The 113,678-nt window shown below is 61.2% G+C and carries 98 protein-coding genes, 1 other RNA gene, 2 pseudogenes and 1 riboswitch (2 of these 102 running past the window's edge); of the genes and pseudogenes, 55 read left to right on the forward strand and 46 right to left on the reverse strand.

The window, feature by feature from the left end:
- Positions 1-2,463, reverse strand: the 5' portion of a protein-coding gene (locus HX866_RS17905; protein ID WP_177125156.1) for a PepSY domain-containing protein. It extends 69 nt beyond the left edge of the window; the window shows 2,463 of its 2,532 coding nt (coding positions 1-2,463); it begins with the start codon at positions 2,461-2,463; its stop codon lies off the left edge, out of view.
- A gap of 323 nt (positions 2,464-2,786) precedes the next feature.
- On the opposite strand from HX866_RS17905, the gene HX866_RS17910 reads away from it, so the two are divergent.
- Positions 2,787-3,575: a tetratricopeptide repeat protein gene (locus HX866_RS17910; RefSeq protein WP_177103519.1), complete on the forward strand. Its 789-nt coding sequence runs from the start codon at positions 2,787-2,789 to the stop codon at positions 3,573-3,575.
- 4 nt (positions 3,576-3,579) lie between these two features.
- Here HX866_RS17910 and HX866_RS17915 read toward each other — a convergent pair whose 3' ends face one another.
- From HX866_RS17915 to HX866_RS17945, 7 genes are all read right to left on the reverse strand, one after another.
- Positions 3,580-3,987 (reverse strand): type II toxin-antitoxin system HicB family antitoxin, encoded by a 408-nt coding sequence (locus HX866_RS17915; RefSeq protein ID WP_177096109.1) that lies wholly within the window; start codon positions 3,985-3,987, stop codon positions 3,580-3,582.
- Entirely contained in the window at positions 3,956-4,180 is a 225-nt protein-coding gene (locus tag HX866_RS17920; RefSeq protein ID WP_177096111.1) for a type II toxin-antitoxin system HicA family toxin, read from the reverse strand. Before HX866_RS17920 ends, HX866_RS17915 begins: the two co-directional genes overlap by 32 nt.
- Before the next feature lie 179 nt (positions 4,181-4,359).
- A complete protein-coding gene (locus HX866_RS17925) occupies positions 4,360-5,523 on the reverse strand; it encodes a type III PLP-dependent enzyme (RefSeq protein ID WP_177096114.1) in 1,164 nt (387 codons plus the stop codon).
- Between the two features lie 337 nt (positions 5,524-5,860).
- Entirely contained in the window at positions 5,861-7,018 is a 1,158-nt protein-coding gene (locus tag HX866_RS17930; protein ID WP_177125157.1) for an osmoprotectant ABC transporter ATP-binding protein OsmV, read from the reverse strand.
- Positions 7,015-7,668 carry an ABC transporter permease gene (locus tag HX866_RS17935; protein ID WP_177125158.1) on the reverse strand — a complete coding sequence of 218 codons (654 nt, stop codon included), beginning with the start codon at positions 7,666-7,668 and terminating at the stop codon, positions 7,015-7,017. Before HX866_RS17935 ends, HX866_RS17930 begins: the two co-directional genes overlap by 4 nt.
- An 11-nt stretch (positions 7,669-7,679) precedes the next feature.
- On the reverse strand, positions 7,680-8,573 hold the full coding sequence (locus HX866_RS17940) for a glycine betaine ABC transporter substrate-binding protein (RefSeq protein WP_177140182.1): 894 nt from the start codon (positions 8,571-8,573) through the stop codon (positions 7,680-7,682).
- Between the two features lie 20 nt (positions 8,574-8,593).
- A complete protein-coding gene (locus HX866_RS17945) occupies positions 8,594-9,310 on the reverse strand; it encodes an ABC transporter permease (RefSeq protein ID WP_177096122.1) in 717 nt (238 codons plus the stop codon).
- 340 nt (positions 9,311-9,650) lie between these two features.
- Here HX866_RS17945 and HX866_RS17950 point away from each other — a divergent pair, with 340 nt between their 5' ends.
- Both HX866_RS17950 and HX866_RS17955 read left to right on the forward strand, forming a co-directional pair.
- On the forward strand, positions 9,651-11,234 hold the full coding sequence (locus HX866_RS17950) for a peptide chain release factor 3 (RefSeq protein WP_100941225.1): 1,584 nt from the start codon (positions 9,651-9,653) through the stop codon (positions 11,232-11,234).
- Positions 11,235-11,554: 320 nt separating this feature from the next.
- Positions 11,555-11,773 carry a hypothetical protein gene (locus HX866_RS17955; RefSeq protein WP_177095570.1) on the forward strand — a complete coding sequence of 73 codons (219 nt, stop codon included), beginning with the start codon at positions 11,555-11,557 and terminating at the stop codon, positions 11,771-11,773.
- A 115-nt stretch (positions 11,774-11,888) separates the two neighbouring features.
- Here HX866_RS17955 and HX866_RS17960 read toward each other — a convergent pair whose 3' ends face one another.
- From HX866_RS17960 to HX866_RS18005, 10 genes are all read right to left on the reverse strand, one after another.
- Positions 11,889-12,860: a peptide ABC transporter ATP-binding protein gene (locus HX866_RS17960; RefSeq protein ID WP_177103525.1), complete on the reverse strand. Its 972-nt coding sequence runs from the start codon at positions 12,858-12,860 to the stop codon at positions 11,889-11,891.
- Positions 12,860-13,828 (reverse strand): ABC transporter ATP-binding protein, encoded by a 969-nt coding sequence (locus HX866_RS17965; protein ID WP_177096126.1) that lies wholly within the window; start codon positions 13,826-13,828, stop codon positions 12,860-12,862. The genes HX866_RS17960 and HX866_RS17965 overlap by 1 nt, the downstream gene beginning before the upstream one ends.
- Before the next feature lie 10 nt (positions 13,829-13,838).
- Positions 13,839-14,750, reverse strand: coding sequence for an ABC transporter permease subunit (locus HX866_RS17970; RefSeq protein ID WP_177096128.1), 912 nt, complete (start codon positions 14,748-14,750; stop codon positions 13,839-13,841).
- A 10-nt stretch (positions 14,751-14,760) separates the two neighbouring features.
- Positions 14,761-15,771, reverse strand: coding sequence for an ABC transporter permease subunit (locus HX866_RS17975; RefSeq protein WP_177096130.1), 1,011 nt, complete (start codon positions 15,769-15,771; stop codon positions 14,761-14,763).
- A 76-nt stretch (positions 15,772-15,847) separates the two neighbouring features.
- Positions 15,848-17,443: an ABC transporter substrate-binding protein gene (locus HX866_RS17980; RefSeq protein ID WP_177096132.1), complete on the reverse strand. Its 1,596-nt coding sequence runs from the start codon at positions 17,441-17,443 to the stop codon at positions 15,848-15,850.
- 77 nt (positions 17,444-17,520) lie between these two features.
- Positions 17,521-18,936 carry an OprD family porin gene (locus HX866_RS17985; protein WP_177103529.1) on the reverse strand — a complete coding sequence of 472 codons (1,416 nt, stop codon included), beginning with the start codon at positions 18,934-18,936 and terminating at the stop codon, positions 17,521-17,523.
- A gap of 168 nt (positions 18,937-19,104) precedes the next feature.
- On the reverse strand, positions 19,105-20,703 hold the full coding sequence (locus tag HX866_RS17990; protein WP_177140183.1) for an ABC transporter substrate-binding protein: 1,599 nt from the start codon (positions 20,701-20,703) through the stop codon (positions 19,105-19,107).
- Positions 20,704-21,000: 297 nt separating this feature from the next.
- Positions 21,001-22,626, reverse strand: a complete 1,626-nt coding sequence (locus HX866_RS17995) for an ABC transporter substrate-binding protein (protein WP_177096138.1) — start codon at positions 22,624-22,626, stop codon at positions 21,001-21,003.
- A 257-nt stretch (positions 22,627-22,883) separates the two neighbouring features.
- A complete protein-coding gene (locus tag HX866_RS18000; protein ID WP_177140184.1) occupies positions 22,884-24,485 on the reverse strand; it encodes an ABC transporter substrate-binding protein in 1,602 nt (533 codons plus the stop codon).
- Positions 24,486-24,825: 340 nt separating this feature from the next.
- A complete protein-coding gene (locus HX866_RS18005; protein WP_177096143.1) occupies positions 24,826-25,533 on the reverse strand; it encodes an SIMPL domain-containing protein in 708 nt (235 codons plus the stop codon).
- 253 nt (positions 25,534-25,786) lie between these two features.
- Between HX866_RS18005 and HX866_RS18010 the strand changes: the two genes are divergently transcribed.
- The 4 genes from HX866_RS18010 (at position 25,787) to HX866_RS18025 (ending at position 30,251) form a co-directional block, all read left to right on the forward strand.
- Entirely contained in the window at positions 25,787-27,046 is a 1,260-nt protein-coding gene (locus HX866_RS18010) for an ATP-binding protein (RefSeq protein WP_177096145.1), read from the forward strand.
- Complete coding sequence (locus tag HX866_RS18015) at positions 27,043-27,603, forward strand: response regulator transcription factor (protein WP_100941240.1); 561 nt, start codon at positions 27,043-27,045, stop codon at positions 27,601-27,603. Before HX866_RS18010 ends, HX866_RS18015 begins: the two co-directional genes overlap by 4 nt.
- Positions 27,604-27,699: 96 nt before the next feature.
- A complete protein-coding gene (locus HX866_RS18020; protein WP_177140185.1) occupies positions 27,700-29,430 on the forward strand; it encodes an ABC transporter ATP-binding protein/permease in 1,731 nt (576 codons plus the stop codon).
- 71 nt (positions 29,431-29,501) lie between these two features.
- Entirely contained in the window at positions 29,502-30,251 is a 750-nt protein-coding gene (locus HX866_RS18025) for a FadR/GntR family transcriptional regulator (RefSeq protein ID WP_177099612.1), read from the forward strand.
- A gap of 163 nt (positions 30,252-30,414) precedes the next feature.
- On the opposite strand, the gene HX866_RS18030 is transcribed toward HX866_RS18025, so the two are convergent.
- Positions 30,415-30,606 (reverse strand): hypothetical protein, encoded by a 192-nt coding sequence (locus HX866_RS18030; RefSeq protein WP_177103537.1) that lies wholly within the window; start codon positions 30,604-30,606, stop codon positions 30,415-30,417.
- 14 nt (positions 30,607-30,620) lie between these two features.
- Complete coding sequence (locus HX866_RS18035; protein WP_177140186.1) at positions 30,621-32,246, reverse strand: phospholipase; 1,626 nt, start codon at positions 32,244-32,246, stop codon at positions 30,621-30,623.
- A gap of 224 nt (positions 32,247-32,470) precedes the next feature.
- On the opposite strand from HX866_RS18035, the gene kdgD reads away from it, so the two are divergent.
- From kdgD to garD, 4 genes are all read left to right on the forward strand, one after another.
- Positions 32,471-33,382: a 5-dehydro-4-deoxyglucarate dehydratase gene (gene kdgD, locus HX866_RS18040; RefSeq protein WP_177103540.1), complete on the forward strand. Its 912-nt coding sequence runs from the start codon at positions 32,471-32,473 to the stop codon at positions 33,380-33,382.
- A gap of 58 nt (positions 33,383-33,440) precedes the next feature.
- Entirely contained in the window at positions 33,441-34,886 is a 1,446-nt protein-coding gene (locus HX866_RS18045) for an aldehyde dehydrogenase family protein (RefSeq protein WP_177096157.1), read from the forward strand.
- A 98-nt stretch (positions 34,887-34,984) separates the two neighbouring features.
- A complete protein-coding gene (locus tag HX866_RS18050; protein WP_177096158.1) occupies positions 34,985-36,346 on the forward strand; it encodes an MFS transporter in 1,362 nt (453 codons plus the stop codon).
- Positions 36,347-36,357: 11 nt separating this feature from the next.
- The gene (gene garD / locus HX866_RS18055; RefSeq protein ID WP_177140187.1) at positions 36,358-37,911 is read left to right on the forward strand and encodes a galactarate dehydratase; all 1,554 of its coding nucleotides are present in this window, start codon (positions 36,358-36,360) and stop codon (positions 37,909-37,911) included.
- A gap of 116 nt (positions 37,912-38,027) precedes the next feature.
- On the opposite strand, the gene HX866_RS18060 is transcribed toward garD, so the two are convergent.
- A complete protein-coding gene (locus HX866_RS18060; protein ID WP_177096162.1) occupies positions 38,028-38,909 on the reverse strand; it encodes a LysR substrate-binding domain-containing protein in 882 nt (293 codons plus the stop codon).
- A 124-nt stretch (positions 38,910-39,033) separates the two neighbouring features.
- Here HX866_RS18060 and HX866_RS18065 point away from each other — a divergent pair, with 124 nt between their 5' ends.
- The 4 genes from HX866_RS18065 (at position 39,034) to HX866_RS18080 (ending at position 41,705) form a co-directional block, all read left to right on the forward strand.
- Positions 39,034-39,813 carry a 2OG-Fe dioxygenase family protein gene (locus tag HX866_RS18065; protein ID WP_177125166.1) on the forward strand — a complete coding sequence of 260 codons (780 nt, stop codon included), beginning with the start codon at positions 39,034-39,036 and terminating at the stop codon, positions 39,811-39,813.
- Between the two features lie 44 nt (positions 39,814-39,857).
- The gene (locus HX866_RS18070) at positions 39,858-40,475 is read left to right on the forward strand and encodes a LysE family translocator (RefSeq protein WP_177096166.1); all 618 of its coding nucleotides are present in this window, start codon (positions 39,858-39,860) and stop codon (positions 40,473-40,475) included.
- A 14-nt stretch (positions 40,476-40,489) separates the two neighbouring features.
- Entirely contained in the window at positions 40,490-41,086 is a 597-nt protein-coding gene (gene thrH / locus HX866_RS18075) for a bifunctional phosphoserine phosphatase/homoserine phosphotransferase ThrH (protein WP_177096168.1), read from the forward strand.
- Positions 41,087-41,165: 79 nt separating this feature from the next.
- Positions 41,166-41,705, forward strand: coding sequence for a hypothetical protein (locus HX866_RS18080; protein WP_177125168.1), 540 nt, complete (start codon positions 41,166-41,168; stop codon positions 41,703-41,705).
- 84 nt (positions 41,706-41,789) lie between these two features.
- Here the strand turns inward: HX866_RS18080 and glsB are convergent, their stop codons facing one another.
- Positions 41,790-42,698, reverse strand: coding sequence for a glutaminase B (glsB, locus tag HX866_RS18085; protein ID WP_177096172.1), 909 nt, complete (start codon positions 42,696-42,698; stop codon positions 41,790-41,792).
- 203 nt (positions 42,699-42,901) lie between these two features.
- Here glsB and HX866_RS18090 point away from each other — a divergent pair, with 203 nt between their 5' ends.
- Positions 42,902-43,189: a PA4642 family protein gene (locus tag HX866_RS18090; RefSeq protein ID WP_177096174.1), complete on the forward strand. Its 288-nt coding sequence runs from the start codon at positions 42,902-42,904 to the stop codon at positions 43,187-43,189.
- A gap of 229 nt (positions 43,190-43,418) precedes the next feature.
- Here the strand turns inward: HX866_RS18090 and mqo are convergent, their stop codons facing one another.
- Positions 43,419-44,927, reverse strand: a complete 1,509-nt coding sequence (mqo, locus tag HX866_RS18095; RefSeq protein ID WP_177103549.1) for a malate dehydrogenase (quinone) — start codon at positions 44,925-44,927, stop codon at positions 43,419-43,421.
- A 929-nt stretch (positions 44,928-45,856) separates the two neighbouring features.
- Between mqo and HX866_RS18100 the strand changes: the two genes are divergently transcribed.
- Positions 45,857-46,441 (forward strand): YajG family lipoprotein, encoded by a 585-nt coding sequence (locus HX866_RS18100; protein WP_177096178.1) that lies wholly within the window; start codon positions 45,857-45,859, stop codon positions 46,439-46,441.
- A 21-nt stretch (positions 46,442-46,462) separates the two neighbouring features.
- Here the strand turns inward: HX866_RS18100 and HX866_RS18105 are convergent, their stop codons facing one another.
- Together HX866_RS18105 and HX866_RS18110 are read right to left on the reverse strand one after the other, a co-directional pair.
- Positions 46,463-46,669, reverse strand: coding sequence for a hypothetical protein (locus tag HX866_RS18105; RefSeq protein ID WP_121134733.1), 207 nt, complete (start codon positions 46,667-46,669; stop codon positions 46,463-46,465).
- A 133-nt stretch (positions 46,670-46,802) separates the two neighbouring features.
- On the reverse strand, positions 46,803-47,969 hold the full coding sequence (locus HX866_RS18110) for a 1-acyl-sn-glycerol-3-phosphate acyltransferase (protein WP_177096180.1): 1,167 nt from the start codon (positions 47,967-47,969) through the stop codon (positions 46,803-46,805).
- A gap of 143 nt (positions 47,970-48,112) precedes the next feature.
- Between HX866_RS18110 and HX866_RS18115 the strand changes: the two genes are divergently transcribed.
- From HX866_RS18115 to HX866_RS18125, 3 genes are all read left to right on the forward strand, one after another.
- Positions 48,113-48,295, forward strand: coding sequence for a CPXCG motif-containing cysteine-rich protein (locus HX866_RS18115; protein ID WP_177096182.1), 183 nt, complete (start codon positions 48,113-48,115; stop codon positions 48,293-48,295).
- Between the two features lie 12 nt (positions 48,296-48,307).
- On the forward strand, positions 48,308-48,568 hold the full coding sequence (locus HX866_RS18120; RefSeq protein WP_177103551.1) for a putative signal transducing protein: 261 nt from the start codon (positions 48,308-48,310) through the stop codon (positions 48,566-48,568).
- A gap of 162 nt (positions 48,569-48,730) precedes the next feature.
- A complete protein-coding gene (locus HX866_RS18125; protein WP_177140188.1) occupies positions 48,731-49,351 on the forward strand; it encodes an SOS response-associated peptidase in 621 nt (206 codons plus the stop codon).
- 7 nt (positions 49,352-49,358) lie between these two features.
- Here the strand turns inward: HX866_RS18125 and HX866_RS34830 are convergent, their stop codons facing one another.
- Positions 49,359-50,201, reverse strand: a complete 843-nt coding sequence (locus HX866_RS34830; RefSeq protein ID WP_371316748.1) for a methyl-accepting chemotaxis protein — start codon at positions 50,199-50,201, stop codon at positions 49,359-49,361.
- Between the two features lie 15 nt (positions 50,202-50,216).
- A pseudogene (locus HX866_RS34835) lies at positions 50,217-51,563 on the reverse strand (HAMP domain-containing protein); the annotation flags it as partial.
- Positions 51,564-51,776: 213 nt separating this feature from the next.
- Between HX866_RS34835 and HX866_RS18135 the strand changes: the two are divergent.
- Entirely contained in the window at positions 51,777-52,595 is an 819-nt protein-coding gene (locus HX866_RS18135; protein ID WP_177103557.1) for a M48 family metallopeptidase, read from the forward strand.
- A 216-nt stretch (positions 52,596-52,811) separates the two neighbouring features.
- Here HX866_RS18135 and HX866_RS18140 read toward each other — a convergent pair whose 3' ends face one another.
- From HX866_RS18140 to HX866_RS18150, 3 genes are all read right to left on the reverse strand, one after another.
- Positions 52,812-53,396 (reverse strand): TMEM165/GDT1 family protein, encoded by a 585-nt coding sequence (locus tag HX866_RS18140; RefSeq protein WP_177096189.1) that lies wholly within the window; start codon positions 53,394-53,396, stop codon positions 52,812-52,814.
- 87 nt (positions 53,397-53,483) lie between these two features.
- Positions 53,484-53,605, reverse strand: a riboswitch (yybP-ykoY riboswitch).
- Between the two features lie 39 nt (positions 53,606-53,644).
- The gene (locus tag HX866_RS18145) at positions 53,645-54,643 is read right to left on the reverse strand and encodes a class I SAM-dependent methyltransferase (protein ID WP_177140190.1); all 999 of its coding nucleotides are present in this window, start codon (positions 54,641-54,643) and stop codon (positions 53,645-53,647) included.
- Between the two features lie 33 nt (positions 54,644-54,676).
- Positions 54,677-55,642 carry a 2-hydroxyacid dehydrogenase gene (locus HX866_RS18150; protein ID WP_177140191.1) on the reverse strand — a complete coding sequence of 322 codons (966 nt, stop codon included), beginning with the start codon at positions 55,640-55,642 and terminating at the stop codon, positions 54,677-54,679.
- A gap of 89 nt (positions 55,643-55,731) precedes the next feature.
- On the opposite strand from HX866_RS18150, the gene HX866_RS18155 reads away from it, so the two are divergent.
- Positions 55,732-56,361, forward strand: a complete 630-nt coding sequence (locus tag HX866_RS18155; RefSeq protein ID WP_177096937.1) for a LysE family translocator — start codon at positions 55,732-55,734, stop codon at positions 56,359-56,361.
- Here the strand turns inward: HX866_RS18155 and HX866_RS18160 are convergent.
- Positions 56,345-57,118, reverse strand: a complete 774-nt coding sequence (locus HX866_RS18160; RefSeq protein ID WP_177124199.1) for an AraC family transcriptional regulator — start codon at positions 57,116-57,118, stop codon at positions 56,345-56,347. The genes HX866_RS18155 and HX866_RS18160 overlap by 17 nt on opposite strands.
- A gap of 106 nt (positions 57,119-57,224) precedes the next feature.
- Here HX866_RS18160 and HX866_RS18165 point away from each other — a divergent pair, with 106 nt between their 5' ends.
- The 7 genes from HX866_RS18165 (at position 57,225) to HX866_RS18195 (ending at position 73,108) form a co-directional block, all read left to right on the forward strand.
- The gene (locus HX866_RS18165) at positions 57,225-58,409 is read left to right on the forward strand and encodes an MFS transporter (RefSeq protein ID WP_177096196.1); all 1,185 of its coding nucleotides are present in this window, start codon (positions 57,225-57,227) and stop codon (positions 58,407-58,409) included.
- A 164-nt stretch (positions 58,410-58,573) separates the two neighbouring features.
- Positions 58,574-60,256, forward strand: a complete 1,683-nt coding sequence (locus HX866_RS18170; protein ID WP_177096198.1) for a fatty acid--CoA ligase — start codon at positions 58,574-58,576, stop codon at positions 60,254-60,256.
- A gap of 335 nt (positions 60,257-60,591) precedes the next feature.
- Positions 60,592-62,451 (forward strand): DUF1302 domain-containing protein, encoded by a 1,860-nt coding sequence (locus HX866_RS18175; RefSeq protein ID WP_177096200.1) that lies wholly within the window; start codon positions 60,592-60,594, stop codon positions 62,449-62,451.
- A gap of 29 nt (positions 62,452-62,480) precedes the next feature.
- Complete coding sequence (locus tag HX866_RS18180; protein WP_177103565.1) at positions 62,481-63,845, forward strand: DUF1329 domain-containing protein; 1,365 nt, start codon at positions 62,481-62,483, stop codon at positions 63,843-63,845.
- A gap of 222 nt (positions 63,846-64,067) precedes the next feature.
- A complete protein-coding gene (locus tag HX866_RS18185) occupies positions 64,068-66,815 on the forward strand; it encodes a LuxR C-terminal-related transcriptional regulator (protein WP_177140192.1) in 2,748 nt (915 codons plus the stop codon).
- Between the two features lie 202 nt (positions 66,816-67,017).
- Complete coding sequence (locus tag HX866_RS18190) at positions 67,018-68,712, forward strand: putative bifunctional diguanylate cyclase/phosphodiesterase (protein ID WP_177096206.1); 1,695 nt, start codon at positions 67,018-67,020, stop codon at positions 68,710-68,712.
- Positions 68,713-68,782: 70 nt separating this feature from the next.
- Positions 68,783-73,108, forward strand: a complete 4,326-nt coding sequence (locus HX866_RS18195; protein ID WP_442604698.1) for a CHASE domain-containing protein — start codon at positions 68,783-68,785, stop codon at positions 73,106-73,108.
- A gap of 22 nt (positions 73,109-73,130) precedes the next feature.
- On the opposite strand, the gene HX866_RS18200 is transcribed toward HX866_RS18195, so the two are convergent.
- The 3 genes from HX866_RS18200 to HX866_RS18210 all read right to left on the reverse strand — a co-directional run bounded on the left by HX866_RS18200 (position 73,131) and on the right by HX866_RS18210 (position 75,885).
- Entirely contained in the window at positions 73,131-73,640 is a 510-nt protein-coding gene (locus tag HX866_RS18200; RefSeq protein WP_177096210.1) for a flavin reductase family protein, read from the reverse strand.
- 205 nt (positions 73,641-73,845) lie between these two features.
- On the reverse strand, positions 73,846-74,874 hold the full coding sequence (locus HX866_RS18205; RefSeq protein WP_177126566.1) for a methionine synthase: 1,029 nt from the start codon (positions 74,872-74,874) through the stop codon (positions 73,846-73,848).
- A 27-nt stretch (positions 74,875-74,901) separates the two neighbouring features.
- On the reverse strand, positions 74,902-75,885 hold the full coding sequence (locus HX866_RS18210; protein ID WP_177140193.1) for a DUF1852 domain-containing protein: 984 nt from the start codon (positions 75,883-75,885) through the stop codon (positions 74,902-74,904).
- A 284-nt stretch (positions 75,886-76,169) separates the two neighbouring features.
- Between HX866_RS18210 and HX866_RS18215 the strand changes: the two genes are divergently transcribed.
- Together HX866_RS18215 and HX866_RS18220 are read left to right on the forward strand one after the other, a co-directional pair.
- The gene (locus tag HX866_RS18215) at positions 76,170-76,814 is read left to right on the forward strand and encodes an MBL fold metallo-hydrolase (protein ID WP_177096215.1); all 645 of its coding nucleotides are present in this window, start codon (positions 76,170-76,172) and stop codon (positions 76,812-76,814) included.
- Between the two features lie 96 nt (positions 76,815-76,910).
- Positions 76,911-77,645: pseudogene (locus HX866_RS18220) on the forward strand (OmpA family protein); the annotation flags it as partial.
- 194 nt (positions 77,646-77,839) lie between these two features.
- Here the strand turns inward: HX866_RS18220 and HX866_RS18225 are convergent.
- Positions 77,840-78,274 carry a YhcB family protein gene (locus HX866_RS18225; RefSeq protein WP_177096219.1) on the reverse strand — a complete coding sequence of 145 codons (435 nt, stop codon included), beginning with the start codon at positions 78,272-78,274 and terminating at the stop codon, positions 77,840-77,842.
- 149 nt (positions 78,275-78,423) lie between these two features.
- Here HX866_RS18225 and HX866_RS18230 point away from each other — a divergent pair, with 149 nt between their 5' ends.
- The 3 genes from HX866_RS18230 (at position 78,424) to zapE (ending at position 81,609) form a co-directional block, all read left to right on the forward strand.
- Complete coding sequence (locus HX866_RS18230; protein WP_177096939.1) at positions 78,424-79,053, forward strand: alpha/beta hydrolase; 630 nt, start codon at positions 78,424-78,426, stop codon at positions 79,051-79,053.
- Positions 79,054-79,067: 14 nt separating this feature from the next.
- Positions 79,068-80,423 (forward strand): tryptophan--tRNA ligase, encoded by a 1,356-nt coding sequence (locus HX866_RS18235; RefSeq protein ID WP_177096221.1) that lies wholly within the window; start codon positions 79,068-79,070, stop codon positions 80,421-80,423.
- Between the two features lie 91 nt (positions 80,424-80,514).
- Positions 80,515-81,609 (forward strand): cell division protein ZapE, encoded by a 1,095-nt coding sequence (gene zapE / locus HX866_RS18240; protein WP_177096223.1) that lies wholly within the window; start codon positions 80,515-80,517, stop codon positions 81,607-81,609.
- Positions 81,610-81,646: 37 nt separating this feature from the next.
- On the opposite strand, the gene HX866_RS18245 is transcribed toward zapE, so the two are convergent.
- Positions 81,647-82,438 carry an MBL fold metallo-hydrolase gene (locus HX866_RS18245; protein ID WP_177140195.1) on the reverse strand — a complete coding sequence of 264 codons (792 nt, stop codon included), beginning with the start codon at positions 82,436-82,438 and terminating at the stop codon, positions 81,647-81,649.
- 71 nt (positions 82,439-82,509) lie between these two features.
- On the opposite strand from HX866_RS18245, the gene HX866_RS18250 reads away from it, so the two are divergent.
- On the forward strand, positions 82,510-83,496 hold the full coding sequence (locus HX866_RS18250; protein WP_256344947.1) for a GlxA family transcriptional regulator: 987 nt from the start codon (positions 82,510-82,512) through the stop codon (positions 83,494-83,496).
- Positions 83,497-83,518: 22 nt separating this feature from the next.
- On the opposite strand, the gene HX866_RS18255 is transcribed toward HX866_RS18250, so the two are convergent.
- The 5 genes from HX866_RS18255 to HX866_RS18275 all read right to left on the reverse strand — a co-directional run bounded on the left by HX866_RS18255 (position 83,519) and on the right by HX866_RS18275 (position 90,268).
- Positions 83,519-84,505, reverse strand: a complete 987-nt coding sequence (locus HX866_RS18255; RefSeq protein ID WP_177140196.1) for an asparaginase — start codon at positions 84,503-84,505, stop codon at positions 83,519-83,521.
- 541 nt (positions 84,506-85,046) lie between these two features.
- Complete coding sequence (locus tag HX866_RS18260; protein WP_177140197.1) at positions 85,047-86,210, reverse strand: hypothetical protein; 1,164 nt, start codon at positions 86,208-86,210, stop codon at positions 85,047-85,049.
- Positions 86,211-86,221: 11 nt separating this feature from the next.
- A complete protein-coding gene (locus HX866_RS18265; RefSeq protein WP_177140198.1) occupies positions 86,222-87,118 on the reverse strand; it encodes a nitrilase family protein in 897 nt (298 codons plus the stop codon).
- A 118-nt stretch (positions 87,119-87,236) separates the two neighbouring features.
- Positions 87,237-89,210, reverse strand: coding sequence for a flavin monoamine oxidase family protein (locus tag HX866_RS18270; protein ID WP_177140199.1), 1,974 nt, complete (start codon positions 89,208-89,210; stop codon positions 87,237-87,239).
- A gap of 137 nt (positions 89,211-89,347) precedes the next feature.
- Positions 89,348-90,268 (reverse strand): GlxA family transcriptional regulator, encoded by a 921-nt coding sequence (locus HX866_RS18275; protein WP_177096942.1) that lies wholly within the window; start codon positions 90,266-90,268, stop codon positions 89,348-89,350.
- Between the two features lie 238 nt (positions 90,269-90,506).
- Here HX866_RS18275 and HX866_RS18280 point away from each other — a divergent pair, with 238 nt between their 5' ends.
- Entirely contained in the window at positions 90,507-91,643 is a 1,137-nt protein-coding gene (locus HX866_RS18280; protein WP_177140200.1) for an acyl-CoA dehydrogenase family protein, read from the forward strand.
- A gap of 198 nt (positions 91,644-91,841) precedes the next feature.
- On the opposite strand, the gene HX866_RS18285 is transcribed toward HX866_RS18280, so the two are convergent.
- Positions 91,842-92,882 carry an NADP(H)-dependent aldo-keto reductase gene (locus tag HX866_RS18285; protein ID WP_177096232.1) on the reverse strand — a complete coding sequence of 347 codons (1,041 nt, stop codon included), beginning with the start codon at positions 92,880-92,882 and terminating at the stop codon, positions 91,842-91,844.
- A 245-nt stretch (positions 92,883-93,127) separates the two neighbouring features.
- Here HX866_RS18285 and rplM point away from each other — a divergent pair, with 245 nt between their 5' ends.
- The 7 genes from rplM (at position 93,128) to HX866_RS18320 (ending at position 98,055) form a co-directional block, all read left to right on the forward strand.
- Positions 93,128-93,556 carry a 50S ribosomal protein L13 gene (gene rplM / locus HX866_RS18290; protein WP_060783310.1) on the forward strand — a complete coding sequence of 143 codons (429 nt, stop codon included), beginning with the start codon at positions 93,128-93,130 and terminating at the stop codon, positions 93,554-93,556.
- 14 nt (positions 93,557-93,570) lie between these two features.
- The gene (gene rpsI, locus HX866_RS18295) at positions 93,571-93,963 is read left to right on the forward strand and encodes a 30S ribosomal protein S9 (RefSeq protein WP_103494515.1); all 393 of its coding nucleotides are present in this window, start codon (positions 93,571-93,573) and stop codon (positions 93,961-93,963) included.
- A 278-nt stretch (positions 93,964-94,241) separates the two neighbouring features.
- Entirely contained in the window at positions 94,242-94,838 is a 597-nt protein-coding gene (gene petA, locus HX866_RS18300) for a ubiquinol-cytochrome c reductase iron-sulfur subunit (RefSeq protein ID WP_177096234.1), read from the forward strand.
- Positions 94,838-96,049 (forward strand): cytochrome b, encoded by a 1,212-nt coding sequence (locus HX866_RS18305; protein WP_177096236.1) that lies wholly within the window; start codon positions 94,838-94,840, stop codon positions 96,047-96,049. The genes petA and HX866_RS18305 overlap by 1 nt, the downstream gene beginning before the upstream one ends.
- The gene (locus HX866_RS18310) at positions 96,049-96,828 is read left to right on the forward strand and encodes a cytochrome c1 (protein WP_177096238.1); all 780 of its coding nucleotides are present in this window, start codon (positions 96,049-96,051) and stop codon (positions 96,826-96,828) included. The genes HX866_RS18305 and HX866_RS18310 overlap by 1 nt, the downstream gene beginning before the upstream one ends.
- A 184-nt stretch (positions 96,829-97,012) precedes the next feature.
- Entirely contained in the window at positions 97,013-97,630 is a 618-nt protein-coding gene (locus tag HX866_RS18315; RefSeq protein WP_177096240.1) for a glutathione S-transferase N-terminal domain-containing protein, read from the forward strand.
- Between the two features lie 11 nt (positions 97,631-97,641).
- Entirely contained in the window at positions 97,642-98,055 is a 414-nt protein-coding gene (locus tag HX866_RS18320) for a ClpXP protease specificity-enhancing factor (RefSeq protein ID WP_121134656.1), read from the forward strand.
- Positions 98,056-98,219: 164 nt separating this feature from the next.
- Here the strand turns inward: HX866_RS18320 and HX866_RS18325 are convergent, their stop codons facing one another.
- The 4 genes from HX866_RS18325 to HX866_RS18340 all read right to left on the reverse strand — a co-directional run bounded on the left by HX866_RS18325 (position 98,220) and on the right by HX866_RS18340 (position 101,851).
- Positions 98,220-98,798: a BON domain-containing protein gene (locus HX866_RS18325; protein ID WP_177096242.1), complete on the reverse strand. Its 579-nt coding sequence runs from the start codon at positions 98,796-98,798 to the stop codon at positions 98,220-98,222.
- Positions 98,795-99,388, reverse strand: a complete 594-nt coding sequence (locus HX866_RS18330; RefSeq protein WP_100941292.1) for a phosphoheptose isomerase — start codon at positions 99,386-99,388, stop codon at positions 98,795-98,797. The genes HX866_RS18325 and HX866_RS18330 overlap by 4 nt, the downstream gene beginning before the upstream one ends.
- 280 nt (positions 99,389-99,668) lie before the next feature.
- Complete coding sequence (locus tag HX866_RS18335) at positions 99,669-100,040, reverse strand: YraN family protein (protein WP_177103591.1); 372 nt, start codon at positions 100,038-100,040, stop codon at positions 99,669-99,671.
- The gene (locus tag HX866_RS18340; RefSeq protein WP_177096246.1) at positions 100,040-101,851 is read right to left on the reverse strand and encodes a penicillin-binding protein activator; all 1,812 of its coding nucleotides are present in this window, start codon (positions 101,849-101,851) and stop codon (positions 100,040-100,042) included. Before HX866_RS18340 ends, HX866_RS18335 begins: the two co-directional genes overlap by 1 nt.
- A gap of 237 nt (positions 101,852-102,088) precedes the next feature.
- Here HX866_RS18340 and rsmI point away from each other — a divergent pair, with 237 nt between their 5' ends.
- The 12 genes from rsmI to murG all read left to right on the forward strand — a co-directional run.
- Positions 102,089-102,943 (forward strand): 16S rRNA (cytidine(1402)-2'-O)-methyltransferase, encoded by an 855-nt coding sequence (gene rsmI / locus HX866_RS18345; protein ID WP_177096944.1) that lies wholly within the window; start codon positions 102,089-102,091, stop codon positions 102,941-102,943.
- Between the two features lie 132 nt (positions 102,944-103,075).
- Positions 103,076-103,429: RNase P RNA component class A (rnpB, locus tag HX866_RS18350), an RNA gene on the forward strand.
- Positions 103,430-103,739: 310 nt separating this feature from the next.
- The gene (gene mraZ, locus HX866_RS18355; RefSeq protein ID WP_026013246.1) at positions 103,740-104,195 is read left to right on the forward strand and encodes a division/cell wall cluster transcriptional repressor MraZ; all 456 of its coding nucleotides are present in this window, start codon (positions 103,740-103,742) and stop codon (positions 104,193-104,195) included.
- Positions 104,192-105,139, forward strand: coding sequence for a 16S rRNA (cytosine(1402)-N(4))-methyltransferase RsmH (rsmH, locus tag HX866_RS18360; protein WP_371318734.1), 948 nt, complete (start codon positions 104,192-104,194; stop codon positions 105,137-105,139). The genes mraZ and rsmH overlap by 4 nt, the downstream gene beginning before the upstream one ends.
- Entirely contained in the window at positions 105,136-105,429 is a 294-nt protein-coding gene (gene ftsL, locus HX866_RS18365) for a cell division protein FtsL (protein WP_040070760.1), read from the forward strand. Before rsmH ends, ftsL begins: the two co-directional genes overlap by 4 nt.
- Positions 105,429-107,165, forward strand: a complete 1,737-nt coding sequence (locus HX866_RS18370) for a peptidoglycan D,D-transpeptidase FtsI family protein (protein WP_177096948.1) — start codon at positions 105,429-105,431, stop codon at positions 107,163-107,165. The genes ftsL and HX866_RS18370 overlap by 1 nt, the downstream gene beginning before the upstream one ends.
- The gene (locus HX866_RS18375) at positions 107,165-108,628 is read left to right on the forward strand and encodes a UDP-N-acetylmuramoyl-L-alanyl-D-glutamate--2,6-diaminopimelate ligase (protein WP_177140201.1); all 1,464 of its coding nucleotides are present in this window, start codon (positions 107,165-107,167) and stop codon (positions 108,626-108,628) included. The genes HX866_RS18370 and HX866_RS18375 overlap by 1 nt, the downstream gene beginning before the upstream one ends.
- Complete coding sequence (locus HX866_RS18380) at positions 108,621-110,003, forward strand: UDP-N-acetylmuramoyl-tripeptide--D-alanyl-D-alanine ligase (RefSeq protein WP_177140202.1); 1,383 nt, start codon at positions 108,621-108,623, stop codon at positions 110,001-110,003. The genes HX866_RS18375 and HX866_RS18380 overlap by 8 nt, the downstream gene beginning before the upstream one ends.
- Complete coding sequence (gene mraY / locus HX866_RS18385) at positions 110,003-111,085, forward strand: phospho-N-acetylmuramoyl-pentapeptide-transferase (protein WP_121134642.1); 1,083 nt, start codon at positions 110,003-110,005, stop codon at positions 111,083-111,085. Before HX866_RS18380 ends, mraY begins: the two co-directional genes overlap by 1 nt.
- A 5-nt stretch (positions 111,086-111,090) precedes the next feature.
- Positions 111,091-112,437 carry a UDP-N-acetylmuramoyl-L-alanine--D-glutamate ligase gene (gene murD, locus HX866_RS18390; protein ID WP_177140203.1) on the forward strand — a complete coding sequence of 449 codons (1,347 nt, stop codon included), beginning with the start codon at positions 111,091-111,093 and terminating at the stop codon, positions 112,435-112,437.
- Entirely contained in the window at positions 112,434-113,648 is a 1,215-nt protein-coding gene (gene ftsW / locus HX866_RS18395) for a putative lipid II flippase FtsW (protein WP_177096254.1), read from the forward strand. Before murD ends, ftsW begins: the two co-directional genes overlap by 4 nt.
- Positions 113,638-113,678 carry the 5' end (the start) of an undecaprenyldiphospho-muramoylpentapeptide beta-N-acetylglucosaminyltransferase gene (gene murG, locus HX866_RS18400; RefSeq protein WP_177140204.1) on the forward strand. It continues 1,030 nt past the right edge of the window, so 41 of the gene's 1,071 nt are visible here — the first part of the coding sequence; the start codon lies at positions 113,638-113,640; the stop codon falls past the right edge of the window. Before ftsW ends, murG begins: the two co-directional genes overlap by 11 nt.

Below are 113,678 nucleotides of genomic sequence, written 5' to 3' on the forward strand. Positions count from 1 at the left end.
CAGCAACACCTGGTCGACCCCGGCCGCCATCCCCTGCAAGCTGCCGCAGATATAGATGGCGGCACCGTTCTTGAGCCATTGACGCAGTTCACCCGCGGCTTCGCGCAGACGATCCTGGACATAGATTTTCTCTGCCTGGTCGCGGGAAAACGCCAGGTCCAGACGCGCCAGATCACCGCTGGCCAGCCAGCCTTGCAGTTCTTGGGCGCAGTGGAAATCGTGGGCGAGATTGCGCTCGCCAAACAACAACCAGTTGTCTCGCTGACCCTCGGCGATGCGTGCCTTGAGCAAACTGCGCAGTCCCGCCAGCCCGGTACCGTTACCCAGCAGGATCAGCGGGCACGGCACCGTCGGCAGATGGAAACCGCTGTTGCGCCGCACCCGCAGGCTGATGCCGGCGCCCGCTGCCGCATGTTCGGTCAACCACCCGGAACCCACGCCCAGGCTGCCATCGGCATGGCGCTCCTGGCGAACGATCAACTCCAGTTGCCCATCACTCTCGATGGAGGCGATGGAGTACTCGCGAGGGCTCAGGGGTATCAGCGCATCCACCAGCGCCTGGGCATGCAGGCCGATCAGATGGACCCGATTCTCCGGCAGCTGGCGTCCGCCCAGGGCCTGGGCAAGGCTTTCCGTCAGGCCGTCGAGTTGCACCAGGCTGTCGGCCTCAAGGCCGAGTCCGGCGAGGAAGTGTTCCACTGCCAGGGCGCTCTGGCGCGGGAGGATTTCCACCAGGTCGCCGGCTTGCCATGCGCTCGGCGTCTCGGCCGTCAAGCCCAGCAGGTAGACGGCAGAGCCGGCGCTGCCCGGATTGAGCAGGTCGCGCTGGCGCAAGGTCCAGTGGGCAAAGCTCGGCGCCTGCCAGGCCACCGGGGGTGTGCCTCCGGTCAGCTGGTTGAGTTGTTGTTGCCAATAACGCAGGGCGTAGGGATCGCCATTGTCGACTTCGACCGGGGCGAACAGGGTGTTGCCACCGCGCGCCTCCAGCCACTGATGCAGACGTCGGGCAAAACCGCAGAAGTGCTGGTATTGCCGATCGCCGAGCGCCAGGACCGAATAATTCAAGGTCTCCAGGGACAGCGGCTGGCCGAGCAACTTGCGCTCGAATCCACGGGCGCTGTCCGGTGCTTCGCCGTCGCCGAAGGTGCTGACGACGAACAGCGCATGCTGGGATTCACGCAGGTCCTGTTCATTGATATCGGCCAGCGGGCTGACCCGCACCGGCACTCCGGCGGCCTGCAACTGACTGGCGCTCTGCCAGGCCATCTGCTCGGCGAAACCGCTCTGGCTGGCAAAGCCGATCAGCCAGGCCGGTGCATCGCTCAGGTGCGGCTCCAGGCCCTGGCGGGCCTGCTTCACCTGGCGTTTCTTGCGTCGTCGATCGAGGTACAGCAGCCAGCCGGTGACGAAGAACAGCGGCATGGTCAGGCTCGACAGGGTCAGCAGGATTCGGCCGGTTATCCCGAAGTAGCTGCCGACGTGCAGTGCGTAGAGGCTGGTCAGCAACTGCGCCTTGAGGCTTTGGTCGGCGTAGCGCAACTGGTCGCTGATCACGCCGGTGGCCGGGTCCAGGTTGATCTGGTTGAGCGCGCGATCGTGGGGCGAGTCCTTGAGCAGGTAGTAGACCGTTGCCGGTTTTCCGGCCACCGCCGGCATACGAATGTTGTAGGCCTTGAGATCAGGCCCCGTGGCCTGTTGGATACTGGCCCAGATGGCGTCGTAGTCGGCAGTCGGTGCCGGGCCATGGGGGGCCGGTTTGCGTTGTCCCGCGCCGCGATTCTGGATCGGTGAGTCGGCCAGCAGTTTGTTCAGGCCGTCGCTGTACCACTCGTAGGACCAGAACAGGCCAGTCAGCGCCGACAGCAGATAGAGCAACAGGCACCAGGTGCCGGCGACCGCATGCAGGTTCCAGTTGAAGGCACGACCTTTTATCGCCCAGTCGAAGGTCAGCCAGGCCCGCCAGTTGAGGGCCTGGCGCGGCCAACGCAGATAGAGCCCGGAGAGGCAGAAGAACAGCAGCATCAGGGTGCACGCGCCGGTGATCTGCCGGCCGGTATCGCCCAGGGCGAGGAAACGGTGCAGTTGCAGGATCAGGGCGAAGAAGTCCTGGCCTTGGGCCTCGCCCTGATAGTCCCCGGTGTAGGGGTCGAAGTAGCGCATCAGCCCCCGACGCTCACCGGGCTCCGGGGTGAAGGCGACCCGCGCGGCGTTGTCGCCATGGGGCGAAACCCAGAGCATGGCAACGCTCTTGCCCTCACGGGCTTCCAGTTTGCGCACCAGTTCGGCTGGAGGCAGGGCTTCGCCATGGGCCGGCACTTCGACTTGCAGGACACTGGGATTGAGCAGGCGCAACAGCTCGTCCTGGAACGACACCGTGGCACCGGTGATTCCCATGAAGGCCAGCACCAGCCCGGCCGTGATGCCGAACAGCCAGTGCAATTGGAACAGTGTTTTCTTCAACACGGCGACCGCCTTGCTCTCTCGAAGTGATTCTTACGGCGCGCATTATGCCGTGTGTTTGTGAGAATGCGACGAATTCATATTCGCAGCATTTTTTTCGTGTAACGAGACGGACAAGAGCCCTGTTCATGGGCGTGGGCACGCTGTGTTCAATGCCAGTACCCGCGCTATTCGGAACGGGTTCTGCGCCTTGATTCAGCGCAGCGGGAAGATCAGGGTTTTACAATGCCAATGGGAATAAATATCATTTAATATTTATTCGCTCTCAGGTGTCTACCCATGTTGCTGTACATCCCGACCGAATCTCTCGTGAGCAGGTGCCGTACATGAGCTTTCATCTGCGGCGCGAGGAAGTGCTGGACGGCGATTCCCTCAAGGCGATGCTCGAAGAAAACCCGCCCCGGGCGGCCCAGGCGGTATTGTTGGCAGCCAGCGAGGGCGTGCTCGACGCCCAGGCGTTGCTGGGACAGATCCTGTTGGACGGGCAGGGCATCGAGCAGGACCCGGCGCTGGCCTTGCGCTGGTTCCGCATCGCGGCGAACGGCGGCCACCTGATGGCGCGCAATATGCTCGGGCGCTGCCTTGAGCAGGGCTGGGGGTGCGAAGCCGATGCCCGGGGCGCGGCACGGGAATATCGTCTGGCGGCCGAAGGCGGGCTGGATTGGGGCTTGTACAACTATGCCAATCTGTTGGCGACCGGGCGTGGGGTTGCCGAGGATCAGGTGGCCGCGCTGGCCTGCTACCGGTGCGCCGCTGAACTCGGGCATGCCAAGTCGATGAATCTGTTGGGGCGTTACCTGGAGGACGGACGTTTTTGTCCGGCCGACCTTGTGGCGGCCTGTGAGTGGTATCGGCTGTCGGCCGAGGGTGGCGACTTTCGTGGGCAGTTCAGCTATGGGGCGGTGCTGGCGGACCTGGGGCGGATCGACCAGGCACTGGATTGGTTACGCCAGGCCTTGGCCGCTGGAAACCTGAAGTTCCTGCGGGTCGGCCGTCAGGCCCTGCTGGCGGCGGCGCATCCCGAGATCCGCGCGCTGGCTCTGGATTATCACCAGCGGGCGGCGTTGCTGGGCGATGCCGGCGATCAGGCTGCGTTGCAGGCGCTGCTGGGCTGAACAATCAAGCGCTCTGCAACACCCGCAAGGCCGCCGTTGCCAGGAAGCCCGAACGACTCTTCTGCTCGGGATGATTGCGCACGTAGGCGTCGATACGGTTCAGCAGGTAACCGGGCAAAGTGATGTTGAGTTTCTCCGCCTTGCCCAGGTAATGGGTAATGTCGATGTCCACCAGTGCCCAGATGCACCCGGCGTAGTCCGGGTTTTTCGCATGCTGGGTCACGGTGCCCGCCCGCGGGATGGGCGCATCGTCCTCGGCGAGAATTTCCAGGTGTCCTTCGATGGCTTCACGGGCCATGGCCAGGGCATCGTCCAGGTCCTCGCCCGCCGAGAAGCAGCCGGGAATATCCGGAACCTCTACGCCCCAGGCGTGCTGCTCGTCACCGGGTTGGATCGCGATAGGGAAAAGCATGGTGGTCTCCTGCTTGCAACTGTGCCTGTTTCAGGATGCTGTTGACTGTCTTGGTCAGTAGGTCCTTCTTTGGATGAGGGATGGTCACCAGCCCCGGCTTGTACAGGTGCTTGAAGTGGTGATGACTGCCCTTGATCCTGACCAGATACCAACCGTCCGCTTCGATAAGCCTGATCAGCTCTCGGCTATTCAAGACGACGTTCCTTGTCGATGGGGTTTGGTGGTTACTGTACCCACCAAATCCCACAGGGCAACACTACACCGCTTCGAAAGGTTTTGCAGCATGTAAATAGAAAAGGCCCGTGAGGGTTCACGGGCCTTTCGAGAGCAACACGCGGTATGACCAGGGCCGCTTTGCCGCGGCCCGGGATCTCACACGTAGAAGGATTTCAGTGGCGGGAAGCCATTGAATTCGACGGCGCTGTAGCTGGTGGTGTAGGCGCCGGTGGACAGCCAGTACAGGCGGTCGCCGATGGCCAGGTTCAGTGGCAGGCCGTATTTGTAGTTTTCATACATGATGTCGGCGCTGTCGCAGGTCGGACCAGCGATGACCACTTCTTCCATCTCGCCTTTCTTCTCGGTCCAGATCGGGAACTTGATGGCTTCGTCCATGGTTTCGATCAGGCCGGAGAATTTGCCCACGTCGGTGTACACCCAGCGCTCGACGGCGGTGCGGGATTTACGCGCGACCAACACCACTTCGCTGACCAGGATACCGGCGTTGGCGATCAGCGAACGGCCCGGCTCCAGGATGATTTCCGGCAGGTCGTCGCCGAAGTCTTCCTTGAGGAAACGGATGATTTCTTCGGCGTAGGTTTCCAGGCTGTTGGTGCGGGTGATGTAGTTGGCCGGGAAGCCACCGCCCATGTTGATCAGCTTCAGGTGAATGCCGTCTTCTTCTTTCAGGCGCTCGAAGATCACTTTGACCTTGGCAATCGCCGCGTCCCAGACGCTGATATCGCGCTGTTGCGAACCGACGTGGAAGGACACGCCGTAAGGCACCAGGCCGAGGTCGCGGGCGAGGATCAGCAGATCCATGGCCATGTCGGTCTGGCAGCCGAACTTACGCGACAGCGGCCAGTCAGCGGTGGTCGAGCCTTCGGTGAGGATGCGCACATAGACTTTCGAGCCCGGTGCGGCCTTGGCGATATTGCGCAGGTCGGCTTCGGAGTCGGTGGAGAACAGGCGCACGCCCTTCTCGTAGAAGTAGCGGATGTCCTTGGATTTCTTGATGGTGTTGCCGTAGCTGATACGGTCGGGGCTGACGCCCTGGCCCAGTACCTTGTCCAGCTCGTAGATCGACGCGATGTCGAAGCTGGAGCCTTTCTGGTTCAGCAGGTCGATGATCTCGACGGCCGGGTTGGCCTTGACTGCGTAATAGACTTTGGCGAATTCGAAACCGGCGCGCAGGTCATCGTAGGCCTGGCTGATCATCGCGGTGTCGATCACCACGAACGGGGTTTCTTGCTGGTCGGCGAACGCCTTCATTTTGTCAAAAGTGGCGCGCGCGAAATAGTCTTCGACCTGGATCGACATGCTGGGAACTCCTACTGGCAAACTAGATTGATCAATGGGTGCAAATGAACGTCCTCCGTATCCCCACTTTGGTTCGCCTACTTCCCAAGGCATGTCGCCGAAAGCAAAAAGGCCATGGGAACTACCGCTTCCCTTGGCCTTGCTGTCTCGTCGTCAGTACTTGAGCCGGATGGATCGTTTCCAGCATGGACGTTCGGCGCGAACTTTAGGACTTGAGGGGCTTGAGATCAACTAAAAATGTCGCGTTTTTGCACGCGCCCGTCGCGAAGCCCGGATCAGTCACCTATTTAACCGACCCGGATGACAGTCTGATGTTCCCGCTCACTGACCGATGGTTTCAGGCCATCGCCATTTCTGCCGGGGACACGATACTGGTCTTGGCCCCGCGTGAACGCCCGGAACTCAGGTAGGCGGCAATCGACTCCTGGGTCACTTCGCCAAGGAATACCCGCTCGGCGTCCATCACCGGCAACCACGAACGGTTGAACTCGTACATCCTCGACAACAGGATGCGCAGGTGTTCGTCGTACGCCGCCGTGGCGTTGAACTCACGCAGGTACTGGGCGCAGTCCCCTGCCTGACGGTGCAGGTCGCGACGTCGCACATAACCCAACGCCTTGTTCCCGGCGTCGGTGACCACCACATAACGACGGTCGTGCTCGTCCATCAGTTCCAGGGCTTCAGCCACTAGGGTCTGCGGGCTCACCGAGGGCGCGTTGTCCGCCGCGTCTTCGGCCTTCACCAGCAGCAGGCGCTTGAGCGTGCTGTCCTGACCGACGAAATTGCTGACGAATTCGTCGGCCGGGTGGGCCAGCAGGGTGTCCGGGTGGTCGATCTGCAACAGCTTGCCGGCGCGAAAGATGGCGATCTTGTCACCGAGCTTGATGGCTTCGTCGATGTCGTGGCTGACCATGATCACGGTCTTGTTCAGCGCCCGCTGCATGTCGAAGAACTCGTTCTGGATCATCTCGCGGTTGATCGGGTCGACCGCGCCGAACGGTTCATCCATCAGCAGCAGCGGCGCATCCGCCGCCAGGGCGCGAATCACGCCGATCCGCTGTTGCTGGCCGCCAGACAACTCACGTGGATAGCGGTGCAGGTACTGCTTGGGTTCCAGCTTGATCATGCTCATCAGCTCGCGGGCCCGGTCGTGACATTTCTGCTTGTCCCAGCCCAGCAGTTTCGGCACCACCACGATGTTTTCCTCGATGGTCATGTTGGGGAACAGGCCGATCTGCTGGATCACATAACCGATGTTACGCCGCAGGGTCACCTCGTCGAGGTCGCTGGTGTCTTCGCCGTTGATCAGGATCCTGCCCGAGGAGGGCTTGATCAGGCGGTTGATCATTTTCAGCGTGGTGCTCTTGCCGCAGCCCGACGGGCCGAGGAATACACAGATTTCGCCTTCATTGACGGTCAGGCTCACGGAATCAACGGCGGTGATGGTCTTGCCGTTGCTTTGGAAGGTCTTGGTCAGGTTTTGAAGTTCGATCATTTGAGTAATCCTTTTGGAGTCAACGAGCGTTGCAGCCATTGCAGAAGCAGGTCGGCGACGATGGCCAGGAGACTGACCAGCACCGCGCCGACCATCAGCATCGACATGTCGCTGCGGCTGATGGCGGCCAGAATCAGCACCCCCAGGCCACCGGCGCCGATGGTCGCGGCGATGGTCATGACGCCGATGTTCATCACCACGGCGGTGCGGACACCGGCGAGGATCACCGGCACCGCGATCGGCAGCTCGACCATGCGCAGGCGCTGGCCGAAGGTCATGCCGATGCCGCGTGCGGCTTCACGGATGCCGGGTTCGACACCGGTCAGGGCCAGGTAGGTGTTGCGCATGATCGGCAGCAGCGAATAGAGGAACACCGCGCTGATCGCCGGCAGTGGCCCCAGGCCCTGGCCGAATTTGGAGTAGAACGGCAGCAGCAGGCCGAACAGGGCGATGGACGGCACGGTCAGCAGCACGGTGGCGCTGGCTTGCAGTGGGCCGGCGAGGCTCTGGAAGCGGGTCATCAGGATACCCAGGGGGACACCGACGACAATCGCCAGAATTACGGCGATACCCACCAGGGTGATGTGCTGCCAGGTCAGATGCAGGACCTGTGTCCAGTCAATATGGGAAAAGGCGTTGAGAAATTCCATGTCTTCTCCTCTCAGTGGATCGGATGTTGGCGCAGGAAATCCGCAGCCACGGCGGACGGGCTTTGATGCTCGACATCGACCCGCGCATTCAGTTGGCGCATGGTTTCGTTGTCGAACAGCGCCGCCAGCGGTTTGAGATCAGCCGCCAGTTGCGGGTGGGCGTCGAGATAAACCTGACGCACCACGGGGGCGGCGGTGTAGTCCGGGAAGTAATGCAGGTCATCTTCCAGCAGCTTCAATTTGAAGGCATTGAGGCGACCGTCGGTGGTGTAGACCAGCCCGGCAAACACCTGGCCGTTACGCAGCGCCGTATAGACCAGGCCGGCGTCCATCTGGCGGGTGTTCTTGCGGGTCAGGTTCATCCGGTACAGCTTGACCATGCCGGCCAGGCCGTCGGAACGGTTGGCGAACTCGGTGTCCAGGGCCACCAGGCGGTTTTCCTTGCCGTCTTCGGCCAGCACTCGGGTCAGGTCGCTGATGCTGTTGATCTGCGGATATTCCCTGGCCACCTGCTCCGGCAGGGACAGGGCGTAGGTGTTGCTGAACTTCGACGGCGACAGCCAGACCAGGCCTTTTTTCGCATCGAGTTCCTTGACCCGGGCGTAGGACTGTTGGCTGTCGAGTTTTTCCTCGACATGGTTGTAAGCCACCAGCGACACGCCGGTGTATTCCCAGATCAGGTCCAGTTGCCCGCTTTCCTGGGCACTGCGCGCCAGGTTACTGCCCAGGCCGCCGGTCACTTGGGTGTCATAGCCCTTGGCGCGCAGGTACTGGGAGGTGATTTCCGCCAGCAGGGTCTGTTCGGTGAAGACCCGGGCGCCAATGCGGATCAAGGGTTTTTCAGCGGCTTGCGCAATACCTGCGGACAGCAGGACGCAGACCAGTATCGCAGTCAGTTTTTTCATATCGATTCCTTTGCCGAGCCTTAAGACGGACGCAACCCGCGTTCCAGCCAGAGGCGGCTGGTCATGGTCACCAGACCATCAAGCAGCAAGGCCAGCAGCGCGGTGCAGGCGGCGCCGAGCAGCAGTTGCGGCTGGTTGTTCAGGGCGATGCCGGGGAAGATCAGGCTGCCCAGGCTGTTGGCGCCGATCAGGAACGCCAGGGGGGCGGTGCCGACGTTGATCGCCAGGGCCACCCGTACCCCACCGATGATGATCGGCACGGCATTTGGCAGTTCCACCTGCAAGAGCACCTGGCGTGGAGTCATGCCGATGCCGACGGCGGCTTCTTTCAGGGAGCCCTGGACGTTTTTCAGGCCTTCGTAGGTGTTGCGCACGATGGGCAGCAAGGAGGCGAGGAACAGGGCAAAGATCGCCGGGCCGCTGCCAATGCCCAGTACGCCCAGGGCGATGGCTAGTACGGCCAGGGGCGGGACGGTGTTGCCGATATTGAAGATCTGCATGAAGCGTTCGGCGCGCCCGATCATGTTCGGTCGGCTCAGCAGGATACCGGCGGGGATCCCTACGATCAGGGCGGCAAGCATGGAGACAAGAACTAGAATCAGGTGAGCTTGCAGGTAAAACAACAAATCGTCGCGGTACAGTTCGATCGTGTTGATGCCGATCCAGTGGACCAGCAGGGCCAGGAGAGCGACGACAACCGCTCCTCCTATCAGCCCTTTGCCATAGCGAATAGCCACAGGCAGACTCCTTTATTTCAGTCGGCGAGCACATTCCCGAGCGGCAATGCCATTCCTGGCTGTCGGCGAATGTGGTCGCGAAATGCAGCTCGCCCCAGCCGGCAAAGCGGCATGAAGTCGAGCCATAAGCGCAGCCTCGTCAGGCTGACTTGCTGATATTTCAGCCCCTGGCACGAGTGAGGTAACAGGGGAGTGGACGCCTCCACCTTTTAAAAGGTTCCATAATTGGCAGCATTTAGCCACCCTTGAAGTCATTGCAAACGGGTGAGCGGTGGTCCATGGACCTTGGTTTGCGCTATACTCGCCGCCCTTTTTTGACTCACCTGCCAGGCGATTTCCCATGACCCACCAGGCCGCCGAAGTCGCGAAACGCCGCACTTTCGCCATTATTTCCCACCCCGATGCCGGTAAAACCACCATCACCGAGAAGCTCTTGCTGATGGGCAAGGCGATCGCGGTGGCCGGCACGGTGAAATCCCGTAAATCCGACCGCCATGCCACCTCCGACTGGATGGAAATGGAAAAACAACGGGGTATCTCGATTACCACGTCGGTCATGCAGTTCCCGTATCGCGATCACATGATCAACCTGCTCGACACCCCGGGCCACGAAGACTTCTCCGAAGACACCTACCGCACCCTGACGGCAGTCGACTCGGCGCTGATGGTCCTCGACGGTGGTAAAGGCGTCGAGCCACGGACCATTGCCCTGATGGACGTCTGCCGTTTGCGCGACACGCCCATCGTCAGCTTTATCAACAAGCTCGACCGCGATATCCGCGACCCGATCGAACTGCTCGACGAGATCGAGGCGGTCCTGAAAATCAAGGCGGCGCCGATCACCTGGCCGATCGGTTGCTACCGTGACTTCAAGGGTGTGTACCACCTGGCCGACGACTACATTATCGTCTACACCGCCGGTCACGGGCATGAGCGCACCGATGTGAAAATCATCGAGAAGCTCGACTCCGACGAAGCCCGTGCCCACCTGGGTGACGAGTACGATCGTTTTGTCGACCAGCTGGAACTGGTGCAGGGCGCCTGCCACGAATTCAACCAGCAGGAGTTCCTCGACGGTCAACTGACCCCGGTGTTCTTCGGTACCGCCCTGGGCAACTTCGGTGTTGACCACGTGCTGGACGCCGTTGTCGATTGGGCGCCGATGCCTTTGGCGCGCGTAGCCAACGAGCGCACCGTGGAGCCGGTGGAAGAAAAGTTCGCCGGTTTCGTGTTCAAGATCCAGGCGAACATGGACCCCAAGCACCGCGACCGGATCGCCTTTATGCGCATCTGTTCGGGCAAGTACGACAAGGGCATGAAAATGCGCCATGTGCGGACCGGCAAGGACGTGCGGATCGGTGATGCGCTGACCTTCTTCTCCTCCGAGCGCGAGCAGTTGGAAGAAGCCTACGCCGGCGACATCATTGGCCTGCACAACCACGGCACGATCCAGATCGGTGACACCTTCACCGAGGGCGAGGCCCTGGGCTTTACCGGTATTCCGCACTTCGCTCCGGAACTGTTCCGTCGCGTGCGCCTGCGTGACCCGCTCAAGTCCAAGCAACTGCGCCAGGGTTTGCAGCAGTTGGCGGAAGAGGGCGCGACCCAGGTGTTCTTCCCCGAGCGCAGCAACGACATCATTCTTGGCGCCGTCGGTGTGCTGCAGTTCGATGTGGTCGCCAGCCGCTTGAAAGAGGAATACAAGGTCGAGTGCTCCTATGAGCCGATCACCGTGTGGTCCGCGCGCTGGATTGATTGCAGCGACAAGAAGAAGCTCGATGAACTGCGGGTCAAGGCCGTGGAAAACCTGGCGTTGGACGGTGGCGGTCACCTGACTTATCTGGCGCCGACCCGGGTCAACCTGGCGCTGATGGAAGAGCGCTGGCCGGACGTGAAATTCCGCGCGACTCGCGAGCACCACTAAGGTATTACCCGTGGCCGTACTGGCCGCACCCTTGAAAAACCCACGGCCCAGGTCGTGGGTTTTTTTATGGGCGCTGCAAAAAACCGAGGCTTGGCGCTGGACTTTGTAGGAGCCAGCTTGCTGGCGATGACGGTCGAAAGGCACTTATTCTTTTTGAGTCTAATTGTAATTCAGAATAATTCTATCGCCAACCAACAGTTTTCATCTGGCCAGTATGGAAAAGTCCGTCCAACCGGTCTAGGTTCAGACAAGTTGCCGTTGGCTTCTTGAAGTCGGCTGCAAGGTGCTGGTGACTTATCCACAGAGGGACGGAAGCGACGATGAAAATTTTTCAACGCAGCGTGCTGCTGATCAAGGTGCTGGTGTTGTTGATGGTGGGGGCTTCAAGTGCCTGGGCCAGTAATGCGGTGTCGGATCATGGGGCGGTTTCTCCTTCGAAATCTGCGGTGCACGCGCTTTATGCCGATGACACGGAAAAGAAAGCTCCGGATCAGGATGATCAGGGCGACGACGATTCTGATGGTGACAGCGATAGCTGAGTCGCACGAATGAAAAAGCCCCTTGCGTCCAGCGGATAACCCGCTCGACGGAAGAGGCCGGACTACCGTTTTTCAGCGCTCTCGCTTATTCAGGAGAGCGCTTTTTTGTTGCCGTTCAGCCGAGGAATTGCTCCGCGTAATGGCAGGCCACCTGACGCGAGTCGAGTTGGCGCAAGGCCGGCTCTTCCGTGCTGCAGCGCTCGGTGGCGTACGGGCAGCGCTTGTGGAAGGCGCAGCCGGACGGCGGGTTGAGCGGGTTGGGCAGTTCGCCGGCGATCTTGATCTTCGGTTTCAACGGGTCCGGGTGGATCGCCGGTGTCGCCGAGAGCAGGGCCTGGGTGTACGGGTGCAGGGGACGCGCATAGATGTCCTCCTTCGGGCCCATTTCCACCGGTCGGCCGAGGTACATCACCAGCACCTGGTCGGCAACGTGACGGACCACCGCCAGGTTGTGGGAGATGAACACGTAGGCGGTGTTGTACTGCTGCTGCAGATCCATGAACAGGTTCAGCACCTGCGCCTGGATCGACACGTCCAGCGCCGAGGTCGGTTCGTCCGCCACCAGCACTTTGGGTTGCAGCATCATTGCCCGGGCCAGGGCGATACGCTGGCGCTGGCCGCCGGAAAACATGTGCGGGTAACGATGATAGTGCTCAGGGCGCAAACCGACCTGCTTCATCATCGCCTGGACTTTCTCCCGACGTTCGACGGCGGACAGCTTGGTGTTGATCAGCAGCGGCTCGCCCAGTTGGTCGCCGACCTTCTGCCGCGGATTGAGCGACGCGTAGGGGCTCTGAAACACCATCTGCACGTCTTTGCGCAGTTGCTTGCGCTGGGCCTTGTCGGCCCCGGCGACTTCCTGGCCGGCGATTTTCAGCGAGCCGGACGACGGCTCTTCGATCAGCGTCAGGGCCCGGGCCAGGGTGGACTTGCCGCAACCCGACTCGCCGACCACGGCGAGGGTCTTGCCGGCTTCCAGTTCGAAGGACACGCCATTGAGGGCGCGTACCAGCGCATGGCCCTTGAACAGGCCACGGGAGACTTCGTAGTGACGGGTGAGGTCGCGGGCGGTAAGAACGACGGCCATTACGCCACCTCCTGGTTCAGCGGGAAGAAGCAACGGGCAAGGCTATGGGCTTTCGGGTCCAGGCTCGGACGCTGCTGCCGGCAGCTCTCCTGCACGTAGGGGCAGCGCGGCGACAGCAGGCAACCCTGGGGCCGGTCATAACGACCGGGCACGATGCCCGGCAGGGTCGACAGGCGTGCGGCACCGAGGCTGTGCTCCGGAATGGCCTTGAGCAGGGCTTCGCTGTAGGGATGCGCCGGTACATCGAACAACCCCGGCACCTGGCCGACTTCCACCGCTTGGCCGGCGTACATCACGCAAACCCGCTGGGCGGTTTCGGCAACGACCGCGAGGTCGTGGGTGATCAGTACCAGGCCCATGTTCTGTTCCTGTTGCAGGCTGAGCAGCAGGTCCATGATCTGCGCCTGGATGGTCACGTCCAGGGCGGTGGTCGGTTCATCGGCGATCAGCAGCTTGGGTTCGCCGGCAATCGCCATGGCGATGGCGACGCGCTGGCTCATGCCGCCGGACAGTTGGTGCGGGTAGGCGTCCATGCGGCTGGCGGCACCCGGGATCTCGACTTTTTCCAGCAACTCGATGGCGCGCTTGCGGGCCGCCTTGCTCGACATCTTCAGGTGCAGGCGCAGCACTTCCTCGATCTGGAAACCCACGGTGTAGCTGGGGTTCAGCGCGGTCATGGGGTCCTGGAAAACCATCGCCAGGTCCTTGCCGACCACTTGCCGACGCTGGCGGGCGCTGAGCTTGAGCATGTCCTTGCCGTCGAAGCGCAGGGCGTCGGCGGTAACGATGCCAGGGTGCTCGATCAGGCCCATCAGCGCCATCATGGTCACGGATTTACCCGAACCCGACTCGCCAACGATGGCCAGGACTTCGCCCTTGTCCACGCTGATGTCGAGGCCGTCGACCACCGGCACAGCGGTTTTGTCGCCGAAGCGAACATTGAGATTCTTGATTTCTAGCAGTGACATGGGAATCTCCTCAGGCGGCGTTCTTGAGTTTCGGGTCCAGCGCATCGCGCAGACCGTCGCCCATCAGGTTGATTGCCAGCACGCTGAGCAAAATGGTCAGGCCGGGCAGGCTGACGACCCACCAGGCGCGCTCGATGTAGTCGCGGGCCGAGGCCAGCATGGTGCCCCACTCCGGAGTTGGCGGTTGTACGCCCAGACCGAGGAAACCCAGGGCGGCGGCATCGAGGATGGCCGAGGAGAAACTCAGGGTGGCCTGGACGATCAGCGGCGCCATGCAGTTGGGCAGCACGGTGATGAACATCAGGCGCGGCAGGGTGGCACCGGCCAGGCGCGCGGCGGTCACGTAGTCACGATTCAGCTCGCCCATCACCGCGGCACGGGTCAGGCGCACGTAGGAGGGCAAGGAAACGATGGCGATGGCGATCACGGTGTTGATCAGGCCAGGGCCGAGGATGGCGACGATCGCCACGGCCAGCAGCAGCGAGGGCAGGGCCAGCATGATGTCCATCAAACGCATGATGGTCGGGCCGAGGATGCGCGGGAAGAAACCGGCCAGCAGGCCCATCAGGATGCCCGGGATCAGCGACATCACCACCGAGGACAAACCGATCAGCAGCGACAGGCGCGACCCCTGGATCAGTCGCGAGAGCAGGTCGCGGCCCAGTTCGTCGGTGCCCAGCAGGTACTGGATCTGACCGCCTGCCAGCCACGACGGCGGGGTCAGCAGGGCGTCGCGGAACTGTTCGCTCGGGTCATGGGGGGCGACCCAGGGCGCGAAGATCGCGCAGAACACCACCAGCGACATGAACAGCAGGCCGGCGACGGCACCTTTGTTCTTGGCGAAGTGTTGCCAGAATTCCTTGTACGGGGAGGGGTACAGCAGGCTTTGATCGACGGCGGTCGAAGCGATAGTAGTACTCATGATCTTGATCTCAGCGCTGGTGACGGATGCGTGGATTGACAAGGCCGTAGAGGATGTCCACGACGAAATTGACCACAATCACCAGGCAGGCGATTAACAGGATGCCGTTTTGCACGACGGGATAGTCCCGGGCCCCGATGGCTTCGATCAGCCACTTGCCGATACCGGGCCAGGAGAAGATGGTCTCGGTGAGCACGGCGCCGGCCAGCAGGGTGCCGACTTGCAGGCCGACCACGGTCAGTACCGGAATCAGCGCGTTGCGCAGGCCATGGACAAAGACCACGCGCGCCGGCGACAGGCCCTTGGCCCGGGCAGTACGGATGTAGTCTTCACGCAGCACTTCGAGCATCGAGGAACGGGTCATCCGGGCGATCACCGCCAGCGGGATGGTGCCCAGCACGATGGCAGGCAAAATCATGTGATGCAGCGCATCCCAGAACGCGTCGGGCTGGTCGCTGAGCAGGGTGTCGATGAGCATGAAGCCGGTTTTCGGCTCGATGTCATAGAGCAGGTCGATGCGTCCGGACACCGGGGTCCAGCCCAGGCTCACGGAGAAGAACATGATGAGGATCAGGCCCCACCAGAAGATCGGCATCGAATAGCCGGCCAGGGAGATGCCCATCACCCCATGGTCGAACAGGGACCCTCGCTTGAGGGCCGCGATGACTCCTGCGAGCAGTCCGAGGACGCCGGCGAAGAGCAGGGCGGCCATGGACAGTTCGAGGGTCGCGGGGAAGAGCGTGGTGAACTCGGTCCAGACGCTGGTGCGGGTCCGCAGGGACTCGCCGAGGTCGCCATGGGCGAGCTTGCCGACGTAGTCGATGTATTGGGCATAAAGCGGCTTGTTAAGACCGAGGCGTTCCATCGCCTGGGCGTGCATCTCCGGGTCGACCCGGCGCTCGCCCATCATGACTTCCACGGGGTCGCCCGGGATCATGCGAATCAACGCGAAAGTCAGCAACGTGATGCCGAAGAACGTGGGGATCAGCAACCCCAGTCGGCGGGCAATAAAACTAAACATCGTGTGGTGTACCTCATCAGCCGGTTAGGCGTGCTCATCAGTGCCCGGGGTCGGGCACCGACGAGCGTTTGTTGTTCTACTTCACCTGGGTGGTGGCGAAGTTATTCTGGGATAGCGGGCTCATGTAATAGCCCTCTACGTTCTTGCGCATAGCGGTAAACATCTTCGGATGGGCATCGTTCACCCACAGGACCTGGTTGTGCAGGATCTCCAGGGCCTGTTCATAGAGTGCGGCTCGTTGGGCGGGGTCAGTCTTGGCGCGAGCCTGGTCGATCAGCGCCTGGAACTGAGGATTGCACCAGCGGCTGTAGTTTTCGCCGTTTTTCGCCGCTTCGCAACTCAATAGCGGACTCAGGAAGTTATCCGGGTCACCGTTGTCGCCGCTCCAGCCGGCGGACACCATGTCGTGCTCGCCTTTTTTCGCGCGTTTGAGCATTTCGGCCCACTCCATGACGCGAATATCGAGCTTGATGCCGACCTTGGCCAGGTCCGCCTGCATCAGTTGTGCGCCGAGTTGCGGGTTCGGGTTGGTCGGGCCGCCGCCGTTGCGGGTATAGAGGGTGAAGACCGTGCCTTCGGGAACGCCGGCTTCCTTGAGCAGGGCGCGAGCCTTGTCCAGGTCCTGGGCCGGGTTCTTCAACTGGGTGTTGTAGCCCAGTAGGGCCGGCGGGTATGGATTGACCGCCGGGATGGCATTGCCTTTGCCGTACAGGGTGTCGACGTAGTTCTGCTTGTCCAGGGCCAGTTCGATGGCCTGGCGTACCCGCACATCACTCAGGTACTTGTGTTCGGTGTTGATGGACACGTAGCCGGTGGCGAGGGCGGCGATTTCATCGATCTTCAGGTTCGGATCGGCCTTGATGTTCGGCACGTCGTCGGGTTTGGGGTACAGGGCGACCTGGCATTCGTTGGCCTTGAGCTTCTGCAGGCGGGTGTTGTTATCGACGGTGATGGCCAGAATCAGCGTATCGGCCGGCGGCTTGCCACGGAAATACTCCGGGTTGGCCTTGAAGCGAACCTGAGCGTCCTTGGCATAACGCTGGAAGATGAACGGGCCGGTGCCGATCGGCTTGCTGTTGAGGTCGTCGAGCTTGCCGGCCTTGAGCAACTGGTCGGCGTATTCGGCCGAGTGGATCGAGGTGAAGGCCATGCCCAGGTCGGGCAGGAAGGGCGCTTCGGGACGGCTGAGGGTGAAACGCACGGTCAGGTCGTCGACTTTCTCGACGCGTTTGAGCAGGTTCTGGAAGTCCATGCTCTCGAAATACGGGAAGCCGACAGTGGACGCCTTGTGCCATGGATGGTTGGGGTCCAGTTGGCGCTGGAAGCTCCAGACCACGTCATCGGCGTTCAGCTCGCGGGTGGGCTTGAAGTAGTCGGTGGTGTGGAACTTGACGCCCTTTCTCAGGTGAAAGGTGTATTGCAGGCCGTCGGGGCTGATCTCCCAGCTTTCGGCCAGGGCCGGCTGGATTTCAGTGGTGCCGGGCTTGAAGTCCACCAGCCGGTTGAACATCGTTTCAGCAGCGGCGTCGGCGGTGACGGCGGTGGTGTAGAGCACCGGGTCGAAACCCTCCGGGCTGGCTTCGGTGCAGACCACCAAGGGCTTGGCCGAAACACCGATAGCCACGCTGAACACAGCGGCCGCGATGGCGGCGCGCAGGGGAAGCTTCTTCATGTAAACCCTCCTTGATCGATTGAGCCAGATTAGACGCTGGGACCGATTCGTCGAATCGGCCCCAGGGCTGTCAGGTGTCAGAGAATGTTGAATGGAATGGTGGTGACCAGGCGGAACTCGGTGATGTTGCCGTCACCCTGGTTGGCCGTCGCACGGTGCTCGGTGTAGTTGGCGCGGACCGAGGCGGCCTTGAGCGGGCCGCTCTGGATGACATAGGTAGCGCCGATGCCGTACTCGTAGTGCTTCTCGTCATGCATGTTGCGCACGTCGTAGGCGGTGCCCGTGTAGTGGGTACCGTCGATGCCCCAGCCGCGGGCCTGGTAGATATTGAACTTCAGGCCGGGCACACCGTACTCGGCCATGTTCAGGCCATAGGCGACCTGGAAGGACTTCTCGTTCGGGCCGTTGAAGTCCGACAGCAGGGAGTTGGCCAGGTAGATACCGTTGGTTTCGTGCAGGTAGTCGAAGTACTCGTTACCGTCGATTTCCTGGTAGGAGAAGGTCAGGCTGTGGGCCAGGTGGGTCAGGCCGAACGACAGCGAGTAGGCGTCGTTGTTGATTTCCCCCATCTTCTTTTTGCCGGTGTCGAGGGTCTTGTAGTAGTTCAGGCCGGTGGTCAGGCCCAGGACCGAGCTATCGCCCAGTTCGTGGGTGGCACCGAAGTAGTACTGGTTCCAGAAGTCTTCGACGTTGGACACGTACAGGCTGGTTTTCAGGCTTTTGAATGGCTGATAGTTGAGGCCCGCCATGTTGACGTGATCGGTCTCGACATCGATGTTGGTGTACTCGGAGCGGAATTTCGACAGGCTCTCTTCCGTCCTTGGCGACACCCGGTCAAAGGTGGCGGCGTCGAACGACAGGTTGTTGAACTCTTCGCTATGGAGGCTCACGCCTTCGAAGCTCGAGGGCAGTACGCGGTTGGGCATCACGTCGACGATCGGCGTGCTGTAGCTCTGCCGACCGGCGGTCACCGTGGTGTTCGAGACCCGGAACTTGACGTTGGCCAGGCCGAGTTTGCTCCACTGGCCTTGTGCGTCGCCGCCGTCTTTGGTCAGGGTGCGGTTGTTGCCGAGGCCGCCGACACCTGGAATCGGTGCGCCGCCGTTGGCGGAAGCCAGGCGTTCGGTGTCGCGCTCAAGAGCGACGACGTTATACAGCGCGACTTCAGTGCTGACCCCGACAGTACCCTCGGTGAAGCCGGAGTTGTACTTGACGATGGTGCCTTGCAACCAGTTGATACGACGGTTGGTATTCTGCAATACACCGTTGTCGTTGTACTTGAACTGGCCACCGCGCATTTGTCGTTCATTGGCGTACCAGTTGCGGGTCAGACCGCTCAAGCTCTGCTCTTCGAAAAAGCCCTTGGTCTGTTCCTGGGCATTGGTCGAACTCAGGCTCGTCGGTACGAAATCCTGGCTCTGGGGGTCAGCATGGGCCGTCACGGTGGCACTGCTGATGGCTAAGGCTAACAACGCTTTTTGTGAGAGATTCAAGATAAAGCTCCTTGTTTTCTTTTTTTAATACCGGCCTTCTAATCTGATCCGGCTTTTTTGGTGGACACTTAATTTGCTTGCGCAATCGTTTGCTTGGCAGGGTTTAGCCGAATTTCGGCTGCAAGTTACTCAGGGGCGAAATTCGCCCCCAGAGCACGGGTCACGGTTTTATTGTTCGATACTGACGCCCGAGAACGTATTCCGGCCAAACGGACTGACCTTGAAACCTTCGACTTTGACGCTCAACGGCTGACTGACCGTTGAATGGGCGATGGGGGTAATCGGCACCTGTTGCTTGAGCAACTGCTGGGCCTGTTGGTAGAGCGTCACCCGTTGTTCACGGTCGGTGACGAGCTTGGCTTGTTTGATCAACTTGTCGTATTGCGGGTTGCACCACATGGAGTAGTTGTTGCCGCCAATCGCATCGCAGCTGTAGAGGGTGCCGAGCCAGTTGTCCGGGTCACCGTTGTCTCCGGTCCAACCGATCAGGCTGATGTCGTGCTCGCCATTCTTGGTGCGCTTGATGTACTCGCCCCATTCATAACTGACGATCTTCACCTTCAGGCCGATCTTCGCCCAGTCGGCCTGGAGCATTTCGGCCATCAGCTTGGCGTTGGGGTTGTAGGGGCGTTGCACCGGCATGGCCCAGAGGGTGATCTCGGTGCCTTCCTTGACGCCGGCGGCCTTGAGCAGTTGCCGGGCCTTTTCCGGGTTGTAGGGTGCGTCCTTGATGCTCTCGTCGTAGGACCATTGGCTCGGCGGCATGGCGTTGACCGCCAGTTGTCCGGCACCCTGGTAGACCACGTTGAGAATGCTCGCCTTGTTCACCGCCATGTCCAGCGCCTGGCGGACCTGGAGCTGGTCAAAGGGTTTGTGTTGCACGTTATAGGCGATGTAGCCGAGGTTGAAGCCGGGTTTCTGGATAACCTGCAGCTTGGGGTCTTTCTTCAATCCGTCGACATCGGCGGGGCGTGGGTGCAGGGTGATCTGGCATTCGCCGCGCTTGAGTTTCTGCACCCGTACCGAGGGGTCGGTGTTGATGGCGAAAATCAGCTGGTCGAGCTGGACCTTGTCCGGGTCCCAGTACTGCTTGTTGGCGACGTAGCGGATCTGCGCGTCTTTCTGATAGCGCTGGAACACGTACGGCCCGGTGCCGATGGGCTTCTGGTTGATCTCGCTCGGTTTGCCGGCCGCGAGCAACTGGTCGGCGTATTCGGCGGAGAGAATCGCGGCGAAGCTCATGGCGATATTCTGGATGAACGCGGCATCGACCGAATTGAGGGTCATGACCACGGTCAACGGCCCGGTCTTTTCGACCTTGGCGATATTCTTGTTCAGGCTCATCCCGTTGAAGTACGGAAACTCGGTGGGGTAGGCCTTGCGAAACGGCTGCGCGGGATTGAGCATCCGATTGAAGGTGAACACCACGTCGTCGGCGTTGAAGTCGCGGGCCGGCGTGAAGTACGCGGTCGTGTGAAACTTCACACCACTGCGCAGGTGGAAGGTATACACCAGGCCATCCGCTGAAATATCCCAGCTTTCGGCCAGGGCCGGTGCGACGCTGGTCTCGCCTTTGACGAACTCCACCAGCCGGTTGTAGATCGGCTCGGCGGCGTCGTTGTCGGTGGCGGTGGTGTACTGCGCGGTGTCGAACCCGGCCGGGCTGCCCTCGGAGCAGAACACCAGGCTGCCGGCAGCCTGGGCGAAAGGTGAGCCCGCCCACAGGGCAGCTCCCACCCATGCGGATAATGTGAAGGTCTGGCGCATGACGGTCCCAATCCTTTTGTTATTGTCATCGGCGAGCAATGGCCGTGTTGGGGACACGGGAACTATCGCCGATCAAGTCAGTGAATGCAGCAAAGCCGCTCTTGAACGCCTATCAGCGAAGTCTTGACGTTACGAGGCCAAGTCGATGCGGTAAATGCGTAGAGCCTTAGAGAGCTGTAGGAAAACTCTGTGCAGCGGTCATCCGTTTGCGTGTTAGCGCCGACGGATTCCGGACAATTCCTGCAATTCTGGCGGGGAGGCGAAGACAACGTCCTAGGACGCTGTCTTCGCGCAACCTCACTTGCTGACGCTGACGCCGTAGAAGGAGTTCAAGCCAAACGGGCTGATCTTGAAGTCCTGCACTTTGACGCTCATGGGTTGGTACACCGTCGAGTGTGCGATAGGTGTATAGGGGACTTGGTCTTTGAGGATGTGTTGCGCCTGCTTGTACAGCTCGGTGCGTTTGGCCTGGTCGGCGGTCGACTTGGCTTCTTTGATCAGGTCCTCGAAGGGTTTGTAGCAGAACTTCGAGAAGTTGTTGCCGTTGACCGCATCACAGCCGAACAGCACGCCTAGCCAGTTGTCCGGGTCCCCATTGTCACCGCTCCAGCCAATCAGCATGGCTTGCTGCTCGCCACCCTTGGCACGCTTGAGGTATTCACCCCACTCGTAGCTGACGATCTTGACGTTGAGGCCGATGTTCTTCCAGTCGGACTGGAGCATTTCAGCCATCAGCTTGGCGTTCGGGTTGTACGGACGCTGGACCGGCATGGCCCACAGGGTGATCTCGGTGCCTGGCTTGACGCCGGCTTCCTTGAGCAGTTCCTTGGCCTTTTCCGGATCGTACTTGGCGTCTTTGATCGTGGTGTCGTAGGACCATTGGGTCGGTGGCATGGCATTGACGGCCAGTTGGCCGGCGCCCTGGTAAACCGATTCGATGATCTGCTTCTTGTTCACCGACATGTCCAGCGCTTGACGAACGCGCAGGTCAGCCAATGGGTTGGCGGCGGTCTGGTCCTTGAGGACCGGCATCACGTTGTAGGCGATGTAGCCCAGGTTGAAGCCGGCCTGTTCAGGCATCTTCAGGCTGGTGTCGGCCTTGAGCGGGGCGATGTCGGCCGGACGCGGGTAGGCGGTGATTTGGCATTCGCCTTTCTTGAGCTTCTGCGCACGTACCGATGGGTCGGTGGTGATAGCGAAGATCAGGTTGTCGACTTTGACGTCCTCAGGCTTCCAGTAGTCCTTGTTCCCGGTGTAGCGGATGTTGGAGTCTTTCTGGTAGCTCTTGAACACGAACGGGCCAGTGCCGATCGGCTTCTGGTTGATGTCGCTGGCTTTGCCTTCCTTGAGCAGCTTGTCGGCGTACTCGGCGGACTGGATGGAGGCGAAGCTCATCGCCAAGTCCTGGATGAACGCGGCGTCTACGGTTTTCAGGGTGAACTTGACGGTCTTGTCGTCGAGTTTTTCCACCTTGGTGATGTTGCCGTCCATGCCCATGTCGGTGAAGTACGGGAATTCGGTCGGGTAGGCCTTACGGAACGGCATGTCCTTGTCGAGCATGCGGTTGAAGGTGAACAGCACGTCATCGGCGTTGAAATTACGCGTCGGCTTGAAGTAGTCGGTGGTATGGAACTTGACGCCTTCACGCAGGTGGAAGGTGTAGGTCAGGCCGTCCGGGGTAACGTCCCAGCTGGTCGCCAGGCCAGGAATCACGGCGGTGCCGCCACGTTCAAACTGGCTGAGACGGTTGAAGACGGTTTCCGCGGAGGCATCGAAGTCGGTTCCGGCGGTGTACAGGCCTGGATCGAAACCAGCCGGGCTCCCTTCGGAGCAGAACACCAGGTTAGTCGCGGCAACGGCAAACGGTGCGCTGGCCAACAGGCCTGCGCCGACTAAAAACGGAATGACTGCTTTTTTAAGCATGGTGGCCTCATGATTTGTTGTCATTTTTGGTTTTGAGGACGACCTCGTGAGTCGACCTGCGGATACTTATGCAGGCCCCATACCCATTGCAAGATGCAGATACGTGCGAAGCCTCAAAGAGTGGCACGAACGTACACGAATGTCGCATATGTGTAAATTCTGACGCATTTGACAGTTTTCGAGGGTGTTTTCAGGTGCGCGGGACGCACTTTAGGTGGGCAACCGGGGCGTCTGGCGCACCCGGTTGGGGCGTCGGGTTACTGGCCCAGGCTCACGCCGTAGAAGGGCGTCAGGCCGAATGGGCTGATCTTGAAGTCATGCACTTCCTTGCGCATTGGCTGGAACACCGTCGAGTTGGCGATCGGGGTGATCGGCACCTGTTCCTTGAGGATTTTCTGCGCCTGTTGGTAGAGCTTGACCCGCTCGTCATGGTTGCTGCTGAGCTTGGCTTTCTGGATCAGTTGATCATAGGCCGGGTCGCACCATTTTGCGTAGTTGCTGCCCTTGACCGCAGCGCAGCTATAGAGCACGCCGAGCCAGTTGTCCGGGTCACCGTTGTCGCCGGTCCAGCCGTAGATCATGACGTCATGCTCGCCGTTCTTGGCGCGCTTGATGTACTCGCCCCATTCGTAGCTGACGATATTGGCCTTGATCCCGACCTTGGCCCAATCGGCCTGGATCATCTGCGCCGACATCCGTGCATTGGGGTTGGAGGCCCGCTGCACGGTCATGGCCCACAGGTCGATGGGGGTGCCTTCGGCCACGCCGGCTTCCTTGAGCAGGGCGCGGGCCTTGGTTGGGTCGTAGGGCGCGTCCTTGATGGTCGGGTCATACGACCACTGGCCTGGCGGCAGGGCGTTTTGCGCCAGTTGGCCGGCGCTCTGGTAGACGGCCTTGATGATCGCCGGTTTGTCGATGGCCATGTCCAGGGCCTGGCGGACCTTGAGCTGGTCCAGGGGCTTGTGGGTCACGTTATAGGCGAGAAAGCCGAGGTTGAAGCCCGGCTGCTGGAGCACCACCAGGTTCTTGTCCTGCTTCATGATCTCGATATCGGCCGGGCGCGGGTAGCCGCTGACCTGGCATTCGCCGGCCTTGAGCTTTTGCAGGCGGGCGGCGGCATCGGGGGTGATGGCGAAGATCAGGTTATCGAGCTTCACGTCCTCGGGTTTCCAGTAGTCCTTGTTGGCCACGTAGCGGATCTGCGAGTCCTTCTGGTAACGCTTGAACACGAACGGGCCGGTGCCTACCGGCTTCTGGTTGATGTCGGCGGCGCGACCTTCCTTGAGCAGCTTGTCGGCGTATTCAGCGGACTGGATCGAGGCGAAGCTCATGGCCAGGTTCTGCACGAAGGCGGCGTCGATATGGTTCAGGGTGAAACGCACGGTCTGCTCGTCGAGTTTTTCGACGTTCTTGATCGTGGTGTTGAGGTCCATATCGCTGAAATATGGCGACTCGGAAGGGTAGGCCTTGCGGAACGGGTGATTGGCGTCGAGCAGGCGCTGGAAGGTGAAGAGCACGTCTTCGGCGTTGAAGTCGCGGCTCGGCTTGAAGTCCTCGGTGGTGTGGAACTTCACGCCAGAGCGCAGGTGGAAGGTGTAGCTCAGGCCGTCCGGGGCAACATCCCAGCTTGTGGCCAGGCCGGGTTCGACCTCGGTACCGCCGCGCTTGAACTGGGCCAGGCGGTTGAACACGGTTTCGGCCGAGGCGTCGAAGTCGGTGCCGCTGGTGTACTGGCTCGGGTCGAAGCCGGCGGGGCTGGCTTCGGAACAGTAGACCAGGGTCGAGGCCGCCTGGGCCAAGGGTGTGCAAGCCAGCAAGGTGACCGCCAGCAGCAGCGGTTTGAAGGCAATCTTTTCCATTAAAAGGCCTCGAAGGTGCGTAGTAGAGCGGGGAGGGCTCCGACTCTAGCACGCCCTATAGAGGCCTTGGTGCCAAGCAAATGGGAAAGCATCGTTGCCCTGGTAGGAGCTGGCTTGCCAGCGATAGGGCCGGCAAGTCTTGCGTTGCTCTCGCGGACGCCATCGCCGGCAAGCCGGCTCCCACAAATTCGTGTTTCGCTGCAAACTATCGGTGTGCCTAAAACCTTGTGGGAGCTGGCTTGCCAGCGATAGGGCCGGCAAGTCTTGCGTTACTCTCGCGGACGTCATCGCCGGCAAGCCGGCTCCTACAGGGGATTGCGTTCAGCCTGCAAGCCTGTGGTTACTGCAAGACCTCGATCACTCCGTCGGCATTCATGCTGACTTGTGCCTTGCCGGCTTCCACGTCCGGGGTCGGTGCGGAGTCCATGGCTGCAGCTTTCATCATCATTGCGCCACGAGGGAACGGCTGTGGATAACCGTTGCTGTTGAGGTTCAGGCTGACGATCTTGTAGCCCTTGCCACCCAGGGCATCGGTGGCCAGTTGAGCGCGGGCCTTGAACGCGGCGATGGCCTCCTTGAGCAGCGCGTCCTCGCTGGCCTTGCGGGTGTTGGTGGCGATGGCGAAGTCCATGCTTTGCATTTTCAGGTCCTGCATCAGCTCGCCGGTCAGCTTGGACAGTGCGGCGAAGTCGGCGCTTTCCAGGCGCAGCTCGGCTCGCTCACGCCAGCCGGTGATCTTCTGGGTCTTGTTGTCATAGATCGGGTAGCTGTTGCGGCTGCCTTGGCGCAGGTTGATGTCCTTGACCGCCTTGGCCTGGCCCAGGGCCTTGTTCAGGGTGGTGGTGATGTCGGCGGCGAGCTTGGCCGGATCACTGTTCTGCGCCTCGGTATAGAGGGTCACGATCATCAGGTCGCGGGACACTTCCTGGCTGGCTTCGGCGCGCAGGGAAATCTGGTTGTAGTGCGGCTCGTCGGCGGCCAGGGCCGGCAGGCTGGCCAGGGTGCTGAGGCTGAGGGCGAGAAGGGCGGCGCGGCGCGTGAAGTGCATAAAAGCTCCTTGGGATTCGGTGCGCGGGTGGTGTCGGGCAGTCCCGCGTGCAGGCATCAGACTACGTCGGGATTGTCTGGTTCGCGTTGTTACAACTTCAATACATATGCATATCCTTGCGGCCGCTATCGCCGGCAAACCAGCTCCCACAGGATTCTTGAGCGCCTGTGGCTGTTTGCCGCACATTCGCCTGTGCGTGCCCCGGCTGGTTATACTCGTGGCGATCCGCCTGGAGCGCTCATCAGGAGAGCTCATGCTCGTCCCCCTTCAATTGTTGTCCGCGACTCGCCAGAACCTCTGGCGCCTGACCTTTATCCGTATTCTGGTCCTGGCGGCCCAGGCCGGCTCCGTGGGCATCGCCTACTGGTTCGACCTGCTGCCGTTGCCCTGGCTGCAACTGGGCATGACCCTGGTCTGTTCCATGGTGCTCTGCGCCTTTACGGTGGTGCGCCTGCGTACCACCTGGCCGGTCACCGAACTCGAATACGCCGTGCAACTGGCCTGCGATCTTTTTATCCACAGCGCCTTGCTGTATTTCTCCGGCGGTTCGACCAACCCTTTCGTCTCCTATTACCTGGTACCCCTGACCATCGCCGCGGTGACCTTGCCCTGGCGTTATTCGGTAGTCCTTTCCGGTGTCGCGCTGGTGCTCTACACCTTGCTGCTGGTGCAGTTCTACCCGCTGGAAACCTTCCCTATCTCCCGGGAAAAACTGCAGATCTATGGCATGTGGCTGAGCTTTGCCCTGGCCGCCGCAGTGATCACTTTCTTCGCCGCGAAGATGGCCGAGGAACTGCGTCGCCAGGAAGAATTGCGTGCCCTGCGCCGTGAAGAGGGCCTGCGTGACCAGCAATTGCTGGCCGTGGCGACCCAGGCCGCCGGCGCCGCCCATGAACTGGGTACGCCCCTGGCAACCATGAGTGTGCTGCTCAAGGAAATGCGCCAGGACCATCCCGACCCGTTGCTCCAGGACGACCTGAGCGTGCTCCAGGATCAGGTCAAGCTGTGCAAGCAAACCCTGCAACAGCTGGTCCGCGCCGCCGAGGCCAATCGCCGGCTGGCGGTGGAGATGCAGGACGTCACGGTCTGGCTCGACGAAGCGCTGAACCGCTGGCACCTGATGCGCCCGGAAGCCAGTTACCGCTTCCAGCGCCTGGGCCAGGGTGATGTGCCGCGCCTGGCGCCGCCGCCGGACCTGACCCAGGCTTTGCTCAACCTGCTGAACAACGCCGCCGATGCCTGTCCCGAAGGCCTCGAAGTGCAGCTGGATTGGAACGAGGAAAACCTCACCATCAATATTCGCGACCACGGCGCCGGTGTGCCGCTGGCCATCGCCGAGCAGATCGGCAAACCGTTTTTTACCACCAAGGGCAAAGGCTTCGGCCTGGGCCTGTTCTTGAGCAAGGCCAGCGTGACCCGCGCTGGCGGCTCGGTGAAACTCTACAGTCATGAGGAAGGTGGCACGCTCACCGAGCTGCGCCTGCCCCGTGTTGCCCAAGGAGACGAAGCATGAGTGACGAGATCCAGGTCGAAGGCGAAGAACTGCCGCACCTGTTGCTGGTGGACGACGACGCCACCTTTACCCGCGTGATGGCGCGCGCCATGAGCCGCCGTGGTTTTCGCGTCAGCACTGCCGGTTCGGCTGAAGAGGGGCTGATCCTGGCCCAGCAGGACCTGCCGGACTATGCCGCGCTGGACCTGAAGATGGACGGCGATTCCGGTCTGGTTCTGCTGCCCAAGCTGCTGGAACTCGACCCAGAGATGCGCGTGCTGATCCTCACTGGCTATTCGAGCATCGCCACGGCGGTGGAGGCGATCAAGCGTGGCGCCTGCAACTATCTGTGCAAGCCGGCGGATGCCGATGACGTGCTGGCGGCCTTGCTCTCCGAGCACGCCGACCTCGATACCCTGGTGCCGGAAAACCCGATGTCGGTGGATCGCCTGCAATGGGAGCATATCCAGCGCGTGCTGACCGAGCACGAAGGCAATATCTCCGCCACCGCCCGGGCCCTGGGCATGCATCGGCGGACCTTGCAGCGCAAATTGCAGAAACGGCCGGTGCGGCGCTGAACCGGCGCTGAACGAATCCTTTGCAAAGCGCCCAATGCCGGGTGCGAATCATCTATGATCGGTTGGTGAAATTTCTTACGCCAACCGAGCCTTAGAATGACTAAGAACGCTGAATATTCCGCGGTCAACGATGCAGTAAAAGGGCATTTCTTTCGTAGGGTCTGGCAACTGGCCTCGCCTTACTGGCGTAGCGAAGAGAAGGGCAAGGCCTGGTTCCTGTTGGTCTGTGTCACGGGGCTGTCGCTGTTCAGCGTCGGCATTTCGGTCTGGCTCAACAGTTGGTACAAGGATTTCTATAACGCCCTGCAGGAGAAGAACAGCGATGCCTTCTGGCACCTGATCCTGTATTTCGGCGCGATTGCCACCGTGGCCATTCTCGGTGCGGTCTATCGGCTGTACCTGACCCAGATGCTGACCATCAGTTGGCGGCGCTGGCTGACCGAGCAGCATTTCAAGCGTTGGCTTGAGCACAAGAACTACTACCAGATGGAATCGGGCGGGCACACCGACAACCCGGACCAGCGTCTGAGCGAAGACCTCAACAGTTTTACCGCCGACACCCTGAGCCTGGGTCTGGGGCTGTTTCGCACGGTGGTCAGCCTGGTGTCGTTCTCGATCATCCTCTGGGGTGTCTCGGGGAGTATCGAAGTCTTCGGCATCAGTATTCCCGGCTATATGTTCTGGTGCGCCTTCCTCTACGCAGCCGTTGGTAGCTGGTTGACCCGGATGATCGGCCGCCATTTGATTCCGCTGAATAACCAACAACAACGCTTTGAAGCCGATATGCGCTTCTCCCTGGTACGGGTTCGCGAAAACGCCGAAAGCATTGCCCTGTATAACGGTGAGCCGAATGAGAAGGAGCGCCTGAGCAGCCGTTTCGGCAAGGTCTGGTCCAACTACTGGGCGCTGATGCGGGTGACCAAGCGCCTGACATTCTTCACCGCCGGTTACAGCCAGATTGCGATCATCTTCCCCTTCATGATGGCGGCGCCGCGCTATTTCGCCGGCAAGATCCAGCTTGGTGAGCTGATGCAGATCAACTCGGCCTTTGGCAATGTGCAGGAAAACTTCAGCTGGTTCATCGATGCTTACTCCAACCTCGCGGTGTGGAAAGCAACCTGTGACCGTTTGCTGAGTTTCCGTCAGGCCATGCTCGACAATGAAGGCCGGGCTCCGGCTATCGACGTGCAGAGCCAGGGTGAAGCCTTGCAGGTGAACAACCTGAACCTGGATCTGGCGGACGGTCGGCATCTGCTGGCGGGTGCGAGCATGAGTGTGGCCCCGGGCGAACGGGTGATGCTCAGCGGGCGTTCCGGCAGTGGCAAAAGTACCCTGTTGCGCGCCATGGGCAATCTCTGGCCACAGGGCGGCGGCAGCATTCGGTTACCGGCTGCGCGCTCGCTGTTCCTGCCGCAGAAACCCTATCTGCCGATTGGCAGCCTGCGCGAGGTGATGAGTTATCCACAGCCGGGCGATGCCTACCCGGATGAGCGCTATCAGGAGGTCCTGCAGACCTGCCGTCTGCCGCACCTGGCCGGACGACTGGATGAGAGCAGTCACTGGCAACGCATGTTGTCGCCGGGTGAGCAACAGCGCCTGGCCTTTGCCCGTGCGCTGCTCTATGCCCCGCAATGGTTGTTCCTCGACGAAGCCACGGCGGCCATGGACGAGGAGGATGAAGCGGAGCTCTATCTGGCGTTGATCGAGCAGATCCCGGGCTTGAGCATTGTCAGCGTCGGCCATCGCAGCAGCCTGAACAAATTCCACCCACGACATTTGCGTATCGAGCGCGGCCACCTGGTGACCCATGAGGCGGTCAGCGCATAGTCAACGGTGATCGTACAACCCGGTTGAGCTATGATGCGCGCTCAGCCGTTCAGCCGAGATAGATGTTCGATATGGAAAACCAGAGCGCCGGGCTTCGCCCGACCCGAAAGCGCCGCAGTCTTGCCCAGGAGTTGGTCACGGTGCTCTCCGAGCAGATCCGCGATGGCCAACTCAAGCGCGGGGACAAGTTACCCACCGAGTCGGCGATCATGGACGCCCATGGCGTCAGCCGCACCGTGGTCCGCGAGGCGATCTCGCGCCTGCAGGCGGCCGGGCAGGTGGAAACCCGCCATGGCATTGGGACTTTTGTCCTGGACACACCGAGCCCCAGCGGTTTTCGTATCGATCCGGCAACGGTCGTGACCCTGCGCGATGTGCTGGCGATCCTCGAGTTGCGTATCAGTCTGGAAGTCGAATCGGCCGGGTTGGCGGCGCAGCGGCGCAGCGCCGAGCAGTTGGCGGCGATGCGTGCGGCGCTGGATGCGTTGAATGAAAGCGCGGCCCATGCGAGTGACGCGGTGGCTTCGGATTTCCAGTTTCACCTGCAGATTGCCCTGTCCACCGGCAACCGCTACTTCACCGATATCATGACGCATCTGGGCACCAGCATCATTCCACGGACCCGTTTGAATTCGGCGCGACTGGCCCATGATGACCAGCAGCACTATATGAATCGGCTGGGACGTGAGCACGAAGAAATCTATGAGGCGATAGCCCGCCAGGATTCCGATGCGGCGCGGGCGGCGATGCGCCTGCATTTGACCAACAGTCGCGAGCGGTTGCGCCAGGCCCATGAAGAGGCTGAGGCGCAGAAGGGTTAAGATGACTTTGTGGCGAGCGGGCTTGCCCGCGCTCGGCTGCGAAGCAGTCGTGAAACCGATCACCGTGCTCTACCTGACACACCGCGATCACTGGTTTTAGGGCCGCTTCGCGGCCCAGCGCGGGCAAGCCCGCTCGCCACAGTGAGCCCATTCCTGCAGGGCTTTATGCGCTTTTCAGGATCGTGCGATCCACACGTACGGCCCACTTTGCCGCTTTCGCCGAAGTGGCGAATACCACTTTGCCGGTCGCATCCGCCGTCGCCCGGGCAATCGCCACGCCATCGGCCAGCAGTTCCAGCGGCATATCCTTGAGTGACTGACCGGAAGCCAGTTCGAGTTTTACGGTAAAGGTCATGACTGATCTCCCTGTCACTGATGGTTGTCGATAAAGGTGGTGGTCTGGCCGTCCAGCGTGCCGATCAGTTCCGGCGAACCGCCACGGAACTGGCGGAACACATGACGTCCCGTCGCCCCCACCGGCACATTCAGCGTCGGCTGAAAACGCTCGGTCAGTTCGGCATAGGCCGTCCACGGACCGATATAGGACTCGTCCAGCCCCTGGGTGTAACTGAAGGCATAACGCACGGCATTGCCCGGCAGCCAGTTGGGTTCGCTGGGCGTGCGGCTCTGCCAGCCATCGGCCTTGATGGTCGGGGCCACACCGGGAGGATTGAGGTAGCCGGTAGGCAGGTTCGGCTTGTAGTCCTTGAGCAGCAGATAGGTGCTCCAGCCCCACCAGCTGTCGCTCTGGCTGCGGTCGTTGAGGTTGTTGACGTCGTTGCGGCGCAGCACGGTCTTGCCCTTGAGGGCGAACAGCGGGGCGAAATTCAGGCTGTCCTGGCTGTTTTCCACCTTTGCCAGGTCCGGGACCGAACGCAGCGCGGCATAGGCTTCGGGTGATACGACGACGCCGCTGAGAAACACCGCGAACACTTCATCCACCGATTGCTGCACCGCCTGTTTGACCTGCAGCCGGTTGCTGCTGTCGATCGTGTCGAAATAGCGCTTGTCGCCGTAGCAGTTCCAGCGATCGCCCCGGGCATTGCTGACTTTCAGGCCGAACTTGCTGTCTTCGTCGTGCATGAAACGCGAGATCAGCGAACCCACATCGCTGGGGGTCACGCTGTCGGCCAGTTGCTTGCGCGGCACCCGCAGATGGCCGCCAGAGAACAGGTCGGTGAGGAAATGATCGGCAAAGGCGTTCATGGCATAGGCCAGTTCCAGGTCCTGGTCGGTGCCACTCTTATGGGCGAGGACGGCCTGTTGCAGGGCGGCGGCGTGACCGGCCTTGTAAGCCAGTAGCGCCCATTCGCCGAAGTGGTCCCAGTTGCTCGCGGCCAGCTTCAGGTAGCGGCCAAGGGGAAACAGCGGCGAGGCAAAGCTGCCGCCGCCGGTGATCTTGTTCCACTCGCCGGAGAGGGTATCGCCCAGTTCGTCGTAGGCTTCGTGAGGCTGCTTGCCGTCCTTGATTGCCTGGTTGGCGGCGTTGATTTCGGTTTTCATCACCTGCAGGATTTTTTGCGCTTCATCCCGGGAGGCGGGCAGTACCGCCAGGGAGTTGAAGGACGCGGTAAAGCGCGCCTGGCGCTCCGCCGGGGTGCTGCCATCGGCGATCGGCTGATCGGGGATACCGTAGAAATCGCCCCCCAGGGCGACGATCTGACCGTAGGTCAAGGCCAGACCGTTGGTCAGGTGCAATTCAACCTGCCAGGCCGGAATGGCCGGTGCGTCCTTGGCAAAACGCAGCAGGGCGCTGTCGCCGATGGCGGTGTGTTCACCACCTTCGAAGCGCGCCTGGGGCTTGCCCTTGAGGGTGCTGTCGAGCGCGATGGGCTGGTGATACTTGAGGGTGTGATGACCTTCGGCGAGAAGGATCACGGCGGCGCCATCGCCCGCAATAGCGATGCCTTGTTCAGTGAAGAGGTTGTCCAGCTCGGCAATGACCTTGCCGTCGTGCAGCAGGAAATCCTGCGCGTGCTGTTGAGTGGCTGACATGTCTGGCTCCTTGATATGTCGTTTTTTTGTCTTAATTAGCTGTATGTATATACAGTTAAAGCTGAGCTTAGATGAAAAAATTCCTACGTCAAGGATGGAAATGGCTGTGGGATCTCTTGAGCGATTCCTGTTGACCTTTGTTATTTAAGTTGTACGATGACGTACGACATCAGCCAGTCTGCGCTGTCTCTTTCATCACAACGTGCTTCCAGGGTGTTCGAATAATGAATCCACAAGAACTGAAGTCCATCCTCTCTTCCGGCCTGCTGTCCTTCCCGGTCACCGATTTCAATGCCCAGGGCGATTTCCATCGCGCCGGCTACGTCAAGCGCCTGGAGTGGCTGGCCCCTTACGGCGCCACTGCGCTGTTCGCCGCCGGCGGTACCGGTGAGTTCTTCTCCCTCGCCGCCAGCGAATATTCCGAAGTGGTGAAAACTGCCGTCGATACCTGCGCCGGCAGCGTGCCGATCCTCGCCGGTGTCGGTGGTGCGACCCGCCAGGCCATCGAGTACGCCCAGGAAGCCGAACGCCTGGGGGCCAAAGGCCTGCTGTTGCTGCCGCACTACCTGACCGAAGCCAGTCAGGAAGGGGTTGCCGCCCACGTTGAAGCCGTGTGCAAGTCGGTGAAGATCGGTGTGGTGGTGTACAACCGCAACGTCTGCCGCCTGACCGCGCCGCTGCTGGAACGTCTGGCCGAACGCTGCCCGAACCTGATCGGCTACAAGGATGGCCTGGGCGATATCGAGTTGATGGTGTCGATCCGTCACCGCCTCGGCGATCGCTTCAGCTACCTGGGCGGCCTGCCCACCGCGGAAGTCTATGCCGCGGCCTACAAGGCCCTGGGCGTGCCGGTCTACTCTTCGGCGGTGTTCAACTTCATTCCGAAAACCGCGATGGATTTCTACCACGCCATTGCCCGGGAAGATCACGCCACCGTCAGCAAGATCATCGACGACTTCTTCCTGCCGTACCTGGATATCCGCAACCGTCGCGCCGGTTACGCGGTGAGCATCGTCAAGGCCGGGGCGAAGATCGTCGGTTATGACGCCGGCCCCGTGCGCACGCCGTTGACCGATCTGCTGCCGGACGAATACGACGCCCTGGCCGCGCTGATCGACAAGCAAGGCGCACAGTAAGAACGAATAAACCAGGCCGCTGAGCAATCAGCGGCTTTTTCGGTTCAGGAGGTTTTCCGTGGCAGATGCAAAGCGTTTCGACAACTATATCGGTGGCCAATGGGTTGCCGGCGCCGATTACTCGGCCAATATCAACCCGTCGGATTTGTCCGATGTCATTGGCGAGTACGCCAAGGCTGACCTGGCCCAGGTGCAGTCGGCCATCGACGCTGCCCGCGAGGCATTTCCCGCCTGGTCCACCTCGGGTATCCAGGCCCGTAGCGATGCACTGGACAAAGTCGGTTCGGAAATTCTCGCCCGTCGCGAAGAGCTGGGTAACCTGCTGGCCCGGGAAGAGGGCAAGACCCTGCCCGAAGCCATTGGCGAAGTGAGCCGCGCCGGTAATATCTTCAAGTTCTTCGCCGGCGAATGCCTGCGTCTGTCAGGTGATTACCTGCCGTCGGTGCGTCCGGGCGTCAACGTCGAAGTGACCCGTGAAGCCCTGGGCGTGGTCGGCCTGATCACCCCGTGGAACTTCCCGATCGCGATTCCGGCCTGGAAGATCGCCCCGGCCCTGGCCTACGGTAACTGCGTGGTGCTCAAGCCGGCCGAACTGGTACCGGGTTGTGCCTGGGCCCTGGCGGAAATCATTTCCCGCGCCGGTTTCCCGGCCGGTGTGTTCAACCTGGTGATGGGCAGCGGCCGTCTGGTCGGCGATGCCATGGTCAACAGCCCGAAAGTCGATGGCATCAGCTTCACCGGCTCGGTTGGCGTGGGTCGGCAGATCGCGGTCAACTGCGTTTCGCGCCAGGCCAAGGTGCAACTGGAGATGGGCGGCAAGAACCCGCAGATCATCCTTGATGACGCCGACCTCAAGCAGGCCGTCGAGTTGGCGGTGCAGAGCGCGTTCTACTCCACCGGCCAACGTTGCACGGCTTCCAGCCGTTTGATCGTGACCGCCGGGATCCACGACAAGTTCGTCGAGGCCATGGCCGAACGCATGCGTTCGATCAAGGTCGGTCACGCCCTCAAGAGCGGTACCGACATTGGTCCTGTGGTGTCCCAGGCACAACTGGAGCAGGATCTGAGCTATATCAATATCGGTCAGTCCGAAGGCGCACGCCTGGTGTCTGGCGGTGAGTTGGTGACCTGCGATACCGAAGGCTACTTCCTCGCCCCGACACTGTTTGCCGACAGCGAAGCGTCGATGCGCATCAGCCGCGAAGAGATCTTCGGCCCGGTGGCCAACATCGTCCGCGTCGCCGATTACGAAGCCGCGCTGGCCATGGCCAACGACACCGAGTTCGGTCTTTCCGCCGGTATCGCCACCACCTCGCTGAAGTACGCCAACCACTTCAAGCGTCACTCCCAGGCCGGGATGGTGATGGTCAACCTGCCGACCGCGGGCGTGGATTACCACGTGCCGTTCGGCGGGCGCAAAGGTTCGTCCTACGGGTCCCGTGAGCAGGGGCGCTATGCGCAGGAGTTCTACACCGTCGTTAAGACAAGCTACATCGGTTCGTAACCCGCTTTACCCGCAGGGGGGCTCTTGCCTGAGGCCCCCGGCGGTACATCACTGAATGTTTACCCGCGTAAAAAAATAAAGAGTGGGAGTACATCTACATGCAAGCGACCAAGCAGACGCACGTCCGCTATTTGATTCTGCTCATGCTGTTCCTGGTGACCACGATCAACTACGCCGACCGTGCCACCATCGCCATTGCCGGCTCCAGCCTGCAAAAAAGCCTCGGCATCGACGCCGTCACCCTCGGTTATATCTTCTCCGCCTTCGGCTGGGCCTATGTGCTCGGGCAGATTCCCGGCGGCTGGCTGCTCGACCGTTTCGGCTCGAAGAAAGTCTACGCCCTGAGCATTTTCACCTGGTCGCTGTTCACCGCGCTGCAAGGTTATGTCGGCGAGTTCGGTGTCTCCACCGCCGTGGTTGCGCTGTTCATGCTGCGTTTCCTGGTGGGCCTGGCCGAAGCGCCATCCTTTCCGGGTAACGCCCGTATCGTCGCGGCCTGGTTCCCCACGGCCGAACGTGGCACCGCCTCGGCGATCTTCAACTCCGCGCAATACTTCGCCACCGTGCTGTTCGCGCCGCTGATGGGCTGGATCGTCTTCACCTTCGGTTGGCAGCATGTGTTCCTGGTCATGGGTTGCATGGGCGTGGTGTTTTCGCTGATCTGGCTGAAAGTTATCCACAGTCCGCGCCAGCACCCGATGATCAACGAGGCCGAGTTCACCCATATCGCCGAGAACGGCGGCATGGTCGACATGGACCAGGGTAAGGTTGCCGGTGGTGGTCCGAAGTGGGACTACGTGCGTCAACTGCTGACCAACCGCATGATGCTCGGGGTCTACCTGGGCCAGTACTGCATCAACGGCATTACTTATTTCTTCCTGACCTGGTTCCCGGTGTACCTGGTGCAGGAACGCGGCATGACCATCCTCAAGGCTGGCTTCATCGCTTCTTTGCCGGCGATCTGCGGTTTTATCGGCGGTGTGCTGGGTGGGATCATTTCCGACTATCTGCTGCGCCGCGGCCACTCCCTGACCTTCGCCCGCAAGGCGCCGATCATCGGCGGCCTGTTGCTCTCGACCACCATCGTCGCCTGCAACTACGTGGACATCGAGTGGATGGTGGTGGGCTTCATGGCCCTGGCCTTCTTCGGCAAGGGCGTGGGTGCCCTGGGCTGGGCGGTGGTCTCGGACACTTCGCCGAAGCAGATCGCCGGTTTGAGTGGTGGCCTGTTCAATATGTTCGGCAATATCGCGTCCATTACCACGCCGATCGTGATCGGCTACATCATCAGCTCCACCGGCTCGTTCAAGTGGGCCCTGGTGTTTGTCGGCGCCAATGCGTTGCTGGCGGTGATCAGCTATGTGGTGATCGTCGGTGAGATCAAGCGTGTCGAATTGCGCGAGCCACCGGCGGGCCCCAAGCACAGTAGCGAACCCCGTCTGTCCCAAGCCCATTCCTGAGGAGCGGCGTCATGCAGTTGATTGAACATTCCGACTCGCCGCGCTACATCCGTCTGCACGAGCGGGACAACGTGGTGATCGTGGTCAATGACCAGGGTGTGCCGGCCGCTACCGAGTTTCCGGACGGCCTGGTGACCCGCGAGCACATTCCCCAGAGTCACAAGGTGACGCTGGTGGATATCGCCGAGGGTGGTGAAGTGATCCGCTACGGCCAGGTCATCGGTTACGCGCTTTTGCCGATTCCCCAGGGCAGTTGGGTCAAGGAAGATCAACTGCGCATGCCCACCGCGCCGCCGCTGGACAGCCTGCCGCTGTCCACCGATGTGCCGGCGGCCCAGGCGCCGCTCGAGGGCTTTACCTTCGAGGGTTATCGCAATGCCGACGGCACCGTCGGCACCCGCAATATTCTTGGCATTACCACCACGGTGCAGTGTGTGACCGGCGTGCTGGATCATGCGGTCAAGCGCATCAAGGACGAGTTGCTGCCCAAATACCCCCATGTCGACGATGTGGTCGCGTTGACCCACAGCTATGGTTGCGGCGTGGCGATTACCGCTACCGACGCCTATATCCCGATCCGCACGGTACGTAACCTGGCGCGCAACCCGAACCTGGGGGGCGAAGCGCTGGTGATCAGCCTGGGTTGCGAGAAGTTGCAGGCCGGGCAGGTGATGCACGAGGGCGACAGCTCGGTGGACCTGAGCGAGCCGTGGTTGTATCGCCTGCAGGACTCCAGCCACGGTTTTACCGAAATGATCGAGCAGATCATGGCGCTGGCGGAAACCCGTCTGAAGAAACTCGATCAGCGCCGCCGGGAAACCGTGCCGGCGTCGGAGCTGATCCTGGGTATGCAGTGCGGTGGCAGTGATGCGTTTTCCGGGATCACCGCCAACCCGGCCTTGGGTTATGCCTCCGACCTGCTGTTGCGGGCCGGGGCGACGGTGATGTTTTCCGAAGTGACGGAAGTGCGGGATGCGATCTACCTGCTGACCTCACGGGCGGAAAACCTGCCGGTGGCCGAGGCGTTGGTGCGTGAGATGGACTGGTACGACCGTTACCTGGCCAAGGGCGAGGCCGACCGCAGCGCCAATACCACGCCGGGGAACAAGAAGGGCGGGTTGTCGAACATTGTCGAGAAGTCCCTGGGCTCCATCGTCAAGTCCGGCAGCAGCGCGATCAACGGCGTGCTGGGTCCGGGCGAGCGCTTTACGCGCAAGGGTTTGATCTTCTGTGCGACACCGGCCAGTGATTTTGTCTGCGGTACCTTGCAACTGGCGGCCGGGATGAACCTGCATGTGTTCACCACCGGACGTGGCACGCCTTATGGGCTGGCGATGGCGCCGGTGGTGAAGGTTTCGACCCGTACCGAGTTGGCCCAGCGCTGGCCGGACCTGATCGATATCGATGCCGGGCGGATTGCCACGGGGCGGGCGACGATCGAGGACCTGGGTTGGGAGTTGTTCAACTACTACCTGGATGTCGCCAGCGGCCGGAAACAGACCTGGGCCGAGCGGCACAAGCTGCACAACGACATTACCTTGTTCAATCCGGCGCCGATTACCTGATTTTCTCCTGATCGGCACCCCATCTGCAGGAGCCGGCTTGCTGGCGAATCGCAAACGCGCCGCAGTGTTTCGGTGGAACCCCGTTGTCGTTTTTCGCCAGTCAGCCGGCGCCTGCATCAGCCGCCGATTTTCTCGATGCAAAGACCCACTTGCCGGGTGATCCAGCGCTGGAACGTCAGGCACTTGGTGCTTTCCTCAAAAGGCCTGGGTGACAGCAGGCAATAGGTGGAGCCGTCCCGGATAAAACCGAAGGGCGCAATCAACTGGCCGTTGGTCAGTTCATCCTGGACCATGAGAAAGGAGGCCAGGCTGATCCCCAGTCCCGCCGTCGCCGCCTGGATACACAGGTAGAAATGCTCGTACTCCACCCGGGTGGCGTTGGGCATCGGCATTTCGTACAGCCGTAGCCAGTTGTCCCAGGCCAGCGGCCGTGTCTGGCTGCGCAGCAGGCGCATGCCCTCCAACTGATTGTCCTGCGGCTTGTTCGGCGGGGCACACACCGGGCCAATCCACTCCTCGCAGACCGTGACGCTATGGATGGACTCGTCCCAGTGAAAGTCATCGCGACGTACGGCCAGGTCGGCCCCCGAGCGGGCGAAGTCGATGGGGCCTCCGGCGGCCAGTAGCTGTATCTGCAGGTGCGGGTAGGTGGCATGAAAGTCGGGCAGCCGAGGGATCAGCCATTTCATGGCAATGGTGGGCTCGCAAGACAGCACCAGCACCTCTTCGCGAGCCTCCTTCTGCAATCGATAAACCGCACTTTCCAGCTGGTCGAACATGGGCCCCGTAATGTTGTAGAGGGTGCGGCCGGCATGGTTGAGGAAGATCGCCCGATTGCGCCGATCAAACAATTCAACCCCCAGTGAGGTCTCCAGCATTCGCACCTGGCGGCTGACTGCGCCGTGGGTCACGTGGAGCAATTGCCCGGCTTTGACGAAGCTTTGGGTTTGCGCGGCAACGTTGAAAAAGCGAAATGCAGCCAAGGGAGGTAAGTTCATATAGGCGATGATTTCTCACAGATTTGGGTGACTATAAATCGATTTTTTAATCATAGGCAACTCGCCATCATGGCCGCAGCCGCAGCAAAAAAGCTTGGCATTACTAATAAATTGGAGGGATTCAATGGACACAATGCAGTGTGATAGAGCCGTTGATGTGGACTGTTATGCCAAGTTGGCCTTCCGGCCAGAGATCAATGACCTGTGCGAAAGTGTAGCGCAAAAAGACTTCGCTTTTTTCTCTGCCCGCAAGACCAAGAGCCTGCTGAGTGCCCAGGACCCAGACCTGATGAGTGACTGGCCCGCTTTTCAGGAAAGCTGGAACCGGCTTGAGCAAGATCTGTACATGAAGGATGGCGGTACTTATCGCTTCCGACGGCATGCCACCTACAGCGCCACTCCCGCCAGTAGCAGTCCGAAACTCGAATCCCACCAGCCCCATTACCAGAGCCTTGACTACAACAACCTCAATGGCGGAATCGCCCGCCACTTCGCGCCCATCGAGCCCGGTATCGTCAACAACAAGGTACTGAACGCTGCGCTGGAATTGTGCTGCGAAAGCTTTGGTCGCCTGGCGCCGTATTACACCTGGCACATCGAGGTTCACCAATTTCGTATCAATGCCTCGCAACTGGAGGTCTCTCCCACGCCGGAAGGCATCCATCGCGACGGGGTCAGCTTTGTGTTCATGATGCTGGTCAACCGCGTCAATGTCGTGAATGGCGAAACCGCGATCTACGACCGTAACAAGAGCCCCCTCAGCCGCTACACCCTGGCCAGCGAGATGGAGGCGGCGATCGTCAATGACGAGCGCGTCATGCACGGTGTGACCCCCATCGTCCAGCTTGATCTTGATCAGCCCGCCTATCGGGACGTCCTGGTTATCACCTTCAGCAAGCGCTGATCAGTGTTCGCGGCATGGAACACCCTGCCGCTTCGGAGAGCCCCATGAACGAATTACTTGCAGTCGCGGCCATTACCATCCTGGCCGTCATCAGCCCCGGCCCTGACTTTGCCATGGTCACGCGCAACAGTTATGCCTATGGGCGCCGCAGCGGTTTGATGGCGGCCCTGGGGATCGCTTGCGGCGTCCAGATCCATGTGTTTTACACGGTCTTCGGTATTGCAGTGATCATCACTCACTCACCGATGTTGTTCATGGCCATGAAGGTGCTGGGTGCCGGTTACCTGATCTATCTGGGTATCAAGTCCCTGACCAACACCTCCACCTTAACCCTGAATAACGCCAGTGGCCCAGTCCCTCCGCTGTGGAAGGCGTTTCGCACCGGTTTCCTCACCAACGCGCTGAACCCCAAAACCATGTTGTTCGTGGTTGCCACCTATACCCAGGTGGTGCAGACCAGCAGTTCGCTGACGGCCAACTTTTCCTATGGCCTGTTCATGTCGTTCTCCCACTGGGTCTGGTTCAGTTTCGTGGCGTTGTTCTTTTCTGCCGAGGTGTTGCGCCGCCGGATGCTGGAAAAGCAGCGGACCGTCGACAAGATCATTGGCACGGCGCTGATCGGCCTGGGTGCCTTCCTGGTGATGCCCGGGTTCGGGCGCTGAAGCGAGGAACTGTCATGAAGCTGGCTTGCATTGACCTTGAAGGGGTCCTGGTTCCTGAACTGTGGCCGGCTATCGCCGCCCATACCGGTATCGACGCGCTAACGGTGACCACGCGCGATGTTCCCGATTACGGGGCGTTGATGCGAACACGCATCGAGATCCTGCGCGATAACGGGCTGACCCTGGCTGAGGTGACGCGGATCATCGACTCGGTTGCCCCGTTTGCCGATGCCCGGGCTTTTCTCGAAGACCTGAGTCAGGCCGGTTATGAGGTCAATATCATCTCGGACTGCTTTCATGAGCTGGCCGACCCCTTGCTGGAGGTGCTCGGGCGGCCGACAACCATGTGCCACCGCCTGATCGTCGATGTCTCGGGCTTCATCACCGGCTGTGACTTCTACAAGCGTCAGGGCAAGGAAGACCACGTCGCTCAGGCACTTGCGCAAGGGTTTGAAGTGTTGGCCGTGGGCGATGCCCTCAATGACGTCGGCATGTTGCGGTTGGCAAGCCACGGTTTTCTCGTCAACCCATCCGTGACGACACGTCAGGCTGCGCCGGGCATAAGAGCGGTAAGCGGCGTGAGTGAAATCCTCGGCTTTTTAGCTGCCTAGCTACGCAGTCCCGGAGCAGTGGCCTAGCCATTGCCCCGGGATTGCCGGCGTGTTCGATGTTCCAGGAATTCTTCCCATCATGATGACCCAACAAGATCCGGCTACCGGTCTACCCGAACATGTTTTGCCGAGCATGCTTATGGCGCGAAAACTGTTGGGCAAGACGCTGCGGTGTCTGGAGAACCTCCAGTATTCCTATGCCGGCAAGCGGGACAAGTATACGGGTGACCTCTATTTGCAGTGCACCGATGGTACCGAGTTGTCGCTTTACCTATTGTCTGACGGTAGAAGCATAGGCACTGCACTCGCCCCACCGGAAATACCGCTGTCCTTCGAGAACGATGCAGGAAAATGGTGCGAGTGGCATCTTGATAGTTATCTGTCCGGCGTCAGCGCTCCACAGTTGCTAGGCGCCAGAATTGTTGCCGTAGGCGGCCTGGTGGAGCGTATGCCGGGCCAGCCCCGGGCTTACCTGAGTGCGCTGAAGATTGTGTTCGAGAGCGCGGACTATCTGATTTTCTTCAATTGTCGCGACGGTGCCATCGCCACCGTCAACACTGAGCTGGTTTGCCAGCCCGAGGGGGAGGGTCAGTGGTTCGAGTATCGTGAGAAAGATTGACAGTCTCTGATTGGCCGGTTTCAGGGCTGCTTCGCAGCCCCGCGTGGACAAGCCCACTCGCCACAGGTGTGACACTGAGGGGGCCTAGAAGACCGACCAGCCAATCCGCTCGCTCAGCAATTCCAGCGCCGCCATCCCCACCAGCGAGTTGCCGGCGGCATTCAGCTCCGGTGCCCACACGCACACGGTAAAGCGCCCTGGCACCACCGCGACAATCCCGCCACCGACACCGCTTTTTCCCGGTAACCCGACCCGATAGGCAAAATTCCCGGCCTCGTCATACAGTCCGCTGGTGGCCATGATCGAGTTGACCTGCTGGGTCTGGCGCCGGGTCAGGATCTGCTCGCCGCTGTGCTTGCAGAAGCCGTCATTGGCCAGGAAGCAGAACGCTCGCGCCAGGTCGATGCAGTTCATGCGCAAGGCGCAGTGACTGAAGTAGCTGCGCAGCACGGCTTCGACATCGTTGTGAAAGTTGCCGAACGACTGCATCAGGTAAGCCATGGCCGCATTGCGCGCACGGTACTGGTATTCCGACTCGGCGACCTTGCCGTCCACCATCACCTGCATGTTGCCGGACAGGCGCCGGGCGAAATCGCGCATCGACAGTGCCGGTGCGGCGAAGCGTGATTGGTTGATATCGCAGATCACCAGGGCGCCAGCATTGATGAACGGGTTACGCGGGCGGCCGCGTTCGAACTCCAGCTGCACCAGCGAGTTGAACGGCTGTCCGGAGGGTTCGTGACCCAGCCGCTCCCAGATCGCCTCGCCGGAGTGATTGATCGCCTGCACCAGGCTGAAGACCTTGGAAATACTCTGGATCGAAAACGGTGTCTGCGCGTCGCCGGCACAGTACATTTCGCCGTCGTTGCCATACACGGCAATACCCAGTTGATTGGCCGGCACATCCGCCAGCGCCGGAATGTAATTGGCCACTTTGCCCTGGCCGATCAACGGCCGGACTTCATCGAGGATTTCGTTCAACAGCGCTTGCATGCTCGGGCTCGCAGTCACTTCCCGCCGGGTTGCGGGGCTCCATGCTGCTAGACGCCGCGCGCGGGCTTCGGAGCACAGTTTTTACCCTCGGGGTTGATCCGTTGGCGTACATGTGGACCGGATCAGTTCGTACTCGTTGAGACCGGAGCAGAGGCGGGGGTAAACTGCCTGCCCCGTGTAATGTCTGTTGGCTGGAGCCGGTAATGCGCAAAGATAAGAAACAGGTGATTGGTGACGAGATCGGCGATGCGCAGATCAAGTTGTTTCTCGATTTCGAGCCGGTCGACGCCACCTCGCCGTCCCTGCACAAGCTGATCAAGGCCTACCGCGGCCTGCGTATCGACGACTTCGAGCGCTTCCTGACGTTCTTCAAGGAAGCCGGTTACGACCTCGATGGCAAAGACGAACATGGCCAGGACTTCGTGACCCTGATCCGCGATCAGCGCAATGCCGGCGACTATATCGAGTTGATCGACAACGCCCGCGGCTGATCCTTGTGGAGAGCGAGCTCTGTGGCGAGCGGGCTTGCCCGCGCTCGGCTGCGAAGCAGCCGTAAAACCGGTCATTTAGGTTTACCTGATACATTGAGTGTTCAGGTTTCGGGGCCGCTTCGCGCCCCAGCGCGGGCAAGCCCGCTCGCCACAACTTTCGTCAACCCCCACACAAAAAAACGCCCCGCTCTCCAATCGAAGAGCGGGGCGTTTTTCATCAGCGATCACCTCAAGCGTAGCTTTCGGTCTCGCTGCTCGGCTCAACCAGTTCCAGGTGCAGATTGTTCTGCGCGTTGATCTGGCGATACAGCTCGGCGTCCGTTTCCAGGACCTTTTCCCGTGCCGGGAAGATTTCGTGGAGCTTGTTCGCCCACTCACCCTTGGCTTTTTCCGGGAAGCAGCGCTCGATCAGTTCCAGCATGATCGACACGGTCACCGAAGCGCCCGGCGATGCACCGAGCAGGGCGGCCAACGAGCCGTCCTTGGCCGCGACCAGTTCGGTACCGAACTGCAGGACGCCGCCTTTCTTCGCATCTTTCTTGATGATCTGCACCCGTTGGCCGGCCGTTTCCAGGCGCCAGTCTTCGGCTTTCACCTGCGGGTAGAAGCGGCGCAGGGATTCCAGGCGCTGCTCCATGGACTGCATCACTTCGCTGATCAGGTACTTGGTCAGGTCCATGTTGTCGCGGGCCACGGCCAGCATCGGGCCGATGTTGCCGGCACGTACCGACAGCGGCAGGTCCATCAGCGAGCCGTGCTTGAGGAACTTGGTGGTGAAACCGGCATAAGGCCCGAACAACAGGGACTTCTTGCCGTCAACCACACGGGTGTCCAGGTGCGGCACGGACATCGGCGGCGAACCCACAGCGGCCTGGCTGTAGACCTTGGCCTGGTGGTGCTTGACCACTTCCGGGTTGTCGCAACGCAGCCACTGGCCGCTCACCGGGAAACCGCCGAAGCCCTTGCTTTCCTCGATGCCCGAAGCCTGCAGCAGCGGCAGGGCCGCGCCACCGGCGCCGAGGAAGACGAACCTGGCGTCGACTTCACGGCTGTTGCCGCTGTTCACATCCTTGATGCTCACGGTCCAGCCGGCGCCGTTGCGCTTGAGGCCGGTCACGCGCTTGCAGTACTTGACCTGGGCGTCGGGAGCGCTGGTCAGGTGCTTGAGCAACTGATTGGTCAGGGCGCCAAAGTTGACGTCGGTGCCTTTCATCACTCGGGTCGCGGCAATCGCCTCATCGGCATCGCGGCCCGGCATCATCAGCGGCATCCACTCGGCCATCTTCGCGCGGTCTTCGGTGTATTCCATCTCGGCGAAGGCGTGGTGCGGATGCAGGGCTTCGAAGCGCTTCTTGAGGAAGGCCACGCCCTTGTCGCCCTGGACGAAACTCAGGTGCGGCACCGGGCTGATGAAGGATTTGCACGAGCCGAAGGTGCCTTTCTGGGCCAGATAGGCCCAGAACTGCTTCGACACCTCGAACTGGGTGTTGATGTGCACGGCTTTCTTGATGTCGATGGAGCCGTCAGCCGCTTGCGGCGTGTAGTTCAGCTCGCACAGCCCGGCATGGCCGGTACCGGCGTTGTTCCACGGGTTGGAACTCTCCGCGGCACCGGAATCCATCAGCTCGACGACTTCCAGCTTGATCGCGGGGTCGAGCTCCTTGAGCAGCACCGCAAGGGTGGCACTCATGATGCCGGCCCCAACCAGGACCACATCAACTGCTTCGTTATGCGCCATTAACGCGTCTCCAAAATCTGCAGCACCACATTGACGGCATGGCTGCCGGGCATGGGCGGGGCTTGTTTGACATTAGCCCAGCAATGACCCGACCAGGATGGCCATGTCCGATTCTTCGCAATTTCTTGCAACTTCAGCGGACGCTGCCGGTGGGCCCAAGGTGCGTATGAACGCATGTACGGGCAACACGGGCAATTCGACTTATGGTCAAGAGCGTCCGATTCGTGCAACCAAATCCGTAAGCGAACAGGCGTCAAGCACCTGTCTGGGTGTATCGGGTCCTGTGTGATGAAGCCGTTGGGGACGCTGATGGTGCCTGTTCAGACGCGAAACTATTCATTTGTTCGCCACACTCTCGTGAAGTTGTGAAAACCCGTTTTTTCACGCTCTTTTGAAGACGTGAACCTCAAAAAAGGGCTGCCGCGGTCTGTCACCGGGCCCGCGGTGCGAATACCGGCCGGGAAGGGCAGGCGGCACGGGCCAACAACTCAGTGAGCGAGCACAAGGGCAGCTCTGGCAGATTCGCTGAAAACGGTGGTTTGCGCAGGTAACAGCAAGCTCGCCGGCTTCACTCGATCTGTGTGGGCGGCTCTCTGTGGGCAGTACGAAGGTGCCGATGCAAACGCATTGGCGGTGCTGCGAGGCCCGATCAGGAGACGTCCTTATAATCGGGGGGAGATTGTAACTAAGAAACGGGGAAAAATGGTCGTGTTTAATGACTTTTATTCGGCATCTGGTCAGATGCCGGGCAGCGACGTCGATCAGAGGCCGTGGGCAGGGTCGCAGACCGGTGTGACAAAGCTGTGACGGGAACGCCGGCCGGCGGTGTTTGTCAGACTTTTCAGCAAGCAGTGGTGGCGCTGGTTAGCGACGCCCGGCCCCCGCTATACTCAGCGCCTGAATGATGCCTGGTCCTTGGAGAGATGAGCATGTTGCAACGCCTGTTGTTCGGTTTGATCACTGTAACCAGTTTGACACTTGTCGGCTGTGCCAACAGCCCGCAACAACTCAGCCCGCAGCCCAAGCTCATGACCCAGTTGGCGCCGGTCGGCCACGGTCAGCCGGTGGTGGTGAGAGTGGTGGACGGACGTCGCTCGCCGGTATTGGGCACTCGGGGTGGTCTGTACCCGGAAACCAGCGCGATTACCGTGCAAGGTGCCGACCTGATCCCGAAACTGCAGGGCCAGGCTGAAGCGGCCGTGCGCCTGCTGGGCTTTACCCCTTCGCCGGGTGCCATGAATGCGCCAACGCTGACCGTGACCTTGTCGGACCTGACCTATCAGTCGCCGAAAGAAGGCGTCTACGTGACCGAGGCGACCATCGGAGCCAACTTCCGCTCTGATGTGAGCAACGCCAACCGTCGTTACAGCGGCAGCTATGGCGCGTCCTTGAACCAGCGTTTCGGCATGGCGCCGAACGAAGAGGCGAACACCAAGTTGATCAGCGACGTATTGAGCGATGCGCTGACCCGGGTGTTCAAGGACCCGAAAATCGGCCAAGTGCTGGGCGAATAAGCTGAGGGCTGTGGAGCCGGCTTACGCCGCCTCCACATAAAGATCGAGCATGCTGACCCCGGTCAGCAGATCCGCTTCCGGCAGGTCGGCGTGCTGATGCCCGCCCAGGGCGCAATACACCAGCCAATGGCGGTCCTGGACGTTGAACGACATGGCGTCCACCAGGGCCTCCTGCTCGTCGCTGGGGGCGATCAGATAAAGACGATCCTGGTTTTCTGCGTGCAGCATGACAAGCTCCGTGGGCTATCGAGGGGCGACAGACTGGCTTGTTAAGGTGACGTTCCGGTGACAGTGGAAATTAACCCGACCAACAGAAACGACAACGGCGCCCGCGGGCGCCGTTGTCGTTTACAGAAGGTGGCTATGGAAGCCCCAGACCTGCCTTGACCCGATACTGATTGCGCACCGGCGTCGCATATTGCTGCACCAGGTATGGACGGTGCTCTGCCGGGCAGGCCTCCAGGCGGCTCGACCATTGCGCCTCGGCCTTGGCCAATTCGTCGGCGGCAAACACCTGGGCGGCCGCGGGCACCTGTAACTGCGGATCAGCGTCGCTCCACTGGGCATACGCCAGGTAGTGCACCGGGAACAGACGATAACCTTCGAGAATCTGCCGATCCATTTCCGTAGCCAGGACCTTGGTGTCCTCGAACTCGCCGGCCAGGGGCGCGGCGAAATTCACATGCACCCGGCCCTTGTAGCCGGTGATGCCCTTGGCAATGCTGACGTCATCCTCGCCCGGTGCCTTGGTGTAGCTGCCGGTAGTGGCGCGGATATACAACTCGCGAGCCTTGGCCTGATCGCAAGGGTCATACTCGTAGCTGATGGACACCGGGGTCAGGTTCAGCGAGCGGATGACCTCGGCGAACGGTTCGTCCTTGCGGCTCATGTGGAACATTTTCAGGATCGCCGACTCGGTACGGTCGTCGCCGTCCTTGGCCCGGCCTTCGGCCTGGGCGATCCAGATCGACTGGCAATCGTGGCGGATCGAGTGGTTGATATAGGCCGAGAGCAGTTGATAGGCGGCCATCTTTTCCCGCCGTCCGGCGATCGAACGGTGCACGATAAAGCTCTTGTTCAGGCGCATCAGATCGCTGACGAAGGGCTTTTGCAGCAGGTTGTCGCCGATGGCGATGCGCGGCGTGGGCAAGCCGGCGTGATACACGGCATAGTTGACGAACGCCGGGTCCATCACGATATCGCGGTGGTTGGCCAGGAACAGGTAGGCCTGGCCCGACTTGAACTGTTCGACGCCGGTATAGGTGACGCCGTCGGTGGCATTCTCGATGGTCTGGTCGACGTAGACCTCGACCTTGTCCTGCAAGGTGGCGACCGACGTCACGCCGGCGAATTCACGGCGCAAGCGGTAGGCGATCAAGGGTCTGAGCAGCCAGCCAAAGGCACCGGCCAGGCGCGGGAAGCGGAAGTGGGTGAGGATATCTAGAAACGCCCGGTCGCCGAACAGCCGGGCCATGACGGCCGGTACTTCACTGTCGTCGTAAGGTCGGATGGTATCGAATTCGCCCATATGCTCTCTTGTTGGAAACGGCTAGGGTAAGCAGAGGTTTGAGTGATAAATAACAAAGCCCGGTCTGGAAAATAAAGCCCAGACATAAAATAGCCTTGCAAATAGACCGGCGATTATACGCATAAGTCACTTCGGAGGCCGCGATGCTGGAAACTGAGCGTTACGAATGTCCCTATTGTGGTGAAAATTGTGAGGCGGTGCTGGATCTGTCCGGCGGGGACCAGAGCTATATCGAGGACTGTCCGGTGTGTTGCCGGCCGATTACCTTTGTCCTGCAGACCGATGGCCAGGAGTGGATGCTCGACGTTTACAGCGAGAACGAGTGATGAGGATGCCCCATGCAGCGTATCTACGAGCCGGAAAACCTGATGGAAGGCGAGTTGTTGCAAGGCATGCTCGCCAGTGAAGGGATTCAGGCGCACCTGGTGGGGCGTGACCTGCTGGGTGGGGTGGGTGAGTTGCCGGTGTTCGGGTTATTGGCCCTGGCCGTGGACAATGACCAGGCGCAATGCGCGCGGGAGCTGATCGCCGCGTACAATGCGGCGCTGCCGATGGCCGGCGATGAGCCGGAGAGTTTTCCGGATGTGCTGGTCTGTTAGCTGGCGTGCGCAATATCAATACTGTGGGAGCCGGCTTGCCGGCGATGGCGGCCGAGTGGACAGCGTAAGGCCTGCGGGCCTCATCGCCAGCAAGCCGGCTCCTGCAGGGACCGCGTTGTGCCTTGATTGCCCCCGAGTTTTTGAAAAGAGCCGTATTGCCCCATGTGTGGACGTTATGCCCTGTTTCGCTGGAACCCCACCTTCGCGGCCTTGCCCGGCTTTCCCGCCGACCAGCAGACGCAGTGGAATATTTCGCCCAATGATTCGGTGCTGATCCTGCGTGCCGCTGACGGTGAGCGCCAGCTGGCCCGCGCCCGCTGGGGGCTGACCCCGGCCTGGTTGACCGATCTGTCGAAGACGCCGGCCCATGCCCGGGCCGAAACCCTGGCGGAGCAGCCGATGTTTCGCCAGGCGTTCCGCGAGCGGCGTTGCCTGCTGCCGGCCAACGGCTTTTACGAATGGCGCGGTACCCAGCGCAAGCGTCCTTACTGGCTGACGCCGGCGGAAGGTTCGAGCCTGTTTTTCGCGGCGATCTGGGAAGCCTATCCGGTGGCCGGGCATGTCTGGTTGAGCACCGCCGTGGTGACCCAGGCCGCCTCGAATCAGCGACGCCCGCTGATTCTGGATGCGGCGGGGCAGGAGGCCTGGTTGTCCGAAAGCACTTCGCTGGCGGATTTGCAGGCATTGCTGGCCAGTCCCCAGGCGCCCTTGCGCGAGCGGGTCCTGGCCAACCTGGTGAATGATCCGAAGCTCAATGCGCCGGAGTGCCTGACACCGGGGTGAGGTGCGGTTACACCCTGAACTGATTGATCAGGCGCCGCTGCTGCTCCGCCAGCTTGGTCAACTGCGCGCTGGCCGCACTTGACTCGTCGGCGCCGCCCGCCACTTCGTTGGCCACCTGGCCGATATTGATCACATTGCGGTTGATGTCGTCGGCCACCGCACTCTGTTCTTCGGCCGCGCTGGCGATCTGGGTGTTCATGTCGTTGATCACCGACACCGCCTGGGTAATGCTTTCCAGCGCCTGGGCCGCCTTGGCCGCGTGCTGCACGCTTTCGTCGGTCTTGGTCTGGCTGTCTTCCATGACCTTGACCACTTCGCGGGTGCCTTGCTGCAACTGCTGGATCATCGACTGGATTTCTTCCGTCGCCTTCTGGGTTTTCTGCGCCAGGTTGCGCACCTCGTCAGCCACCACCGCAAAACCACGCCCTTGCTCGCCGGCCCGGGCCGCTTCGATGGCGGCGTTGAGCGCCAGCAGGTTGGTCTGTTCGGCAATGCCACGAATGGCCGTGAGGATCGCGTTGATGTTCTCGCTGTCCTTGGCCAGGGTCTGCACTACGCTGACCGCTCGACCAATCTCCAGCGCCAGGGCGCCGATGGAGGTCGAGGTGTCCTTGACGATCCGCATCCCGTCGCTGGCAGCCATATCGGCATGGCTGGCCGCCTGGGCCGCTTGAGTGGCGTTGCGCGCCACGTCCTGGGCGGTGGCGGTCATTTCCTGCACGGCGGTGGCCACCTGGTCGATCTCGGCCATCTGCTTGTGCACGCCCTGGTTGGTGCGGATCGCGATGTCCGCGGTGTGTTCGGAGGAGTCGCTGACACTCTGCACCGAGGTCACCACCTGGCTGATCATCGCCTGCAACTTGATCAGGAAGGTGTTGAAACCCTTGGCGATCGAGCCCAGTTCGTCGGCGCGGTCGCTGGTCAGGCGACGGGTCAGGTCGCCTTCGCCCTGGGCGATATCGTCGAGCATGGCGACCATCTGCTTGAGCGGACGGGCGATGCCGTGGCCCACCAGCCAGATCACCAGCAAACCGAGGCCGGCGATCACCAGGCCGACCATCGCCATGCCGAAGACATCGGCCTTGCGCTGGGTGTCCAGGTCGCCTTGCAGCTTGTGCAGGTCAGCCATCACCGCGTTCAGCGGCAGTTGCATCATCAGGGTCCAGCGCGCGTCGGTCTGGCCGATGCCGAAGGGCAGGTAGAGCTCGATGACACCTTTGTCCTTGTCGACGTTGTAGGTCACTTCGCCGCGATTGAGCTTGCCCATGGTCGCGACTTTGTCGGCGCCGAGCACGTCGCTGGCTTTTTCGCCGAATTTGCTCGAGTCCTTGGTGTAGGCCACCAGACGCCCGTTGGTGCCCACCAGCGCCATGTTGCCGGCGCCGCCATAGAGTTTCTGATTGGCGCCCAGCAGCATCTCCTGGATGAAGTTCACCGACAGGTCGGCGCCGACGATGCCCTGGAACGCACCGTTGAGCAGGATCGGCTCGATAAAGGAGGCGAGCATGACCATCTTGTCTCCGACCTTGTAGGGGGCCGGGTCGATCACGCAGGGCTTCCTGGTTTCCTTGGAACACAGGTAGTACTCGCTGGCGCGAATACCGGTGGAGAGCAGTTTCTGGTCATCCACATCCACCAGGCTCGACTGGCCGAGCGTGCCGTCGTCATTACGGAACCACCAGGGCAGGAAGCGGCCGTCCTTGGGGTCGATGCCGGCGACCTTGGTGTCGACATAGGCGGCGTCGTTGTGGTCCAGGGCGTTCTTTTCCCAGCCGATGTAGGTGCCGAGAATCTTTGGGTTCTGCTGGACGTTTTCCTTGACCAGGCTGATCAGTTGTTCGCGGCTGAGGCTCAAGGCGGGCTTGCCATCGGTGCCGGTGGTGCCGATCAAGGTGTTGATCCGCACCAGGCCACCGGCAATCAGCAGCGGTGCCTCGAGTTCGCGCTGGATCTGGCTGACCTGGGTGCGGGCCAGCGCATCCAGGCGCTGCTGGATCACCTGTTCGAATTGCTCCTGGGTGCGCTGTTGCACCATGTCCTGGGTCTTGGCTCCGGAAAACAGGGCGTAGACCACCAGGGCCCCGACCACGCTGAGAATGATCGCCCCGGCCAGGGCCGCGACGGAAAACTGGATCGACTTGAATTTCATGGGGGCTCCGGACGCAACGGATGGCATCTGCCAATGGCTATCGGCTGGAGTTTTGGCGGTCATGAGGGGCGGCTGACGAAATGACTGTCATGGATGCGTCCAGGTCGCAAATGGACAGGTGCACCGGCATTGCCGGCCGTGGCCTGGACGGGTTTATGAATTTTTTCCTACTGGAAAGACCTTATGTATCTGAAAATTATGTGTTGTGTGTGGTTTGTATCTGTTTCGGATACAGTTTTGCGCCTAGGATAAGTGCAGTTTTCAGGGAGAGTGTTCATGGCTAGAGCTTGGGTGTTGTGTGCGTTGAGCGCGGGTTTGCTGCTGGGCGGATGCCAGGCCGTGAATACCACCAGCGCGGGGGCGGTCGGGGTTGAGCGCAAGCAATACATGTTCAGCCTGTTGTCGAGCCAGCAGGTCGACCAGATGTACGCGCAGTCGTACCAGAAAACCCTGGGCGAGGCGGGTGGCAAGGGCGTGCTGGACAAGACCAGCAGCAATGCCAAGCGGGTCCAGGCGATTGCCAGGCGTTTGATTGCCCAGGCGCCGACGTTTCGTCCGGACTCGGCGCAATGGCAGTGGGAGGTCAATCTGATCAAGAGTGACGAGCTCAATGCCAACTGCGGTCCTGGCGGCAAGATCATCGTTTATAGCGGCTTGATCGATCAGTTGAAGCTGAGCGACGACGAGATCGCCGCGGTGATGGGGCATGAAATCGCCCACGCCTTGCGCGAGCACGGGCGTGAAGCGATGTCCAAGGCCTATGGGATCGAGATGGCGAAGCAGGGCGCGGGTGCCTTGTTCGGCCTGGGGCAGGACAGCCTGGCGCTGGCCGATACCGTGGCCAACTATGGCATGACCTTGCCCAACAGCCGGGACAATGAGAACGAGGCGGACCTGATTGGCCTGGAGCTGTCGGCCCGCGCCGGCTACAACCCGAACGCGGCCATCAGTCTGTGGAACAAGATGAGCAAGGCGTCTGAGGGCGCGCCGCCGGAATTCATGAGTACCCACCCGGCGTCCGGCAGTCGGATTGCCTCGTTGCAGGCGGCGATTCCGAAGGTGATGCCGTTGTATCAGCAGGCCCGCAAGTCCTGAAACCCTCTGCCGTCTCCTGCTCTCTGTAGGCGAGAGCTTGTGGCGAGCGGGCTTGCCCGCGCTGGGGCGCGAAGCGCCCCTAAAACCTGAGAATTCGTTCTGCCTGACGCAGCGAGGTGTCCGGTTTTACGACTGCTGCGCAGCCGAGCGCGGGCAAGCCCGCTCGCCACACAAGCCCGTTCGCCATGCACGTCCGCTCACCACAGGGGCAGCGTGTCAGACCCAGCCGCTGCTCTGCATCGCCTTGTACACCGCGACCACCGCGAGAATGAAGAACGCTGTCGCCGCCAGGCGTCGGATCAGGGTCAGTGGCAGTTTGTCGGCCGCGAAGTTACCCGCCAATACCACCGGCACGTTGGCAATCAACATGCCCAGGGTGGTGCCGATGATCACCAGCCACAGCTCCGGATATTGCGCCGCCAGCATCACCGTGGCGATCTGGGTCTTGTCACCGATTTCCGCAAGGAAGAACGCGATCAGGGTGGTCAGGAACGGGCCGAATTTGCGCGCCGTGGTGGCTTCGTCATCGTCCATCTTGTCCGGCACCAGGGTCCACAGGGCGGTGGCGGTAAAGCTCGCCGCCAGGATCCAGTGCAACACCGCATCGGAGAAGAAACTGCCGAACCAGGCTCCCACCGCACCGGCGGCCGCATGGTTGGCCAGGGTGGCCGCGACGATACCGGCAATGATCGGCCAGGGTTTGCGAAAGCGAGCCGCCAGAATGAGCGCGAGCAGCTGCGTCTTGTCACCGATTTCGGCCAAGGCAACGATTGCAGTGGGGACGAGCAGAGAATCCAGCATCAGGTTTTCCTAAGGGGCGGGTCGACACGGCTATGACACGTACAGCCTTCCCGCCCCGGGTAAGGTGTTCGTGTCATAGGTCTTGTCAAACCCTGGGTCCGTCTGTGCGGACCGTGGGTCGCATGCGCCATGGTCTGTTGACCAAGTATGTTGACGCATGCCGGACGAGCGTGGCGCTCGTGGGAGACTACTCCCCTAGGACGGAGCGGATTCTGCCTAGGCAAAATCCATTGCGCAAGCCTTCTTTTTCAACCGCGCTTGGCGCTGTAGATCCGAAAGCCTTGTCCTTCGGCCTTGGTCACGCAGCGCCCCAGATGCTCTTCGATCAAGGGTTGGTAGCGCAGGAAGCTGTTCGCCACCAAGCGGAGTTCGCCGCCGTTTTTCAGATGTTTGGCCGCTTTTCGCAGCAAGTTTTCCGTCGCCAGGTAATCGGTGTGAACCCCGACGTGGAACGGCGGGTTGCTCAGAATTGCACTCAGACCCATGGGCGCGGCATCGATGCCATCACCGGTCAGCACTTCGCCTTCCAGACCATTGGCGGCCAGGGTCAGGCGACTGCTGGCGGTCGCGAACGCATCGACGTCGAGCAGGATCACGTGATTGTGCGGGTAGCGTCGTTTCACGGCCGCGCCGAGTACCCCGGCTCCGCAGCCGAAGTCCAGCAGGTTGCCGCTCGGCAGCTTGTCCAGGTGCTCCAGCAGCAGGGCGCTGCCGCGATCCAGGCGGCCGTGGCTGAACACCCCGGGCAGGCTGACCACCTTGAGCGGTCCCTCGGCCAGGTCCAGTTCGTAGTGGCGGGCCAGGCTTTCCAGCGGCTGGGCGACCGGGGCCTCGGCCACGGTGACCTGCCACAACTGGCAATGCCGGGCGCTGTCGAGCTTGCGCGGCTTGCCGAAAGGGTTGAGCTGCTTGGCCGCGCCTTCGATACCGCTGCGTTTTTCACCGACCAGAAACACCTCGCCGCCAGGCAGGCGCGAGGCGACGGCGTTGAGCAGGTAGTCGGTCAGGTCCTTGGATTTGGGCAGGAACACCACGGCGCTGTCGAACGGGATCTCGGGGATATTCACGCCAAAATGGCTGCGGCCTTCGAAGCGCGCCTCGAGTGTCGTCTGATCGCCGGCGTGCCAGCACCAGCCATGGGCGTTGGGCAGACGTCCGAGCAAATCATCGGCGGGCAGTCCGGCCAGCAACAGCTTGCCCTGGAAATATTCGGCCTGACGAAGCAGTACTTCACTGCGCGGATCCATGGTCTGCTCCCTGAAAAAAAGTGCCGCAGTCTATCAACTGACAACCCGCAACGCTGCTCCGTTGAAGAATCCCAGGGCGTTTTCCGCCAATTGCCCGACGATCCGTTGCCGGGCTTCGCGGCTGCCCCAGGCGTTATGCGGAGTGACGATCAGACGCGGAATGTCACCGGTCAGCAAGGGATTGCCGTTGGTCGGGGGTTCGACGCTCAGCACATCGGTGGCGGCCCCGCCCAGATGGCCGCTGCGCAGGGCATCGGCCAGGGCTCGTTCGTCGATCAGGCCGCCGCGGGCAGTGTTGACCACGAAGGCCCCGGGCTTGAGCTGGGCGAGTTCGGCGGCGCCGATAAAGTGGCGAGTGTATTCGTTGAGCGGGCAATGCAGGGTGAGCGCGTCGACCTGTGGGAGTAGTTGCTCCAGCGGCACGCGATCGGCACGGGCCGGGCGACCGGGAATCTGCCCGAGCAACACGCGCATGCCGAAGGCTTCGGCGAGTCTTGCAACCGCGCCGCCGAGTTCCCCGTGGCCGAGCAGGCCGAGGGTTTTGCCTTCCAGCTCGACAATCGGGAAGTCCAGCAGGCAGAACTGTTTGGCCTGTTGCCAGCGGCCTTCGCCTACGGCTTTCTGGTAATCGCTCAGGCGCGTGGCCAGGGCCAGCAGCAGCATCAGTGTGTGCTGGGCCACCGACGGCGTGCCGTAGCCCTGGCAGTTGCAGACGGTAATGCCTTGGGCGCGAGCCGCAGCAAGGTCGACATTGTTGGTGCCGGTGGCGCTGATCAGGATCAGCTTCAACTCCGGGCAGGCGGCCAGGGTTTCGGCGCTCAGGGGAACCTTGTTGCTGATGACGACGCTGGCGCCTTGCAGATGTTCGACGACCGTTTCCGGCGTGCTCGTGGCACACAGCCGCAACTCATCGAAGCAGGCTCGCAGCGGATCGAGATCCAGATCGCCGAGATCGAGGGAAGGGTGATCGAGGAATACCGCGCGGCGAACGTTGCTCATCAACTGTACCTTTTTTGCTGTCGGGTGAAGGCGTAAGGTGGCGAGCCTAACAGACATATTCAGTTACTGAGGAGCCCATCACCGTGTCCATCTACCTGACGGAATTCCTGACCGTTGCCTTGATTCACCTGCTGGCGGTGGCCAGTCCCGGCCCGGACTTTGCCGTGGTGGTGCGCGAGAGCGTGACCCATGGTCGACGTGCCGGCACCTGGACCGCGCTGGGCGTCGGTACGGCGATTTTCCTGCACGTGGGCTACTCGCTGCTGGGTATCGGACTGATCGTGTCGCAATCGATCGTGCTGTTCAATGCCTTGAAATGGCTGGCGGCGGCGTACTTGCTGTACATCGGCTTCAAGGCCATCCGTGCCAAGCCGGCGGCACCTGCGACCGACGACCTGGCCTTGCAGGTGGGCGAGCGCACCGCTCGCGGCGCCTTCACCGCAGGTTTCGTGACCAACGGCCTGAACCCCAAGGCCACGCTGTTTTTCCTCTCGCTGTTCACCGTGGTGATCAGCCCGCACACGCCCTTGCTGGTCCAGGCCGGCTACGGCGTTTACCTGGCGCTGGCCACGGCGCTATGGTTCTGCCTGGTCGCTATGCTGTTCAGCCAGGAGCGTGTGCGCGCCGGTTTCGCCCGCATGGGCCACTGGTTCGACCGGACCATGGGCGCGGTGCTGATTGCCATCGGGGTGAAGCTGGCGTTCACCGAGATGCATTGATGGCACTGAACTGATTCAAGGCATTCAGGTAGTCCCGCGGGTTGTCCCCGAGCAGGCGGCGAAACATCGAACTGAAGGCCCGGGCGCTGCCATAGCCCAACACCTTGGCCACGTGCTGCACGCTGTCCCCGGCGATCAGGCGTGGCAAGGCCTCCATCAGGCGTAGCTGCTGGCGCCAGGCATTGAAGTTCATCTGCACTTGCTGCTGGAACAAGCGCGCCAGGGTCCGGGTACTGGCGCCGACCTGTTGGGCCCAGTCCTCCAGGCTATTGGGGTGATCCGGGGTTGCCAGCAAGGCCAGGCAGATCCGTTGCAGGCGCCGGTCCGTCGGCATCGGGATGTGCAGCGGGAGGTTCTCCAGGGCGGCCAGCTCCTCCAGCATCAGTTGCTGGATCAGCGGGTTTTGCGCCTGTTCCGGCCCTTGCACCGCGCGCACGATCAATTCCCGCAGCAAGGGCGTCACCGCCAGCACACAGCAACTCTGCAGGTTGGCCGGCGAATATTCGGCGGCGACAAATAACGACCGCATGCGCACCGCGCCGCTCATGAAAATCTCATGCTCGACCCAGGGCGGAATCCATACGGCACGGGTCGGCGGGATGATCCACGCGCCTTTGGCGGTGACCAGGCGCATGACCCCACACACGGCATAGAGCAACTGCGCTTCCTGATGGACGTGCAGCTCCTGATGCGCGCCATCGACGTAATCACGGAGGTAGGCGCTGATCGGTCCGTGCAGGAAATGGCTGATTAACATGTCCGATTTCACGAGTCTGTCTGGTTTGATGAGTTTGTTGGCAGAAATGCATTTTGTCGCCAACTTAGCATAACGGACCGATAACAATCCTGACGTGTGTGCCGCGATGAACCAACCCCGAAACGTAATTCGCTACATCAATGCCGCCCATGTGATCGACCACATGTTCATGCTGATTTTCCCCGCCGCCGTACTCGGCATGGGCCAGGCCTTCGGCCTCGACTTCGCGCAGATGATCGGCCTGTCCCTGGGTGGCTTCATTGCCTTCGGCGCCTGCTCGCTGCCGGCTGGCTGGCTGGGGGATCACTGGAGTCGGCGGAGCATGATGCTTTTGTTCTTCTTCGGGATCGGCGGCGCCTCGATTTTTACCGGCCTGAGCAGCAGCGCGCCGATGTTGACCCTGGGACTGACCCTGGTCGGCGTTTTCGCTGCGATCTATCACCCGGTGGGCACGGCGATGCTGGTCAGCTATGCGCAGAACCGCGGGCGTGAAATCGGCGTCAACGGCATGTGGGGCAACCTTGGCGTGGCATTTTCGGCGCTGGTCACCGGCTTTCTGGTGGCGCAGTTCGGCTGGCGCTCGGCGTTTATCCTGCCGGGAGCGGTGTCGATTGTGCTCGGGGTGCTGTTCGCCTTGCAGGTGCGCGAAGAACCGATCCCGCAGCAGCCCCATGTGAAACTGCGCAACGCCAGCGGCCAGCAGATCTCCATGATCATGGTGTTCAGCGTGCTGGCGCTGGTGACGGCCACCGGCGGGGTGGTGTTCAACGCCACCACCATGACCTACCCGAAGCTGTTCCAGGAGCGCTTGCATGAATGGCTCGCCTCGCCGCAGTTGCTCGGTGTGATCGTCAGCCTGGCCTACGCCTTTGGTGCGGTGGCGCAGTTGAGCATCGGGCGGATGCTCGACCGCATGAGCCTGAAGTGGCCTTTCGTGGTGCTGACCCTGTGCCAGGCGCCGTTGTTGTTGGGCCTGGCCTACGTCGACGGCCTGTCGGTCATGGTCTTGGGCGCGGCGTTGATGTTCGTGGTGTTCGGCCAGGTGACGGTGAATGACGCGATGGTCGCCAATTTTGTCGCGCCACAGTGGCAATCCCGGGTCTTTGCCTTGCGTTACTGCCTGTCGTTCGGGGCCAGCGCGACGGCCATTCCGTTGATCGCCTTTGTCGAGCCGCGCCAGGGTTTTGCCGGTCTGTACCTGATCCTCGCGGGCTTTGCCACGCTGACCTTTGTCGCCGCGCTGGTGTTCCCGCGCACCCCGGCCCAGCAGCCGGCGGGGCAGCCGGCCTGAGGCTTGATGGCGCCGAAGTTGACTAACAGAACTAGCCACACAGGCGACTAAGACTCACGTTCGTCTGCAAATCATTCCTTTGGGTGATTTAGTGAGTGCGCGACGGCTCTAGAGTGCATATCTTTAGCCTCGACCCGACCGTGCAGACAGACCAAGGAAGCTCCATGTTGCAGACTCGTATCATTCCGCCCGCCGAAGGGGCTTATCAATACCCCCTGTTGATCAAGCGCTTGCTGATGTCCGGCAGCCGCTACGAGAAAACCCGCGAGATCGTCTATCGCGACAAGCTGCGCTACAATTACCCGACCTTGAGCGAGCGGATCGCCCGGCTGGCCAACGTGCTCACGGCGGCGGGGGTCAAGGCCGGCGATACCGTCGCGGTGATGGACTGGGACAGCCATCGCTACCTGGAGTGCATGTTCGCCATTCCGATGATCGGCGCGGTGATCCACACCATCAACGTGCGCCTCTCGCCCGAGCAGATCCTCTACACCATGAACCACGCCGAGGACCGCTTCGTGCTGGTCAACAGCGAGTTCGTCGGCTTGTACCAGGCGATCGCCGGGCAACTGACCACGGTGGAAAAGACCCTGCTGCTGACCGACGCCGAGGACAAAAGCGCCGATTTGCCGGGGCTGGTGGGCGAATACGAGCAACTGCTGGCGGCGGCGAGCCCGGTCTACGACTTCGCGGATTTCGACGAGAACTCGGTCGCCACCACCTTCTACACCACCGGGACCACCGGCAACCCGAAAGGCGTGTATTTCACCCATCGCCAGTTAGTGCTGCACACCATGGGTGTGGCGACCATCATGGGCAGCGTCGACAGTGTGCGCCTGCTGGGCACCAACGACGTGTACATGCCCATCACCCCGATGTTCCACGTGCACGCCTGGGGCCTGCCCTATGTGGCAACCATGCTCGGGCTCAAGCAGGTTTATCCCGGTCGCTACGAGCCGGAGCTGCTGGTGGAGCTGTGGCGCAAGGAAAAGGTCACCTTCTCCCACTGCGTGCCAACCATCCTGCAGATGGTGCTCAACGCCAAGGCGGCCCAGGGTACAGACTTCAAGGGTTGGAAGATGGTCATCGGCGGCAGTGCGTTGAACCGCACGCTGTATGAGACCGCCAAGAGCAAGGGCATTCAACTGACCGCCGCCTATGGCATGTCGGAGACCGGCCCGCTGGTGTCCTGTGCCCACCTCAACGAAGAGTTGATGGCCGGCAGCGAGGACGAGCGCACCACCTACCGGATCAAGGCCGGCGTGCCCGGGCCGTTGGTGGATGCGGCGATTGTCGACGAGGACGGCAACTTCCTCCCGGCGGACGGCGAGACCCAGGGCGAACTGGTGCTGCGTGCGCCATGGTTGACCGAGGGTTATTACAACGAACCGCAGAAGGGCGCGGAGCTCTGGGCGGGCGGTTGGCTGCACACCGGCGACGTGGCGACCCTCGACAGCCTCGGGGTGATCGACATCCGCGACCGGATCAAGGACGTGATCAAGACCGGCGGCGAATGGATCTCCTCCCTGGCCCTGGAAGACCTGGTCAGCCGCCATCCGTCGGTACGTGAAGTAGCAGTGGTGGGCATTGCCGATCCGCAATGGGGCGAGCGTCCGTTTGCCCTGCTGGTCTTGCGCGAAGGCCATGAGCTGGGGGCCCGGGAACTCAAGGAGCACCTCAAGCCCTTCGTCGAACAGGGTCACTTGAGCAAGTGGGCAATCCCGAGCCAGATCGCCCTTGTTACGGAAATTCCCAAGACCAGCGTCGGCAAACTGGACAAGAAGCGTATCCGCATCGATATCGTCCAGTGGCAGGCCAGCAACAGCAGTTTCCTCTCGACCCTCTGAGGTGTCCCCACCACGCCCGAAAGGGCGTGGCAGCCCCACCAAGCAAGCGCTTGGCTTGCCGAATTCGAATTTTCAGTCATTCTCGCCCGCCGGTTTTCACTGGCTTGGCAAACCTTTGTTTGGAAAGTGGCCTCTGGGTGCAAATCACACTTTAGAGGGATCAAGCGGTACTACCTGCTGGCTATAGTCCGCTGACGGATTTTCAGGAGTGGGGCAGGCCGGCGATGCGCCGAACTGCCACTTCGGGCGATGGATGGGAGCGTCTGCTGCCCTTTCGTCCGAGGCGTTCCTGGAGGTACTCACTGCCAAAACAATAAAGCACATGGAGTATGTCGATGATCGCGTTAAACCCGTTCTGGCGCCGGGCGAAACTGCCCTTGGCCGTCAGCCTCGCTTCTACGCTCGCCGGTCCCGCCTTTGGTGTCAGTTTTAATGTCGGTGAAATCGAGGGCAGCTTCGACTCCTCCCTGTCGCTGGGAGCCAGTTGGTCGACGCAGAATCCCGACAAGAACCTGATCGGCGTCAACAATGGGGGTTCGGGCTTGTCGCAGACCTCCGATGACGGGCGGCAGAACTTCAAGGCCGGGGAGACCTTTTCGAAGATCTTCAAGGGCGTGCATGACCTCGAATTGAAGTACGGCGATACCGGTGTGTTCGTGCGCGGCAAGTACTGGTACGACTTTGCCTTGCAGAACCAGGACCTCGACTTCAAGAACGTCAGCAACGACGGCCGCCAGCAAGGTGCCCGCTCTTCCGGCGCCGAGTTCCTCGATGCCTTCGTCTACCACAACTACAGCATTGCCGACCTGCCGGGCACGGTGCGCCTGGGCAAGCAGGTGGTGAGCTGGGGTGAAAGTACCTTTATCGGTGGCGGTATCAACGCCATCAATCCGATCGACGTGTCCGCGTTCCGTCGTCCGGGGGCCGAGATCAAGGAAGGCCTGATTCCGGTCAACATGTTCTATATGAACCAGAGCCTCACCGATAACCTTTCGGCGGAAGGCTTCTACCAGATCGGCTGGGATTCGACGGTGACCGACAACTGCGGCACGTTCTTCTCGCAGTCGGACATTGTCTCCCATGGTTGTAACAACAATCTGCGGGTATTGAACTCGAGCGCCACCCTCAGCGCGGCTCAGCAAGCAGGGTTACGACCCTTGGGTGTCGATATCAATGGCGAGGGTGTCCTGGTTCGACGCACACCCGACCAGGACCCCAGCAGTGGCGGCCAGTTCGGCTTTGCCATGCATTACAACTTCGAGCCGCTGGACACCGAGTTCGGTGCCTATTTCATGAACTACCACAGCCGCGCGCCGATCTTCAGTGCCAAGGGCGCCTCCCAGGCTGTTTTCAATACGGCGCCATTCCTCGGCACCGCGGCTCCCCTGGTGGTGGCCGGCAACTCCAGCTACTTCATGGAGTACCCGGATAACATTCGCCTGTATGGCTTGAGCTTCTCCACCACCTTGCCCACCGGTACCGCCTGGAGCGGTGAATTGAGCTACCGGCCGAATGCGCCGGTGCAGATCAGCTCCACCGATATCCTGTATGCCGGTGTCACGCCGCTGCCCGGCCTGGGCAATGCCTCGATCATCAAGGGCTCGCCGGGCCAGACGATCAACGGCTACAACCGCAAGGAAATCACCCAGCTCCAGACCACCTTCACGCATTTCTTCGATCAGGTCATGGGCGCCAGTCGCCTGACCCTCGTCGGTGAAGCGGGGCTCACCTATGTGGGCGGGTTGGAAAGCCGCGACAAGGTGCGCTACGGCCGCGACCCGGTCTATGGGCCGGGCACCTTGCCCAACGGTTTTTGCCCAACCCTCAATGGCAGCACGATTGCCGGTGCGGGTCCTGGCGCGGATGCCAGCAACCGCAGCAGCAACTGCAACAACGACGGCTTCACCACCGCGACATCCTGGGGCTATCGCGCCCGGGCCATCTGGGAATACCCGGATGTCTTCGCCGGGGTGAACCTCAAGCCCAACGTGGCCTGGTCCCATGACGTGAAAGGTTACTCGCCGGGCCCTGGCGGCAACTTCGAGCAGGGTCGCAAGGCCGTCAGCCTGGGCCTCGACGCCGAGTACCAGAACACCTACACCGCGAGCCTGAACTACACCAACTTCTTCGGCGGCGACTACAGCACGGTGGATGACCGTGACTTCGTGGCGCTGAGCGTTGGCATGAACTTCTAAGACCCTTGCACTTCAGGAAGAACAACAAGATGAAAATCACCAAGAATCTGCTTCAGGTCGGTGTGCTGGGGTTGTCGTTGCTGGCCAGCGGTGTAATGGCCGCGGTGTCCGCCGATGAAGCGGCGAAACTGGGCACGAGCCTGACCCCGATGGGCGCGGAAAAGGCCGGCAATGCCGCCGGCACCATTCCGGCCTGGACGCCGATGGCGAAGAACATCGGCACGGTCGACAGCAAGGGTTTCCTTTCCGATCCCTACGCCAGTGAAAAACCGCTGTTCATCATCACCGCGCAGAACGTCGAGCAGTACAAGGACCAACTGGCCCCAGGGCAATACGCGATGTTCAAGCGTTACCCGGAGACCTTCAAGATGCCGGTCTACCCGTCCCATCGCGGTGCCACCGTGCCGGATGACGTGTTTGCCGCGATCAAGGAAAACGCCACCAAGACCAATCTGGTCAGTGGTGGCAATGGCCTGGAGAACTTCAAGACCGCCGTGCCGTTCCCGATCCCGAAAAGTGGCGTGGAAGTGATCTGGAACCACATCACCCGCTATCGCGGCGGCAGCGTGACCCGCCTGGTAACCCAGGCCACGCCCCAGGCCAACGGCTCGTACAGCCTGGTGTACTTCCAGGACCAGTTCGTCTTCCGCGACAAGATGAAGGACTACGACCCGGCCAACCCCGGCAATATCCTCTTCTACTTCAAGCAGAAAGTGACCGCGCCGGCGCGCCTGGCCGGCGGCGTGCTGCTGGTCCACGAAACCCTCGACCAGGTCAAGGAACCGCGTTCGGCCTGGGTCTACAACGCCGGTCAGCGCCGGGTGCGGCGTGCCCCGCAAGTCTCTTATGACGGCCCGGGTACCGCCGCCGACGGCCTGCGCACCTCCGACAACCTGGACATGTACAACGGCGCGCCGGACCGCTACGACTGGAAGCTTGAAGGCAAGAAAGAAATGTATATCGCCTCCGACAGCTACCGGCTCGACTCGCCGCAGCTCAAGTACGCCGACATCATCAAGGCCGGCCACATCAACCAGGACCTGGCGCGTTACGAGCTGCGCCGCGTCTGGCATGTGGTCGCGACCTTGAAGGAAGGCCAGCGCCACATCTATGCCAAGCGGGACTTCTATATCGATGAAGACACCTGGCAGGCGGCGGTGATCGACCACTACGACGGTCGCGGCCAACTCTGGCGTGTCGCCGAGGCCCATGCCGAGAACTACTACGACAAGCAGGTGCCGTGGTACGCCCTGGAAACCCTCTACGATCTGCAGTCCGGCCGTTACCTGGCGCTGGGCATGAAGAACGAAGAGAAGCAGGCGTATGACTTCGGTTTCACCGCCACCACCAGCGATTTCACCCCGGCTGCCCTGCGCCAGGACGGCGTTCGCTGACAGCGCTCCACAGGCAACCCCGTTGCAAGCGCAGGCGCATCCTGCGTTGAAACGCCCCGGCCGGTTCGGGGCGTTTTTTTGCCTGCGGGAGATGTGTGGCTAAATATTTCAAATTCGATGCTTTTCGACAAAATTAAGACAATAAGCCTTCATTACGGCGCTTTTTACCGCTAGTCTGCGGACAGCTGCCTGCCGATAACAGCCCTTCAACAAGAGCCGGCCATGACTGATCTGTCCCGTATGCAAGGTCCCGTGGGCCCGGCCATACCTGCCTTGGAAGGACGTTTCTACCGTCCGCCACTGCCGGACGGCTATGTGTTGCGACCCCGTCTGTGCGAACGCCTCGGCGCCGGTTTGCATGGCCGTCTGTTGCTGGTCAGTGCCCCGGCCGGTTTCGGCAAGAGCTCGTTGGCGGTGGAGTTCTGCCAGGGCCTGCCGTTGCACTGGCAAAGCCTTTGGCTGGGGCTCAGTCCGCGGGACAACGATCCGGGACGTTTTCTCGAACGCCTGCTCGACGGTCTGCAAGATTACTTCCCGGGCCTGGGTAGCCAGGCCTTGGGCCTGCTGAAAATGCGCCAGCGCCATCAGCCTTTCGCGTTCGAAGAGTGGCTGGACGGCCTGCTCGACGAACTGGCGTTGCGCCTGTCCATCACCACGCCGCTGTTGCTGGTACTCGATGACTACCATCTGGCCCAGGGCCCGGTGCTGGATCGTTGCCTGCAGTTTTTCCTCAACCACCTGCCCGCCGGTTTGCTGGTGATGGTCACCAGTCGGCAGCGGCCTGAGTGGCATCTGGCACGCCTGCGCTTGTCACGGCAATTGCTGGAGCTGAACGAGCAGGACCTGCGCCTGACCCACGACGAATCCCTGGACCTGTTCGCGCGTCACAGCAGTTCCTTGCGGGGCGAGGCCCTGGACACCCTGATCGAGCGCAGCGAGGGCTGGGTAGCCGGTTTGCGCTTCTGGCTGCTGGCCGCGGCCCAGGCCAGCAGCGACATGGCGCTGCCCCAGGTCCTGCAAGGTGGCACCGGGCTGATTCGTGACTACCTGCTGGAGGAGGTGATTGACTGCCTGCCGCCCGAGGTCCAGGCCTTTCTCTACGACATTGCCCCCCAGGAGCGTTTTTGCAGCGAATTGTGCGATGCCATTCGCGAGTCCCACGACAGCGCGCAGATTCTCAGCTACCTGCAATCGCACCAGGTGTTCCTCGTGCCACTGGACGAGCACGGCCACTGGTTCCGTTATCACCACCTGTTTTCCGATCTGCTGCGCAGCCGTCCGCCGGGCAATACCCTGGTTCCCGCCGCCAGCCTGCACCTGCGTGCCTGCCGCTGGTTCAGCAGCCAGTGCCTGCTCGATGAAGCGGTGGAGCAGGCGTTGCGGGCCGGGCATCTGGATGTGGCGGCCAACCTGGTGCAGAACCTCTCCGAAGAGCAACTGCTGGCCGAGCAGAACGTCGGCATGCTGCTGCGCTGGAAAACCGACTTGCCCGATCGCCTGCTGGTCAGCACGCCACGGTTGATCGTGCTCTACGCCTGGGCGCTGGGGCTGGCCTGCCAGCTGGATGCCGCCGAAGAGCTGGCCAGCCACCTGAGCCGTTTCCTTCCGGCGCCCTCGGCCACGGCGCAGAAATCCATGCTCGCACAATGGCTGGCCCTGAGCGGGATCATTGCCCGTGGCCGTGGCGATCGCCAGAAGACCCAGGCCTATTGCAGCGAAGCCTTGCTCAGCCTGCCACACAAGCGTTATGGCCAGCGCCTGGTGTGTCTGTCGACCCTGTCCAACCTGGCGATTGCCGACGGCGACCTGTGGCGCGCCCGCGGCCTGAATCGCGAATCCCTGGAACTGGCCCAACGGGTCGGCAACCCCTTGTTCGAGGCCTTGGCTCATTACGACCGGGCGCGAGTGCTCCAGGCCCGTGGCGAGGTGCTGCGCGCGCTGGATGAAGTTCGCCAGGGTTTGCAGCGCCTGGAGGGTTTGCCTGCCCAGCGGCTGTACGCCGCGCGCGCCCGGCTGACGTTGTACGAGGGTTACCTGCTGACCCTGCGCCTGCAACCCGAAGCCGGGCGGATTCGCCTGCTCGCCGGCCTGCACGAGGCGCGGGCCTGCCGGGATATCAGCGTGTTGGTCGGGCATTGCGTGATTGCCAGCCAGGACGGGCGCAACGGCGAGTTCGCCAAGGCCTTTGCCGAGCTGGCCGAGGCCGAGCGCTTGATGCATATCTGGGATGTGCCGCCGATCTACTACCTGGCAATGATCACCTTGATGAAGTGCCAGCTGTGGCTGGCCCAGGGCCGTATCGACCTGGCCGAAGCCTGGCTGGGCCGGCTGGAACAGACCTACAACGGTGATCAGCCGGCGGCGCCGCCGGAGTTCCACCTGCAATTACCCCTGCATATCCAGTTGCAACAGGCCCTGCTCGAAGCCTTGCGTGGCAAGCCCGTCGCCGCGCAGCAACGGCTGGCGAAACTGGTGGAGCAGGGCCAGGCCAGTGGTGGCCAACTGCTTAGCGTGATGGCCTGGAACCAGTGGGTGCTGGTGTTGCTGGCGACAGCCGGAGAGGCCGAAGCCCGACCGTTGTTCGCCCACGCGGTGGAGGCCACCACGGGTGGGGCATTGCTGCCGTTCCATGCCCTGGCGAAGGCACATCCGGAGTGGATGCGCGAGCAACTGCTGCTCGGCCCCGACACCTCGCTGCGGCAAAGCCTGCTGGCGCTGGTGCCGGCCCAGGTCGGGCGCGAGGCGAGTGAACTGGCGCAGCCCATCGACAGTCTGAGTACCCGGGAGCTGGCGGTCCTGCACTTGATTGCCCAGGGCTGTTCGAACCAGGAGATCAGCGACCAGTTATTCATTTCCCTGCATACGGTGAAAACCCACGCCAGTCATATTAACAGCAAGCTGGGGGTCGAGCGGCGCACCCAGGCCGTGGCGAGGGCGCAGGAGCTGGGGTTGCTGGGCGAATCGCGCTGACGGTTCCATCTACCGTTCGAGCTATGCGCTATCGAAGAAGCTTCGGCGGGGTGGCTATGTGCCTTGCGTCAGCTATAACCAATAGACGTCTGCGCTCCCTTTCAACGCCTTGAACGATTGACGGTTGACGAGGAAGGGAGGGGCGGTGCCACGTCAGCGCTCTTTGGTCGTGAATTACAAAGGAATTGCCTGGGAGCAAGGAATGCGCGAGTCCACATTTAGCCCCGCTCCAGTCGTCCTGATTGTTGACGACCAGGCAACGGATGCGCTGATCCTCCGCGAGTCGGTACGGGATCTGGCACAGGTGCATGTCGCCACCAGCGGCGAAGAGGCTCTGCGCGTGGCACGCCAATGCCGTCCCGATGTGGTCCTGCTCGATATCGAGATGCCCGGCATGAACGGCTTCGAGGTCTGCAAGGCGCTCAAGGCCGATCCCAAGCTGTCCGATGCGGCGGTGATTTTCGTCACCTCCCATGCCCAGGCCGACTACGAGCTCCAGGCCCTGGGCTACGGCGGCATCGACTTTATCCAGAAACCCCTGAATATCCCGGTGGCCAGGGCCCATATCAACGCCCACATCACCCTGCGCAACGAAGCCAAGCGCCTGGCCAACCATGACGCCCTGACCGGTTTGCCCAACCGCATGCTGTTGCAGGATCGTGCCGAGCAGGCCCTGAAAATGGCCCGGCGCGATCATGGGCGGTTGGCGATGCTGTTGCTGGACCTGGACAATTTCAAGGCCATCAACGATTCCATGGGGCATTCGGTCGGCGACCAGATGCTCAAATATGTGGCGACACGCCTGTCGATGCTCCTGCGCGGCATGGATACCCTCAGTCGCCAAGGCGGCGATGAGTTCATCATCCTGCTCTCGGAGGTGGAAGGTTTCGAGGCGGTGGGCGATTTTGCCGAGCAGGTGCTGACGGCCATTTCCAGCCCGTTTTCGCTCCAGGGCACCCGCTACGACCTGAGCGCCAGCATCGGCATCGGCGTGTTCCCGGAAGACAGCGACGACCTCGAGTCGCTCTACCGGCATGCCGACGCTGCGATGTACCAGGCCAAGCAGGCGGGGCGTAACCGCTACCTGTTTTTCTCCCCTGGGATCGAAAGCGGCATGCGCGCCCGCCACCTGCTTGAACGGCACATGCGTGCGGCCATCGAGGACGGGGTGTTCGAGGTGTTCTACCAGGCCAAGGTCGATGCCCGGGACCAACGCGTGGTCGGCATGGAGGCGCTGATCCGCTGGCGCAACAGCGACGGCAACCTGGTCTCGCCGGCGGACTTCATTCCGCTGGCCGAAGAAACCGGGTTGATCATCCCCATCGGCAAGTACGTGCTGCTCCAGGCCTGCAAGGACACCTGCAAACTCCACGAACTGGGCTACCCGATCTGCGTCAGTGTGAACATCAGCGCGGTGCAGTTTCGCGAAGAGTCGTTCCTCGGGATGGTCAAGGGCATCCTCCTCGACTCGGGTCTTGAGCCGCGCTGGCTGGAACTGGAAATTACCGAAGGCGTCCTGGCCCGGGACATCGATAACGCCCGCGAAATCCTGGTGGCACTCAAGGCGCTGGGGGTGCACGTGGCCATCGACGATTTTGGCACGGGCTATTCGAGCCTGGCTTATCTCAAGCGTTTTCCCATCGATGTGTTGAAGATCGACCAGAGCTTCGTGCGCGAGATGCTTATCGACAAGAGCGACCTGGCCATTGTCGAGGCGATCATCAAGTTGGGACAGGCGCTGGGCCTGGAACTGGTCGCCGAAGGCGTGGAGACCCCGCAACAAGCCAACCTGCTGTTGGAGCAGGGCTGCCGGATCATGCAGGGCTATCTGTATTGTCGGCCGGTCCCATTTACCCAGATATGCACCTTCTTGTCTTCATGGCCACGGAAGGCATGAGGGCCGTGGGTTCAGTCGCCGACGATCGATATCCCGGTCCTCAGGACAGCTACTGCTCAAGGGAGCTCCAGTGTTGAAACGAACTAGCCCGTATGCCCTGAGTGGGCGCGTTGCGCTGATCCTGGCCGTAGGACTGCTGGCGACCGTGGTGGGATGCCTGATCCTGAAGAACAACAATGAGCAACGGACCCGCGAAGCACTCGGTGCCGCTGCCGAAAGCGCCGTGCAGTCGGTGTTGACCCGGCTGCAGTTGTATCAGTACGGGCTTCGTGGCACCCGTGGCGCGATGGTCACCGCCGGCGAGAATGGCATGACCCGGGAGATCTTCCACCGCTACAGCCAGATGCGCGACGTACCCAAGGAGTTTCCCGGCGCCCGTGGGTTCGGATTTATCCGCCGGGTACCGCCCCAGGATCTGGATGCCTTTGTGCGTCATGCCCGGGCCGATGGTGCACCGAATTTCACGATCCAGCAGTTTGCCCCCCATGAAGGCGACCTCTATGTGGTCCAGTACCTGGAACCGAACGCCGACCACTCGGCGGCATTCGGCCTGGACATCGCCTCGGAGTCCGACCGGGCCGAGGCGGCCAGGGCGGCGGCGCGCAGTGGGAGTGCACGCATCACCTCGCCGATCACCCTGGCGCAGGCGGTGGGCAAGCCAGAGCAGTCGTTCCTGATTCTGTTGCCGATCTACAAAAACGGCATCGTGCTGGCCACCGAGGACGAGCGCGAGGCGGCGGTGGTCGGTTGGGGCTACGCGCCCTTGCTGATCGAGAACGTGCTGAGCGGTTTGTTGCCGGAGAGCGAGGCGGTCAATCTGCGCATCACCGACATCACCGTGCCGGGGGCGCAGGAGCAGTTCTACCAGACGACCTATGAGGAGGGCGTGCTGCCCGCGGGATTGATGACCTACACCCTGGAGCGCGACATCTTTGGCCGGCGCTGGCAGGTCGAGTTGGAGGCGCTGCCGCTGTTCGCCGAGCGCCTGCACCTGGTCTCGCCGACAGTGGTGTTTTTCCTCGGTGTCCTGGCAAGCCTGCTGGTGGCCGCGCTCGCCGCCATTGCCGGGGTCAGTTCCCAGCGACGTCTGCAGGTGATTGCCGAGCAAGCGCGGTTGGCCTCGATCGTCGAGGGCTCGGCGGACGCGATCATCGGCAAGACCCTGGAAGGTGTGGTGACCAGTTGGAACCAGGGCGCGCAGAACCTCTTGGGTTATACCGCGCAGGAAGCGGTGGGCCAGCCGCTGGTGAAGCTGATCGTGCCGCCTGAGCTGGCCTCGGAGGAGGTCGAGATCCTGGCCCGGATCGCCCGCGGCGAGACCATTACCAACTTCGACACCCTGCGGCACTGTCAGGACGGTCGGCGTATCCACGTCTCGGTGAATGTTTCGCCGATCCGTGACGCCAGCGGCCGGGTAATCGGCGCCTCCAAGATTCTGCGCGATGTCACCGCGCAGAAGGCCGCCGCCGCGCGGATTCTCGAACTCAATTCCAGCCTCGAAGAGCAGGTGGTGGCACGCACCTCGGAGCTGCGGCGGATCAATCTGCTGTTCAGCAGTGTGCTGCGCTCGGCTTCCGAGGTGTCGATCATTGCCACCGATCTGGGCGGTGTGATCAGCGTCTTTAATGAAGGCGCCGAGCGCATGCTCGGTTATCGCGCCGAGGAAGTGGTGGGCAAGACCACGCCGGTGATTTTCCATGTCGAGCAGGAAGTCATCGACCATGGGCTTGAGCTCAGCGCCGAGTATAAGCAGGCGATCGAGGGCTTCAGGATTTTTGCCCACAAGCCGGAGTTCGAACAATCGGAAACCCGCGAATGGACCTATGTGCGCAAGAACGGCTCACAGGTGCCGATCACCCTGGTGGTGACGTCCTTGCGCGACGACGAGGGGCAGTTGGCCGGCTACCTGGGAATCGCCGTCGATATCACCCAGCGCAAGGCCGCGGAAAATCAGTTGGAACTGAGCCTGCAAGCCACCCGGCTGATCCGCGATCAACTGTTGATGGCGTCCGATGTGGCCGAACTGGGGGTCTGGACCTGGACGTTGGAGGACAATGCGTTGCAATGGAACGACCGGATGTACGAGTTCTACGACCAGCCGCTGAGTCTGCGGGACAACGGGCTGAACTATGGGCACTGGCATGAGCGGGTCCACCCCGAAGACGTCGAGGCGGTGGCTGCGCAATTGGCGGCGGCCGTTGCCGGAGAAGGCGTCTATGATCCGATTTTCCGTCTGTTGGGGCCGGGAGGTCGTATCCGCTATATCCAGGCGGGTGCCCAGATCGAGCGCGATGCCCAGGGGCGGGCGTTGCGCGTGACCGGCATCAACCGCGACATCACCACCCAGCGCCAACTGGAGTCGCACCTGCTCCAGGCCAAGAACCAGGCCGACAGCGCCAGCGCCGCCAAGTCGTACTTCCTGGCCAACATGAGTCATGAGATCCGCACGCCGATGAACGCGGTGCTGGGGATGTTGCAACTGGTCCAGCACACCGACCTCAATGCCCGCCAGCGCGACTACGTGGTCAAGGCCCAGACGGCGGCCAAGTCACTGCTGGTCCTGCTCAATGACATCCTCGATTACTCGAAGATCGAGGCCGGCAAGCTGCAACTGGATCTGCACCCCTTCGAGCTTGAGCCGCTGATGCGTGATCTGGCGGTGGTGCTGGCGGGCAACCAGGGCAGCAAGGAGGTCGAAGTCATGTTCGACCTCGATTCCGACCTGCCCGGCAGCCTGGTGGGTGACAGCCTGCGCTTGCAGCAGGTGTTGATCAACCTGGCGGGCAACGCCCTGAAGTTCACCCAACAGGGCCAGGTGGTGGTCAGCATCCGGCAGATGAAGCGTTTCCAGGGCTGGGTGACGATCCGGATCGAGGTCTGCGACACCGGCATCGGCATCAATACCGAACAATTGCAGCGCATCTTTGATGGTTTCACCCAGGCGGAAGCCTCGACCACCCGCCGTTTCGGCGGCACCGGCCTGGGGCTGGTGATCTGCAAGCGGCTGGTCGGCCTGATGGGCGGTGAGTTGCGGGTCGAGAGCGAAGTGGGCAGCGGCAGCCGGTTCTGGTTCGATATCAACCTGGAGGCGGCCCGTGGCGACCCCTTGCGGCTGTCCTGCCCGGGTGTCGATTCGGCGATGCGCCTGCTGGTGGCTGACGACAACTCCATGGCCTGCGAGTTGTTGTTGCGGACCGTGCGTTCCCTGGGCTGGACGGCGGACACCGTGAGTGGCGGCACGCTGGCGGTCGAGGGCGTGCGCAATGCGCAAATGCGCGGCGAACCCTATGACGTGGTGCTGATGGACTGGCGCATGCCGGACATGGACGGCCTCAGCGCCGCCCGGCTGATCAGTTTGCAGGAACAGGCCGCGCCGCCGCCGATGGTGATCATGATTACCGCTTACGGGCGTGAAGTCCTGGCGGATGTGCACCACGAGGGCGACGCGCCGTTCGTGGGGTTCCTGACCAAGCCCGTGACACCCCGGCAGTTGGCCGATGCGGTCCAGCAGGCCTTCAGCACCGACGAGTCGCTACCCGAGTCGCTGCCCGGACCCGCCCGCCCCCGGCGCCTGGCCGGCTTGCGCCTGTTGGTGGTGGAAGACAACGCCGTCAACCGCCAGGTCGCCGATGAACTGCTGAGGGGAGAGGGGGCTCAAGTCAGCCTGGCGGAAGGCGGATTGGAGGGCGTCAGTCAGATTCTGTCGGCGTCGACGCCGTTCGATGCGGTGCTGATGGATATCCAGATGCCGGACATCGATGGCATGGAGGCGACACGGCGGATTCGCCGGCATCCGCATTTTGCCCTGTTGCCGATCCTGGCGATGACCGCCAATGCCTCCAACAGTGATCGTGACGCCTGCATCGCGGCGGGCATGAACGACCATGTGAGCAAGCCCATCGACCTTGAGCAACTGGTGCAGACGCTGCGGATCCAGACCGGGCGCGAGGTGCCCCAACCGTTGATGACGAGCCAGGCGGCGCGTCCTTCGACGGAGGTGGTGATTGAGGCGCGGGATTCGATCATGGGACGCTTCGGCGGCAATATCGAGTTGATCAACACGGTCTTGTACACCTTCGGCGCGGAGTTGGAAAAACAGCTGACGTTGCTGCCGGAGCAACTGAAGGACCGTGACGGTCCGGCGGTGGCGGCGGTGTTGCACGCAATCAAGGGCAGTTCCGGTACCGTGGGCGCGCAGGTCCTGTCACAGCGCGCCGGTGCCCTGGAACGCGAGCTGATGTATGGTGATGCGACGGCGGTGATGCGCGTGCTCGAGGACCCGCAATGGTTGCCGGAGCTCAGGGACTTGCTGGTGCGCAGTGTCGAGCAGTTGAAGTCGGCGTTCGGCACCGGCTATCGAGGGAGTTCGTCCCGGGAGGCGGCTTCGGGGCCGTAAAGAGCGCAGCGCAGGTAAACACTCAAGCGGTGCCATGCGCGGCGAGGTTGCAATATTGTCCTTTGAAATACAGCAATGGCTGCCTGGCAGCCGCTTCTTGCAGGTTTAACGCTTTCACTTCACCAATCACGATCAGGTGATCACCTGCGGCGTGTTCGGCGTGAATTTCGCAATCAAGCCAGTGCAGGCTGCCGGCAATGATCGGATTACCCAGCGGCGATGCCTGCCATTCGACGCCGTGCCACTTGTCCGTGCCTTTGCGAGCGAACTGGTTGGAAATCCTGACCTGCTCACCTGACAGGATATTGACTGCGAATCGACCTGCCTGGCGAATCTTGGGATAGCTGGCCGAACTGGACATTACGCTGAATGACACCAGCGGCGGGCTCATCGACACGCTATAGAACGACTGGCAAGTGAAGCCAATCGGCTCGCCATCAGTGTGTGATGTAATCACTGTGATACCGGATGCATAGTGCCCGAGCGCTTCGCGAAAGCTCAATGGCTCGATAGCCGTACTGGGAAGTGACATGGTAGATCCTGAATGTGAGGTGCAGTTCGAAAGTGTCGAGGAAGGCCTGAAGTAGCCCGGTAATGTTGGCTGACTTCAGCCTTGCCAATCTTGAAAGCGGCCCATCGATCAAACCGACCATGAATCCGCGCGGCCTCGACGATGGTGCTTTGGCGCAGCATCGCCTTCCATTCAGCCGTACACCCCTTCCGGCTTTAGCTCGGTACTAGTTCGAGAGTTCTCTCCGGACGATTTCTGCGCCTGCGCTTAACGCATTGAGCTTGCCTCTGGCGACTCGACGAGGCAGGGGGGCCATGCCACAGTTGGTGCAGGGATAGAGCTTGTCGGCATCGACAAACTGCAGTGCTTTTCGCAGGGTATTGGCGACTTCCTCGGGTGTTTCAATGGTATGGTTTGCCACATCAATGGCCCCGACCATCACTTTTTTGCCTCGAATGAGTTCAATCAGTTCCATGGGGACATGAGAGTTGTGACATTCCAGTGAGATGATATCGATACTGGACTTTTGCAGCTTGGGGAAGGCTTCTTCATATTGTCGCCATTCTGATCCCAGCGTCTTTTTCCAGTCGGTATTGGCCTTGATGCCATAACCGTAGCAAATGTGTACAGCCGTTTCACACTTAAGGCCTTCAATGGCCCTTTCCAAGGTAGCCACCCCCCAATCATTCACCTCATCAAAGAAAACATTAAAAGCGGGCTCGTCAAACTGGATGATGTCAACCCCCGCAGCTTCTAACTCCCTGGCTTCTTGATTGAGAATGGTGGCGAATTCCCAAGCCAGTTTTTCGCGGCTTTTATAATGGTTGTCATAAAGCGTATCGATCATGGTCATGGGACCTGGCAGAGCCCATTTTATGGGTTGCTGGGTTTGCTGACGCAAAAACCTGGCATCTTCAACAAACACTGGCTTTTGGCGAGTTACAGCCCCCACCACCGTCGGTACGCTCGCGTCATAGCGATCACGAATTCGAACGGTCTCGCGTTTCTCGAAATCAACGCCGCTGAGGTGCTCAATAAAGGTGGTGACAAAATGTTGGCGTGTTTGTTCGCCGTCACTGACAATATCAATGCCCGCCTGTTGTTGTTCTTGCAATGACAAACGCAGGGCATCTTGTTTGCCTTCAATCAATTCCTCATCTTGCAATTTCCAGGGTGACCAGAGTGTCTCGGGTTGTGCAAGCCAGGCGGGTTTAGGCAAGCTGCCAGCCGTTGAAGTGGGTAATAATTTTTTCATAATGGATGACCTTGTATTTTTGATGAGTCAAAGCGCGTGATTGGCAGACCACTGCTGGAGGGTGGCCTGGTGCGGCTTGATAAAGTGCTCTTCAACAAACTTGCCTTGCTCAATCGCCAGGCGGCTACGTTCTTCTCGATCATAAACAATTCGAGTTAATGAGTAGTCCTGGTGCTTCAAGCTGGGTTGATAGGACTTCCCGGCTGCAGAGTTCGCGTTGTAAATCTCGGCTCGGTAAATCTTCTGGAAGGTGTCCATCGTGCTGATGGTGCTGATCAACTCAAGGTTGGTGTAATCACCCAGCAAGTCGCCGGCAAAATAGAAAGCCAAAGGCGCAACACTATTCGGTGGCATGAAATAGCGAACCTTCAAGCCCATTTTGTTGAAGTATTCATCGGTTAAGGAGTCTTCATCTTGCTGGTATTCAACACCCAATACAGGGTGCTGGTTTTCAGTCCGCTGATAGGTTTTGGTGCTCGAAACACTCAGGCATATGACCGGTGGCTTGTTGAAGTTATCTTTGTACGTGTTCGAATTCACGAAATGCTTGAATAGCTTTCCATGCAGCTCTCCAAAATTATCTGGAGTGCTAAAGCCGGGCTGATTTTTGTTGTGCTCCAGCAAGAGAACGCTGAAGTCATAGTCTCGCACGTAAGAGGAAAAGTTATTCCCTGTCATGCCCTCGAGGCGTTCGTTGGTTTTTCGATCAATAATATGGGTTTTCAATATTTCAATCAGCGGGAGGGCGTTGCCGCTGTTTTCAGTATCAATATTCATCTCGACGGAAATGATTTCAAGTTCGACAGTGTAACGATCGCCTTTGGGGTTGTCCCAGTGCGCCAAGGCATTGAAGCGGTTGTCGATCATCTTTAAGGTGTTGCGCAAATTTTCTTGACGACTCGTGCCTCTCGCCAAATTGGCAAAGTTGGTAGTGATGCGCGTATTTTCTGAGGGATGATAGTTTTCATCGAAACAAATGCGCTTGATCGTAAATGTGAATTCTTTGTTCATGGCAATGGGGTGTCCTGATTTCCGAAAAGAAGCCTGAATTGACTCATTGCCTTTTCAGTATTTGGCAATTTTCTTTTCTGGGTTGGTCACTCGAAAATATTGATATGGTCTATAATTAAGACGTATTTTATGCTGAGCCATTGATTGAGTGAAAATGAATTGATTTCACTAAATCTTTAGTCATCTTCATGATGGGGTGTGCGGTCAGTTGCAGGCGTCCCTGCCCCACAGGACTCACTGAATCGTCATGGCTTTCGTGGCGGCCGTTTCATTAAGGAATACCCATGGAAGTCGCAAAACCCGCGCTGATTCGCGAAACTTTCCCCGTCGGCCCTTTGCAGTGCAACTGCACCCTGATCGGCGACCCGATCACGAAAAAGGCCATCGTTGTCGATCCGGGTGGCAATCCGGAGTTGATCATCGCCCGGCTCGAAGCCCATGGGCTGAAATTGGTCAGCATCATCCACACCCATGCGCATCTGGATCATTTCCTGGCTTCCGGCCAACTCAAGGAGAAAACCGGCGCGACCTTGCACCTGCACAAGGAAGACCAGTTCCTCTGGGACAACCTGGAAATGCAATGCAACCTCTTCGGCGTGCCCTATGTGCCGGTGCCGTCGCCGGACCAATGGCTGGCCGACGATGAAGAACTGGCCTGCGGGTGTGGGCTGGCCCTGCACACGCCAGGACATACCCCGGGCTCCATGAGCTTCTGGTTTGCCGAAGCAAAACTGTTGATTGCCGGAGACACGCTGTTTCGTCGCGGGATTGGTCGCACCGATCTGTGGGGCGGTGACCAGGCGACTATCGTGCGCTCGATCAAGCAGCGCCTGTACACCCTGGATGAAGAGGCGATTGTAGTCACCGGACATGGCCCTGACACCCGTCTGGGCGAGGAAATGCGCGAGAATCCTTTCGTTCGCGGCTGAAAGATTTCATGGAATTTTCGCCATTCGTCATGTTCCAAGGTCCATGGAGGTCTATCTTCAACCTCGATTGCACCAAAATCAGTAGGAGCTTGATTCATGTTCACCTCGCGTCGCTTGATTATCCTTGCTACCGCCGTCGCCATCGTGTCCGGCTGTGCGTCGCAAAACCCGTATGACAACCAGGGACAGGCACAGCAACCACCCAGCTCGGGGGGCGTGAGCAACACCGTCAAATACGGCGGTATGGGGGTGTTGGCCGGTGCCGCCGCCGGTGCGTTGATCAACCACAAAAACCATGGCCAAGGCGCGATGGTCGGTGGTGCCCTGGCCGGTCTGGCCGGTGCCGGTTACGGTTACTACGCCGACCAGCAGGAAAAGAAACTGCGGGCGAGCATGGCCAATACCGGGGTCCAGGTGCAGCGCCAGGGTGATCAGATCAAGCTGATCATGCCGGGCAATATCACCTTCGCCACCGACTCGTCGGATATCTCCCCCAGCTTCTATCAGCCGCTGAACAACCTGGCCGGTTCGCTCCGTGAGTTCAGCCAGAACCAGATCGAGATCGTCGGCTACACCGACAGCACCGGCAGCCGCCAGCACAACATGGACCTGTCCCAGCGTCGGGCCCAGAGCGTGGCGAGCTACCTGACATCCCAGGGCGTGAGCGGGGCCAACCTCTCGGCGCGCGGTGCCGGCCCGGATAATCCGGTGGCCAGCAACGCAGATGTCAACGGTCGGGCGCAAAACCGTCGTGTCGAGGTCAACCTGAAGGCGATTCCCGGACAGCAATACGGCCAGCCACAGGGGCAACCGCAAGGTCAGCCGTACCCGCCACAAGGTCAGCCGCAGTATCAGCAGCAGGGCCAACCTCAGTACCAACAGCAAGGTCAGCCGCAATACCAGCAGGGCCAGCCGTACGGTCAGCCGGTGCAGCAGTACCCTTGATTGCCTGACTGAACCCCAGGCGTAAAAAAGCCCGCCCGATCACTGATCGGGCGGGCTTTTTATTGGCACGGGAAACCGGCTTATTTTTTCAGGCCGTAGTGCTCATCCAGCATGCCGGGCGCATTCGGCGCCTTGGGCGCGTAGTCACGCGGCGGCTCCTGGCTGCGCGGCGGCGTCAGGCGTTCCCGTGGGCTCTGTACCGCATCGGCGTGCAGGGCGGCGAGCAGGCGTTGGCGAGTCAGTTCGTCCAGGGCCAGACGATTGGCGCCCTCGGCGAGATGGTCCTGCACTTCCTGGTAGCTCTGGGTGAGCTTTTTCACCAGGTTCGCGGTGCTGTTGAAGTGGGTGACCACCTCGTTCTGATAACTGTCGAAACGTTCCTGGATATCGTCCAACTGGCGCTGCGTGCTGCTCGGAGCGGCACTCGGTACCAGGCGGGCGATCAGGAAACCAATGGCGACACCGGCAACCAGGGCAAGAGTCGGCAACAACCAAACTAAGAGCGAGTGTTCCACGAGTCCTTCCTCTATAAACGGCTTTGCTTTACGTTAACGGCTCGGACCTGCGCTGTATACCGCGATCTTAAGGTCGCAGTGATGTCAGGCACAGACTTTTAGCTAGACGAGTCGACCCCTTGAGAGGTCACGGAGTTCCTTCCTTGCTGATGCGTGAAACCCCTGTATTGATCGATGGCCCTGTCGGCCAATTGGAAGCCTTGTACCTGGACGTGCCCGAACCACGGGGCCTGGCGCTGATCTGCCACCCCAATCCGGTGCAGGGCGGGACGATGCTCAACAAGGTCGTTTCGACCCTGCAACGCACCGCCCGCGATGCCGGCCTGATCACCTTGCGCTTCAACTATCGCGGTGTCGGTGCCAGCGCCGGCAGCCACGACATGGGCCACGGCGAAGTCGATGACGCCCAGGCCGCCGCGCAATGGCTGCGCGAACAACACCCGGACCTGCCCCTGACCCTGTTCGGCTTTTCCTTTGGTGGTTTTGTCGCGGCGAGCCTCGGCGGTCGCCTGGAAGCCCAGGGCGAGACCTTGCAGCACCTGTTCCTGGTGGCGGCGGCGGTCATGCGTTTGCAGGCGGTCGATCGTCTGCCGGAAAACTGCCCGCTGACCCTGATCCAGCCGGAAACCGACGAAGTGATCGATCCGCAGCTTGTCTATGATTGGTCGGCCGCGCTGGAACGTCCCCATGAGCTGCTGAAAGTGGCAGAATGCGGACACTTTTTTCACGGCAAGCTGACTGATCTCAAGGATCTGATCCTGCCGCGCCTCTCGAATTGAACAAGCGATCATCCATGACCACACGTACGCGCATCCTCACCGGCATCACCACCACGGGCACGCCGCACCTGGGTAACTACGCTGGCGCGATCCGCCCGGCGATCCTCGCCAGCCGTGACAGCAATGCCGATTCGTTCTACTTCCTGGCCGACTATCACGCCCTGATCAAGTGCGATGACCCGCTGCGCATCCAGCGCTCGCGTCTGGAAATCGCCGCGACCTGGCTGGCTGGTGGCCTGGACGTGGACCGCGTGACGTTCTATCGCCAGTCGGACATCCCGGAAATCCCCGAGCTGACCTGGCTGCTGACCTGCGTTGCGGCCAAGGGCCTGCTCAACCGCGCGCATGCCTACAAGGCCTCGGTGGACAAGAACGTCGAAGGTGGCGAAGACCCGGATGCCGGCATCACCATGGGCCTGTACAGCTATCCGGTGCTGATGGCCGCGGACATCCTGATGTTCAACGCCCACCAGGTACCGGTCGGTCGCGATCAGATCCAGCACGTGGAAATGGCCCGCGACATCGGCCAGCGCTTCAACCACCTGTTCGGCCAGGGCAAGGAATTCTTCGTCATGCCCGAAGCGCTGATCGAGGAAAGCGTCGCCACGCTGCCGGGCCTCGATGGCCGGAAAATGTCCAAGAGCTACGACAACACCATCCCGTTGTTCAGCAGCGCCAAGGACATGAAGGACGCCATCTCGCGCATCGTCACCGATTCCCGCGCGCCGGGCGAAGCCAAGGATCCCGACAACTCGCACCTGTTCACCCTGTTCCAGGCGTTTTCCACCCAGGCGCAGGCCGATGAATTCCGTGGCGAGTTGCTGGCGGGCCTCGGTTGGGGCGAAGCCAAGAGCCGCTTGTTCACCCTGCTGGACAATGACCTGGGTGAGGCCCGTGAGCGTTATCACGAACTGATCACCCGTCCGGCAGATCTGGAAGACATCCTCCAGGCCGGGGCGAAGAAAGCCCGCAGTGTTGCCACTCCGTTCCTCGGCGAACTGCGCGAGGCGGTGGGCCTGCGCTCCTTCGTCAACCAGACCCAAGTGGCTGCGAGCGGCAAGAAGAAAGCCGCCAAGGCCGCGCGTTTTGTCAGCTTCCGCGAAGACGACGGCAGTTTCCGCTTCCGTCTGCTGGCCGCCGATGGCGAACAACTGCTGCTGTCGCGACACTTTGCCGATGGCAAGGCCGCTGGCGCGGTGACCAAGCAATTGCAGTCCGGCCAGGCCCTGGACATTCGCAGCGAGGCTGGGCGCTTCAGCGTCTGGCTGGAAGGCGAATGTGTTGCCGATAGCGCCGAGTTCGCCGACGAAGTGTCGCGTGACGCTGCCATCGAGGCGTTGCGGGTCGCGCTGACCCCCGCGCAGGATTGATTCGAGGCCTTCCCCGACCAAGGGTTGATTGCCATTCCCACGGGCCGTCGCTAAAGTGACGGCCCGTTTTTGTTACCTTGCTAACGAAATTATGACGCCCCTAGAACGATATCAAGCTGATCTGAAACGCCCCGAGTTCTTTCACGACGCGGCCCAGGAAACGGCAGTGCGCCATTTGCAGCGCCTGTACGACGACCTGATCGCGGCCTCGCAGAACAAACCGGGCCTGCTCGGCAAACTGTTCGGCAAGAAAGACCACGTGCCGGTCAAGGGCCTGTATTTCTGGGGCGGCGTCGGTCGCGGCAAGACCTACCTGGTGGACACCTTCTTCGAAGCGCTGCCGTTCAAGGAAAAGACCCGCACGCACTTCCACCGCTTCATGAAGCGGGTGCACGAAGAAATGAAGACCCTGACCGGCGAGAAGAACCCGCTGACCCTCATCGCCAAGCGTTTTGCCGATGAGACCCGGGTGATCTGTTTCGACGAGTTCTTTGTTTCCGATATCACCGACGCGATGATTCTCGGCACCCTGATGGAAGAGCTGTTCAAGAACGGCGTGACCCTGGTGGCCACCTCGAACATCGTGCCGGACGGCCTGTACAAGGACGGCCTGCAACGTGCGCGCTTCCTGCCGGCGATTGCCCTGATCAAGCAGAACACCGAGATCGTCAACGTCGACAGCGGCGTCGACTACCGCCTGCGTCACCTGGAACAGGCCGAACTGTTCCACTTCCCGCTGAACGAAGTGGCCGAGGAAAGCCTGCGCAAAAGCTTCCGTGCGCTGACGCCGGAATGCACCCAGGCCGTCGAGAACGATGTACTGATGATCGAGAATCGTGAGATTCGCGCGATCCGTACCTGTGACGACGTCGCCTGGTTCGACTTCCGCGCGCTCTGCGATGGTCCACGCAGCCAGAACGACTACATCGAACTGGGCAAGATCTTCCATGCCGTGTTGCTCAGCGGTGTTGAGCAGATGAGCGTCACCACCGACGACATCGCCCGTCGATTCATCAACATGGTCGACGAATTCTATGACCGCAACGTCAAGCTGATCATCTCGGCGGAAGTGGAACTCAAGGATCTCTACACCGGCGGTCGTTTGAACTTCGAGTTCCAGCGTACCTTGAGCCGATTGCTGGAAATGCAGTCCCACGAATTCCTCTCGCGGGCGCACAAGCCTTAAGCGTGATAACCGGCGCGGCCCTTGAGCTGCGCCGGGCTCAGGGCTGTTCCGGGGCGGGGAAGTGCAATATTTCTCCGTCCCTGGGGATCAGCAGGCGCGCTTCGACGCCGGCCAACTGCGCCGCGTCGGCCAATTCCCGGCGTGTTACCGGGCAGTGACTGAGGGCCTCCAGGTGATTGGCGATGACCAGGCCGTCTGACAGCCGGGTGAATTCGATCACTTCTTCTGCCCCCATGATGATGTCCCCACCCAGATCGAATCGCGCGCCACCCGCCGGTACAACAGACAACTGCGGCCGATGTTCGGCGACGAATGCTTTTACGGTCGGGGTAAGCAGGGTGTCGCCACTCAGGTAGAGGCTCGGTTCGCCCGGCATTTCAATCAGATAACCCACTCCATGCTCCATCAGCTTGCCCACCAGTCCGTGACCGTGGGTGCAGCGCACCGTGCGAATCTGACCGTCAAGGAAAGGGCTGGGGTGCTCGTGGTCGCTGGGCAGCGACTGCACGTTCAAGTCATGGGTGGCCAGGTAGGCTGCGTCGTGGGGCGTGCAGATCACCGGTGTGCCGGTGTCGCGCAGCCATTTTTTCGCCGCGCGATCCAGGTGGTCGAAGTGACCTTTCTGGCAATGGGTGATCAGGCAATGGGTCACCGATTCCAGCGCTGCGGTTGCCGAGGCCGGCAAATCGACCAGCGGATTGCGTTGCCTGGCGCTGAATACCCGCAAGGGCGGCAGCGAGAGTTTTCGCGCCAGCATCGGGTCGACCAAAATACGCTGGCGGCCGAACTCCAGGATAATTGTCGCGTTGCGCAGTTGATGGATGTGCATGCTCATACCTCGCAGATGAGGTGGCATTGTGTTTGACCGGACGGCCACGCAGAATGGCAGGATTGGACATAATGGATTCTGTTTCTGCCATGAGCCGCGCCCTTCGCATTGGTTTGCTGCTTTACCCGGGTTGCATACCGTCGGGGCTGCTGGCCTTTGCCGATCTGTTGTATGCCGCCAACCGTCGCGCTTCGCAGACGCTCTTCGAAACGCTGTTTGTCGCCTTGCAGGCGGGTCCGGTGGCATGTGCCGGTGGTGTGTCATTGCAGGTGTCCCAGGCCCTGTCGGAGGCGGATGTCGATGCGCTGCTGGTTGCCGGCTTCTGGGCTGAGTCTGCCCGGCAGGTCGAGAAGGTCGTGGGCGATAACCAGGCCTTGGTGTTGGCCTTGGCGGCTTGTCCGAAACGGCTGCAATTGTGGAGTTATTGCACGGGTGTCTGCCTGATCGCGGCGAGCGGGCGCCTGGATGCCGAGGCGGCGACGGTGACCTGGTGGTTGGCCGGTACCCTGGCCCGGCGTTACCCGAAAGTGAACTGGCAGAGCCAGCGCCAATGGGTGATCAACCCGTCGACCGCGACCGCGTCCGGGGTGAATGGTTATCTGCCGATTGCGCAGGTGTTGATCGAGCGGGCCGTGGGACAGGATATGTTTCACGACCTGGCGAAGCTGATGGTGTTGGCGCGCCCGCTCCAGGCTCATCCGGCGTTTGCTGCCATGAGTTTGATCGAGCAGTCCAGTTCGTTGCTGCGTCAGTTGCACCGTTGTGTCGAGCAAGCGCCGGCGGAGCAGATCACCGTGCAGCGGCTGGCGGAGCAGCTGGGTCTATCGACACGTACCCTGGCGCGCCGGGTGAGTGCTGAAACGGGCATTGCCGTGGCGGCCTATGCCCGTTGCATCAAGCTTAATCAGGTCAGTGAGCGGTTGATGCTGACGTCTACGGCGGTCAATACCATCAGCGTTGACTTGGGTTTCAGCAGTGATTCGAATTTACGGCGGATGTTCAAGGAGTTGACCGATTTGACCCCGCTTGAATATCGGCAGCAGTTTGGGCGACGTTGAGTGGGAGCGCAGGAGCCTCTGCTTACTCACCAAGGTGCTGGAGATAGTCGGGCAACTCGGCACTGCGTCGGCAGCCGATCAGCAGCCACAACAGAATCCGTGCCTTGCGTGGGCACAGAAAACCGGCCATCTGCGCGCCGCGCTGGATCAGGTCGATCTCGCTGCCGATAAAGCCATAAGAGTGACTCGCCGTTGAACCGGCCCCCGTGCGCGTACCGATCACCACCGGGATCTTCAACGCCAACGGGGTGATCGCCTCGGCCCATGCCTCGCTGACGTGACCCGCACCGAAACCGGCGATCACCAGGCCGTCGTAGCCCAACTCCAGCAGCTTCTCCAGCATCAAGGTATCGGCCGACAGCGAGGCCTCAAGTAGGGCGATCCGTTGCCCGGTCTGCACCGGCGACGGCAAGGTTTTTCTCGGGGACGGGGTGTGCAGATAGCGCACGGCATTTTCGATGATCAGCCCGTTGGGGCCGAACACCGGCGAGCTGAAGGCCTCCAGTGCCAGGGCATCGCTCTTGCGGACCCGCCCCGCGCCATGGATCTGAGCATTGATCACCACTTGCACACCACGCCCGCGACTGGCATTTGCCAGGGCGACCAATCCTGCGTGGAGCAGATTCGCCGGGCCGTCGGCACTGATTTCCTTGGCCGAGCGCATGGCGCCGGTCAGCACCAGTGGCTCATCGCGGTCCCAGAGTAGATCGAAAAAGAACGCGGACTCTTCCAGGGTGTCGGTGCCTTGGGTGATCACCACACCGCTGGCGCCTTGTTCGACTTGGCGTCTGGCCCAGTCCAGGACCCCGAGCAGAAAGTCGAAGTCCAGTGAAGCGCTGGGTTGCAGGCACAGGGTCTCGACGTGGATCCGGGCCAGAGTCGTCAGTAGCGGCACCTGCTCCAGAAGGGCCTGGCCATTGACGCTGGGCACGACACCCAGGCCAAGCTGGGTGGCTTGCATGCTGACAGTACCGCCCAGGGCAGCGATGGAAAGTTGAGGCAGGGACATGCTGTGCTCTCTGACTAGGGGAAGGAAGCAGGCGATATTGGCGCCTGAGGGGTTGGCGTCGCGCCGCCAGCTGATTGAATCTCGACTGCTCGCGATGACGCCCTTGAGCCTTGCGGCGTTCTTCCGGACGCCATCGCCAGCAAGCCGGCTCCTACAGGTCCGCGTCTCACCATAAAAGTATCGCGCTACCACGGACCTTGTAGGAGCTGGCTTGCCAGCGATGACGCCCTTGAGCCTTGCGGCGCTCTTCCGGACGCCATCGCCAGCAAGCCGGCTCCTACAGGTGAGCGTCTCACCACAAAAGTATCGCGTTACCACGGACCTTGTAGGAGCTGGCTTGCCAGCGATGGCGCCCTTGAGCCTTGCGGCGCTCTTCCGGACGCCATCACCAGCAAGCCGGCTCCTACAGGTGAGCGTCTCACCACAAAAGTATCGTGTTACCACGGACCTTGTAGGAGCTGGCTTGCCAGCGATGACGCCCTTGAGCCTTGCAGCGCTTTTCCGGGCGCCATCGCCAGCAAGCCGGCCCACAAGGACCATGTCAGGCAAGGTTGAGCAGGCCGCCGATCAACGGCACGATCAGCGCCGTGCTGATCGCCATCGACAGCACATTACCGATATACGGGTGCATATGCCCAGGAACTCGCCGCGATAGGGCAACGGCCAGCGGCGGTGCGATCAGCGCCCCGAGCAGGGCGCTGAGCATCACCACCAGCGTGCCGCCGCCATGGATCAGTACGGCGGCCGGTGCGACCGAGACAATAGGGATATAAGTCGGATACCAGCCTCGGGCCATCCATTGCCGCCGCCAGACGATCACGCCGATGGCTGACGCCAGGGCCTGGGCCGCGAGTATCGGCAACAGCAGGTCCGAGCCATAGGCCGGCCCGGCCGGATTCAGCCCGTAGGCCAGCAATACCCCCAGCAACAATCCCAGGCTCGCCCATTCGTTACCGAAAAACGGCGCTTCGGAAAAGTCCGCGAGTACCCGACGCATGCCCCAGACCAGCCCGTGATTGGCGGTTTTCGGCGCAGGCGCAGGCGCGGCAACCACAGGCTCGGGTTTCACCAGCGCCGGCCAACGCCGATACAAGGTAAAGGCGATCACACTACCGAAGGCCATTCCCAGCACATTGCCGACCACCGCCGGCAGGTCCAATGGAACGCAGACAAAATTGACCAGCAACAGACACAACGGCGTCACCAGCAGCGCACCCATGAAGGCCCCGTTGATCGCGATCCGCATGCCCGCGCCAAACAGCAGCACGGTGGCGGCGGGCACCGAGACGAAGGCGGCGAAGGTCGGTTGCCAGCCATACCGCGGCACGCTCCAGCCCCACAACAGATTGCTCAACAGCAGGCCCAGCAGTGAACTGCCGATCAGCCAGGGCCACAGGCCGCTGCCATAACAAATGGCAAAGCCCTGCCAGGCCTTGCCCCGACGATGAGCCCAGTGGGCCAGGCCGGCACCGGCCAGCAGGCCCAGTGAAGCCAGCTCATGTTTGTAGAAGGCCATTTCGCTGATATCGCCGAGTACCCAGCGCAGCCAGGCGCCGGGGGCGGGCAGGTTTTCCATCATGTGCAGGTAGCCGGAGCCGTCGAAGGGCTGGCTGGGCAGATTCAGCCAGACCAGCAGCAAGCCCGAAGCAATCAGGCCGAGGCCGAACAGGCCGGCGAGCCGACCCGGGTTGGAGGCAATGTTCATATCGACCCCCTTCAACGCGGCAGGCAAGGATGTCGGGTGTAGCCGAGCATGCCGTCGTAGAGGTCGGTCCGGCGGTCCCTGGGCAGGTCGTTCAGGCTGTTCCAGATCGGCGCGCTGCGGGCGCTGACCAGATCGATATCGGCAAACAGCACGGCCTCATCGATGGGTGAGGCCACCTCGCTGAGCGGCCAGCCGTTGGTCCCGGCGATCAACGAGCAGCCAAGGAAGCGTTCGCCGCGATCGCTGCCGACGCGATTGGCCGCGGCAATAAACACGTTATTGACGTGGGCGGCGGTGATGGTCAGGTACGAGGCCATGCATTTGCCGGTCTCGTCGAACAGCGGCGGCGGGGTCCAGACCCAGTTGTTCAGGCTGCAGATGATATCCGCTCCCTGCTGGCTCAACAGGCGCGGCACTTCGGGAAACCAGATGTCCCAGCAGATCATCAGGCCGATCCGCCCGATGGGTGTATCGAAAACCGGAAAACCGCTATCACCCGGGGTGAACCAGAGTTTCTCCTCATTCCACAAATGCGCCTTGCGGTACTTGCCGATAAAACCGCTCGGGCCGACCAGCACCGCCGTGTCGTACAACTGCACCCCGTCACATTCGGCGACACCGGCCGCCAGGTAGATCCGATGTTCCTGTGCGAAATTTACCCAGGCCTGCACGCTGGGGCCTGCCGGTACCGCCTCGGCATGGGCGAAAGCCTCCTGGCGGTTCTGGAAGCTGTAGCCGGTGTTGGCCAGTTCCGGCAGCACGATCAGGTCGGCACCGCCGCGCACGGCCTGGCCCGCCAGCAACAGGCTGCGGTCCAGGTTATACGGGGTGTGGGCGACGCCGGCCTGGGGATCGAATTGCACGACGGCAACACGGACGGGACTGACGGCGGGGCGAGATTCGTTCATGTGAGGGGCTCTCATTGTTGTTATTCAACCCGAATGGGTTGGTACGACTATGAGAAGCCATTCAATGGATGGTGTATGTCGGTGGTCCTCTGGTAAGTCAGTCGGCTATTTCCCAGGTCTACCTGGGAATATTGAACGCGATGAGTGGGCTGTTGGCAGGTGGTCGCCCGCCGTATTCGGGGTAGTGTTTCAGGCTGAAACCCCCATTGAAGGTTGCGCCGGTGCGCTGACACAGATGGATCGTGGCATCGAGGGCGCCGCGCAGGCAGGGCTCGGTCCAGCCGGCGTCGACCGAAAAGGATTCGCCGCACAGGTAGAGCCCGGAGTGGGCGGAATAGTGGCGGTTGTAGTTCATCAGATCGATGGCTTCGTAATAGGTACCGGGGCGATAGAGCTTGGCGGCGCCGAGGGCATTGCGATCACTCATCCAGCGATGCACGGCGGCTTTTTGTGTATCGATGTAAGGCGAGATCCGCCGATTGATATTGCTCGCCTGCAGCAGTATCCGATCCAGTTCACCGACACATTTCTCCACCAGTTCCTGGTCCGAAAACAGCGCGAGTTTGGTCGCATCGTCCTCCCAGGTGTAACTCAGCAGGATGCAGTCATAAGGGTAGGTGTCGTTGTAACTGTAGGTGTACATGTCATGGATCAGGCTGTCGGTGACCAGCGCCTGGGGGATGCCATGGGGTTCGCTGAAAAAGCTTTTTTTCAGCGGTGCAAACACCTTGCAGCTGGTTTCCCAGTGGGCGGTCTTGTAGGCACTGCGGATATGGAACGGCAGCATCCGCTCGTCGAATCCCTTGAGTTCGACAGTGGTTTCGATCAGCCAGGACGGCAGGGTGAGGATCACCGAATCGAAGACCTCGCTGCGATGCTCGCGGCGCTGCGGATCGTTCCATTGCCAGGCGTAGTCGACGCGAATCTGCTGGTTGGGCAGTTTGCTCAGGCCGTTGACCTGGGCCTGGGTGGCGAAGCCGGCACCGCGTTGTCGGCAATGGTCGTAGAAGGACAGGCCGCGCTCTTCGACCGGCATGAACAACAGGCACTCGTCCAGGGCGGCGACACCGAGGTAGCGGGGGGCGTCGAAGGCCAGGCCGTTGCAGTCGAGCAGCGGGCCGGCCTGCAGGTGGGGTGACGGCAGCGGATCGCCGCGCTCATCGACGCGGCCGTGCATCAATTGCAGGTGATTGCTGAAACCGAAGATGGCGGTGCGGATCGGGTACAGGCTGCAGGCGTCATAGAACGCGCCCCAACTGCCGTCACCGATGCCGATGGCGTAGAAGATCGCCGACTCTTCGGCGCTCATGCCCACGCCGCCGAAGTTGCCCGGGTCGTCCGCTTGCCAGTGACTGAGGGGCGGCAGTGTGACGAGGTTGCGAAACGACAGGCTCTCATAACGCTCGACAATCGCCGACCAGAGGTTTTCCCAGCCATCGCTGGCGTAGTGGATTTCCACCTGGCGGGTCATGCGGTCAGCGAAGAGACGCCATTTTTGGTGAACCTGCTTCAGCAGTTTTCCCGGTGGCGGGGTCTGCCCGTCACGGTTGTCCCAGATCAGCATCCGCGGGGTTTCCTGCCCCTCCAGTCGGCCCTCTCGGAGGAAGATCCCGGTGCTCCTGACCTGGGCGCTGCCCGGGTTGGCGAAGTCCGAAAGGCGTAGCTTGAACTGCTCGGTGTAGTGCGCCAGTACGGAGCGCCCTTGCAACGGTGTCTCGTCGGCGCGGTTGAAGTACGGCAGGCGCATCGCGCCCATTTCAAAGGGGGTGGAACCGGTGGTCGCAGGCTGGCTTTTGTCGATCACACTCAGGTGCCGGCCACCGATGCGCCGGGACTGTTCGAGCAGGGTGATGTCGGTGAAGCCGCAGCGCAGCAGTTCGTGAGCCGCGCTGAGGCCGGTGACGCCGGCGCCGATGATGCAGATCCGATGGGCGCGGTTAGTGGCGCGGGCGACGCCGCCGGGTTGTTCGACCAGCCGGCGATAGTCGAAGCACAGGTCCGGCGGATTGGGGAAGCGGGCGCGCCAGGCGCGGTTGGGTTCCACCGTCGGGGTTGGGAAAGAGGGCTGCTGTTGAGCCAATCCAATAGGCATGGTCGACGCTCCTTGTCAGTGGCAATCGGTAGTGATTGCCGGAGCGAGTCTACGAAGGCGAGGGCAGGGTGCTGTGGTAATTAATTATGCAAGGTCGAGCGCCTGTTTCAGCTAGTGTCGAAACAGGCGCACGGACTTCACGCCGCTTGCTGGAACTGCTGGCGGTACTGGTTGGGGGACAGCTCGGTGTGCTGGCGGAACAGGCGCGCAAAGAAGCTCGCATCGTCATAGCCGACTTCATAACTGATGGTCTTGATGCTCTTGCGGGTGCCCGACAGCAGGCCCTTGGCGGTCTCGATGCGCAGGCGTTGCAGGTAGTGCAACGGCTTGTCGCCGGTGGCGGTCTGGAAGCGGCGCATGAAGTTGCGAATGCTCATGCCGTGCTCCCGGGCGACATCCTCGAAGCGGAACTTGTCGGCGAAATGCTCTTCGAGCCATTGCTGGATCTGCAGGATGATCACATCCTGGTGCAGTTTCTGGCCGCCGAAACCGATACGCCCCGGGGCATAGCTGCGCTGGACCTCATAGAGGATATCGCGGGCCACGGCCTGGGCCACGTTGGCTCCGCAGAAACGTTCGATCAGGTAGATATAGAGGTCGCAGGCCGAGGTGGTGCCGCCGGCGCAGTACAGGTTGTCGGCGTCGGTCAGGTGCTTGTCCTGGTTCAGGTGGACGTTGGGGTAACGTTCGCTGAAGGCGTTGAAGAAACGCCAGTAGGTGGTTGCTTCCTTGCCGTCGAGCAAGCCGGCTTCGGCCAGCCAGAACACGCCGGTGGCCTCGCCGCAGAGCACGGCGCCGCGGGCATGCTGCGCGCGCAGCCAGGGCATGACCTGTGGGTAACGTTGGCAAAGGGTTTCGAAATCGTCCCAGAACGCGGGGAGGATGATCACGTCGGCATCTTCCAGGCCGCCGTCCACTGGCAGGATCACATCGCTGAAACTGCACACCGGTTTACCGTCGGGGCTGACCAGGCGAGTCTCGAAGGCCTTGGTGAGTCCCTGGCCGAGCTGTTTGCCGTAGCGCAGGCTGGCGAGGTGAAAGAAATCCTTGGCTTGCATGAGAGTGGAAGCGAATACCCGGTCGATAGCCAGGATGCTGACGCGCCGCAAGGGCGTGGAGAGTGGATTAGCCATAATTCCATTGTTCTTATTAGCGGAAGGTTCTTATAGGGGCAAAGCGGTCAACAGACGGCTGGATCGTCTTATTTTTTGTCGCATGTGTCCAGTGTTACCCGGTAAAACACTGGCATAGGCTCTACGGGCCAATCACGGCTTCCGTGTCCATGCAGGTGCCCCGATGATCCCCAGAACCCTGTTCAGTTCCGAGCACGAACTGTTTCGCAGCAGTGTGCGCAAGTTTTTCGAACTGGAGGCGGTACCCTTCCATGCGCAGTGGGAGAAACGTGGTTATGTCGACCGTGAGCTGTGGAACAAGGCCGGGGCACAGGGGATGCTCTGTTCCCATCTGCCGGAGGCCTATGGCGGCATGGCGGCGGACTTTCTCTACAGCGCCGTGGTGATCGAGGAGATCAGCCGACTGGGCTTGAGCGGCATCGGTTTCTCCCTGCACTCGGACATTGTCGCGCCTTATATCCTGCATTACGGCAGCGAGGCGCTGAAGCTCAAGTACCTGCCCAAGCTGGTATCCGGCGAGATGGTCACGGCCATCGCGATGACCGAGCCGGGCGCCGGCTCGGACCTGCAAGGGGTGAAGACCACGGCGGTGCTGGACGGTGACGACTATGTGCTCAACGGTTCGAAGACCTTTATCACCAACGGCTTTCTCGCTGACCTGGTGATTGTTGTCGCCAAGACCGATCCGAAAGCCGGGGCCAAGGGCACCAGCCTGTTTCTGGTCGAAGCCGATACGCCGGGGTTCGCCAAGGGCAAGCGCCTGGAAAAAGTCGGGATGAAGGCCCAGGACACGTCCGAGCTGTTTTTCCAGGATGTGCGGGTGCCCAGGGAAAACCTGTTGGGGCAGGCGGGGCAGGGTTTCGCCTATCTGATGCAGGAGTTGCCCCAGGAACGCCTGACGGTGGCGATAGGGGGCCTGGCTGCGGCCGAGGCGGCGTTGCAGTGGACGCTGGAGTACACCCGCGAGCGCAAGGCCTTTGGCAAATCCATTGCCGATTTTCAGAACACCCGTTTCAAGCTGGCGGAAATGGCCACTGAGATCCAGATCGGCCGGGTGTTTGTCGACCGCTGCCTGGAGTTGCATCTGCAAGGCCAGCTCGATGTGCCGACGGCGGCGATGGCCAAGTACTGGGGCACCGACCTGCAATGCAAGGTGCTCGACGAGTGCGTGCAGTTGCACGGAGGCTACGGTTTCATGTGGGAATACCCGGTGGCCCGGGCCTGGGCGGATGCGCGGGTGCAGCGCATCTATGCGGGGACCAATGAGATCATGAAGGAGATCATTGCCCGGTCGCTGTGACGGGCAAGTGTTTAAGGAAGTTTGAAGCCGAGCACGGTTTTGTGGCGAGCGGGCTTGCCCGCGCTCGGCTGCGAAGCAGTCGTCAAACCGGTGACTGCGTTTTTGCCTGGCACAATGAGGTTGCCGGTTTTAGGGTCGCTTCGCGACCCAGCGCGGGCAAGCCCGCTCGCCACCAATCCCGGCCAGGCTTGAGAGCGCTTACGGCGCCGGGTTCGGGTGATCCTTGTGGATCGCCTCGATGCCCGCCAGCACTTCCTCCGACAACTTCAGATCGGCACTGGCAATGTTGCTGTCCAGTTGCTCCAGTGTCGTGGCCCCGATGATGTTGCTGGTGACGAACGCTTGCTGGGTCACAAACGCCAGGGCCATCTGCGCCGGGTCCAGGCCGTGTTCACGGGCCAGGGCAACGTAGCGGCTGCAAGCGGCTTCCGATTGCGGGTTGAAATAACGGCTGAAGCGGCTGTACAGGCTCAGGCGCGCCTTGTCCGGCCGTGCGCCGCCTTCATACTTGCCCGACAGGAAACCGAACGCCATCGGCGAGTACGCCAGCAGGCCGCACTGTTCACGCAGGGCGACTTCCGCCAGGCCCACTTCGAAGCTGCGGTTGAGCAGGTTGTAGGGGTTCTGGATCGACACCGCCCGCGGCCAGCCACGACGCTCGGCCTCGAGCAGGAATTTCATGGTGCCCCACGGCGTTTCGTTGGACAGGCCGATATGACGGATCTTGCCGGCCTTGACCTGCTCGTCCAGCGCTTCGAGGATTTCTTCGATCGGCGTGAAGTCCTCATCGGCCTTGTGCTTGTAGCCCAGTTGGCCGAAGAAATTGGTGCTGCGCTCCGGCCAGTGCAACTGGTAGAGGTCGATCCAGTCGGTCTGCAGGCGCTTGAGGCTGGCATCCAGGGCTTCGACGATATGCCGGCGGTTGTGCTTGAGCTGGCCGTCGCGGATATAGCCGATGCCATTGCCGGGGCCGGCGATCTTGCTCGCCAGGATCCAGTCGGCCCGGTCGCCACGCTGCTTGAACCAGTTGCCGATCATGCGCTCGGTGCTGGCGTAGGTTTCGGCCTTGGGCGGCACCGGGTACATCTCGGCGGTGTCGATGAAATTGATCCCGGCACCTTTCGCCCGTTCGATCTGGGCAAAGGCTTGATCCTGAGTGTTCTGCTCGCCCCAGGTCATGGTTCCCAGGCAAATTGCGCTCACATTCAGGTCGGTCCGGCCTAGCTGGCGGTATTCCATTGGCTGCTCCTCTGGGAAAACGACCATAAAAGCAGGTTGAAATTTTTTTCGCAATCTGCATAATTACGCACCTCTTTATGCAGTGGAAGTGATGCGCCGCCGCCAAAGAATCTTGCCGTTGAACGGACGCACCGACCCGAGCCCCCGAAAGCGTCTGTATCCGGCTGCCTTTGACCTTGTCAAAGTACGCACTATTCAGTAAGATCCGCCGTCTTATTTACAGGCGGCCCCTGAGGCTATAAAGAATGAAAACTTTTACTGCTAAACCGGAAACAGTTAAGCGCGACTGGTTTATCGTCGACGCTGCTGGTCAGACCCTGGGTCGTCTGGCCACCGAAATCGCGAGCCGCCTGCGTGGCAAGCACAAAGCCGAATACACTCCGCACGTTGACACCGGTGACTACATCGTTGTTATCAATGCTGAGCAGATTCGTGTGACCGGTGCTAAAACCACCGACAAAATGTACTACTCCCACTCCGGTTTCCCGGGCGGCATCAAGTCGATCAACTTCGAAAAGTTGATCGCTAAAGCCCCTGAGCGCGTGATCGAGACCGCGGTCAAAGGCATGCTGCCTAAGAACCCGCTGGGTCGCGACATGTACCGTAAGCTGAAAGTCTATGCGGGCGCTGTTCACCCTCATACTGCTCAGCAGCCCCAAGAACTGAAGATTTAACGGAATAGTTCATTATGTCGGCGACTCAAAATTACGGCACTGGCCGTCGCAAGACCGCAACCGCACGCGTTTTCCTGCGTCCGGGTACTGGTAACATCTCCATCAACAACCGCACCCTGGACACGTTCTTCGGTCGCGAAACTGCCCGCATGGTAGTTCGCCAGCCGCTGGAACTGACTGAGACTACCGAGAAATTCGATATCTACGTCACTGTCATCGGTGGTGGTGTAAGTGGTCAAGCTGGCGCAATCCGCCACGGTATCACTCGCGCTCTGATGGACTACGACGAGACTCTGCGCGGTGCTCTGCGCAAAGCCGGCTTCGTAACCCGCGATGCTCGTGAAGTTGAACGTAAGAAAGTCGGTCTGCGTAAAGCGCGTAAGCGTCCGCAGTACTCGAAGCGTTAATTCGGTCCTCGTACCGCTTCACGTTTCAAGCTCTACGTTTCAAAAGAAAGCCCGGTTTCCTCGCGAAACCGGGCTTTTTTGTGGGCGAAATATTTTCCTGTGACAACTTGCCACATCCGTAGAGCCCCTATACTACAAGGCTTGAGGCAGGGTGGGGCCGGTAATTACCTTGTCAAAGGTGGGGCTTTTCATTACCATTCGGCAAAATTTATAAGTACAAAAATTCACTTAGTAGACGCCTGATTTAACAGGCCACAAAGCTGATGGGAGAGGACTGAATGAGTAGCAATGACGGCGTGAATGCAGGCCGGCGTCGCTTCCTCGTAGCAGCCACGTCCGTGGTAGGAGCTGCAGGAGCGGTGGGGGCTGCGGTCCCGTTCGTGGGGTCATGGTTTCCCAGTGCCAAGGCGAAAGCCGCAGGGGCACCCGTAAAGGTGAATATCAGCAAGATTGAACCCGGACAGCAGATGATTGCTGAGTGGCGCGGCCAACCGGTCTTTATCGTTCACCGTACTCCGGAGATTCTGGGCAACCTCGCCAAGATCGAGGATCGTTTATCCGATCCCGACTCCAAGGAATCCACGCAACCTACCTATGTCGACCCCAAGAACCGCGCGATCAAGCCAGAGCTGCTGCTGCTGATCGGTATCTGTACACACCTGGGGTGCTCGCCCACCTTCCGTCCGGAAGTGGCGCCCGCCGATCTGGGTCCCGACTGGGTTGGTGGCTATTTCTGCCCTTGCCATGGTTCTCACTACGATCTGGCTGGCCGCGTCTACAAGTCGCAACCCGCGCCTTTGAACCTGCCGGTTCCGCCACATTCCTATGAGACCGACACGATTATTGTGATTGGCGTCGATACGGAGAAAGCGTGATGAGCAAGTTCATGGATTGGGTCGATGCGCGTTTTCCCGCCACCAAGATGTGGGAAGACCATCTCAGCAAGTATTACGCTCCGAAGAACTTCAACTTTTTCTACTTTTTTGGCTCCCTGGCACTGCTGGTGCTGGTCAATCAGATCGTCACCGGTGTCTGGCTGACCATGAGCTACACCCCTTCGGCGGAAGAGGCTTTCGCCTCCGTCGAATACATCATGCGCGACGTCGAGTACGGCTCGATCCTGCGCCTGCTGCACTCCACTGGCGCTTCGGCGTTCTTTATCGTGGTCTACCTGCACATGTTCCGCGGCCTGCTCTATGGGTCGTACCAGAAGCCCCGTGAGCTGGTGTGGCTGTTTGGCATGCTGATCTACCTGGCGCTGATGGCCGAGGCCTTCATGGGCTACCTGCTGCCATGGGGCCAGATGTCCTACTGGGGGGCCCAGGTGATCATCTCGCTGTTCGGCGCGATCCCGGTCATCGGCAACGACCTGACCCAGTGGATTCGCGGTGACTACCTGATTTCCGGGATCACCCTGAACCGCTTCTTCGCCCTGCACGTGGTGGCCTTGCCGATCGTCATCCTTGGCCTGGTGGTGCTGCACGTACTGGCGCTGCACGAGGTCGGTTCGAACAACCCGGACGGCGTCGACATCAAGAAGCACAAGGACGAGAACGGTGTGCCGCTGGATGGCATTGCCTTCCATCCCTACTACACCGTGAAGGACATCGTCGGCGTGGTGGTGTTCCTGTTCATCTTCTGTTCCATCGTGTTCTTCTTCCCGGAAATGGGCGGCTATTTCCTCGAAAAACCCAACTTCGAAGTGGCCAACGCCTTCAAGACGCCTGAGCACATTGCCCCGGTCTGGTACTTCACGCCGTTCTACGCGATCCTGCGGGCGGTTCCGGACAAACTCATGGGCGTCATGGCCATGGGCGCGTCGATCGCCGTGCTGTTCGTCCTGCCGTGGCTGGACCGCAGTCCCGTCAAGTCGATGCGCTACAAGGGCTGGCTGAGCAAGATCTGGTTGTGGGTCTTCTGCATCGCCTTTGTCACCCTCGGCTGGCTGGGTGTGATGCCGCCGACGCCCGAGCGTACGCTGGTGTCGCGGATCTGCACGGTCCTGTACTTCGCCTACTTCATTCTGATGCCGTTCTATACCCGGCTCGAGAAGACCAAACCGGTTCCGGAAAGGGTGACTGGCTGATGAAAAAATTATTTGCAGTCTTGATGCTTTTGGCTCTGCCTCTTCTGTCTTTTGCCGATGAACATGGCCCTGATCTTGAAAAAGTCGACATCGATGTTTCCGACAAGGCGGCCATGCAGGATGGTGCGCGGACCTTTGCCAACTATTGCATGGGTTGCCACAGCGCCAAGTTCCAGCGCTATGAGCGGGTTGCCGACGACCTGGGGATTCCCCATGACCTGATGCTCAAGAACCTGGTGTTCACCGGGGCCAAGATCGGCGACCACATGACCATCGGCATGCAGCCGGCCGATGCCAAGGCCTGGTTCGGCGCGGCACCGCCCGACCTGACCCTGGTGGCTCGCGTACGCGGCACCGACTGGCTCTACGGCTACCTGCGATCCTTTTACGAAGACCCGGCGCGCCCTTGGGGCGTGAACAACAAGGTCTTCCCGAATGTCGGCATGCCTAACGTACTGGCCGGCCTGCAGGGGCGGCAGGTTGTCGGCTGCAAGCAGGTTCAAATCGTCGAGGACGGCAAGAAGCAGTACGATCCGCTGACAGGCACGCCTTTGACCCATGAAGCGTGCGACCAGTTGACCATCGTGCCGAAAACCGGTGCCTTGAACGAAGAGCAATTCAACGAGAAGGTCAAGAATCTGGTGACCTTCCTGGCCTACTCGGCCAACCCGGTGAAGCTTCAGCATCAGCGCATCGGGACCTACGTTTTGCTGTACCTGGCCTTCTTCTTCGTGTTCGCTTATCTGCTCAAGCGCGAATACTGGAAGGATGTGCATTGATAACGTTGTAACATAGCTGTCAATCGTGCGCGCCCAAGGGTGCCTCTGAAGATGTAGCCAGCAATGACGGGTGGGTGAGCCGGTAACGGTCTCACCCTCTGTCTGTTTCGTGGCTGCGGGAGGCTTGTCTTGGGCGCGCTCGTTTTTCCGTTTTCAATAATTTCAACAAGCGAGGAGGACCGCCATGGGCGTGACCAACCGGTTGGCCTGTTACTCCGACCCCGCCGATCACTATTCCCACCGAGTGCGTATCGTGCTCGCAGAGAAGGGTGTCAGCGCCGAGATCATCAGTGTGGAAGCGGGGCGTCAACCGCCGAAGCTGATCGAGGTGAACCCTTACGGCAGCCTGCCCACCCTGGTCGATCGTGACCTGGCGTTGTGGGAGTCGACGGTGGTGATGGAATATCTGGATGAGCGTTACCCGCATCCGCCACTGCTGCCGGTTTACCCCGTGGCGCGGGCCAACAGCCGTTTGCTGATCCATCGTATTCAACGCGACTGGTGTGCGCTGGTGGATGTGATCCTGGATTCGCGCAGCAAGGAACCGGCGCGGGTACAGGCACGTAAAGAGTTGCGCGAGAGCCTGACAGGGGCGTCGCCACTGTTTGCCGACAAGCCATTTTTCCTGAGTAATGAGCAAAGTCTGGTGGACTGCTGTCTATTACCGATACTCTGGCGCCTGCCGATGATGGGTATTGAATTGCCGCGGCCCGCAAAGCCGCTGCTCGATTATATGGAGCGCCAGTTTGCGCGTGAGGCTTTCCAGGCAAGCTTGTCTGGCGTCGAACGCGATATGCGCTAAGGAGCTGTTTTATGAACTCCAGTCGCCCTTATTTGGTTCGTGCTCTGTACGAATGGATAGTGGATAACGATTGTACGCCGCACATACTGGTCAATTCCGAGTATCCCTCGGTCCAGGTGCCGCAAGGTTTTGCCAGTGACGGACAAATCGTCTTGAACGTTTCGCCCAGTGCGGTGCGTCACTTGCACATGGACAACGAGGCCGTGAGCTTCGAAGGGCGTTTCGGCGGTGTGCCGCATACGCTTTACGTGCCGATCAGTGCCATTCTCGGGATCTACGCCCGGGAGAATGGCCAGGGCATGGTGTTCGAGCTGGAAGCGCCTCTTGAGGGCGACGATGGGGTTGAGCCGGATGATGACGGCCCACCACCGGGTTCCGAGCCGCCGCGCCCTAGCGGTCGGCCAAGCTTGAAGGTCGTGAAGTAATAAAAAAGGCGGTCCATGCGGACCGCCTTTTTTATGGCAAATCTGAATCCCTGTAGGAGCGAGCTTGCTCGCGAAAAACCGTCAACGATGACACGGACCTGTTGAATGGCCGCCGCTAGGGCGACGGATCGCGAGCAAGCTCGCTCCTACAGAGGGGCGGTGTATCAGTCGATGTATTCGAACAGCTTGACGATCTTCTGCACGCCGCCGACGCCCTGCACCAGGTTGGTGGCGCGAGTGCCTTCATCCTGGGTCACCAGGCCCAGCAGGTAGACGATGCCGTTCTCGGTCACGATCTTGATGCGCGAGCCAGGAATGCTGTTGTCGGTCAGCATCTGGGTCTTGATCTTGGTGGTCAGCCAGTCGTCGTTGCTGCGGGCCAGGAACGAGGATGGCTCGGTGATCTGCAACTCGTTGTTGACCTTTTTCACCCGTTGAACGGCTGCCGCGGCCTGTTCGGCCTTGGCCTTGAGGTCGTCACGCGGGGTCTGGCCGGCGAGCAGGACGATCCCGTTGTAGCTGGTGACAACGATATGCGAGCCGTTTTCCAGGGCAGGGTCGGCCTTGGCGACGTTGACCGCCACCTTGGTCTCGATCAGCGAGTCGTCGATCTTGCTGCCCAGGGTGCGGGTGCCACGATCATCGTTGATCGGATCGTCGCGGGTGGCGGTCAGTACCGAACTGCAGCCACTGATGCCCAGGCACAGGGTCAAAGCCAGCAGGCTAAGGCGATTGATGGTCATTCTTCACTCCCGAACAATTGGCTGTCGATCAGATCACAGAGGCAATGGATCGCCAGCAGGTGGACTTCCTGAATACGAGCGGTGACGTTGGCCGGGACGCGAATCTCGACATCCTCGGGCAGTAGCAGGGAGGCCATGCCGCCGCCATCGCGCCCGGTCAAGGCTACGACAATCATTTCGCGGTCATGTGCGGCCTGGATGGCCTGAATAATGTTGGCGGAGTTACCACTGGTGGAAATCGCCAGCAGGACGTCGCCTGGTTGGCCCAATGCGCGGATCTGCTTGGAGAAGATTTCGTTGTAGCTGTAGTCGTTGGCGATCGAGGTGAGGGTCGAGCTGTCGGTGGTCAAGGCAATGGCCGGCAGGCTCGGTCGCTCACGCTCGAAGCGGTTGAGCAGCTCCGAGGAAAAGTGCTGGGCATCGCCGGCGGAGCCGCCGTTGCCACAGGAGAGCATTTTGCCTTCGTTGAGCAGGGCATTGACCATGACCTGGCTGGCTTGCTCGATGTGAGGTGCAAGAACGTCCATCGCCTGTTGCTTGGTGTCGATACTGGCCTGGAAAAGCTGGCGAATTCGGGATTGCATGTCCATCTAATGTGACCTTAAGTAGGGCGGCTGCCAGACAGCTCAAAAACTACTGCGCTCGGCAATACTGCGTTAAAAACAGACTCGGACTGCTCATTTACAACCCGTAAACTCCGCGTCCTCGTCTGTTTTTGCCTTGTCTTGCCTTCGCTCGCTACGTTTTTGAGCTGCCTGGTTCGAGCGCAAACCGGGTCTTCCCGGTGGCTGCCCGGCACAAGAATGTGCAGCCCGCAAAGCAAAGAGCAAAATCGGTGAGTGAAAAAAGTAACCAGGTCGACAGCCTGGATCAGCTGTCGAAGGCATTCCGTAGCCAGTTCAGCTGGGGTGTCGCCTCGACCGGGCCGTCTATGGCCACCACGTCGAAGCGGCAAGGGTAATGGGCCCAGCGTGACTCGCGTTGCAGGAAATACTGCGCGGCGAATATTACCTTCTTGCGCTTGCGGGCATCGATGCTGCCCAGTGCGCCACCCCATTGGGTGTTTTTCCTGTAACGAACTTCGACGAATACTACTGTATCGCCGTCGAGCATGACCAGATCAAGCTCGCCCCGTTTACATGACCAGTTCTGCGCCAGCAGGCGCAGACCCTGTTGTTCCAGGTGCCGCAACGCGAGGAACTCGGCGTCCTTGCCGTGTTCCAGGTGGGCGGCGGGTGCCATCAGCGCGGTGTATCCGGCAGGCGCTGGACCTGACCGCTGACGAACTGGGCCCAAGGCAATTGGCGTTCGACCCGTTGCGCCGGGTCCAGGCTCAGGCTGCCGGAGAGACCGTCGATACGGCTGTCTGGCAGAGCCTTGAGCTGGCCCAGGCGTGGAGCGAGGCGATAGGCGTCGACACCCATGGCATACAGGCGGCCCAGCGCGCCGTTGGCTTGTGGCCATTGTGCGCTGACCTGCTTGCGCAGCGGATCGTTGGCGTCCAGCAGCCATGGGGTTTCGCAGAAGCGAATGCCGTTCATGTCGTTGTACTGGTTCTGGTCGCCAGTGGCACTGAACACGTGGGAGGTGGCGTACACCGGTACATCACCGGCGTATTGGAAGTTCAGGGTCGGTTTGATCTGCTGCGCCTGTTGCGGGGTGGCGGCGAGGAAGATGAACTCGATGTCCTGGCGGCGCGACGGCTGGGCGGCTACCTGGCCACCGACCGTGCTTTGCAGGCTCTTGGCGCGGCCTTCGCTCTGACGCAGCTGGAACAACTCGGCAATCTGCTGGGCCAGGGCGACCGGCTGGTCGACGCGTTCGATACCGACCACGGTGCCGCCGTTGGCTTCCCAATCCTGGCGGAAGGCCTTGAGCACGCGGTCGCCCCATTCGCCTTTCGGCACCATGGCGGCGGCGCGGTGCAGGCCGTCGGCGCGGGCGCGGCGGGCCACTTCGCGGGCTTCGTCTTCGGCGGCGAGGCCGAACTGGAACAGCTGCGCCGGGTTCTGCGCGCTTTCGCTGTAGTTCAGCGCCAGGGTGGTAATCGGCAATTGCGGGCGAGCGCTGAGTTGTTTGACCAGCGGCTTCTCCAGTGGGCCGATCACCAGTTGCACGCCGGAGGCCTGGGCCTTGCGATAGAAATCGTCCAGGGAGGTGAGGCGCGAACTGTCGTAGAACTCGATGACCGGCGGCTTCTGGCCGGCCTGCTGGGCCTGGTAGTGAGCGGCCATGAAGCCTTCACGCAGGGCTTTGCCGACCGAGGCCAGCGGGCCGTCTTGCGGCAGCAGCAGGGCGATCTTGCTCAGCGGCTGGCTGGCCAGTTCCTTGAGTTTCACCAGGGGCAGCGGCAATTGCAGGGCGGCCGGATGCTTGGGGTTCTGTGCGCGCCAGGTGTCGATGGCCGCCTGTTGTTGCTCCAGGGTGCCGGACGATTTCACCGCCAGTGCCAGGCTCAACCAACCGCTGAGGTCGTCGTTGCCGGTGGGTTGCAGCTGGTCGGTCGGCAAGGCCGCGATCAGTGCCCAGATGGCTTCGTGGTTGTTTTTCGCCGCCTCGCCACTCAGCAGCGGCGCGATGAAGATGCGCTCGCGAGCGGCGGCCAGGGTCTGGCCGTCGGCTTCAAGGGCGCGGGCACGCACGGTCTGGGTGCGGATCTGCTGGTCCACCGGCAGTTCGCTGAGGCGGTCCAGGCTCGGATGGCTCAATGCGGTCAGCGCCGCCTTGGGCTGGTTGCGAGTCATCGCCAGTTCGGCTGCCAGGGTACTGGCGTACACCTGTTGTGCCGGCTTGAGGGTGTCCAGCGGTACCTGCGCGAGAATCTGCGAGGCACGGCCACTGTCTTTCTGGCGGTAGGCCAGGTCGGCAGCGGTCAGGCGCAGCACGGCGGCTTGTTCCGGCGTCTTGCTGGAAGCCGCCTGCTCGAGCAATTGCTCGATGCTGGCATTCGGGGTCCGTGGGAGTTCGCCAAGGCTGGAAGAGGGCGAGCTGGCGCAAGCCGCCAGCAAGGCAGCGAGGCAGAGGGCAGTGAACAGCCGCAGGCAAGCGATCATGTAAGTGTTCCTGATACTCGATCATATGAGCGTGGAATTGTACCCAAGCGCTGGCCGGGGCGCGATGTTACTGGCGTGAAACGGTCAAATTAGGTCGTACAAAGCGTGTCGTGGCACTCGAATCGCTCACCTTTGGGGCGCGCACTCGCCGTTGTGAAGCCTATCGGCAGGGCCGCTACGCGCTACAATGGCGTTTTCGTCCTTCTCGAGGTGTGTGCTTTGACTGCTCCAGGTGCTTTGAATTCCGCTGTCGGCTCGCTTTATGTGGTGGCGACGCCCATTGGCAACCTGGACGACATCAGTGCGCGGGCAATGAAAGTGCTGCGCGATGTGTCGCTGATTGCCGCGGAAGACACCCGTCACTCAATCAGGTTGCTGCAGCACTTCGGGATTACGACACCGCTTGCGGCCTGTCACGAGCACAACGAACGTGACGAAGGCAGCCGTTTTATCGCCAAGTTGCTGGCGGGTGAGGACGTGGCCCTGATCTCCGATGCGGGCACGCCATTGATCTCCGATCCCGGTTATCACCTGGTGCGTCAGGCGCGGGCGGCGGGTATCAGTGTAGTGCCGGTTCCCGGCGCTTGCGCGTTGATCGCCGCACTCTCGGCGGCGGGGCTGCCGTCCGATCGCTTCATTTTCGAAGGTTTCCTGCCGGCCAAGGCGGTAGGGCGTCGGGCGCGTCTGGAGTTGCTGAAGGAGGAGTCACGTACGCTGATCTTCTATGAAGCACCGCATCGGATCCTCGAATGCCTGCAGGACCTGGAGACGGTCTTCGGCGCCGAGCGCCCGGCGTTGCTGGCCCGTGAACTGACCAAGACCTTCGAGACCCTCAAGGGCTTGCCGCTGAGCGAGCTGCGTGCCTTCGTCGAAGCGGATGCCAACCAGCAGCGCGGTGAGTGCGTGGTGCTGGTGGCCGGCTGGACCGCGCCGGAAGACGATGACGCGGTCGGCAGCGAGGCGCTGCGCATTCTCGACTTGTTGCTCCAGGAGATGCCACTCAAGCGTGCCGCAGCCCTGGCGGCGGAAATTACCGGGGTGCGCAAGAACCTGCTGTATCAGGTGGCGCTGGATCGGCAGAAAAATGCCTGACTGATTTTGGCGTAGGTTGGATCCTATGATGGTGTGGGATCCAGCCTGCCGGTGTTTGCCGGGACAGTACCCATCGGCGAAACGGCTTTAAAGCTTGTCCTTCGTGGCATGTGCCGGTAACCTTCGCGGCGGAGAGTCGATTGGACAGTCGCTGCCCCCTATGAAAATTAGGGGGGGGAGGAAAGTCCGGGCTCCATAGGGCGGAGTGCCAGGTAATGCCTGGGAGGCGTGAGCCTACGGAAAGTGCCACAGAAAATAACCGCCTAAGCGCTTCGGCGCCGGTAAGGGTGAAAAGGTGCGGTAAGAGCGCACCGCACGGCTGGCAACAGTTCGTGGCTAGGTAAACCCCACTCGGAGCAAGACCAAATAGGGTTCCAAGGCGTGGCCCGCGCTGGAACCGGGTAGGTTGCTAAAGATGTCCAGTGATGGCCATCGTAGAGGAATGACTGTCCTCGACAGAACCCGGCTTACAGATCGACTCTCCACCTCTTTCCCTCCCTGCACGCAATCGCTGGCAGAAGCGCATTTGTAATACCGAAAAAATCTTACTCTTCACAAATCACTTTAACTTCCGCGCTCAAATTTCTGAGTGGCTTGAAGTTCGTCTCCGGAAACACTCTCCCGATTGTCGAATTACCTCCTTTTATGCTCCTAAATCTCCGATCTGTAAGGCTTTTCCTTAAGACCGCGCCTTGACGGTGTGGTGGGCGCATTCCTATAGTGTGCGCAAGTGGAGGAAAGTGGCATGAAGTGGGTTTTTTTGACGTAAAACGCTAATATTTGGAGAAACGCAGCTGTGTTTCGTGGAGCCAACGCCATCAGTCTCGATGCAAAGGGCCGTCTCGCTATGCCGAGCCGGTACCGTGACGAGCTCGATTCGCGTAGTTCCGGCCAACTGATCGTGACCATTGATGCCGTGGACCCCTGTTTGTGTGTGTATCCCCTCGATGAGTGGGAACTGATTGAAACCAAGCTGCGTGCGTTGCCGTCGTTGCGGGAAGAGAACCGCCGTCTGCAGCGCTTGCTGATTGGTAATGCCGTCGACCTCGAGCTCGACGGCAGCGGCCGTTTCCTGGTGCCGCCGCGCCTGCGCGAGTACGCGAAGCTGGACAAGCGCGCGATGCTGGTGGGCCAACTGAACAAGTTTCAACTGTGGGACGAGGACGCCTGGAACGCTGTATCGGCAGCGGACCTGGCGGCTATTCAACAACCGGGCGCGATGCCTGATGAACTGCGTGATCTGATCCTGTGACTATTGATAGCGGCTTTAACCACATCACCGTACTGCTTGACGAAGCCGTCGAGGCTCTCGCCGTACGCCCTGATGGCTGCTATCTGGATGGCACCTTCGGCCGTGGCGGGCATAGCCGGCTGATTCTCAGCAAGCTTGGGCCGGGTGGCCGACTCCTCGGGTTCGACAAGGATCCTCAGGCGATTGCCACCGGGCAAGCGCTAGCGGCCGAAGACGGCCGCTTTGTCGTTGTACAGCGCAGCTTTGCCGAGCTCGGTTCGGAAATCGTCGAGCGCGACATGGCCGGCAAGGTCCAGGGCATCCTGCTCGACCTGGGCGTGTCTTCGCCGCAGCTCGACGATCCAGAGCGTGGCTTCAGTTTCATGAACGACGGTCCGTTGGACATGCGCATGGACCCGTCCCGTGGCGTCAGTGCCGCCGAGTTCATCGCCAGCGCGCCGGCGGAAGAAATTGCCCGGGTCTTCAAGGAGTACGGCGAAGAGCGTTTCTCCGGGCGCATGGCCCGGGCCGTGGTCGAGCGTCGTGTCATCAAGCCCTTCGAGCGCACCGCCGACCTGGCTGAAGTGCTCAAGGTTGCCAACCCGGCCTGGGAAAAGGGCAAGAACCCGGCGACCCGTGCGTTCCAGGGCCTGCGCATCCACGTCAACAATGAACTGGGCGATCTGGAAACCGGCCTTGAAGCGGCGCTCGACGCCCTGGAAGTCGGCGGCCGCCTGGTGGTGATCAGTTTCCATTCGCTGGAAGATCGCATCGTCAAACTGTTCATGCGCCGCCTGGTCAAGGGCGAAAGCGACAACCTGCCGCGTAACCTGCCGGTTCGCCACCAGGCTTTCGAACCGCGGATCAAAGTGCACGGCAAGGCCCAGTTCGCCTCCGAAGCCGAGCTCAAGGCCAACCCACGTGCGCGCAGCGCCGTGATGCGCGTCGCGGAGAAGTTGCGGTGAGCAAGCTCTACGCCAAGCCACTTCCAGGCGGAAGCTTTTTCATGTTCCTGCTGTTTATCGCCGTGCTGGTCTCCGCCATCGGCGTGGCCTACAGCGCGCACTGGAATCGCCAGTTGCTCAACTCGCTCTATAACGAGCTGAGTGTGCGCGACAAGGCCCAGGCCGAATGGGGTCGTCTGATCCTCGAGCAGAGCACCTGGACCGCCCACAGCCGGATCGAAACCCTGGCCACCGAACAACTGAAAATGCGCATCCCCAGCCCATCTGAAGTCAGGATGGTGGCGCCATGATGAAACTCGAAGGCGCACTTTATCCCTGGCGCTTCCGCGTGGTCCTTGGCGCGCTGGCGATCATGGTCGGCTATATCAGCTGGAAGATCGTCGACCTGCAGGTCATCGACCGGGCGTTCCTGATCGGCCAGGGCGATGCGCGCAGCATGCGGCATATCCCGATTCCGGCGCACCGTGGCCTGATCACCGACCGTAATGGCGAGCCCCTGGCCGTCAGTACCCCGGTGACCACGCTGTGGGCCAACGCCAAGGAAATGCAACTGGCCAAGGATCGCTGGCCGGCGCTGGCCATCGCCCTTGGGCAAGACCCGAAGCTGTTGACCGAACGCCTGGAGCAACAGGCCAACAAGGAATTCATCTACCTGGTCCGCGGCCTGACCCCGGAGCAGGGTCAGGCCGTGCTCGACCTCAAGGTCCCCGGCGTCTACGGCATCGAGGAGTTCCGGCGGTTTTACCCTGCTGGTGAAGTGGCGGCCCATATGGTCGGCTTTACCGACATTGACGACCACGGTCGCGAAGGGGTGGAACTGGCCTATGACGAGTGGCTGGCCGGGGTACCCGGCAAGCGACAGGTGATCAAGGACCGGCGTGGCCGGCTGATCAAGGATGTCCAGGTCACCAAAAACGCCAAGGCCGGTAAGCCCTTGGCGTTGTCCATTGACCTGCGCCTGCAATACCTGGCCAACCGCGAGCTGCGCAACGCCCTGGTGGAAAACGGCGCCAAGGCCGGCAGCCTGGTGATCCTGGACGTCAAGACCGGCGAGATCCTGGCGATGGTCAACCAGCCGACCTACAACCCGAACAACCGACGCAACCTGCAGCCGGCGATGATGCGCAACCGCGCGATGATCGACGTGTTCGAGCCGGGTTCGACCATGAAGCCACTCTCCATGAGTGCGGCCCTGGAAACCGGCCGCTGGAAGCCCAGCGATACGGTGGAGGTCTACCCGGGTACCCTGCAGTTGGGCAAGTACACCATTCGTGACGTGTCCAAGAGCGAAGGTCCGGTGCTCGACCTGACCGGCATCCTGATCAACTCCAGTAACGTGGGCATGAGCAAGGTCGCGTTCGATATCGGCGGCGAAGCGATTTTCCGCGTGATGCAGAAGGTCGGCCTTGGCCAGGACACAGGCCTCGGCTTCCCTGGTGAGCGGGTCGGCAACCTGCCGAACTACCGCGAGTGGCGCAAGGCCGAGACCGCGACCCTGTCCTACGGCTACGGCCTGTCGGTGACCGCGATCCAGCTGGTGCACGCCTTCTCGGCCCTGGCCAACAACGGCAAGATCGTGCCGCTGACCTTGATCAAGACCGACAAGATTCCCGAGGGCACCCAGGTTATCCCGGAAAATGTCGCCAAGACCATGCAAGGTATGTTGCAGCAAGTGATCGAGGCCCCGCGGGGTGTCTGGCGTGCGAAAGTGCCGGCCTATCACGTGGCCGGCAAGTCCGGTACGGCGCGCAAGACCTCGGTCGGCACCAAGGGTTATGAAGAGAACGCCTACCGTTCGCTGTTCGCCGGTTTCGGCCCGATGAGCGATCCGCGCTACGCCATCGTGGTGGTGATCGACGAACCGAGCAAGGCCGGTTATTTCGGTGGCCTGGTTTCGGCGCCGGTCTTCAGCAAAGTCATGTCCGGCACCCTGCGGCTGATGAACGTCATCCCCGACGACTTGCCGACAACGCCACAACAGCAGGCCATTGTCGCGCCTACCCCGGTTAAAGGAGGGCGTGGTTAATGTCCCTGAGCCTGAACAAGATTTTTGCCCACGCCGGTCGAGATCTGCTGATTCGCGAGCTGGCGCTCGACAGCCGTAAAGTCCGTGCCGGCGACCTGTTCCTGGCGGTGCCGGGCGGCAAGGTCGACGGTCGCAACCATATCGCCGACGCCTTGCAACGTGGCGCGGCGGCGGTGGCCTACGAAGTCGAAGGCGCTACCGTGCTGCCGATCACCGACGTGCCGCTGATCCCGGTCAAAGGCCTGGCCGCACAACTTTCCGATATCGCCGGGCGGTTCTACGGCGATCCGAGTCGTCACCTGAATCTGGTGGGCGTAACCGGGACCAACGGCAAGACCAGCGTCAGTCAGTTGGTCGCCCAGGCCCTGGATCTGCTGGGCCAGCATTGCGGCATTCTGGGCACCCTGGGTACGGGGTTTCATGGCGCACTGCAAAGCGGCATGCTGACGACGCCGGACCCGATTGCCGTGCAGGCGAGCCTGGCCGATCTGAAGAAAGCCGGGGCCAAGGCCGTGGCCATCGAAGTGTCTTCCCACGGCCTGGATCAAGGTCGGGTGACCGCGCTGGCGTTTGATGTGGCAGTGCTGACCAACCTGTCCCGCGATCACCTGGATTATCACGGCACCATGCAAGCTTATGGCGCGGCCAAGGCCAAGCTGTTCGGCTGGACCGACCTGAGCTGCCGGGTCATCAATATCGACGACGAGTTCGGTCGCCAGTTGGCGGCCGAGAAACATGAGTCGCGGCTGATCACCTATAGCCAGGAAGATTCCAGCGCCTACCTTTATTGCCGCGATGCTCAATTCAGCGACGAAGGGGTGCGTGCCACCCTGGTCACGCCGCAAGGCGAGCACCATCTGCGCGGCGCGCTGCTCGGGCGCTTCAACCTGAGCAACCTGCTGGCGGCGGTCGGCGCTTTGCTGGGCCTGAACTACCCGCTGGATGAAGTCCTGCGCGTGTTGCCACAGCTCGAAGGTCCGGCCGGGCGTATGCAGCGCCTGGGTGGCGGTACCCGGCCCCTGGTGGTGGTTGATTACGCCCACACCCCGGATGCCCTGGAAAAAGTCCTGCTGGCCCTGCGTCCTCACGCCAAAGGTCAATTGCTCTGCCTGTTCGGCTGCGGCGGCGACCGTGATCGTGGCAAGCGTCCGTTGATGGCCGAAGTCGTCGAGCGCTTGGCTGACGTGGCGCTGGTGACCGATGACAATCCGCGCAGCGAAGACCCCGCGCGGATTTTCGATGATATCCGCGTGGGTTTCGTGGCCGCGGACAAGGTCCGTTTTGTCGCCGGTCGCGGTCCGGCCATCGCCGAACTGATTGCCGGCGCGTCGGCCGATGACGTGATCGTCCTGGCCGGTAAAGGTCATGAGGACTATCAGGAGATCAAGGGCGAACGCCATGACTTCTCCGACCTGGTCGAAGCCACCAAGGCCCTGGATGCCTGGGAGGTTGCCCATGCTTGAGGCGATGAAACTCAGCGAAGTGGCCAGCGCCTTGTCGGCACGCCTGGTGGCGGCCGATGCCCGCTTCAATGGCGTGAGTATCGACAGTCGGGCGATTCAGCCGGGCCAGTTGTTTGTCGCGCTGACCGGGCCGCGTTTCGATGGCCACGATTATCTCGACGATGTCGCCGCCAAAGGCGCCGTTGCCGCGCTGGTCGAACGTGAAGTGGCCGGCAGCAAGCTGCCGCAGTTGCTGGTCGCCGACTGTCGCCTGGCCCTGGGTCAGTTGGGGGCGCTGAACCGTGCCGCCTTTACCCAACCGGTGGCGGCCATCACCGGCTCCAGCGGCAAGACCACGGTCAAGGAACTGCTCGCGAGCATCCTGCGGACCCGTGGTCTGGTCCTGGCCACCCGCGGCAACCTGAACAATGAACTGGGTGTGCCGCTGACCCTGCTCGAACTGGCTCCGGAACACAGTGCCGCGGTGATCGAGCTGGGGGCTTCGCGCGTTGGCGAGATTGCCTATACCGTCGCCATGACCCGGCCCCAGGTCGCGATCTTGAACAATGCCGGAACCGCCCATGTCGGCGAGTTCGGTGGCCCCGAGAAGATCATCGAGGCCAAGGGCGAGATCATTGAAGGGCTGCCGGCCGATGGCGTCGCGGTCCTCAACCTGGACGACAAGGCTTTCGGCATCTGGAAAAACCGTACCGCTGGTCGAAAAGTCCTGAGTTTTGCCCTCGAAAATACCGCTGCCGACTTCCATGGTGGGCAGATTTCCCGCGACCCGCGTGGCTGCCCGGGCTTTCAGTTGCACAGTCCGCTGGGCACTGCCCGGGTCCAGTTGAACCTGCTGGGCGGCCACAACGTCGCCAATGCCCTGGCCGCTGCGGCCGCCGCCCATGCCCTTGGCGTTTCCCTGTCGGGCATCGTCGCCGGGCTGGAAGCGGTGCAGCCGGTCAAGGGGCGTGCGGTAGCGCAATTAGCAATCAATGGCATTCGTGTCATTGACGATACATACAATGCCAACCCTGCCTCAATCGCGGCCGCCGTTGATATACTCGCCGGCTTTTCCGGCCGCACCGTTCTGGTGCTCGGAGATATTGGCGAGTTGGGCGAGTGGGCGGAGCAAGGACATCGTGAAGTAGGCGCTTATGCCGCCGACAAGGTTTCAGCGCTGTATGCGGTGGGACCACTGATGGCTCATGCCGTCAACGCCTTTGGCCCACACGCCCGTCATTTCGCCACCCAGGCTGATCTGATCGAGGCGCTGGGTGCCGAGCAAGACACTGATACCACCATTTTGATCAAGGGTTCGCGCAGCGCTGCGATGGAAAACATCGTGGCGGCTTTGTGTGGGCCCGCTTCTGACGAACACAAGGGAGAGAAGCATTAATGCTGCTGCTGCTAGCGGAGTACCTGCAACAGTTTCACAAAGGCTTTGCGGTCTTTCAGTACCTGACCCTGCGCGGGATTCTCGGGGTGCTGACCGCACTGTCTTTGTCGCTGTGCCTGGGTCCCTGGATGATCCGCACTTTGCAGAACCGTCAGATCGGCCAATCCGTGCGTAACGATGGCCCGCAATCGCACCTGTCCAAGTCCGGTACGCCGACCATGGGCGGTGCCTTGATTCTTTCGGCCATCGGCATCAGTACCTTGCTCTGGGCCGACCTGCACAACCGGTATGTCTGGGTGGTCCTGTTGGTCACCCTGCTGTTCGGCGCCGTCGGCTGGGTCGACGATTATCGCAAGGTGATCGAGAAGAACTCCCGGGGTCTGCCGAGCCGCTGGAAGTATTTCTGGCAGTCGGTGTTCGGCCTCGGCGCCGCGATCTTCCTGTTCATGACCGCGCAAACCCCGGTGGAAACCACCCTGATCGTGCCGATGCTCAAGGATGTCAGCATCCCGCTGGGTGTCGGCTTCGTGGTCCTGACCTACTTCGTCATCGTCGGTTCGAGCAACGCGGTCAACCTGACCGACGGTCTCGACGGCCTGGCGATCATGCCGACGGTGATGGTCGGCGGCGCACTGGGGATCTTCTGCTACCTGTCGGGTAACGTGAAGTTCGCCGAATACCTGCTGATTCCTTATGTCCCGGGCGCGGGCGAGCTGATCGTGTTCTGCGGTGCGCTGATCGGTGCCGGCCTGGGTTTCCTCTGGTTCAACACCTATCCGGCCCAGGTCTTCATGGGCGACGTCGGCGCCCTGGCGCTGGGCGCGGCCCTGGGCACCATTGCGGTGATCGTTCGCCAGGAAATCGTCCTGTTCATCATGGGCGGTGTGTTCGTGATGGAAACCCTGTCGGTGGTGATCCAGGTCGCTTCCTTCAAGTTGACCGGCCGCCGCGTGTTCCGCATGGCGCCGATTCACCACCACTTTGAACTCAAGGGTTGGCCCGAGCCACGGGTGATCGTCCGTTTCTGGATTATCACCGTGATCCTGGTGCTGGTCGGCCTTGCCACTCTGAAGCTGAGGTAAAGCACGTGTCACTGATCGCTTCTGACCACTTCCGCATCGTTGTCGGCCTCGGCAAGAGCGGCATGTCCCTGGTTCGCTTCCTGGCGAACCGGGGCATTGCCTTTGCCGTGGCCGATACGCGGGACAATCCACCGGAGCTGGCCACGCTGCGTCGTGACTACCCGCAGGTGGAAGTGCGTTGTGGCGAGCTGGACGTCGAATTCCTCTGCCGTGCCGACGAGCTCTACGTGAGCCCCGGCCTGGCCCTGGCGACTCCGGCCCTGCAAGCCGCCGCAGCCCGTGGCGTGAAGTTGTCCGGCGATATCGAGCTGTTCGCGCGTAACGCGAAGGCGCCGATTGTCGCCATCAGCGGTTCCAACGCGAAAAGCACCGTCACCACCCTGGTGGGCGAGATGGCAGCTGCGGCCGGCAAGCGCGTCGCCGTCGGCGGCAACCTCGGCACCCCGGCGCTGGATCTGCTCAGCGACGACGTCGAGCTGTACGTGATGGAACTGTCGAGCTTCCAGCTGGAAACCACGGATCACCTCGGTGCCGAAGTGGCCACCGTGCTCAATGTCAGCGAAGACCATATGGACCGCTACAGCGGCCTGCCGGCTTATCACCTGGCCAAGCACCGGATCTTCCGTGGTGCCAAACAGGTGGTGGTCAACCGTCAGGACGCGCTGTCCCGGCCGCTGATGAGCGAAGGCCTGCCGTGCTGGACCTTCGGTCTCGGCAAGCCGGACTTCAAGGCTTTCGGCCTGCGTGAAGAGAACGGCGAGAAGTACCTGGCTTTCGAATTCCAGAACCTGATGCCGGTGAGTGAACTGCGTATTCGCGGTGCCCACAACCAGGCCAATGCCCTGGCGGCCCTGGCCCTGGGCCATGCGGTCGGGCTGCCGTTCGACGCCATGTTGTCGAGCCTGCGGACTTTCGCCGGTCTTGAGCACCGCTGCCAGTGGGTGCGTGAGTTGAACGGCGTGAACTACTACAACGATTCCAAGGCCACCAACGTCGGTGCGGCGCTGGCGGCCATCGAAGGCCTGGGCGCGGATATCGCCGGCAAGCTGGTGCTGATGGCCGGCGGCGATGGCAAGGGCGCTGATTTCAGCGGTCTGCGTGGCCCTGTCGCGGCCAACTGCCGGGCGGTGGTTCTGCTCGGACGCGATGCCGAGATGATCGCCGAGGCCCTCGGTGATGGCGTGCCGCTGATTCGCGCGCAGAGCCTGGACGATGCGGTGCAACGCTGTGCCGAGCTGGCCGAGTCGGGTGACGCCGTATTGCTGTCGCCGGCTTGCGCGAGCTTTGACATGTTCAAGAACTATGAAGAACGCGGGCGCCTGTTCGCTCAGGCCGTGGAGGGGTTGGTATGAACTTCAACATCATCAAGCCCTATCCGTCGCCGATCATCAGCGGCCATGGCATCGACGTCGACTTTCCGATGCTGGCCGGCTGCCTGGGGCTGCTGGGCCTGGGCCTGGTGATGATCAGCTCGGCGTCGTCGGAAGTCGCCGCCGTGCAGTCGGGCAACGCGCTGTACCACACGATTCGCCACCTGATCTATCTGGTGCTGGGTCTGGGCGCCTGCATTACCACCATGATGGTGCCGATCGCCACCTGGCAGCGCATGGGCTTCATGATGCTGGTGGGGGCCTTCGGCTTGCTGGTCATGGTGCTGCTACCGGGCATCGGCCGAGAGGTGAACGGTTCGATGCGCTGGATCGGCTTCAGCTTCTTCAACGTGCAGCCCTCGGAGATCGCCAAGGTCTTCGTGGTGATCTACCTCGCCGGTTACCTGGTGCGGCGACAGAAGGAGGTCCGCGAAAGCTGGATGGGCTTCTTCAAGCCGTTCATCGTTCTGCTGCCGATGGCCGGCCTGTTGCTCATGGAGCCGGACTTCGGGGCCACCGTGGTGATGATGGGCGCGGCGGCGGCGATGCTGTTCCTCGGCGGCGTCGGGTTATTGCGTTTTGGCCTGATGGTCCTGCTCGCGGTCGTCGCGGTGGTGGTGCTGATCAAGGCGCAACCCTATCGCATGGCGCGTCTGACTACCTTTACCGACCCCTGGGCCGACCAGTTCGGTTCCGGCTACCAGTTGACCCAGGCGCTGATCGCCTTCGGTCGCGGCGAGTGGCTGGGCGTCGGCCTGGGCAACAGCGTGCAGAAACAGTTCTACCTGCCTGAAGCCCACACCGACTTCGTGTTCTCGGTGCTTGCAGAAGAGCTGGGCGCGGTCGGTTCGTTGTGCACCGTCGCGCTGTTCGTCTTCGTCAGTGTGCGGGCCATGTACATCGGCTTGTGGGCGGAAAAGGCCAAGCAGTTCTTTGCCGCTTATATGGCCTACGGTCTGGCCTTCCTGTGGATCGGTCAATTTCTGATCAATATCGGCGTGAACGTCGGCCTGTTGCCGACCAAGGGCCTGACCTTGCCGTTTCTCAGTTACGGCGGCAGTTCGTTGGTGATCTGTTGTGCCTGTCTCGGCTTGTTGCTGCGCATCGAGTGGGAGAGTCGAACCCACCTGGGCAGTGAAGAGATGGAGTTCGATGAAAGTGACTTCGCCGAGGAGCCGCCCCGTGGACGCTAAAGTGCTGATCATGGCCGGCGGTACCGGCGG

Source organism: Pseudomonas gingeri (genome assembly GCF_013386165.1).
GTDB lineage: Bacteria > Pseudomonadota > Gammaproteobacteria > Pseudomonadales > Pseudomonadaceae > Aquipseudomonas > Aquipseudomonas gingeri_C.

What these genes read in the sequence shown, in the direction of transcription:
- HX866_RS17950 (WP_100941225.1), top strand. Translation starts at nt 9,651, where the DNA reads ATGACCCACCAGGCCGCCGAAGTCGCGAAACGCCGCACTTTCGCCATT.
- HX866_RS18235 (WP_177096221.1), top strand. Translation starts at nt 79,068, where the DNA reads ATGACCACACGTACGCGCATCCTCACCGGCATCACCACCACGGGCACG.
- rpsI (WP_103494515.1), top strand. Translation starts at nt 93,571, where the DNA reads ATGTCGGCGACTCAAAATTACGGCACTGGCCGTCGCAAGACCGCAACC.
- HX866_RS18115 (WP_177096182.1), top strand. Translation starts at nt 48,113, where the DNA reads ATGCTGGAAACTGAGCGTTACGAATGTCCCTATTGTGGTGAAAATTGT.
- HX866_RS18005 (WP_177096143.1), bottom strand. Translation starts at nt 25,533, where the DNA reads ATGCACTTCACGCGCCGCGCCGCCCTTCTCGCCCTCAGCCTCAGCACC.
- HX866_RS18260 (WP_177140197.1), bottom strand. Translation starts at nt 86,210, where the DNA reads ATGAACATTGCCTCCAACCCGGGTCGGCTCGCCGGCCTGTTCGGCCTC.
- HX866_RS18140 (WP_177096189.1), bottom strand. Translation starts at nt 53,396, where the DNA reads ATGCTGGATTCTCTGCTCGTCCCCACTGCAATCGTTGCCTTGGCCGAA.
- HX866_RS18270 (WP_177140199.1), bottom strand. Translation starts at nt 89,210, where the DNA reads ATGCCTATTGGATTGGCTCAACAGCAGCCCTCTTTCCCAACCCCGACG.
- HX866_RS18215 (WP_177096215.1), top strand. Translation starts at nt 76,170, where the DNA reads ATGGAAGTCGCAAAACCCGCGCTGATTCGCGAAACTTTCCCCGTCGGC.
- HX866_RS17965 (WP_177096126.1), bottom strand. Translation starts at nt 13,828, where the DNA reads ATGTCACTGCTAGAAATCAAGAATCTCAATGTTCGCTTCGGCGACAAA.
- HX866_RS18035 (WP_177140186.1), bottom strand. Translation starts at nt 32,246, where the DNA reads ATGTCAGCCACTCAACAGCACGCGCAGGATTTCCTGCTGCACGACGGC.
- HX866_RS18105 (WP_121134733.1), bottom strand. Translation starts at nt 46,669, where the DNA reads ATGCTGCACGCAGAAAACCAGGATCGTCTTTATCTGATCGCCCCCAGC.
- HX866_RS17970 (WP_177096128.1), bottom strand. Translation starts at nt 14,750, where the DNA reads ATGAGTACTACTATCGCTTCGACCGCCGTCGATCAAAGCCTGCTGTAC.
- HX866_RS18180 (WP_177103565.1), top strand. Translation starts at nt 62,481, where the DNA reads ATGAAAATCACCAAGAATCTGCTTCAGGTCGGTGTGCTGGGGTTGTCG.
- HX866_RS18275 (WP_177096942.1), bottom strand. Translation starts at nt 90,268, where the DNA reads ATGCAAGCCAAGGATTTCTTTCACCTCGCCAGCCTGCGCTACGGCAAA.
- HX866_RS18305 (WP_177096236.1), top strand. Translation starts at nt 94,838, where the DNA reads ATGAGCAAGTTCATGGATTGGGTCGATGCGCGTTTTCCCGCCACCAAG.
- HX866_RS18000 (WP_177140184.1), bottom strand. Translation starts at nt 24,485, where the DNA reads ATGGAAAAGATTGCCTTCAAACCGCTGCTGCTGGCGGTCACCTTGCTG.
- HX866_RS18125 (WP_177140188.1), top strand. Translation starts at nt 48,731, where the DNA reads ATGTGTGGACGTTATGCCCTGTTTCGCTGGAACCCCACCTTCGCGGCC.
- HX866_RS18330 (WP_100941292.1), bottom strand. Translation starts at nt 99,388, where the DNA reads ATGGACATGCAATCCCGAATTCGCCAGCTTTTCCAGGCCAGTATCGAC.
- HX866_RS18030 (WP_177103537.1), bottom strand. Translation starts at nt 30,606, where the DNA reads ATGACCTTTACCGTAAAACTCGAACTGGCTTCCGGTCAGTCACTCAAG.
- HX866_RS17910 (WP_177103519.1), top strand. Translation starts at nt 2,787, where the DNA reads ATGAGCTTTCATCTGCGGCGCGAGGAAGTGCTGGACGGCGATTCCCTC.
- HX866_RS17915 (WP_177096109.1), bottom strand. Translation starts at nt 3,987, where the DNA reads ATGCTTTTCCCTATCGCGATCCAACCCGGTGACGAGCAGCACGCCTGG.
- HX866_RS18375 (WP_177140201.1), top strand. Translation starts at nt 107,165, where the DNA reads ATGTCCCTGAGCCTGAACAAGATTTTTGCCCACGCCGGTCGAGATCTG.
- zapE (WP_177096223.1), top strand. Translation starts at nt 80,515, where the DNA reads ATGACGCCCCTAGAACGATATCAAGCTGATCTGAAACGCCCCGAGTTC.
- HX866_RS34830 (WP_371316748.1), bottom strand. Translation starts at nt 50,201, where the DNA reads ATGATCAGCCAGGTGGTGACCTCGGTGCAGAGTGTCAGCGACTCCTCC.
- HX866_RS18255 (WP_177140196.1), bottom strand. Translation starts at nt 84,505, where the DNA reads ATGTCCCTGCCTCAACTTTCCATCGCTGCCCTGGGCGGTACTGTCAGC.
- HX866_RS18250 (WP_256344947.1), top strand. Translation starts at nt 82,510, where the DNA reads ATGGATTCTGTTTCTGCCATGAGCCGCGCCCTTCGCATTGGTTTGCTG.
- HX866_RS18370 (WP_177096948.1), top strand. Translation starts at nt 105,429, where the DNA reads ATGAAACTCGAAGGCGCACTTTATCCCTGGCGCTTCCGCGTGGTCCTT.
- HX866_RS18090 (WP_177096174.1), top strand. Translation starts at nt 42,902, where the DNA reads ATGCGCAAAGATAAGAAACAGGTGATTGGTGACGAGATCGGCGATGCG.
- HX866_RS17940 (WP_177140182.1), bottom strand. Translation starts at nt 8,573, where the DNA reads ATGAAAAAACTGACTGCGATACTGGTCTGCGTCCTGCTGTCCGCAGGT.
- HX866_RS18200 (WP_177096210.1), bottom strand. Translation starts at nt 73,640, where the DNA reads ATGTCACTTCCCAGTACGGCTATCGAGCCATTGAGCTTTCGCGAAGCG.
- HX866_RS18070 (WP_177096166.1), top strand. Translation starts at nt 39,858, where the DNA reads ATGAACGAATTACTTGCAGTCGCGGCCATTACCATCCTGGCCGTCATC.
- HX866_RS18010 (WP_177096145.1), top strand. Translation starts at nt 25,787, where the DNA reads ATGCTCGTCCCCCTTCAATTGTTGTCCGCGACTCGCCAGAACCTCTGG.
- HX866_RS17980 (WP_177096132.1), bottom strand. Translation starts at nt 17,443, where the DNA reads ATGAAGAAGCTTCCCCTGCGCGCCGCCATCGCGGCCGCTGTGTTCAGC.
- HX866_RS18025 (WP_177099612.1), top strand. Translation starts at nt 29,502, where the DNA reads ATGGAAAACCAGAGCGCCGGGCTTCGCCCGACCCGAAAGCGCCGCAGT.
- HX866_RS18120 (WP_177103551.1), top strand. Translation starts at nt 48,308, where the DNA reads ATGCAGCGTATCTACGAGCCGGAAAACCTGATGGAAGGCGAGTTGTTG.
- HX866_RS18150 (WP_177140191.1), bottom strand. Translation starts at nt 55,642, where the DNA reads ATGAGCAACGTTCGCCGCGCGGTATTCCTCGATCACCCTTCCCTCGAT.
- HX866_RS18285 (WP_177096232.1), bottom strand. Translation starts at nt 92,882, where the DNA reads ATGGAATACCGCCAGCTAGGCCGGACCGACCTGAATGTGAGCGCAATT.
- HX866_RS18310 (WP_177096238.1), top strand. Translation starts at nt 96,049, where the DNA reads ATGAAAAAATTATTTGCAGTCTTGATGCTTTTGGCTCTGCCTCTTCTG.
- HX866_RS18325 (WP_177096242.1), bottom strand. Translation starts at nt 98,798, where the DNA reads ATGACCATCAATCGCCTTAGCCTGCTGGCTTTGACCCTGTGCCTGGGC.
- rplM (WP_060783310.1), top strand. Translation starts at nt 93,128, where the DNA reads ATGAAAACTTTTACTGCTAAACCGGAAACAGTTAAGCGCGACTGGTTT.
- ftsW (WP_177096254.1), top strand. Translation starts at nt 112,434, where the DNA reads ATGAACTTCAACATCATCAAGCCCTATCCGTCGCCGATCATCAGCGGC.
- HX866_RS18315 (WP_177096240.1), top strand. Translation starts at nt 97,013, where the DNA reads ATGGGCGTGACCAACCGGTTGGCCTGTTACTCCGACCCCGCCGATCAC.
- HX866_RS18100 (WP_177096178.1), top strand. Translation starts at nt 45,857, where the DNA reads ATGTTGCAACGCCTGTTGTTCGGTTTGATCACTGTAACCAGTTTGACA.
- HX866_RS18280 (WP_177140200.1), top strand. Translation starts at nt 90,507, where the DNA reads ATGATCCCCAGAACCCTGTTCAGTTCCGAGCACGAACTGTTTCGCAGC.
- kdgD (WP_177103540.1), top strand. Translation starts at nt 32,471, where the DNA reads ATGAATCCACAAGAACTGAAGTCCATCCTCTCTTCCGGCCTGCTGTCC.
- HX866_RS18185 (WP_177140192.1), top strand. Translation starts at nt 64,068, where the DNA reads ATGACTGATCTGTCCCGTATGCAAGGTCCCGTGGGCCCGGCCATACCT.
- petA (WP_177096234.1), top strand. Translation starts at nt 94,242, where the DNA reads ATGAGTAGCAATGACGGCGTGAATGCAGGCCGGCGTCGCTTCCTCGTA.
- HX866_RS18245 (WP_177140195.1), bottom strand. Translation starts at nt 82,438, where the DNA reads ATGCACATCCATCAACTGCGCAACGCGACAATTATCCTGGAGTTCGGC.
- HX866_RS18060 (WP_177096162.1), bottom strand. Translation starts at nt 38,909, where the DNA reads ATGAACTTACCTCCCTTGGCTGCATTTCGCTTTTTCAACGTTGCCGCG.
- HX866_RS18160 (WP_177124199.1), bottom strand. Translation starts at nt 57,118, where the DNA reads ATGTTAATCAGCCATTTCCTGCACGGACCGATCAGCGCCTACCTCCGT.
- HX866_RS18190 (WP_177096206.1), top strand. Translation starts at nt 67,018, where the DNA reads ATGCGCGAGTCCACATTTAGCCCCGCTCCAGTCGTCCTGATTGTTGAC.
- HX866_RS18165 (WP_177096196.1), top strand. Translation starts at nt 57,225, where the DNA reads ATGAACCAACCCCGAAACGTAATTCGCTACATCAATGCCGCCCATGTG.
- HX866_RS17935 (WP_177125158.1), bottom strand. Translation starts at nt 7,668, where the DNA reads ATGGAATTTCTCAACGCCTTTTCCCATATTGACTGGACACAGGTCCTG.
- HX866_RS17925 (WP_177096114.1), bottom strand. Translation starts at nt 5,523, where the DNA reads ATGTCGATCCAGGTCGAAGACTATTTCGCGCGCGCCACTTTTGACAAA.
- HX866_RS17930 (WP_177125157.1), bottom strand. Translation starts at nt 7,018, where the DNA reads ATGATCGAACTTCAAAACCTGACCAAGACCTTCCAAAGCAACGGCAAG.
- HX866_RS18015 (WP_100941240.1), top strand. Translation starts at nt 27,043, where the DNA reads ATGAGTGACGAGATCCAGGTCGAAGGCGAAGAACTGCCGCACCTGTTG.
- HX866_RS18380 (WP_177140202.1), top strand. Translation starts at nt 108,621, where the DNA reads ATGCTTGAGGCGATGAAACTCAGCGAAGTGGCCAGCGCCTTGTCGGCA.
- HX866_RS18170 (WP_177096198.1), top strand. Translation starts at nt 58,574, where the DNA reads ATGTTGCAGACTCGTATCATTCCGCCCGCCGAAGGGGCTTATCAATAC.
- HX866_RS18050 (WP_177096158.1), top strand. Translation starts at nt 34,985, where the DNA reads ATGCAAGCGACCAAGCAGACGCACGTCCGCTATTTGATTCTGCTCATG.
- HX866_RS18230 (WP_177096939.1), top strand. Translation starts at nt 78,424, where the DNA reads ATGCGTGAAACCCCTGTATTGATCGATGGCCCTGTCGGCCAATTGGAA.
- HX866_RS18265 (WP_177140198.1), bottom strand. Translation starts at nt 87,118, where the DNA reads ATGAACGAATCTCGCCCCGCCGTCAGTCCCGTCCGTGTTGCCGTCGTG.
- mqo (WP_177103549.1), bottom strand. Translation starts at nt 44,927, where the DNA reads ATGGCGCATAACGAAGCAGTTGATGTGGTCCTGGTTGGGGCCGGCATC.
- glsB (WP_177096172.1), bottom strand. Translation starts at nt 42,698, where the DNA reads ATGCAAGCGCTGTTGAACGAAATCCTCGATGAAGTCCGGCCGTTGATC.
- HX866_RS18320 (WP_121134656.1), top strand. Translation starts at nt 97,642, where the DNA reads ATGAACTCCAGTCGCCCTTATTTGGTTCGTGCTCTGTACGAATGGATA.
- HX866_RS17990 (WP_177140183.1), bottom strand. Translation starts at nt 20,703, where the DNA reads ATGCGCCAGACCTTCACATTATCCGCATGGGTGGGAGCTGCCCTGTGG.
- garD (WP_177140187.1), top strand. Translation starts at nt 36,358, where the DNA reads ATGCAGTTGATTGAACATTCCGACTCGCCGCGCTACATCCGTCTGCAC.
- thrH (WP_177096168.1), top strand. Translation starts at nt 40,490, where the DNA reads ATGAAGCTGGCTTGCATTGACCTTGAAGGGGTCCTGGTTCCTGAACTG.
- HX866_RS18340 (WP_177096246.1), bottom strand. Translation starts at nt 101,851, where the DNA reads ATGATCGCTTGCCTGCGGCTGTTCACTGCCCTCTGCCTCGCTGCCTTG.
- HX866_RS18065 (WP_177125166.1), top strand. Translation starts at nt 39,034, where the DNA reads ATGGACACAATGCAGTGTGATAGAGCCGTTGATGTGGACTGTTATGCC.
- HX866_RS17955 (WP_177095570.1), top strand. Translation starts at nt 11,555, where the DNA reads ATGAAAATTTTTCAACGCAGCGTGCTGCTGATCAAGGTGCTGGTGTTG.
- HX866_RS18110 (WP_177096180.1), bottom strand. Translation starts at nt 47,969, where the DNA reads ATGGGCGAATTCGATACCATCCGACCTTACGACGACAGTGAAGTACCG.
- mraY (WP_121134642.1), top strand. Translation starts at nt 110,003, where the DNA reads ATGCTGCTGCTGCTAGCGGAGTACCTGCAACAGTTTCACAAAGGCTTT.
- HX866_RS18135 (WP_177103557.1), top strand. Translation starts at nt 51,777, where the DNA reads ATGGCTAGAGCTTGGGTGTTGTGTGCGTTGAGCGCGGGTTTGCTGCTG.
- HX866_RS18080 (WP_177125168.1), top strand. Translation starts at nt 41,166, where the DNA reads ATGATGACCCAACAAGATCCGGCTACCGGTCTACCCGAACATGTTTTG.
- HX866_RS18335 (WP_177103591.1), bottom strand. Translation starts at nt 100,040, where the DNA reads ATGGCACCCGCCGCCCACCTGGAACACGGCAAGGACGCCGAGTTCCTC.
- HX866_RS18210 (WP_177140193.1), bottom strand. Translation starts at nt 75,885, where the DNA reads ATGAACAAAGAATTCACATTTACGATCAAGCGCATTTGTTTCGATGAA.
- HX866_RS18205 (WP_177126566.1), bottom strand. Translation starts at nt 74,874, where the DNA reads ATGAAAAAATTATTACCCACTTCAACGGCTGGCAGCTTGCCTAAACCC.
- HX866_RS18175 (WP_177096200.1), top strand. Translation starts at nt 60,592, where the DNA reads ATGATCGCGTTAAACCCGTTCTGGCGCCGGGCGAAACTGCCCTTGGCC.
- HX866_RS17960 (WP_177103525.1), bottom strand. Translation starts at nt 12,860, where the DNA reads ATGGCCGTCGTTCTTACCGCCCGCGACCTCACCCGTCACTACGAAGTC.
- HX866_RS17995 (WP_177096138.1), bottom strand. Translation starts at nt 22,626, where the DNA reads ATGCTTAAAAAAGCAGTCATTCCGTTTTTAGTCGGCGCAGGCCTGTTG.
- HX866_RS18020 (WP_177140185.1), top strand. Translation starts at nt 27,700, where the DNA reads ATGACTAAGAACGCTGAATATTCCGCGGTCAACGATGCAGTAAAAGGG.
- HX866_RS18145 (WP_177140190.1), bottom strand. Translation starts at nt 54,643, where the DNA reads ATGGATCCGCGCAGTGAAGTACTGCTTCGTCAGGCCGAATATTTCCAG.
- HX866_RS17975 (WP_177096130.1), bottom strand. Translation starts at nt 15,771, where the DNA reads ATGTTTAGTTTTATTGCCCGCCGACTGGGGTTGCTGATCCCCACGTTC.